Below are 90,769 nucleotides of genomic sequence, written 5' to 3'. Positions count from 1 at the left end.
ACCCGCCCGCACTTATGTTGCACGGAAGGAGCAAATGGCGCAGAAACAGGTGTTGAACTTTTCTGAGCATAAAACTATACTCCCTGCATAGAGCAACAGCTTCTATACAGTTTAGGTAAGCCCCGGTAATCTTCTTCGTCGCCAAACATTGAAAGATTATCGGGGTTTTGTCTTTTCTGGTCCCGGGTAGACACCTCATCAGAACCAGTTTCCTGCCACCTTACGGCGTGGCCAGCCATCAAAATTCTTTAAACGATCAGTAATCTAGCACTACGAGCCCACTCAAGCAAGAATGTCAGCCCATAACGCCAGTTTAACTGGCTTTGTCGATTAAACGGCTAAACAGTTCTGCCTGACTCAGACCGCTTTCTGCACACATTTCCTGAAATTTGCTCTTGAGTTCTTTAGGCACAAGGATCTTAATTTCTTTGTGCGTTTCACGTTTCCGCGCAACAAAACTTTGTTGTCGCTCAGAAGCACTCAGCGGATGGTCTTTGCGATACGCACGTTTTTCTTTCGATGAGGAAACTGCATTTCCAGGCTGCGACATCTCTGCCTCCTCAAGGATCAAATCTGGATCTTTGCAGAGGATACTACAGATTCCTGAAATCAGCGACTTACTTTATGAACGTAACCTGTGTTGGCGCACGGTTTACGTTTCAGGATCGTTTTTTGGGATGTCAGTACGTCTGTTTCCAGCCCGTTCCCTGCGCCCAGCGGGATGTCCAATGGTTCAGGTAGCTGCGGGCTAAGACTGGGTCATCCCAGACGACAAGCACGTTCTCCGAATTCGAACGGTCTGCAGCCCGGCTGAAGTTAAATGAGCCGACCTGGGTGTTGCGGCCATCAACGACGATCACTTTGTCATGGAGAGCTTTGTAGGCACTGACTGTACGAACCGGGATACCAGCACCAACCAGAAGGTTCATGGCTGCTTTACTGGCGTTGTTGTTCCTTCCGGTATTAGCTTTCCAGTCCAGAACTACGCCCACATCGATACCCCGACGTTTTGCCCTGACAAGTGCCCTGGCCACCTCCGGAGAGGTGAAGGAATAGCCCATCAGACGGATTTCCTGTTGCGCAGTCTCAATTGTCTTAAGAACCAGCTGGAGAGCTGTACCTTCTAGAGAAAATCCTGCCTCAACGGTGGCAGCGTAAGTATTCGGTACTGGCGCGCACAGAACCAGACCGAGCAGGCCGGGCAGAAGCCATCGGCACATATGTTTTTTAGGCATTGTTTGCATGGTATTTACTTCGCTGGATGTATTCAGAAACGCCGGAATCGGGGGAAACTCGTTTTTCCCCGATTGCCGGGGTTGGACAACGACGCCCTGCGGAGGTGTCAGGCCGTTTAGTTGAACAAACCAGGAGCAGACAGAAGTGTTTTCGCTCTCAAGCTTTGTCCCCCTCGATCCATTGCGGGTAATCCCTGGCAATATCACAACGCAGCGTTTTATTGCCAACGCTGATGATGTAGCCCGGAGAATAGTTCTTTTCACCATCGCTACAGCGTTTATCTTCCTTCTGGCTATTTGTCTTTATCACCTTCGCCAGAATCTGTCGCAGAAGCACGTTAGTCGTGACCTGCTCCGGCACCGCGGGAGGCTCAGCCAGAATCTGTTCAGGTAGTTCTGAATGGATAAGTACAGGCCCTTTTGACGAAGCAAACGTCGGCCCGCTTAATGACAGGCAACCGGAGATAACCGCATACAAAGCGATTTGCTTATTTTTCATGTGAATTCCTTATGTTTGATTGAAGCAACAGTAAAGACAGGTCAGAGAACACTGACCAGAAAACCAATACACAGCAGATGGAGGGCATACGCTGGTGCAAACCACCGTCCGGCCTGCAGGCGTCGTCCGAGAGCCGGTACCAGCCCGTGCACGCAAAACAGCACAGTCAACGTCAGCAGTACGCTGGAGAGCGTCATCACTTCACCATGCCGGGCATTAAGCAGGGCGACCAGCAACAGCCAGACAGCAAACAGGGCTGGCCGCAGTGAGTCCCGGACCTGCCAGATAAGGAGCGCGCCGGCGAGCATCAGCAGACCGGGTATACCGTAACTGGCAGAGCTAAGCGGCAGATACCCCACCAGGGCCGTGAAAGCCGCAACGCCATTAAGCACGGTCGCCGCCTGCAGGAAGCGGGCCACCTGCATCACAACAGCGAAAGCGAACAGGATATTCAGTTGCCACCACATGAGCCCGGCGTCCCTGAAGGACAGCCAGTAACCCGGCTGGGCCAGGAGAGCCATCAGCCACAGGCGGTTAAGGCTGTGCTGACGCAGGGTTTTGCCTGCCATGTTACAGCCGCTGACCAGCGCAAACAGGGGGAATGCACAACGCCCGGCCATGTTCAGTAAGGGCATATCCAGCTGGAAGGCAGTGGCGATGTGGTCTCCCACCATTGCCATAAACGCGATTATCCGGATGACATCGCGCTGTAGCGCGGAGAAATTCAGGACCAGCCTGAAAGGATGCAGGGCAACAGATTTACCCGGACTCATGCCGCAGTCTCCGGTCGTTGTGCGCAAAGGTGTACCCTGACGTGCTCAGCCAGTTGCTGCTCATCATCGCTACGCAGCAGCGGGATACCAGCCTGTTTCAGCACTTCTTCCAGCAGCAGGTCACGCCGCTGACGTTTCGGCGCCTGATGGGAACGATCGTCCAGTTCCACTGCCACAATGATTCGCCCGGTGCGGTCCGTGATAACCACATCGCAATGCCACTGCGATACCAGGCGGAACAGTTGCCACCATTCACGGCTCCCGGACTTACGATCGGGCGCCACTCTGACGATATCGGCCACACGAACCTGCGGGCACAACCGCCACTGGCGGGTATCGGTCACCCTGTCGAGCCGGCGCAGAAAACGCTGCTCCCGTTCCGTCATCAGCTGACCGGCACTGACGAATGACGGTCTGCGGCAAAGCAACTGTTCAGTTCTGCCCGGCCGAATCCCTTTTTCACGCAGTCTCTGCAAAAGTGGATGCCGGGCTGAACCGGCCTGCCTGAGCAATACCACAAATCCGGCGAGCAAAATGGCAATGATGATTATTCCAGCAACCATATACATATCCTCCCTGAATCAGTCCCCACCGAGCGCTTTTTCCAGCTCAATATCTTTTTCCGGTACATTCACCACCCACTCACGCTCCGTACGCAGCATCTGTTCGCGCACCTGCTGGCGGATGCCCCGACCGTCCGCCACCGTTTCCTGAATAGCCTCATCCAGCTCACGTTCTCCCCGTGCTGCACCGTCAGGCAGGCGTCGTTCTTCATCGGCAGACAACAGGGGTTCTGGTCTGGTCCTCTCCTCACCCGGCACTGCCGGCAGCAGTTCCTGCCGGGCCTGCTCCGCCAGCTCCCGGGCCGCTTTTTCCTGTGCCTCTGCCAGTTTCTGCTGCTCATCCGGAGGCAGCATAATGGGGTCTTCCGCTTTCGCCGCCGATTCAACCTCCGCCACACTGCGCACTGTCCGTGCCACCTTATCAGGCTCCGTGATTCGTCCTCCGGTCAGGCGGGCTGTATTGAGCAACCGTTCTTCACCGTGCAGGCGTATCACCACCCCGCTCTCCGGGTTCTCCTGTGCCATGCGCAGCGCCGTCTGTGCATCATCAGCAATGAGTGTCTGTCCGTTACGGCTGGCCTGCAGGCCGGCGAACTGTGCATCCTCCCCACCACGCAGCCGGGACTCATCACTGAGCATCACGCGCATCCCGTCATCCTCAATGCGGATTTCGGTCAGGAGTGCCCCGGCTTCTTTTCCGTGACGGGTCCACGCCGGCAGGGCTACATAAGGTGTCGGGTATTTCCTGCCGGCAGCAATGAAGCGGGCCATCGTTTCGCCCTCAAGGCCGTTTTCCGCCAGCACACGGCGGCCCAGTGCCGTTTTATCCAGCCGTGAGGCGATGGCCAGCAATCGGTTGCCGGTGTCGGATTCGTGGTCACTTTTCTGGTGCAGCAGGTCGTGGGCGGTCTGTCCGGCATTTGAGTGCCGGGCATCGGCACTCCAGCCAGCCAGATCGTCGGTATAAATCTGCACATGCTCCTTTACGCGTGACAGCGTCACATAAGTGGACTCCAGAGACGCCATTCTTTTCCTGCCACCTTCGGTACCGGTCAGGGCAATGGCAAAGCGCTCACTGGCCCCCTGTACGCCATACACCGTCAGGGCATAGGCGAGGTCAATATGACGGTCCTCCGTCATGGCCTGCGGGTCGACAATTTTCTCCTGATCTCCCTGGCGGAAGCGGATGGCCCCGTCGTCAGTGAACCCGGCCACCTCCCACAGGCTGTTGGCCACATAGCCGCGGTCGGTGTCCGAGCGGGTAAAGCGCACCCTGTCCCCCTGACTGATCGTCAGATCGCGGGGTGTGAAGAGGGAAATGTCCTGTGCAGTGTTCTGCTGAGGAGAGATCAGCACCGACTCCCCGTCAGCATTACGCAACGTGACCACGGCGTCCTGCGTATCTACCTCCGCTACAGTCCAGTAGCGCTCGTTCATCATGGCCACGGCGCCGGTATACTCCGCAAAGGTTTCAGCCGCACGCAGGGCATTGTCAGGCACCCGGATCGGCTCCATGACGGTGAACGTGCGTTCTTCAGCACCTGTATCGCCTTTCTCATGCCGGGCGGCATGAATGGCATCATTGATGGCATGACGATCGGCGTTGAGTTCCGCCACCACCAGTGTCTGCTGCTGCGCCTCCGGGGTGCGCCCCATCCAGTCATCCCGGATGGCTTCAATGGTGTCGGTCCGGACCAGTGACAATTGCTCTGGAGTCAGTGTCTGCTCGCCGACGGCGGGAGAGTCCTGCTCCTGGTCCTTTTTCGGCGCACGGATTTCCATGACGGAATTCCCAGGCACCCAAGCTCCTTCCTGACGGGGGACCTGTTGCGGGCTGACGTCATCCACCTGGCGCAGTGATGTATCAACCTGACCTGCGATGATGCTTTCAATCGCCGGGCGCAGCGCCGGGGTCTGGCGGACAATCTCCTGCATCACCACCGTATCGATGGCACTGCGCTGCTGCACCAGGCGGAACGGCAGACCGGTTGAGATGGCCTGCAGCTGCGCGGTATCCCCGCTGGAGACCATCCGTCCGCCGCCTGCGGCAACCAGCTGATAGAGCTCTGCCATATCACGGTTGCCCACCATCGAGCTCTCATCGGTCAGGAACAGGACATTGCGGAAGTCCGGTGTTTCCCCGGCCTGTATGGTCAGCCGGGTTTCACTCAGAAAACTGGCCAGTGTTCGTGCCTCCACCCCGGCCTCACGCATCTCATGCACGGCCCGGTGCGTGGGTCCCAGGCCCAATACCCGCGGCCGCACGGATTCAGACAGGGTCTTCAGGGCACCCATCACCGCCCGGAACTGGGTGGTTTTCCCCACCCCGGCATACCCCTGAATGGCCATAAAGCGGTCGGTGTTCTCCAGTACCGTCCGTGTGGCCTCCCGCTGGCCAGCCGTCAGACCGGCCAGCACTGAGGCAGGCGTCAGCGCCATCAGTGGCAGTACAGCATCCTTACCCTCAGCAATATGGCGGATGATGGTCTTTTCCATCTCATACGCCACACGCGGAACAAGCACCCTGTTTCCCGCCCCGGAAACCGAATCCAGCTGAATCAGCTCCCCGCTGTTCACCTGCCGGGCGATTTCAGTCCGGACATCAGCCAGCGGCTGGCCGGATTTTACCGCTTCTGACAGCAGGACAATTTCACTGAGGTGTACCTGTCCCTGCTGCGCGCGCGGGATGGCCAGACTGACGGCCTGCTCTGCATCCGACATCAGACGCTCACGGCTGGCCTGTATGGCGGTATCCAGATTTGCCTCGCCGGTCGACTGACGGACCTGGTCACTGGCCAGTCGCACGGCGGACACGCTTTCCACTTTGCGCGCAGCCTGCTCAGGCGCAAGCGGCGTATAAATCCGGATGTCGCTGCCACTCTGCGCCAGCGCATTCAGGGTCTGTTTATTCAGGCCTCGCGGACCGACTGCGGCCAGTACCGTGCGCGACGCGCTGGTACCCGCCCCGGTCCCTTCCACATAGTCATGAGCCAGCTTTACGGCCCGTTCAGTGGGCAGGCGCAGTTCCCGGTCGCCGCTTCGCAGCCGTACCACGCCATTTTCCAGCCCCGCCACTGTGAACTGCTCTTTCGCTTTGATGGCTCCCTTCAGCTCACGCCCCAGCGCCCTGACGCGGTCCCCTTCAGAAATTTCCAGTGTCCGGCTGCGGTACAGGCTCCAGCTGCCGTCAACCTGCGTGACCTTCAGGGTCAGGCGACTGCCGTCTTCTCCCTGCAGCACCAGGCTGTTAGTGGCCTCAGCCACCCGGTCAATGGTGTGCCGTGTCATCGTTTTCTTCTCAGCGTCCCAGTGCTCCATCACCATCCCGGGCCGGTAGTTATCGCGCTGATGACGGGTTTTGCTGTCCAGCCACACCGGCTCCAGTACCCTGAGTGTCACCTGCTCCCGGGCCAGCTCACCCGCATCACGCCGTATATCCCTGATAACCTCCGTCAGCTGCTGCTGTTCCCGGGCACCGGTCACCTGGGCCACGACATCCCGCCCTTCAGCAGACAGGCGCACGTACTCCTGCGCCAGCTGGCCATAACGGCTCCGTTTGTCCGCCTCGCTGACCAGCCGCACCTCCGGCAGCTGCGTGCTGTAAAACCGGTACTGCGGGATATCCGCCTCTTTCAGCACAGACAGGGCATTCCCCGTTCCCTGTCGGTTCTCCGTATCCATAAAAATCAGCTGCGCACCGGCGCTGAGCGCCTTTTCCTGCAGCAGCACGGTTTCTTTCAGCGACAGTCTCTCCGCCCGGTCAACGATAACTGTGCCCTGCACCGGCAATACGGTGTCTGCATTCATCTGCGAGCGCAGCATTACATTGCCTGCCAGATGCGGGCTTTCTGACAGAAACTGGCCACTACGACCGTCGGCTGCAATCACCATCACCTCACGGCCCTGTGAGCGGGCCATCATGGCCACGTCCTCCGTGCGCTCACGCAGGGTCTGCGCGCCTCCGCGACCACTGAGAATGGCCACAGGGCTTTTATCCTGCGTCAGCACAGAGACAGCATCACCTGCCGGCATCTCGCGCTCCTGTGCCCGTTCAGGAAAGATAAGTACGGTTTGCTCCTGAATGGCCGTGCGCGCCAGCTGATGGACGCTGAGTTCGTTCAGCAGGTGAATATCGGAAGTAAAAATGCCCTTTTCACGGTCAAGCGGGATAAGCCGCTGCTCTTCAATCGCGGCATCGATGCCGGCACGGGCCTGCTCAAAAAGACCAGTTGCAGAGGGCAGACGACTGACCGTGCCGGCCAGCATCTCCGACCAGGTGAACTGGACCTTCTTCTCCGACAACGCCGAAATCGTATCACTGACGGCTTTCTGCACGTCTGACTCAGAAATCTGAGCGGAAGACGCACCACCAGGCTGGCCTGTAGCCCGAATACCCTCTGTACCGCCGACAGCAGAGCCTGGTGGCTCCGCCCGCGTCTGCGCCTGGCCGATGTAGTTATCGATATCGAATTTTTCATCGGTCAGCCGCCGGCGCCACTCAGCTTTCAGCAGGTCCGGGTCGGCCCAGGCTTTAGCCTGGCGGGTATCAAGTGCGGCAACGTCGCGGGATTTTTTGGACGCATCCGGCCCTGCCGCTTCGCTGATAGCCTGACTTCGGGTCGAAAACGGCGCAACGGGAACATCTTTCAGCTCCCAGAGACCATTTTTACCGGCTGCAACCGTTTCATAACCGAGTTTTTCCGCCTCCTGTCTGAAGGGTTGCAGTACGAGGTTTCCGATCGCCACCTGCAGCGCATACAGATTTTCACCGAATCCGGTTTTCATACGTGTATCGCTGGCCAGCGCCCGCCATTTGTCTTCCGCAAACGTAGTATTGAACACTAACGCATGCGTATGGATCTGCGGATCTAAAGCACGGGAGGTATCATGGTTGTACAGTGCGGCCACCATGTTTCCCGTCAGAACAGTGTCGGTTTTTCCACCGTCCGTGATGCGCGCACTGATAAGCTTCTCAACCTCTTTCATGCCGTTTTCCACACTGCGGTTCCACGCATCAAGCAGGCGGGTATCACCACCAATGAGGATCATCATCGACACACTTTTGGGGGCTGAAAAGGTCAGGTCGTAGCCACTGCGGTGTTTATTCACGCCATTGACCATTCTGGAGAGATCGGTGCCGTCAGGAAGTTTGCCCTGACGTATCGCATCCATATCGGCGTTGGCGACTTCGCCCTTCAGGCCCAGTTTCTCCGCGCCATCTCCCAGCCAGCGAGACTCCAGCGAACCGCTGGCATAGTAGTTGTCTTCATGACTGTAATAGGCCGAATCACCCTTTATAGAAGAAATGGAAAGCATCAGAACACCTCCCTGTCGTCATCAAAGTCATGCGTTTTATCTGTCGCATGGTTGATGTTGACCTCTTCCCTGCGGGTCATATCGCGAGTCTGGTGTGAGGTCTGAGCCCATGCCTCATACGCTGCGAAATCCACAACCTCACCGTCGCTGTTCAGGCCCGGGGGAACATCCTGTGGTAAATCCTGTTCGATATCACGCTCAGTCCCTCCGGTCGAGGCTGAGCCACCTTCAGCGGCAACTGCAGTGGAAGCCGTGTTTTCGGTATCTGCATCGCCGGAAGTACCCTTTGTCTGCAATGGCCACGTCGCAGGAGGCGTGTTCGCTTCCGCAAGAACAGCAGCCACCAGGTCGGCAGAAGGGGGAGGGGTATTCGAAAGATTACCCTCCGGTATAAACGCACCGCCCGGAACAGCCTGAATTAACGATTCTCCCTCGAACAATCCGGCAAACTTGTGCCGTTCTTCTTCACCGCGGCGCCGAATTTCATCCTCAAGCGTCTGATCGAGACTCGTCTGTACGTCACGCAGCAACAGGGCATCTGCCACTTTAGGCATTGCCTCATAGCTCATGGAGAGTTTTACAACGGGATAGTCACCGGGCAGGGTGACATAACACTGCAGATCGTTAAGTTTCTGGATGTCTGAATAGGTCACCACCGTGACACGCTCTTCCTCCTTGCCGAAAGAAATCCCGTCACGGACCTGCTCATGGCCGAAGCTGGTCTGTTCACTGAATTTTTTACGACGGGTTTCACCCAGATCTTTTTCTACAAACTGCGCAATTTCCGCACTCGGGGAACGAAAAAAGAATTTGGTGTTCAGCAGGTCAAACAGTCCCGCTGCGGCTTTAGGACCATAGATTTCTTCCATCTGGGCGATGTTCTGAAAACCCAGCACAAAACAACCGCCAAATTTACGAGCTTCTGAAATAATCCGCGGTAATGAGGACAATTTATGCAGCGACGCCAGTTCGTCATAGAAGAACCAGACACGCCGCTGCCGGTTCGGCCCCATAGCGAGAAGACTGGTGGCGGCAATGCTGAGCCACAATGAAATAAGCGGCTTGAGGGACTCATGGTTTTGTTCATCGGAGGTAATGAAAAGCCAGCCATTCTTCGATTTATCGGTCTGGCCCTTCATCCATTCCCGGATGGTAAACTTCTCCCGCCCCGGACGGTCAATGCCCTGCAGGTAGCGCAGAGCTTTAACGTAGTTTGTCAGTACGCTCCGGATAGAGATGGCTGTTTTCTCAATCTTGCCGTCAACCAGTGTGGAGGCTGGCGTACCGGCCAGGAAAGCCCGCAGCTGGTCCAGCTTTATGGCCAGAAGTGTACGCAGGAATTTGTTGTAGCTGCGATCCTCGTCCTTACGCATGCGCTCAGCACCTTCCGCGAAGATGGTGCGCGCACTGCCCTGCCAGAAAGGATCTTCACCGCTACTGGCCGGGATCAGGGTCGTACTGGCATTCTCCAGTTCGGCGATAGAGCGGCATTCCTCCCACAAATCCCAATTTGGGCAACGGGAATCCAGCGCATTAAGTACTTTATCCCGGGACTCGTCGTAGAAGTCCTCAACGAACGTACAGCCTTTGTCATAGATAATGACCAGATCGCCCCTGTCACGCAGCTGTTTTAAAATCTTGCGCATTAGGGTGGATTTACCGGTTGATACCGTGCCATGCATAGCCATATTCTGAATTTCAGAATCCAGCTTCAGCGGCAAGTCATCAATACGAATATCAGATGCTTCCCCGCGTTTTTTCATCATCCGGGCAACTTCTTTTGGCGATTCGCAGAGTACCCGGCCCCCGATAATTTCATCCTCACTCTGTTTACGGCCAGCACGCCCGAGATACCAGTACACGGCCAGTGTGGCCAGAAAGGCGATCAGCAGCGCGGCACATCCTGCAATAACCAGTTCCTGTTTCAGCAGTTGGCCGCAGTACATGGTGTAACTGTCACTCAACACCTGCCTGGCGCTGTACTGCAGGTTATGTTCGTAATAACGGATGGTATAGACGGGCTGACTGACCATTTTTTCAGTAAAGGGCGACATTACTCGAACAAACCAGTAAATAATGCCGTTGGTCAGATTCTGAATACTCATTCGCATAAGCAGGACGGCGATGCCAAATAAAATCGCCCCCATAATAACGTAATAAGAAATCAGGTTATTTATTTGCAGGAACATTTTCAGGCGCATGAAAGCGACCTGACCGCCCTGCGTTAAGTCGCGAGGGTTCAGGCTCATTATATTTCCCATAGACAGACTGATCGTAAAAGCAAAATAAAATTCTTCAGACGATTAGTTTATGGAGCCAAAGAATATTGGAGTGTGTTATTTGCAACAGACAAGCCAGGAATAAGGGTGATTGAATAACCATCCTAGTATTTCAGAGAATATTAGCTACAGATTTTGCAAGCTGTTCCTCAAGCACCGGCTTCGCCTCTTCAAATTTCAGGTTTACTTTATTAGCAGAAGACACAACGCGGGTTTGGTATTTATGCTGATTACCAGTTTGTGTACTGGTCTGTACTTTATAACCAGAAGTGCCCTGTTTCAGAGCAGCGACATTATCGGTCTGCACGCTGGCGTTTGTTTTTTCAGAAATCTGAATATCCGTCACCATCGTATAGTTGATATCTTCCACCATCGCGTCAGCGGCCATTCCCACCAGACCAGCCGCCAGGCCAACACCTAATGTTGCGCCGGCAGAACTGGAGTTATAACCGGTAATCCCCGCACCTAATGCGGCACCCGCTATCGCCCCTTCATAGCCCTGGTTCAGGAACCCCTGGGCGGTACGCAGGTCCATTTTATCCGCTTTAAGGATATTCGCCTGAATCCAGTAATGTGCGTTTTCCGGTGATGAGGTGACGGTGTAGCCTTTCTCCTGAACAGCTTTAGCGACTTTGGCTTGCAGGCCAGACATGTCTTTATCAGAGGTATTCTTGATCTGCAGGAACACTGTTTTCTGTGAAGAAGGCTCAAGCCAGATTGTTTCACTCATCTGAGTCTTCACTTCGAGATTACGTTTCTTTATCGCTGTGCTCATCGCTCCACAACCAGACAAGATCAGGGTGGAGGATAATACGGCAGTCATTGCCATCAACTTAATGCTTTGTTTCATATTTTTCTCATTTCCATATAAGTTGCATGATATCTATCATGCCCAGAAGAACCACTATCATCACCACACTCTCAGAGTGTGGTATGAATGATGTACAGGCAGAAGCATAACCATATCAATCATAAGGTTATGCTGAAGTTTTGAACGCAGGGTCATTTACTCATTAGCAAAGCCCTGAAGATATGGCTTATTTGGGGGTTGCGGAGAGCAGTTCTTTCACTTTTGACAAACTACTCACCACCGCAGGTGTCATATATCGGGATAATGAACCCTGTAAAAATAGAGCACTTATAATAAATGTCACAAACCATGAAAACCCCAGACCTGAGACAAAACTCTCTCCAACCCACAGTAAAATCACTCCAACTATGGAATTTGTGAACAGGAGAAAAACACTATAGAAGTGGATCTTTTTCTCAATTAACCCAATTAAAACCGACCGATTTCTTATCTCGTAGCCTAATGCAATTCTCATGCAGACAAAATTATAGGATGACATTAAAAAAACAAGACTAAAAAAAACATTTGAACCAAGAGCTATCACCAATGTATCAAAATAATGATATTCCACTCGCCCAGCATTTATAAACACATCAGTAGCAATAAAAAATAGCTGGATAGCGTAAACAATAACTAACTTACTGAAAATAACTTTTAGAATCTGGCTATTAGATGGAATCTCATAGTCTCGATTCTTAAGCTCATCAAGAACATATGCAGCATCCTTTTCCAGTTCTGAGCGCTTCATCTTTCCCTCTCTTACTCTTTATTAAACTTATCCTGCAATTCATCCTTGATTCTGTTCAAATCATTCCTTCCAATGCTATTGTCTCCAATCTTATCACTTTGCCTTTTTTCTTCCGCGATCTTAGCTTCATTAAAGTTTTTATTACCCTGTTCATGTTCATTCTGCAAGCGATTGTAATCCGTCCTGGCAGAATTACCGGATGAGTTCACGGAATTTTTATCATTATCGATCTGAGATTCAGCACTATTGCGGCGATGTTGTACATCAGCACCAACCTCATTACCTTGTTTCACTCCATTCGCACTGGCCAGTGCATTCATGCTGCCCTGCTGCTGAGCGTATTCCGCCTGAAGGTCTACGTGACCTGATGATGCGCCGACACCGCCGATTCCGTCACCGGTTCGTCCTTTATTTTGTTCAAATTCCTGCAGCAATTGTGGTTTCATGCGATCTTCCACAAATTCCTGGACCATCCTGTCTCGTTCTGCACGCACCTCAGGGCTGGCTGCATCCGACAATAGTTTATCAGCTTCACCCGGGCGCTTACTGGTGACATAACCGACAAACTCCTGAGAGTAGTTCTGGTTAATATTGGCACTGTTATTTTCTGCATAGCTGGCCAGCTGAGAGTATTCATGACTACGGGTAATCGCATCGTTAAACTGCGATGCCTGGCTTTGCAAACTGGAGAATGTTGAAGACAGTTGGTTAGCAAGGGATGATGATGCATTGTCGGTATGGCTGCCGCTGTCCGTCACGCGGGTAGACGTCACAACGTCCATTGCGTCGCGGAAATCCTTCAGTTCCTGCGCACTGAAACCTTTGCTTGTTCCACCCTGATGGGTCAAATCGGAACTGGTACCATGCGAAGAACCACTCCTGCCGGTATACTCTGCCTTCAGATGCCCCTCTCCTGAGACTTTCATCCCGGTAGCCAGTCCAGCAACTTTACCCAGAACTTGTCGATCGGAATCGAAAGAAATCTGAGCACTTCCGCCTGCTCCGGCACTCATATCCTGACTTTTAGTTGCCGCTGCCCGAATACCTTCCGCCAGAGTGGTATTTTCATCGCGGGCATAGCGGGAACCAATAGACTGAATGGTGTTCAGTGCTTTGGTCAGATTGCTGTTAGTCGACGTGTCTGTACCCGAAACAGTGGTATCGCTGTTACCACGCTGCTGACTCCACTGGTTTAACTGCGATGTCGCCAGGCTTGAGGTCTGAGACAAGCTGTTGCTCAGGCTTTGAGCCTCGCTGATAGCATCGCGTTGCTGTTTCTGCCAACTGCTTGTCGCCGTTTTACCCAGCATGATATCCACCGGCAGTTTTGATATGGACTCAGCATTATTGAACACCTGCTGACCTGACGAAGTCAGGGTTTTCGTCGCCCCGCTCTCAAGCTGGTTCGTCATATGGCCTTCACGATGGCTGTAGTTGGTATCCCACTTATTACCCTGTACATTCCCCGTCGTCATATTGTTATAGGACCAGTTACCGTCAATCGCCTGCGAAGACGACTGTGTGGAGGCTGACTGCAGGGTCTGTCCCAGATAGTTCCCCGCCTGCGATACCACCTGCCCTAAACCTTTAACCATACCCCATGCGATAAACGGGATGGACAGCGCCAGCCAGCCGGCTGTGGTGCCAATATCGGAATAGGTATTCTGTACCTGGTCAAACGTGGCCAGCGTCACCGCCGTCCCGTTGAGTTTGCCCTGCAGGTAGAAATTCATCGCATGGTTCAGGATGGAGAACAGAATGGGCCACATCTGCAGATAAGCAATGGTGTAGATGTAGCCTTTGATAATGGTCCAGGACAGGGAACTCACCACGGCCAGAACAATCAGCACCGGGAACAGTGCCATTGTCATGCCCAGCAAAACGCTGTGCATCACAGGCAGCGTGTTGGCGGCAATGGACGCACTGGTCGCCTGCGACAGACGCATTTTTGCCATCGATGTCTGCGTGGCAGTGTTCACCAGTCCGGCCGTATCGCCATTCTGCGCTGAAAAACTCTCCAGACCACTGCGCAGGCCATTCATCACCACGTTCTTGCGGATGATTTCGGTGGAGGTCATGGAATTGCCGTGAAAATAGTTATAGCTGTCGCCCAGCATTTCGGTGAACAGTGCCGTACTGGCACCGTTTGTCGGACCAAAGACCTGGTTCGTGAAACCGTGCATCCGGTTAAGCACCTGCTGGAGAAACGGGAACATATTCCGTCCACTGATATCACTCGAATCAGTGTTTATTTTGGTTGTGGCCTGCTCGCAGGTCAGAAAATTGCGGTTTTTGTCATACAGGCCACGCAGCGGGCTGGGTTTACTGAATATCAGCGCATATGGGTCTGTAGAATTCATCAGGTCGCCAATGCTGTACTTGTTGTTCAGCATAATGTCACCCACCACGCAGTTGTGGACGTAATCAGAGAACATGCGCTGAATTTCCGGCTCAGAGAACCGGAAATCACTGCTCCCCGCCGCCAGCTGCGCGCCGAACAGCATCCCGGTTTTGCTGTAAGTCAGCGCGTCCGGCCGGGCAAACACAAAATCGTAAACCTGTGCCATTCCGGCACCAATACGAGTGATCAGGCTGGCCGGGGCTGCAAGGCCGGTCGGGACATTATCAACCTGATAGATGGCCGCAGGCTCAGACAGGTCAATAATCTGCACGTTCCGCTTGTCCCCGACCAGAACGGCAATCACCAGGACATAAAACCCGGCCCATTTGACCAGGTCCATAATATTGCGTGTCCGGATATAGGTTGCCGCCCCGACAATCACCGATACGGCAGTGGCCATAGCAATCAGTGAGTCTCCGGCCCTGCTGTTAAAAAATGCCGCCACGCCATTGAGCGTATCCTGAAACCACGCCCCGCCGGCAACGGTGTAAATCGTATCAACGGCCATATCAATTCACCCTGCTGAACTGGTAGTTACCCAGCACACGATCGCTCATCTTTGAGGAGACCTGCTGGCGGATAAAGCGGATTTGCTGCTGCGCGGAGATAAGGGCATCCTCCTTAATCTGTACCTCCATACGCAGCGAGTTAAGGGCCTGTCTGGCATCGGACAGGCCATTTTTCAGCTCCTTCATGTTGGCGCCCGGGTAATCTTTGGTGGCAAGCGATCCGTTAACCACCTTCATCACGGCTTCCAGATACTGCAGATAAATATCGACCGCGATGTAATCCGTCAGCTGAGCAAACAGGGACTGCGAGACGCTCAGTGACGACTGGTCCACAATCCAGGAGAGGATGGGGATGGAGGTACTGTTGATGAACTGCTTCTCTTTTTCCGTCAGCGGTGTGTCGGTGATGGCCTTGTTCTCGATGCTGGTCAGCATGTCCTGCACCATCTTAATAAGGGATTTGTCTGCGGAAATTGTCACGTTATTCAGGGTCGGGGACAGGCATTTATTCTGGTTATCGCAAACGTATACCTTTGCCGTCCCCCCGCTCATCATCGCTGTCAGCAGGCTGCGGTCCGATGCCATTGAAGACAGAACCCGCAATTCGCCGTTGCTGCCGAAAATCACCGAACCACTGATGCTCATGGCGAACTGACGCAGCTCTGCGTTGCTGCTGAGCGAGCTGTTGCCGAGCGCATCCCACATCAGGTTGATATCCTTCAGTACCTGGTCCTTTTCCGCGCCGGTGGCCTTGTCAGCGACGGAGCCGTATTTGCCGCCTGAAGTACACCCCTGGCGGGAGGCAACCCAGTCAGAGAAGACACTTTTCTGCCCGCCAACAGACTGGCAGACGTTCTGCTGACTCTCGCCCCACAGCGATGCCACGCTGTCGACCATCGCCTTTGCCGCCTGACAGCTGGACATATTGAACCGGTTAATATCAGCAGCCATCTTCTGCAGAAAGTCTTTAGCGGCCTTGAGTTCCGGTACGGTGGTTTCCAGCGCAAGGTCAAAGAAGTAGCCCGCAGCATTAGCCATCGTCTGTTTCACAAATGCCATAATCTGGTCGGAGTTTATGAAAGAGAACGCCCCCAGATACACGTCAATCCCGCCACACCCGGCGTTAATGGACGGCAGGCTAATAGAAACCAGCTGAATGTTCTTGTTGCCAGTGCGCGCATAAAACGAGCCTCCGGAGACATAACGTGCGGCCTGTCCCTGCCAGGCTTTTGCCGAAGTGGTATTGCTGGCATAACTCATGTCATTAAAGAAGGAATTCATGTCATCCTGCAGCGCAGCATGTGCCGTTCCTGCGCTGTACAGGCCCAGCGCAAAGGCCAGGCAGAGCGGTTTCAGTCGCATTATTGTTGCCCCTGAGCGTTGAGTGGAATGCTTTTCCCGGCCTGACGATCCAGCGCCATCCGGAGTACTTCATCGAGGCGGGCGCGGAATTCTCCAGTCCCTGCGGCACCCTGCAGCAGCGGCCAGGTTTCCATCGTATTGACATTGGTCAGAAAGGTGGTTGGCGTGGCCACCGGCAGGCCACTCTGGAAATATTCCATCATCACATCCGGCGTGGCGGGAAGCACATCCGGGAATTCGGCATCGCCCTTCCCGTCAAGGCTGATGGGGAATACGTCAAGACCGGTTTGCTGAGAAAAGGCTTTAAGAACAGGAGCAAACTGGCGGCAGTACTGGCAGGTCGACTGCATGAATAGCACCACCTTCCAGTCCTGCAGGTTAACTTTCCTGCTATCACTCAACGAATACCAGACGGGTGAGGTATTCTGAGCAGCACGGTCTGTGGTTGTTGCCGCCCCGTTTTCTGGCAGGCTGAGCGCATCCATCGCGGGTGCGCTCCGGCCTGTTTTTGCGGCTTCAAGAGCACGAATATCATCCAGCGTCCCAGCCTGCAGACAGCCGGACAGCATCGCCACCATCAGGATGGCGGTCCGCAATACAGTAATAAGCATGGGTTACCTCAAAACAGGTGTTATCAGTAGTCAGGTGCAAAGTGGGTAAGAACGCTGACCATCTGACGATCCAGGTCATCGTGGCTCATAAACCCCCATGCAAGGGGTTGCCACTGGTGAGTTTTCGGGTCGACCAGAAATGTGGCCGGGAAGTGGGTGACACGCATTTTTTCAGCCTGTCCGCTGTCAGGGCGACTTTGCGGCAGCTGGTCACTGAGTTTACCGTCCACACTGACGGCCATCAGGTTGATCCCCCGATCTTCACAGAAAGCCCGTATCACCCCGGCCATCAGGTTGTCGACGGCATTGTTGCCACGGTAGAAAAAGAACAGGCCATAGCGCTGCGCCACCTGGCTGATAACCGCACTCTGAACCTTCTTCTCTTCAGTCAGGCGGGCTTCCACCGTACCGTTGTAATGGCTGCGCTTCACGTTGTAATCCAGCTCCGGATATTTCAGCCTGGCCAGTTTCGCCGTCTGGGTGAAGTCCGTTGCCCGGTCAGTCCAGAAGTTTTGCAGTGTCATAAAACGGCGGAAGTTCTCCGCAGAGGGATACAGAATGGCGGTGTCCAGCGCTTCACGGGTAGCCTGCTGGAGCACCTTTTTCTGCTCTGATGGCGTCATGCCAGCCAGACGTTCCCGTAGTGTCGGCGGCGACGCCGGTTCGGGCTCGGCCTCTTCAGCATTGGGGTTGTACCACTGCCATCCCTCTTCCCGGGCATACTCAGGTGCCAGCACATCCTCGGGAGCAGCATGCAGCGCTGCTGCCATCATCAGAGCAAGCGCACCGGCAATACATCTCATGGGGCGTTCTCCTTCATTTTTTCGGCGATGATGTCCTGCGCTTTTTTCAGCAACGCCTGGTCTTCCGGAATTTCACTGCCAGCATCAAGATCACTGTAAAAATCACTGAAGTTCATCACCCCAAAATCGAGGCGTTGCAGTTCATCCACCGTTATGCCACGACAGTCCGGAGACTTTCCGCTGCCGAAGCCAACGCCCAGTTGGTCACGACGTCCCTGCTCCTGGACAATACGGGCCAGTTTTGAATCAAACTGGCAGTAGCCGCGCTTTTTCTCGAGGCAGACGCCGAGGACTTTTTTACTGCAGTATTCCCCGACATAGACCGTCATCTTTTTCTCTTTAGCCTTGCCCAGCGCTTTCTCATCGCTGCTGCAACTCGACAGCCCCACATCCTGGCCCCATCCGGAATCCTTGCAGCAGTTATTGAAGCCCGCAGCCATCTTTTTGCAGGATTTGGCCTCGCCAGTGAATGCTCTGACGTTCTCCCCGTTCAGTTCCGCCACGTCTTCGCCTGCAGCAGCGACCGCGGCCAGCGCGGAGACGGCCTGACCAAACATATTGCTGGTTCCGGTCTGGCCCTGCGCGCAGCTGCCGTCCGTACAGAAAAACTCACCACCGCAAATCTGCCCGTTACCCGTTTTCTTCCGTTCACAGGAGTACGTCACCTGCTGACTCACACAAAAACCATCCACGGTATCTGCACACTGGCTGCGCGTCACCGTACAGGCGGAGTCCTTCATATACTCCCCGCAGGTTCCTTCTGTCTCGGTCTGGGTCAGGTAGGTGTCTTGCCATTTCCAGCAGTCCTGATGAATGCTGTAGGTTTTTCCCTCAACAACGACGGACCGGGTGCCTCCCGGCTCCACGCACTGAGAACCAGTCATGGCGCCTTCAGACTTGCTGAACGGGCAGCTTTCTGACCACTCTACCCGCGGCACCCATTCCCTGCTTTTTACCTGCATCACCAGCGTCAGCGTGAAACGAGAGTTGCCCCCGACGAACTGGTTAAAGATGACGTTATCCAGCGTACCGGTACAGCTGCCGTTCCCGCTGCAGCTTGTCCCGCTGAGAGTCTGTCCTTTGGTCAGCACCATCCCTGTCGCGCCTCCCAGTGCAATGGTGTCATTCCAGGTCAGATTGAACGTGGTATTCATAAAGCTGGCCCGGGAATTCCAGAGATAATTTTGGGTGGTCACGTTCAGGCTTGCACTGTGGATGATGCCGGCTTCAGGGGCTGCCACGCTGAACACAATCTGCTTTCCGGAACGGCTGAAATTAAAGGCGGTAAGGGTATAGGTTTTAACCTCTGTGGTTTCCTTCCAGTCGCCGACAATAGTCGCGGTGCGGGTGCAGTACTGCTCAATTTTCGTGTCCCGCAGACACTGATGTGTGGTGATTTCGGTAAAACTCGCAGGCTGGTCCACACATCCGTCAAAACCGCCGCCTGTAATGGTTTCCGCTTTCGCCTGCATATCCAGTCCCTCGGAAATAAACGGTGCATCAAGCGATGGTTTGTTGTTTGCAGGAGTATTAAGAATGGATTCCGTAATAGTTTTCCCGGCCTCAGAACTGTTTAACGCTGCAGAACCTGGGGATGTCATATCCACACCCGACGAGGTCACCCCACCGTAGTATCCGCTTTCAGAGGGGGATGTCGTGTAGCCCGGGATGACTTCAGCGGGCTTAAATCCCTGAATGGCATCAGCACCCTGCCCTTTGTTCGCTTTCCCCTGCTGCATACCCTGATTAAACTGCTCGTTAGCGATGAGCGGTTGCACCATAAAGACCGATGCCGTAGCAACCAGTAAAGGGAGTATCCTTTTCATTCAGCCTCCTCGCCCAGCAGGCTTTTCGCGGTCTGCGCACAGTCCCCCTCTTCTGCCACGCGCTTCAGCGCCTGATGCAGCGTGAGATCACCCTGAAGGCGGTCAACGTTATCGCCCTGATTTCCGCAGGCGACGATCAGTACCGGTACGGCGGTAATGTTGTACTTACGAAAGGTGGTTGGGTCTATCTGCACGCCTCCGGTATTGCTCTCTTTTACCAGACCAGCGACAGCATTCGCTGTGGCCCGCATGTCGCCGTTAACCATCCCCCGGATAACCACCGGAATATTGAGTGCTGCCGCGTCCTGAACGCGCTGTTTCAGTTCATCAGGGGGCATTGAGAATGAAACAAAAACCAGAGCAGCATCAACGGGGCGCTCACCGGGCTGCATGGATTGCCGGAATTGCTGTGCCTGAGCGTCGAGAAATGACTGATCCTGCGGTGCTACCGGACGTGCCTGCTTCAGGAAATCAGGAGTTTGCAGAGACTGAAATCGCTGACGATCCAGTCTGAGCTGTTCCTTGATAAACTGACGGTTTTCCGTGTGTTCAGTTGCCTGAGCCAGCCCTGTGGTCAACAGAGCGAGCAGGAAAATCAATACCTTGTTCACAAACATACTGTGCTCCTTACAGGAAAACGCAGTTGCGTTTACGCCAGAAGAGATACCCGAAATTTCGACGGTCATTAGGCATGTTTTTGCCGGTTTCCCAGCGTGTCACGCTGCGGCCCAGCGGATGACATTGCCCTGCATCAGGATATTTATTGACCAAGTGATAACGCCAGCGGCTTTTCGGAATGATGGGAGATGGATATTCAAAGCAAACCGCCGTATCAGCCCCAACGGAGTTCATGATCATGCCCTGCCGGTGCAGCTTGAATGCCATACGTTCACTGAGAAGCAGCGAGGTCTGCATCGGGCTGAATTCATTCGATACCCAGCCATTAAAGGGGTACATACTTCCCTGGCTACCGGCACACCAGAACAGGGGGTCCAGCGGCATATGCACCAGACTTGCGGCGGCATCAGCCGCACAGGCCGCCTGCGCAATCACGTTACCGAACAGAATGGCTTCAGGCTGGATAATCATGCTGAGAGAGCTGCTGTCCCACATCGGATCAAGTTCAGACAGATATCCAATGTCCATGTCTCCTCCCTGAAGACAGCCCATTGACGTGATGATATTGAGCCAGTACGTCAGCGGATATTTGTACCAGTGAACATGGTAGAACGCGCCGGGGTTGGCCCTGTTCTCCTGCCCGCCAGTCCCGGTACCGACATTACCCACGTTGATATTGAACCCGCCCAGATTCACCATGCAGTAAGGGGAACGGGTAACATCAGTCAGCGCCATAGGCTCCCAGTAGCCTATGGCCAGCCCCACACGGTAAAAAATTCCCATAGGACAAAACTGGATGGGCATGCCAGGATTCGGCGTATCCGGCTGACGTCCCTTTGCGACGGGCACATTGCCAATGGTTACCGGGAAAATGCACTCCCAGCAGACATCGGTGATCGGGTTTACAAAACGCCCCTCGCACTCAACGGAAGCGCTGGTAGTGGCAGCCTTGCTCACTGACGACCAGCTGAAAGCAAAAGCCATGAGTAACAAAATAAGTGACCTATTCATGGGCTTCTCCTGGACCAGGGAGGGCAAAAGTATCTACCCGAAGACGGCGTCGGTCTTCTGAGAGCGTCACCCGGGCAGGGATAGCCTTCAGTTCAAACTTCCTGCTTAGCGTGCCGTCCTGGTCAAAATAAATCCGCGTGTCCAGGGCTTTGGTCGCCTCACGGATATCGCCGTTGACCAGAATGACGCGGTAAGTCAATGTTCCGGGTTTCTGCGCTTTCATCCAGGACAGTTGTTGCGGATTATCTGCATCAATAAAATAGAGCGTGTCGGTGAACGGGACGGTATCCAGCGGGTTAATCACCTGCCCTTTACGGGCGAACACCCGCCCCTGATGGTCTTTCAGATCTTCACTAACCGTCAGCGACGGATCGATATAGTGCATGGTGTTCTCCTGCGCCAGCGTCAGTCCTTCAACCGGTTTAGGGCGTAGAGTGTTTTCAATAACACGCTGTTTGAATACTTCCTGCTCCCGGGCCATTTCACCACTGGCCTCCATTGCCTTCAGGCGTGTCTGGATGGTAGTAAGCATGTCCTGCTCAGCAATGGGGTACATTTCCCCCCATGTCCCCAGATTTTTTGCCTGTGCTACGCCGGAAATCAGCAACAGCGCCAGCAGCCCTTTTTTCATCAGTTGCCGCCTCCCGCCGCCATTCGGTGTGCCACCCCTGTCTGAATCTCATCAGTGATATCGCCCGCCCCGCTGACCACTGCGGGCGTAACCAGGATCAGTGCATCATGACGGACCTGCCAGTCCTGCAGCTCCGCATTAAGGTTGGTCATAAATCGTTCGGTAAGTGCCTTAGTCTGAGGCTCATCCAGTGACTGAGCGCCAGCCTGTTCAGTGAACTGATCCAGCGTTTTTTTCATATCAAATGACACCACAGTTGGCGTACGCCAGCTAATCAGCAACGACGTGACGGCAGCGTTAATACACAGGATGGTGGCGGCAACCAGCAGCAGGCTATGCAGACAGCGGCGCCTCTGGCGTTCACGTTGAGTCAGTGCCTTTCTGGCAGTTGTGGGTTTTGATTGCGTGTCGTTAACCTGTTGTTCCGTTTTCATGCGGCCTCCGCAAGCGCTTCCAGTTCGCGCATCTCATCAGGGAAGTTACGTTGTGCCAGCTGGTATACGGCGTCATGGATATCCATGTTCTGTTCCCGGCACTGGCGGATAAATTCGAAGTCATCACCCTTTGAACTGAACATCGCGCGACTCAGCGGATCGACAAAGAGACGATGGAAACTGCAGGTATCATTGATGCGCAGCATAAAGGAAGAGAACCACTGGTCTTTGGCATCACCGAACTTGCTGATAACACTGCGCTCCAGCTCGCTGAACTGGTTGGGACGGTTCTGGTTGTACTGTTTAAACTCAGACGCATCCTGTTTGAGGACAACCTTGAAGGCAGAGTTACCCCAGGCCGCTTTGGCCGCGCCGGAGGCATCATCGGCGTCAAAGTCTTTGATGTTCTGACTGATGGTGATGAACGCGCCACGGTGGCGGCGAACCGTACGGTAGCCGGTTTCAATGAACTGACCGACCTTCTCATTTTTAAAGTTGAGCAGCTTCCAGCCTTCGTCAATGGTGCAACATTTCTTCAGGCTGCGCGGCGTGCGGTACATTTTGTCTTCGATGTAGATGATGAGGGAAAACATCACCGCAACCAGCAGGTCAGGCTTGTCCTGCAGGCCCCCCAGCTCCAAGACGATAAAGCGGGCGTCATCGGTCAGTGACGGCTCGTCACTGTTAAAGTATTCGCCGTAAATTCCCCAGGAGCAGTACTTACCGAGCAGTTCGATAATTTCATCCAGCCGGTTGGTAATACCCGGCGAGTTCTGGTATTTATCATCCTCACGGATGGCCGTCAGCTTCTGGACTACGTGGTCAATTCGGGCCTTTTCCCTGTGCGCTTCCCAGGCCTCCTGAACCCCACGCAGCAGCAGACTGTGGTGAACTTCATCCAGCGTGCCGTTCGGGCTTGCCAGCACCGCCAGCTGATCACGGATACGTTCCCCGGACTCATTGATATTGGAAATGTTGGCAAACGGATTGAATTTGAGCGACTTGCCGTCAAGGTATGTACCACCCACGTTCTCGCAGAACGATTTGTAGCCATCCCCCATATCAAACACCCAGGCGATACCGCCGGAGTCCAGCACGCTGCGCAGGATAGGCTGTACCAGACCGGTCTTACCTGCACCTGATGTGCCGGTGACCGCCATGTTGTAGTTGGTGTTGCCCATCCCGTCCCCGTAGATATCGAGGAACGCTAGCTGATTGCGGTAGGACGGCGTCAACAATCCCCCCTGACACAGCCGGTTGTCGGCCACCACCGGCAGCAGATTCACGGCCTGGATACTCTCCGCCCGGCAGGTGGCTCCGCCCATTTTGATGTCTTCCCAGAGTCCTTCCGCATGAATGAAGGGGATCATCGCTATCCAGTTACGGAACTGCATATAAGTCGGGGAAAACAGGTCTATGCCGTTCTTCTTGAAAGTATTAATGACCTGCTGTTCGCAGACCAGCGCATCCTCATCCGTATCCGGACAGAACGTGGTGACGTTATAGTAATAGCGGACTATACAGGTCTGGTTACTGTTGAGATGTTCGCGGATCTCCTTCCACTCTTTAGCCTGTTTGGCCACGCCAGGGAAAAGAGTGGCATAGGGAGAGTTCGCTTTTTTCTCCCGGTCGAGGTACTTGCGCGTGGCTTCCCCCTGCGTCGCCACCTGGTCTTCGGCCTCCATCACCATCGTGATGACGAACGGACTGGCGATTGTCAGGTCGGGGCTGAGCAGGTTGGACAGGTTATCGCCGCCCATCCATAGCATGAACATATCCGGGTTGTTCTCCAGCATGAAGTTCATGGCCCGCGTGGAGGTCACTCTGCCCTGACGGTCGGCAAGGCTGATAAGGACATCATCCGGACGCACATCGATACCGATACGCTGGTCAACACAGCGCTGATGCAGCTCATCAAATTTGCCGACACGAACCTCATCCGGGTACAGCTGATCATGACGGGCATTCAGCATCCCGTGAACCAGCGTGGCTAGCTCCTGGTCATCGGCCGCCTGCGTGTAAATTTTTGCCGCATCCAGAGAGGAACGCAGCACTTTCAGGGTATGAGCGACTTCCGTCCTCACGGCAGCCGTCCGCTTCTTCGCCTTCACGCAGTAGGAGATATACAGGCGGTAGTCACGCAGGGTCAGCGGCAGACCGGTCGGGCTGTTGAACTGCTGCTGCGCCGCGCGCTGATAATATGCCCTGGTTATACGGTTAAATTTGTCAGCATGCTTTCCCTGCCAGCGGAACTCAGACAGGCCCCGGTCAAGCTGATCACCGATCAGCTTGCTGGACACCAGGTGGAATGATATTGGCGTCTTACGCGGCAGCTTGCTTTTGATGAGATCTTCCAGCACATACACAATCTGTTCGTTAGCGCCGATAAGGGGCTCTGCACGTAGCAGAAAGCCCACCGTACTGCGGTTCACAAACAGCCCACTGTCACGGTCATAGTCACGGTACGGCAGGACGCTGGTCAGCTGCGGGAAGTCCAGGCTGGCCAGATTGCGCGTCATCTCCGACGCGCCATCCGGCATCCGGAAGGCGTTCTGCAGATTTTCCAGTACGTTCAGAAACTTTTTCACCCGAACTCCTTAATTTACCCGGGACGGAAGAACCCAGTCGGCAGGGCTGACCACAAAGGACACCCGACCGGGCTGATGAAAGGCGTTATCGCTGTCTACCCAAGGTGCAATCCAGACCGTGGCTATCTGATCCTGGCTGCGTTGTGGATGCACCGATCCAGGATGGTCACAGCGCACGCTCTGACATGACGGTGCCGGTGTAACCACGGAGCCGATCGGACGGTAAGCCACTGATGACGGAGTGGTTGTGACCGGCGTTCCGGCAACCGGACGTGGCGTCAGTGTTGACGCTGCGGCGTTCGTGCTTATACCTGTTGCGGTGCCAGCTGATACTGCGGGTCTGTTGCTGGTTACCCGCGCACCGGAAGGGACATTGACGACGGTACGGGATGCTGACGGAACCGCCGCCGCAGAGGCGGCAGGAAGATTAACCAGGGAAGGCAGTCCGCCCGCAGCCGGCTTTCCCGCCTGTTTTGCCGCCTTGTCCCGGGCCAGTTGATTAGCCTTCGTCATGGTCATACAGGTATCAGACGTTGTGGCATCGCAGTCGAAACTGCTTTTGACACCTGCACAACCGGATAACAGCAGGGCACTGCCTGCCAGCAAAAGTGTGATTTTTTTCATCGCTGTTTCCTGAAAAATTATGCGCTGAAGGGTCTGGCTGGCTGCGAAAGCGCTGAGTAAATAAGCTGGATTTCAGCAGCCAGACAATAAGAGGCGTAATGCCAGTCATAATGGGCATTGGCTTCATCTATCAGACGAAGCGGCGAACTTCGAAGACTCTCGATCCGGGAAATACCGTCTTTCAGTTGCGTGTGCCATGCCATGGGTAAACGGGAATAACGCAGTACCCCTATGAGAGTTATCAGGCTGGCTACGCCACTGAAAAGGATGGAATCCGTTAACACGTAGCTCATGAACAACATCAGGGTGGCCAGGGCAAAAGCCCTTAGCTGCCTGGGCGAAAAATTATCATGGGTATACGCCACCCGAGCCCGGAGGATATCCAGGTGTTTAGCCCGGGCAATTAACTCCGGCCTGGTCAGGTCGCTGAAATCTCCCAGAAGTAATAAAGAAGCATCCATCACTTTTATTGACCTTCATCCCCTGGTTTCAGTGGATACCAGATGTTGCAGTTCTTACGGATAGCCTCCGCTATCCTCTCTCCGTCATTACCGGAATATCTTTCTTTGAGCTGGCTTACGTCAGACTTCGCCAGGAAAAACTGAGTGACCTGACTGAGTGTCATGGTTTTACCGCTGCCAGTTTTCCCCACGCCCATCACATTGGCTTTTCTGCTTCCCATCGTTCACCTCTGATAATTTTTTCCCGAATTTCCAGTACCCGCTGACACTCAGTGCAGGTACGCACGCCGGGTATCGCTTTCTGACGCCGTTCCTGAATACGGTTTCCACAACATTCACACCGGGTAAGGCTTTCACCTTTAACGCTCAACTGTTGCCTGACCGCCTGAATGTGCAGCCTGTTAATCTGGTCTTCCTGCTCCTGTAACTGGTCCAGTACGTCTGCCATCGCTCTTTCCTGTGTATGCTGCCCGGACACGCTACCGCCCATCCCTTTCTCGTCTTCCAGGGCACTAACTATTCCGGATTGTGTTGTTGCGGCCGGTTTCCCGGCCCGTTTACTGTGTGACGACCTGTCCGGTCGTTGGATCGACGGTGTCCCCTACCCTGAAGTCCTGCAGCTGCTTCAGCATGTCCGGCGTATTACCCGGCATGGCAGCAGGCGTTGATGAGGCAGAAGGTTGATTTTGTTTCTTACGTGCAGCAGCTTTCGCGCGCGCTTCCTCCAGTGTTTCGAGCTGGAAGCCGTCCTGGAAAACAAGCGTGACTTCATTGCCCGCGCCGATTGGAATGACCGGGTGGTACTGTTCGGCGCGTTTGATGTAGTAATCGGAGAGTGTTTTGGCGGCAGAACTGACACCACCGCCGAGCCCTGCCTGGCCGATATCGCCGGCGCTCATGCTGGCAGTTGCGCCGACACCCACGGTAGTGGAGGAGGCTTTCTCAATGCCCTTCCCTATCCCGTCCAGGAAGCCCGCGCCCCCCGCATACAGCAGGATCTGGCCATTACGCATAACTACTTCGCCCTTGATACCGTTCTTGCCCATAAAGGACACATGACCGGCAATTTTCTGGTCGATGTTGTCATCACCCAGCTTGCAGCTGATTGAGCGGGTCCGAACGATGGCACGTTCACTGGAAACATCCCCCCATGCCTCCAGGGTCACAAAGCAACCAGTCAGATCGAACTCTTCATCGTTAGGCATCTGAACTTTGCCGGTGAGGCGCAGCTGCATCGGGGCGGTATTTTTATCGCCGGTAACGGACGCATTGGCATCTGCCCCTTCAACGACGATTGCTTCAGCAAAACTGCCGGAGGAAATCCACGGGAAACGGGGCTTTTGCGGCCCGGTATCCGGAGGACTGAATTTCTGACTATCCATCATTCCCGGACGCTGAACGGCGGCCATAACCGGTGCGGCCGGGGCCTGTCCGCCTCCTGCTGGCCAGAAACTTGTCGGAGGAGGAACATTACCAGCGGGTACAGGTTTCCCCTGAGAGGCCAGCGCTCCCGGCAGGGGTTCGGCACTGAGGGAGTCAAAATTCTTCCCGGCCTCAAGCTGCGTCTGCAGTAACTGGTTCTGGTCTTCCAGCTCACGAATGCGATCCTGACTGCCTTTAAGATCGCGACTGACAAGCCCCATTTCAGTACGCAGTTTTTTAATCTCTGTCTGCGTTTCCTTATTAAGCCGCTGGGCTTCCGCAATGGCAGAACGCTGAACTTTGTTATCAAAGGACTGATTGACCACCCCGGTCATATCCGGCGCGGGTTCTCCTTTTGGCGCTTTGGCGGGCGGCGCTTTCTTCAGATTCATCTCTGAGACCATCCATGTCCCGGCACCGCCAGCACCAATCCCCAGAACAAGGGCTATAAGCAGGGCAACCTGACGACGGCGGACGACTTTGTTAACGTTGGCCATCTTCACCCTCCCCGTTTTCACGGATAACGGTGACGGTCATTCTTCCTCCGCCCATCAGAGTCTGTGCGTTGTTATCAAACATTACGGCACGAACACCAGGTTTCCAGAAGTCCTGCTCCCACAGCGCCACACCCCAGGTATTGGCATTACGCAGTTCATAACGATCGGCACGCAGCTGGTCGCCCGCCCAGGCTTTCAGGGGGGTAACAGAAAAACCACCGGAGAGACGAATACCGTCAGAAAGAGGTTTCACTTCACCGTAGCCATCAGGTATGTCACCCGTCAGCACGGCACGGTTAAGGCTGATTAGCAGCTTTTCATAAGCCTGAGCGGTTTCCCATTTACGGGTTTCAGGCCGTGAGGGCGGTTCAGCGCTCATCAGTCGATAGACGCGACCTTCACTTTTTACGGGCGTGGCCACGACAGAGAAGGTCTGGCCCAGCGCTGTTTCTACAAAAATAGTGAAAGTACGGGTGGCCACCGAAGTGAACAGCACACCTCCGGCCGTTGTCAGCCGCTTGTCTGCCAGCATTCCACCAGGCGCTGTGATGGCGGTGACTTTGTCACCCGGGATAAAAATCATGTTGGGATCGGTATTGCTGATACTCAGCCGGAACTGCCCGCCCTGTGGGAGGCTGATCGTGGCAGGTGACTGTGCCTGGGCAGCCGGGGGCACAACGACCATCATGGCTGTACCAAACAATAACGCCGGAAGGTTATTTTTCATTGGTCACCTCATAGAACCGGCCGATACGGGTAAAGCCTCCGGTATACTTCAGACGAAGCCGGTAGGTTTTTATTTCCGTGGAAGGCTTAGAGTTACCAATCCACATTTTCAGCACGCCACGAACATCGATTCGGCCGTCAACGGGATAGACATTGATTTCTGTGGTGTAGAACGTGGAATTCACATCATTGGCTTTAATCTGTGCTGCCTCTTCCTGGAGTACTTTTTTAAATTCCTCCCGGGCCTCTGGTTCGACAAAAGACATCAGAAAAGCGTGGTTGGAATCGACCGTTTCAGGCGAGACATTGAGACGCAGGGCCAGAAAGGACAGCGTCATCATCCGGAAATACTCGGTATCAGCTTTAGTTTCGGATACCACAAAAGGCGCGTTGTAGGTCATCGGTGTGACGACTGTACGTTGCTCGTGGATGAGTGCTCTGTTGGTCACAGCCAGCCATGCCACGGCAAAGCCCAGAATAAAGACCAGTGTCGTGAGCGACAGAATAATAATGGCAATAATTTTGGTGGATGAATTACGAGCGCTAATTTCCATAATATGGCCCTGCGGTAATTTATTTTATCCATTTCCTGAAACTGGAATCGGGAATAACGCGGTAGACAACCCGGAATAATTCAGTGGGCAAATACCAGTAACACCAGTTGTATAACCAGCGGGAACTCTTTCCGCGTTTCGCCGCCCTGATCAGTTGCCAGATAACTGCCGCAATAATCAGACTGAATAAATATTTCTTGGTGAAAAATCCCCACAGCAAAACAACCGCTGCGGGGATAGCTTCATCAAGGGGCAGTCCAATAATACGGTTCTGCTCTGACAGGGTTTTCGGGAAACGGTATTTGTCTAAATCGTTTCCCTCCATATCAGTTGATGAAGGTAAGACCGACGGTAGTGAAGACGATAACCACAACCAGGCCCAGCAGGATCAACAGATTTTTGGTGCGGATATACATCGCCACACCGACAATCAGTTCGGCGATGATGATACACATCATGACGAATGAGTCGGCACCGAAGGTGGCTTTCACATCATCCTTGCCCCCGGCCAGCAGGTCGGTTGCATTGGCCATCTGTCCCACACCGAGTAACAGTAGCGGAGACAGCGCAGCCAGACGGGACAGCGCTTTTTTAGTGGTCACACCACGCCATGCCATCTGGCAGTACTGCCATGCACGGTTTTTTACAGACGCGGGGAGGCCGCCTTTTGATAAGGATAAATTCATAGAAACTCCATTTATATTATTTACAAAACAACCCAGAGCGGTATTGACGGGTTAAGTCAATCCGGCACAGGACCATTAACCACAAAAAAAATGATTCTGTAGCGGAGTCACTCTTTCAACCCTAATGCCTCCTCAATAATAAGAACTGCCGTCTTTTGTACTGGCCTGGCATTTTTTTTGGCTTTCTTTCTTAGCTCCTCATAAACAACACCATCCAGATAAAGTCGGATAAATTTCCCTGCTGGACGTGGTTTCAGGGGGGTGTCTTGAATCATTTCAAATGCTCCGCTAAATCATAAAAACTACGTATATGATGACGTGAAAAAACAGGGGCTGTCCAATTGGAAATAAAACTATTTTCGAGGCGCTCAACATCTTGATTTAAATATAGAAAGGACGAAAACACGAAAAGTCTTACAACCGCATTTTGATCTAAATCAACAGGAAAAACGTGATATAAATCACATCACGTTTTTCCCGAAAAGAGGCGAGTTACTCCTCTGGCTGAAGCTCTATTCTGAGTTCAAGAAAGGAGTGCAGAGCAAGTCGTGTGATGTACAAAGTCTTAAGGGCTTCATTGGAAGGTGCGCTATATTGTTCACACAATTCCTTAAGGGTCTTATAGACTGCCTGTGTGGTCGTATGTCTGTAATCAGAAATTTCTCTAATAGCCATTCCAAAAGCAAAAAGAGTAAATACTTCAATTTTGACATCATTAATTTCAGGAAAGATCTTGCGTAAAATTTCCATACGGATAGGATCGATGATAACCATCGTAACCTCCTGTTAAAAGTACTTGGGTTATTGGTGGCCAGCGGTGACAGGGGGGGGCCAACCCCTGCCATCGCGACAAAAGCAAATCAATTAAATAAACGCATTCTTCTCCCTGGGAATAATTGATTTACCTTAAATCGAATATACAACATCACAGATCGACGCTCAATAAATACCAAAGTTACGCATTAATTTATGATTAAGCTCACAAAAAACACTCTCAAATTAAAATGCAAAGCAAAAGCTTATAAAGAAATATCGCGAGTAGCTCGGGAAGGTATAGAAGATCAGATTGGATTGCTCCTGGCGATGTATGCGAATTTTCCTGCAAGAGAGCTATGAGAGAAAGTTGTGTTAGATAAAGGCTAATAGCCAGATAGCCCTTCATTCTGAAAATCAATTATGACCGACAGAAAGTGTTCATTACTTAAATGATACCTGGCTATCTAACCTATCAACAGAAGAATAGAAAATTTCAGAGGCACCGAACTTAGTTGTCCCAAACAGCTATCCATTCAGACTCAACCTCATGAATGATAATACTCAGATGGTTATTTCAGCGTGTAACATTACAACCCTACCAGCTAAGCAATACAGCATTCAGTAAATCCTCCTGTACAAGGATATGGGCAGGAGGCAACATAAATAAACTGTAGGCTTAGTCCGTTTCTTCCTCTTCAGGAAAGAAAATACTTACCTGGTCTTCTGCAAATTTTGCTATGGATCTTTTGATGACTTCATTATCAAAGTTACCATTGCTTATAACTTCATGACTTAGTGCGCCCATCTTCATTATCTCTGAACACATTGCCCGGACTCTGGCCATGTTATCCAACATGATCTTGTTATACTCCATCTGGTTAAAGCCACCTTCCTTTTTCTCTCTCTGAATCCGGTATACTCTGAGGCCGAGGTCAACGAGCATTGAAGTAACTGACGATACAGTGGCATCATGTTCCGTTGCGCCTTCCTGCCTCCTTTCTGTAACCAGAGATTCAATTTCTTCACGAACCTGATTGCTGACAAAAGTTTGTATACGTGGCATCGTTGATCCTTCTGAAACCAATAATCATGATTAATTTGAAATATTACCTGAATACTTTTATCCATAGTATAAGGCGAGTATACCATTAAAATAAACAGAGTATAGATGCGAGTATGTAAGGTTGTTAAACAAGAGTGTACTCGCGAGTACACTCTATCTAACAAGCTGAATTTATTGAAATACTCTAATAAGAGTATGCCCTGCACTCTAATTAGAGTGTCATTAGAGTATGATTATACTCTTAATTACGGGATTGATTCTAAAATGCTGCATAAAAATAACTGCAACCGCATGTTTTTAAAGACTTATCATGCAAGATGAAATCTTGCGAGGTGTGTAGGACTTTGATGTTAAGGAGCAGGCATATGAAAATTAGCGGGCCGGGCAGGATTCAGTATTAACGGGCATTGCCGTTTTTGTTAGAAAATGGCACTCTTGCATAGGGAAAGATAACAATGGAATTTTGCAGATGAAGAACGTTCTGCTTGTTGGATTACTCGCGCTTACCTCTCCGGTCATTGCTCAGGACTGTTTTGAAATGGCGGGAAGGGATTACCATATTGAACCTAATTTATTACGGGCAATCTCTTTCAGAGAGTCATCATGGCGGCCTGATGCAATGAATATTGTCAGTAATGAAAGTTACGCCGTCGGAATGATGCAAATTCACTCGCAGAATTTTTCACATCTGGCTCAGTATGGTATCACGCCTGGTAATCTTTACAGAGATCCCTGCATGAATATCTATACTGGAGCTTATTATCTCGCAATTGCTTTTAAGCGCTGGGGATACTCCTGGCGGGCAGTCGGTGCTTATAACTCAGGTTTTCGTGAAACCGAGGAACAGGAAAGGAAACGCCAGAAGTACGCACAGGAAATTCAGGCAATTTATGTGGACATCAAGAAAAATGCACCACCAGAGTGACGCATTTACTATCAATCAATAGCGTGAAATATTAATTCCCTTTCGGGATGTTGAATAAGGCTGATATAATCCTTCAGGGCATCCTGGCGAGCGACAAGATGTTTGCAGACTATGGCGTATTCAGGCCCCATATCAGCTACCTGCCACGACAACCAGTTCATTATCATTAATGTCGCAATAATTCCGGCAACATCGGCACTGATCTCTGATTCAAAATAATTTCCAGGAATGCACATGTCATAACGTTGTTCTCCAGCAGGTGCGATATACCCGGTTTGAGTTGTAGTGAAGATAATTCCGTTCGGAGCCACATTACCGCCGACATCCTGTGGAATAATCCAGTAATTCCAGAAACCGCCATCATAATTAGAATGCTGCCGTAACCAGCTGGCGATCATATTGTCAGCTGACGGTGTAAAAATAGTGCAGGGATAAAATCAAGTCGTTCATCACCATCTGTTACACAATAGCGCTGAAACTTATCTATTTTAAATTGTTCGGCTGATTCACGAGTGGCGGTTTTGACGTTAATGGTGTGCATTCAGGTTTCTCCTTTATGAATTATTAAATCGTTCGACTTCATCACTGAGCGGCGAAGGGCAATGCGCAGCTGGCAGGAAGGAAATAAAGGGGCGCGAAGCGTTTATATACCCCTTTATTTCCTTCCTGACTGATGCTAAAAGCAGCCCTCCGCGAATTGATGAAGTCGGGCGACATACACACCAGGAGAATACACACAATCCGTAACGGAAAATCGGCGCAAGACGAATTACCGTTACGGTCATTAAAGTGGCGGGAATTTATTACCGCCACGGTTAAAGCGGTGCATCCTTTAAGGATGCAGCAAGCATGAATTTGAATTTGCGTCAGGATGGAAGCCCGAAGGGCGGAGACGGTTTACCGGCTCCGTTCACGACAGCCGTGTCCCGCCAGGGACGACGCCCGGGCCGTTATATGTTTTATTGCTTACAAAAGATAAATACCGAAAGAGATAAACAGAGACAAATTAATAATACTGAAGAGATAAACCCGCGAAGGAATAATGCGGGCGGCGCGTAGCGCAGCCGGTATTATCTGGCACCGCAGGTGCGCGGCTTTTTCCCGCATTCGGGCAGGTGATCCCCTGCCCGTCCGGTGATTTACGCTGCCTCCTGTATTCCGCGCATAAAGTCCCGCATAGCCCTGAACCGGTGCAGGTCTGCCAGCCGTTTTTCAAAGTCATTGATGTAATACACGGGCGTATACCTCACCCGGTTAAACTGCATCTTGAGCGTATTACCCGTCACCACTTCCGCGGCAATCCCCAGCAGTGACAGCTGGATGAAGGCCATATCTGCCGCCACCGGATCGATATCGATGCAACTGCCGAACATGTGCATGGAAGGATTGATATCAGCCTCAAGCAGGCACTCCGCATACGCAATCAGCATCCCGGCGGCACCACAGGCCGGGTCGCTGACCGTGGCTATCCCTTCCCGGCGTATGGTGTCCCTGACGCCAGGCATCAGCATCCGGGCCATCAGGCACTGTACTGAATAAGGGGTGAAATACTGCCCGCGAAAGTTATCGCCGAGTTCAAGTTCCATAAAAATGGTGCCGAGAAAATCATGAAATTTCTCCTCCAGCGCATTTACCATCAGGCAGAACATCTCCTGCATGTTCACAATATCTGACGCCTCGTACCGCGCACAGATTTTCCGGCAGTGTTCCATTCTCTCCGGCGTTCTTATCCGGGCCATATCCAGTTCACTGGCGGCGAGTGACAGAAAATCACTGAACACTTCCCTGCGCCCCAGCTGGCGGCCTGTGGATCTAAACACGCTGATAAAGCGGCTGCGGCTGTACTGCGCACTCATCAGCCGCTGAACAGAGGGATATGATTCGCTACCCGGCTGCGTGTCCTGGGTACTAATTTTACTGCCTGCGCTCTCTCTGGCCATATTGAAGACATCGGCAAAGCTCAGTTGTGACATGAAAGTATCTCCGGTAATGCCGCCCCCACAGGGGGCGGCAGGTTTCACATCACGCGAGGCCGAGGCCAGCGTATACAACGGTCATAAACTGCTGCCAGTATTTCAGCTTTAAGGCTGGAACACGGGCGCGTTTACCACTGCGCAGGGCATTTACAAACACGTTCGCCTGTGCGACGATTTGCGGGTCAAATTGCATGGTTTAATCTCCATGTTGTTTTTGCGTATGCCGGATGCAAACTTTTGCGGGTGTGTCATCCGGCATGGAATAAGCAGGCTTATGCCTGCTTTTTTCATTTCTGGCTCTTGTCTGATACCTCCTTAACGCGGGCCAGAATTTCCGCGTGGTCAAGGTTGCTGTAGTCACGCATCCGGTAATAACGGATACCGATCCGTGCATATATTTCGGTCACGTTTCCACAGATCATTTCTGCCAGCATGAAGGTTTCACACTCACCGTTCTCACTGCTACGCCAGTTCATCGGGTACATCAGCCCCAGCGCATCATGGAATGCGTGTACGTCGATTTCAGTGGGGACTCTCACCGCTGCTTTCTCACGGCTCAGCCAGTACGCCCGCTCAGCCTCAGCGGTGGCCTGCATTCCAGGAAGAGCCGAGGATTCAGTCAGGTATAAAAGCATCGTGTTCTCCTTCTTTGGTTGATGGCGACATCCCCTGCCGCCGTGGGTGACGCTGATTAACAAACTTCAACTTCCCGCATTGCCTGAGCAAAATTAATGTTGTTGCGAAGGTCATTTCGGGCGATTTCCCACGCCTCACGCCCGATCACTCCGTATAAGCGGATGGTATGATTTTTAGCCTGTAATCACGGCTGCACGACATGAAACGAAACCAGTGGATATGAACGTTCCCAACACAGCACGCCTTCCTTGTGAACGTTGTCACTCATCAGGCTGAGAAGGCGCAGGACTTCCTCTGCCTCGTCCTTCTCGCTCAACTGGAGATTCCAGACCTGGCAAAGCTCAGCCAGGTACGAACGTTGTTCTGCGATAACACAGGCCAGACGCGCTTTTGGGTCTGAACCCCATCTTTCGGAAGATTCTTTGGTGGCGGTTTTGACGTTGACGTTTTGTGTGTTCATCCTGCTTTTCCTCTTGTCTGGTGGTTAATCCATCTCTCGGTGAGTTCCCTGGCGGCAAAGGGCAAAGGAGCAACGGCGGGGCGGCAGGAGAAGGGCGGAGACAAAAGTATTTGCGGTCCTTCGCAAAAAGTTTTGGCGGAATTCATTTCACCCTTCGGATGACGACACGACGGTGCTACGACAGGCCCCCCGCCCGGGGACTTAACGGGAGAGGGTTCACCAGAGGTATGAGGAGAGGATGAACACACCTGACACGGCGGAACGGCGTGGCGTCATCGGACTGTCGGCAGTTTTACCGCCGACAGGGTGAAGCGGCGCGTCCGTTTACGGATGCAGCAAGCGCAGGGGTTGACGTTGCGTCAGGATGGAAGCCCGAAGGGCGGAGACGGTTTACCGGCTCCGTTCACGACAGCCGTGTCCCGTCAGGGACGACGCCCGTGTATGGTCGAACCGGTGATGCCAGCCAGCTCATTAGCCAGACCTGCCAGCGTATACCGTTTTTATCCAGCACATCAGCCCGCTGCAGCAGGCTGTTAACCAGAAAGGTATCCAGTACCGGCATTCTGTGCAGACATTTAATTCGTTGTCCGCTGGCAGACTGGAGCAACAGCATCCAGTGGTCACAGACTTCGCCGGGGCTGGTCAGCATGAACCAGTGCCTGCCATGCGGTGGAATATACCGTAGGCAGACGGGCCATACGCCACCGTATTCAGTGTGATTCTCGGGTGAAACCACCCAGCCCTCCGGCAAAAGCAATTCCCTCGCCACCGCCTGCGTCAGTATCTGACGAGATGACCAGCCATTTGAGCGAAACTGCTCATAATCCTCCGGCGTCATGGCAACCAGCGCCGATAATGTCAGTCCTTTATTCAGAATCAGCCTCCTTTTATAGCTGCAGACTACGATTGCTCTCCGACCTCTGTAGCCCCGAAGATTTACATGGGATAATAACTAAACTCACCGATGAGACTTCCCTCGATAATAGTCCGGTCGCGCCGCCAGTTCCCGCCCGATGAGTTCATCAGCAAACAGCGGCGCAATTCTGTTAACGCGACGCGCCAGATTCCGTCGGCGGGTGGCCGCCTTACGCTCGTAGCTCCAGCGCCTGATGGGCCGTTCATACAGAAAATCAACGCAGACAGCATATCCGGCTCCGGCCACCCACAGTGACATCACGGACTCAGGGGCGGGCTTCCCTGCCTCCACCACTTCTGACGCCAGCTCATGTTCACCGGGACAGGGACCGGGACGCTTCCAGCGCAGTGAGTAACGCCACTTCATACCTGGCTCCGCGCTGTCAGCTTGTTGGGTACCATCCAGCGCTCCAGTTGCCGGACAGATTCCGGGCTTTCTTTTGCGAGGGCATCAGATTCGACCATCACACTCCAGAAAGGCTGGTTCGCCATCATCCAGCGCTCCATTGGCTCAAGTGACGGGAAACGCTCGCTCCAGCGCCAGAACATATCCTTCAGGTCGTACTGGCGCAGTTCAGTACCCGACCAGCGCGCGCTCCAGCTGCTGACCGTTTCCGATGTATGGAATGCCAGCTCTATTTCCGCCTGCCCCGCCAGCGCCTGGTACGCGGATTCGCGCTGGAACGCCTCTTTCCGGCGCTGGCGGGTGTATTTTTCGGCGCTCAGTTCACTTTTCCTGCGACGACGCTCTGACGTCTGAAACTTCGTTTCCGGGAACAGTCGCCAGCCGTCCGACACCGACAGGGGTAACCAGCAACATGCGCCACGGCTTTCAATCAGCCGATCAATCGCTGCCAGCCAGTCCTGCTTTTTCCCCCGCAGGTTCTGTGCCGTCATCCCCGGAGAAAACCAGCCGATATCTTTTACCGTGACACTTTTGCTGCCGTTCAGGATGCGGAAGAAGGCATGGGCGTAGGCAAACTCAGCAATATGAACGCCACGCTCATATTTCTTCTCCACCTCTGCGATGGCCTGCATTGCAGCACGACGCTCATGACTCAGGGGTACCAGTGACAAACTCGCCGGGATCATTGTGCGCCCTCCATCGCCAGAACACTGATAATGCTGGCCTGACTGTAGCCATCGGCATCGAGGCGCGCTGTCAGGCTGAGTGTGTGAGAAATAACCTCCGGCGACCAGGCAGGCAGGGTGCTGATAACAGAAAACGGGCGACCGCTGGCAGGAATGAACACCACCATCCATGACTGGGTGATGTCGCCGGGACTGCATACGGCGATATGGAAGTTGCCGTGCGACGGCGTGAAGCGAACCTGTACCGGAAAAAAGCCACCGAACTCACTCCGGTATTCACCATTCATGTCCCAGTCAGCCGGGCAGGTCAGATCGCGCATGACTGCATGGGTCAGTTCGCGGCGCAAATCTTCACCCGCTTCGCGCCAGTCTTCAAATTCCTGGGGGATCATGGTTTTCAGTACGTCGGGAGTAATAATGTTTCGCATAATGGTCTCCTTATCGCCGCCCCGGAGGGCGGCGTTTCCGTTATCAGGCTGCGTGTGCCGTATGGTCATCAGAGTCTGTCGCCTTACCCTCAGCGACATCAGGTTGCGCATCAGGTGACCGCATCCAGGCAGGAACCCAGCGCGTACCGGAGAGCCATTGTTCAGCATGGCTGGCGGCATCTCCCTTCTTCATGTTCCCGGCATCTGACGCAGCGCCTGACAGTCCGGCATCTTTCAGCGCCTCCACAATCTGGTTCTTACTGAGCAGACCGAGGAAGTTTTCTGCCGTTGGCTGCCACCAGTCGCGAAGGTGGAACCCGAGCGCCGTTTCCACGCCATCGAGGTCGCTCTGTGTGGTATGCCCCATTGTCCGGATCTGCACCCCGTCCACCGAACAGGCCGTGCAGAACACCATCAGACTCATCAAAGTCTGTCCGTCGAGCGTAAAGAAGATGGTGAAATCCTTCTTCCAGCCCTCCGGCAACAGCGCCTCCAGACGGGCTTTCTCCTGCATCAGACTCAGCCATGCCTGACCACTCTTTCCGGTCGGCGCTTCGCTGGTCAGCCCACTGTGATGCACCTCAAGACGCATCACGAACGGATGACGGGTAGTATTGCAGTAATCGAAAACACAACTGCACAGTCGCCATACCATCAGGGCCACCGCTTTTTCGGGCTGCTGTACCAGGGCGGCCTGTACTGCCAGCGTTCTTTCTGAAGACATCTTTTTGAGCAGCGGGGCGCTGATCCCCTCCGTCACATCCGACTTGCTGCTGACCACATGGAGGGAGCCGCTACTGCCATTCTCTCCCTGCCCTTCTTTCGTCTCGTTCTGAAGCTTCTTCTGCACCCCTCGCTGGACACAAAGCTCACCGTCGTACAGGCTGACCACCACGCCACAGGCTGATTTCTGCTCCGGTGTCCACGCCCGGATCGATGCCGCATTTTCAATTTCGTCAATCAGCACCTGAATCGCGGCTTCATCTTCAAACGTTTCCGTGGCCTCCTGAGTGGCGTACAGTTCATCAAGACGCTGCTGCTCGTCAGTGGTGTACTGTGCTTCCTGCTCTGGTAACAGCAGATAATGTTCGCGGTCGTCACCGTAGTTTCTGACCGCTCCCTCCCGGGCCAGTGACCATGACCATCCTTCCTGCTGTTCGATTGCCAGTGCGGTGGACTCCAGCTTCTCCTGCACCAGTCGCTCGACCAGCACACCGTCTGCCGTACCGTCACCCTCCTGGGCGCTGAACAAATCCTCACGTACCACGCCACCTGCAGACTCATACATCTCACGCCCGATAAACACGAAGCGGGAGTGGTTCACGCTGATTTCGGTATCAGTGACAGCGCGTTTAAGCATGTGCGCAGGGGCATAGCTGTGCTGCGCCTTCACGCACTGGTAAATATCTACCTGACGCACGGGATCGTTCTCCAGACTCAGCGCCTGACACTGCTCCACGTCGAGCTTGTTCTCTGCCAGCAGGGCGATAAGTTCCGGGGCAAGGTTCGCCAGTTTCAGCATCCGCTGGACGTGACGCGAGCTATACCCCAGCTGGTCACCAATCTGCGCCGGAGTCTTCCCCTGCTCAGACAACGTGCGGAACCCGCTGATCTGCTCTGCCGGATGCATTGCCACTCGCTGGTTGTTCTCCACCATCGAGGCCACCACCGCCAGTTCGTCGCTGACGCGCTTGACGATGACCATATACCCGACATCGATGCGCTTTTCACTCAGCAGCAGTTGCAGGGCTGCGAGACGACGACCACCTGCCGCCACGCCTGACAGGCCACCCGGCAACGAGTGGACCACAAGATTTTGGATCAGGCCGATAGCAAGAATGGTGTCAGCCAGGTCGCGTACGCTCTCCACCGGATACGGGATGGTACGGACGTTCAGCGGGGATTTGACGAGCGCCGACAACGGCACCATTTCAATCTGAGCGGCCTCAAGCGCCGCCTTAAGGGCTGCGGCTTCGGCAGGTTTGACTACTTTTTTGCTGGTTTTAGCGGGGGTTTTTGCTTTAGACTCGGTTACTGACATAGTTGATACCTCACTGGATATTGATGACTGTCCGGCCCTGCGGAGTTGCTGCTCCGGCAGGGCACCTTTTTACTGCTGTTTACGGATGCCGTAGTCGCGGATATAACGGTTCATCAGGTACTCACCACCCGGCTCAAAATTCCATACCCGCCACACCATTTCGCCGTTCTTCCGAACCACCAGGCGAAAGTGCGTTCCCTGATCGTCTTCAATCCTGACATTCTGATACTGCGCTGCGACCGCTTCAGCCTGTTCGCGGGTGAATGTGCCGTCAGGCAGTGACTGAAGGGGCGGTATAACGTTGCTGATCATGTGTTTCTCCTTTTCCTGCCCCGCAGGTTGCGGGGCGTTTTCATCATGCTGGTCAAAACGGGGCAACATCATCCATCGGCGGATAATCGTCCGGTAACGGCTGCGGCGCCTGCTGAGACGGCGCGGTACTCTGACGGGGTTTTCTGCCACCCTTCGCTTTCGGGGATTTTTCAGGGGAGCCAGCAGGTTGTGCCGGAGCGGCAGGACTCTGCGGTTGTGCGGGTTGCTGCGGAGCCGTGTTCTGTGGCTGACCGCCGTCACGACGACCGCCCAGCATCTGCATGGTGCCGTTCTGTCCGACGACGATTTCAGTGACATAGCGCGTTACGCCGCTGTCGTCCTGCCAGTTTCGGGTACGTAACTGGCCTTCGACGTACACCTGAGCGCCCTTGCGCAGATACTCACTGGCCACTTCCGCGAGCTTGCCAAACAGTACCACGCGATGCCATTCGGTGTTTTCGCGCATCTCTCCGGTCTGTTTATCGCGCCAGGACTCCGAAGTGGCGAGGCTGAGATTAGCGACCGCGCCGCCATTGGGCATATAACGGATTTCCGGGTCCTGGCCCAAATTACCCACGATGATGACTTTGTTGATGCCGCGTACTGTCATGATGAATCTCCTTCCGGTTGTTTTGCTTTTAAAAACCATCACCCGTTGAGTTGCCGGGGCCGCGGTTTTGACGTTTTGCGGGGACCTGCTGAACGCGCCCGCTGGTTGTTACCTTCACCCGTTTGAGAGCCGTTCGCCGCAAGGGCGTAAACCAGCGCGGGCGATGGCGGATGTCCAGGGCGCGGTTTACCGCGTGCCATTTACCCTGGACAGCTGACAGCGACTGTGCTTGTCTCAGCCCCGACGAAAGGACTCAAAAGGGTGAAAAAACCAAGCAAGGAATGAGCAGGAACCCGCCGCAACGACGGAAAGTGCGGGCGCGAAACGGCGTTGCGCCTTACAGCCCGGCGTCAGTTTGCCGGGGTGCAGAAAGCGCAGGATACGGCGCGTAAAAGGGGCGGCGCATCCGGAACGGATGCTGCAAGCCCTAGTGTTGCGTCATGGGATGGAAGCCCGAAGGGCGGAGACGGTTTACCGGCTCCGTTCACGACAGCCCGCCCGGACGCCCGCAGTGAAAACGGGAACAGGCAGAAAACAGAAAACGGGAGAATAAGAATGGATTACATGCGGCTTACGAGATGGCTGACGATTATCCGGCGTGATACCAGCCTGGAACATCAGGAGCGGAAATACTTTTCTTTTCTGTACTGCGCAACGCAGTACCAGGCCGAAGCCAGGAAAGCAAAAACGGTGATCAGCACTCTTAATTCGTCACCCGGCTCCTTTCCCTTCAGCATCAACGTTATGATGATGCCGGCAACGATAATCCATGCAACGCCACTCCAGAGGCGCAGTTTGTCCGCCAGGACATTCATCAGGATAAAAGCAACGGCCAGGATAGCTCCCCAAAGAGCCGGTACAGGCAGAAACGGAATAAACAACAGGTTAATACCGGTTTAAAGGGTAACGGCTGCAAACATCAGAGACATACGCATCAAATTTCCTCCCTAGACACACTGACTTTAAGAATCACTTCTGCTGCTCATCTTCGGGTTTATTATATTCGGGCGCATTTGCGCGCGGCAGCTGCTGACTGTTCTGCCGATGAACTTCAAGCCGTTCACGGAAATACTGGCGAAGATGTTCAGGCTGCTCCCGTTCAGCCAGTTCCGGCACCACGGGCTTGTTCATCCGTTCCTGCCAGGCAACAGCGGCGGTCGCTTTATCGACCGATACTTTGTCCTGCTCGTCTTTTGAGAAAGAGGCAATATTCAACTTCGACATATGCATCACCGGTCTGCTTTACAGGAAGATATCCCGGATAATACGCGCATTCCCGGGCAACAGCGACTGACAACGGAGAAGAGAGTGCGCGGCGCCGGAGGCGCGGCGAAGTTTCTCTCCGGCAGGCGCAGCCTGCCCGGGTTTTCGCGCGGGCTGACAGGCGCCCTCTGGCCCGGACTCCTGCCATCATGCTTACTGGCCGTATCCGTCCTGTCGTATAAACTGGCCGCAAAGGTAAACAGCGCTCTGACAGGTCATGTAGTAACATATTTCGTCGTTCACCTGTTCTGTCCGGAGCGCCGACTGTCCATTCTCACGGCGGCGGGCATTAATAAGCGCTTTGTACTGTCGCAGGATCTCGCGGGTTTCCGGTGCAAGTTTCATCTGTTTTCTCCCTGACCGGCGGGTTTCCCCGCCGGACATTAATCAGTTGCTGAAGACATAGCCGTCATGGAACACATAGCCGCTGCTGAACAGGTCACGCGCCCAGGCTTCAAAATCGAAATAGCTGCGCAGCGGCTCCGGCACTTCATTTAACAGGCCGTTGTCCTCAACCATCTCCCGCGCATAGTCCTCCTCGCTTTCCGCCTCGCCTCGGTACGCATCATCAAACGCGTCATAGTCACACTCGCCGGTATACTCCGCCCAGGCGATAAAAGCGGCTTCCCTGCCCTCTTCTTCGGCGCGTTTGTAAGCGGCGATAAAATCCCAGTCAATGGAGCATTCAGAGGCAAACTGTGACGGTATGCCTTCCCAGTCCTGGAACATAAACTCGGCATCCCATTCATCGGCATGCAGCGACTGACAGGCCTCGTAAAAATCCTCCCTGCCGTCAAACTCCGTCAGATCAAACCATTTGCCGAAAATGCTGCCGCAGTTGTATTTATGGTAGGTGCCCACGTAAACAGCCGGTGTGGTGGTCGTAGTGCTCATAAAAAATCCTCCATAGTCGATGTCGTCTGAGTTCCGGCTTACGCCGTGCCGACACGACAGCCGGGCGAAAAGCGGAGGATGCAAGGGCGTCACCGAAGCCGCAGCGCAGTAAAAAAGCAGGAGCAGGCTGGACGGTTTGACGGCGAAAAATGAGCCGGAAAACGACGGGAAGACGGCGGATAATGCCTTTGAAATAAACTGCGACCGGGTGAAGGTGACGGCTTTTACGCTTCCCTTGCATCAGCCGCGGCCCGGCTACAGTAGAGGCACGGCGTTTGCCGCAGGCCGCACGGGGCGTTACTCACCGCAAAGCCGGAACAATATGGAGGAGGAGCCATAAAAGCGGAGCCGGCGACATCCTTATCCTTCGATGTTGATTCAGGGGGCCGCCGCCCCCTGCTGTTCGCTACACTGGCCGGATTGCTGACAGGGCATTGCGGACAAGACTGATTTCTGCACGCGCTTCTGCCATGACCTCGTGTAACAGGGTTAAATCCATCCACCGGCGCGGAGGCTCGCCCGGAATACGCAGCACATCGCACATCTGGCCACATTCCAGGATTTGATCCACTTTGTCGCTGATAACAAAGAACTCAACGCTGCTGTAGCGTGCTCCTTTGTTCAGGATGGCATCAAGCACCACCGGCAAATTGTCATCATCGTCCAGCCAGCAGGGCATATCATTTTCCTTCACAACCAGACGGAAATTTCGGGTCTGGCGATAAAACAGCGTTTCTCCCCGCGTGGTCAGCGCCGCCTTTATTCGGCGCGCATCCTCCCATACCTGTCGGGAGACATCCCGCACGGCGCGGGACAGGCAATCCGTTACAGCCTGAATCTCCGGCTCCGTCAGCCATTCCCCGGCCCAGGGGAAAGCTATCTGTGTTCCGTCCTCCGGAAGCTGCGGCGCGTCGGCATAGCGGCTGCCGGCTAAAATAATCTGCGCTGGCGTCCCGGCTATTTTTGTCATGGCACTTTGCAACTCTGCGGGTACATCACCGGTACAAATTAAAGGAAGCAGATGAACAATATTTGCCGCATCCAGACGGACATAAATGCTTATCCATCCCGGTTTATTTACCGGATCACGCTGATCAACATCGGTATGGTCAGGCCATCCATAATCAGCAATCAAATCGCGCGCACGGCGCATCACAAGGGCGGTTAACGTGGTGATTTCCTGCATAATGGATTCCTCTGAACGGGGTCAGTACACGCCGCCCGGGCGGCGTGCAGATTTCAGTTTTTCAGTAAGGCGCGAACTTTCGCCGCATCAGCCAGGCGACAGGTAACGCTTTCCGGGACCGGATGGTTCTCATCCTGGGCGGACCATTCCCTGTGCCATAACGCCTGTTCAGCGGTTATCAGCAGGGTTTTAAGCAGTTCCACCGGCACCACCACTCCCGCCGCGGCCTCTTTCACCTGTTCAATCAGATCCATCACCGTACTGGCAGACACGCCCGACTCAAGCCGTTGTTCCTCCGGTATGGCGTCCATACGCGCCAGTACCGCCCTTGTTTCCTATTCCGAAACGGCATATTCCATTCCGTCGGCCAGCGCTTCGATATCCGCCGGGGACCAGACAATGAGGTTCAGCGGGATTTCTGCGGGGTACTGCTCACGCAACAACCGGCAGAGGTTTTCACAGGTTCCGTACATGTTTTTCTCCTTAGTCCTTAAAGCAGGCATCCAGCTCAAGAATTTCGTTGTACGCCGCTATAAACAGGGCATTGATGCGAAAAAGGGTCTGACGGGTCAGGCGTTCGGTCAGCACATCGGAGTCAAAGCGATAGCGGTGCTCCATCCCGTTCAGCGTCGCCCGCAAGTCACACATGCTGTTGGCGACTTCCGCCACTTCTGCGCGGAGTTTTTCGTGTCCTGCATAGTTCATTACGCGGCCTCCGGGAACTGCTGCTCAAATGATACGGGCAGAACTCACTCGCACTGGAGATCAGCATGTCTATCGCGCGAAGCCAGTTCTATTTATTCCCGCGAAAATCAGCGTCAGGAAGGCAGGGCTGGAAAAAACGGATCTCTTTGAGCGTGACCCGCTTACTGCCTTTTAACACCCGGAAAAATGCCCTGGCATAGGGATAATCTGCGCAGTACAGGTTACGGTCGCGCTTTTTCTCCACCTGTGCGATTGCCGCCAGCGCTTCGCGCCGGGCGGATGACAGCGGAACCAGCGATCTGTTCATCGGGATCATACGCTGACTTCCTCTGCAAGATATTCCGCCATGCCGCTGGCGCTGTAGTCCAGCTGGGATGCCTGTCCCGCTGCCGCAAACAGGGCGCTGATGCGCAACGGGTCGAACGGCACGAGCCGGAGCACCTTGCGCGCGCAACAGCCATCCGCCGACACGAAGACAATAAGCCACTCACCGGACACGTCACCCGGACTGCATACGCAGAGGCTGAACAGCGCACCGGGCGGTTGGAAACGTAACTGCACGGGGAAGAACCCGCCGTACTCAGCGCGGTATTCGCCGTCAACGCATCACCACACTTGAGAGCATGCGACAGGCGGTATGCACCCACGCACAGAGAGCAGCGGTAAAGCTGCGTCAGGAAGGACAATACTGCCGGCACGTCTCTGCATTCATCAAGACCTCCCCGTTTGCACAGGGCGAGCCTTACTACGGCAACGTGGCGGGTGAAAAACTGACGGTGGCCACACAGGATACCCGCGACATTATTGCCGTGGCCATGCGCTGCCTTGAGCACATCTGGCGCGACGGTCATCGCTATGCCAAGGCAGGGATTATGCTCGGGGATTTCAGTTCTGGTTCACTTGCTCAGCTGACGCTCTTCGATGATACGCCGCCTCGTCCTGCCAGCGCGCAGCTGATGACAGTGCTCGATAAGGTGAACAATTCAGGACTGGGTAAGTTGTGGTTTGCCGGTCAGGGAACGGCACCAGAGTGGCAGATGAAACGTGAGATGCTGTCTCCGGCGTGGACTACCCGGTGGAAGGATATTCCTTTAGCGAAACTGGAATAGAACCACTCTATCCACTTCCTGCCATGACACTCATTGGTCATATCCGTCAAGATACCCAGCTTGCGGCAGACGTCCGGAACGGACGTCCACAACTCGGCCTGCTTCAGGGCAAAGGCAATCTTCCCGTCGGTGAATCGTGACTTTTTCATCGGCACAACCTCCGTTCAGGGAGAGTGTGTTGATGCCGGAATTCTGTTTCTGAATGGAGCAGGATTTCGGGGTAGGGTCAAAACTCTTATCACTCCCCCAGATTTATAATAAATTCAGTACTGGCATCAGCAAAAATCACATGCAAAAAATCCTCAATCACTGCTGGATCTGTTAAGTGATTAAAAGTACTTTGTATTTTTTTAGTTCCTGACTTTTCTGCTGCATCATTATTTAATGTAATTATAAGTTCACTATTACTGAGTTCAATACTCTCTATAGCTGATGGGATTTCGAAAGTAGTGTTCTCATTCTGAAAACCAATACATTCATCAACTGATAGGCCCTCCTCATCGAACCTACTAATAATGAAGAAGTTTTTTGGACCTTGCTTATCATCACCTATTGCCAACATGAGTACATCGTCTTCATCAATGCAGTTGATGAAGACGGCATTAATTTTTTTGTAGAATTCATGAATTAATCCTTAACTATGAGTAAAGCCTTTAGCACTCAGGGCGTGATCCGCTTCTTAGCGGTTTTAAGGACACGAAAAGATTCTAAGATCACTACATTAATCTTTAGAAAAATTCACCCGTCGCTTTAGAAACCACCTGATTTATTTTTTATTTCTGCTCAGAATAGCTATTTCACGAAGGGTATTTTCATCAAACCAGTCATTGTTTGACTCGTTCAGAATGTTACTGCACGTTTTTTCCTCGAACGGAATCTCGTGAAGGAATGTCGCATCACGCGATGAATCTTGCTGTATTTCATTACCAGTACTGACCCAGTGTGCCTTGAGCTTAATGCCTTTCCATATATCACTGCATCCTCGCTTCTTTTTCAGGCTGTAGAAAAAGCTGGCACGGCCTGCACGAGTTGGGTGATTAGCCATAAGCATCAACAGAATTGTCGCCCCCCACAGACTGATGCCTTTATATCGCCAGATGTTGAAACTGTCTGCAACATTGACCAACTGAATAAAGTCAGCCTGGCTTAACATCCCCTTCCCGCCTCGTAATGCTCTACAGATAATGTAAGCTTCTCTCAGATGACTAAATTCATAGAAGGCAGATCGCAGCGCTTTTGCAGATTCATAATCATAGCCCGCGTTGCTAAGTGCATTAAACCGGCGTGAATTTTTTCCGAGAGGACAAGACTCGCCCTCTTCTTTTTTGTGACTGAATCGGGGAGTGTACTCAGGGTTTGGCGTGCGCAGGCCACTTGAGAAAACAGCACCACCGCAGGCAACACACACTATTTCCGGCCATGAATCTGTATCCCGCCTGAGGCCAGCAATCCGGCGTTCAAACGCAGTCAAACTGACCTCGGTCTGTATGCCATTTTCAATCAGATATGCTTTTTCCACGACCGCTCATCTCCATTTACCTCACGTTAACTCATTAAACCGCAACGAGATAAAGATGAAAAACCATTTTCACAAAAAGGCGGAACTTACTAAGTGCTTATAATAAAAGGTGACCCCTGCAGGGACCATGACTATCACGAACATTATGGAGAATGGTAACGCCAGCGCCAGGTCGTTCTACTTTCCAGCAGAAAAAGGGGACAACTGTGGGAGAGAAAGCCGCCATACGCGACTTTTCTAAGAAAGTACCCTTTGTTTAAGGCACTCAGTGCCGGGATATTGTCATTGCAGTCACACTGAAGCACGAGTTGATTTTCTTTCATTTCACAGATGAGTATCAGAGCGATATCTTTCTCTTTATCAATAAAGTCCCTGAGCCGACCAAATACGTTAAATACAGCGTCACACTCTTCGCGACTAAGTCGTCGTTCATACTGAACTTTTGATGACTTTTTTGTAATTAATTTCATTGAACGTTCTTCCGTTCACCACTAGGGAGATTTCAATGTGAAATTCTATAATAAAACTGTTTTAAAACATGAAGTTGACCATTAAATTCCCCTGGAGAAGAAAACCTTTCGCCATGCAAATGATCTTGGATTTTGGTCTAAATGAGATTCAAGCCGGAGATTTCACATTGAAATCTCCGTGGAAAAAATCAGTAAATCAGTGAGTTAGGAATGAAATTTAGCTGGAGAACTTTCATTTATTCAGGTGAGAAGCCAGTACCTTTCCAATAGCTTCATCCAGCGCACTCTGAACATCAGGCGCCAGACGGTTGAATTCATAACTGAACGTTCGCCCTTTTGTCTTCTTGCGTGCAAATCGGTTTTTATCGCCAAACGGCCATAATGTCGTGGTAACCGTCTTATCCCTGGGTGAAGGTGTGCCCATAACCAGTGCTTCTTTACGGATTTCCGCAATCAGTTTGTTTTTAACTTCATCATCAGCAAGTGACTCATCGGTACGGATCTCTTTCAGCACATCAGCGAGGTTTGAAAGAAGCTCTGCCTGACCGACTCCTTTACCCGCGAGGAGTTCTTCTGTAGTCAGTAGCGTTTTATAGTCAGAAAATGACAGAACCGCCTGTACCGGAAACACGGACAGGAGAACGGTTGAAACGCTCGCGGCCTGGAGCGCGCGGGTCACCGTAGCCTGGGAAAGGTTCTCAGATTCTGCAATTTCTTTCTGAGACAACCCGGAGGACTTCAGCGTTTGTAAACGAAGACCCACCTCACGAATATTATGTTCACGTGCAGTCTGAATGTCCTTCGCCAGTGCGCGAGCCTCTGCCGGAGTCAGGGTATCGTCAGTAACAAGGACATCCAGACCACACCTGATAAGCAATGCTGATGCACGGCGGCGTGAGCCATCCAGAATCTCAATTCCCTGTTCATTACGAGTGCCAATGGCCGGGAAAAATTGCTGTAGTCCAAGAGTTCGTGTGATGTCCTTGAGTGATTCCGGTGTCAGCGCAGACTGGTCACGTCCGTTGTTTTTCTGGACCACGTATGTTGTCGCTTCAACGTCGGATGCGGATACTGTTGTTCGGGTAAAGAGGACTTTTCTGCCAGAGGACAGGGTGAAAATCTGCTGAAACTCTTCGGCCGATGCTTCGCTTCTCAGGACTGGTGCACTGAACGTTCGTCCAATCGTGTGGCGTGGTTTGCTCATTTGAAACCTCAGTTAATCCGTAAAAATTCAAGTCGGTCAAACGCTGCTTTGGCAAAGTCTTCAGCTGCTGAACGGGCGTTTTTAAGCGCCTCACTACTGCCCACATAGGTGGAAGGGTTAGCTGAAATTACCGTATCAAAGGACTCTCCGCACCTTTCAAAACCATCAAGACGCGGAAGAGCTGCATCAAGCATGTCACCGCCAAATATCTCTTTAGCCAGGCTGTGGCACATTTTGTGATCCGCCTTATTGGACAGCTTTGACATAAAGCCAATGTTTGCCCGCAGGCGACATTCACACCCTGACGACTCGATAATGCTGACAAGCTCAGGCAACCTGGTCAGGTATTTAAGCGTGGAATGAAAGTCAACCTGGGCAGGGGGAACCGGCGTCATCAACACATCAGCTGCGGCAATCGCATTATTCAGGAACGCATCAAGATGAGGACCGCTGTCGATAAAGATCAGGTCATAGTCGGTCTTCAATTTATTAATGATGTTGTCGCGCAGAACGGCGTGCGGATTCTGGCCCGGGAGATATTCGCGGCACAGTGATTCCCATCCTGATGCGATAAATGCATCGTCGATTGATGCGGGGATAACATCAACACCGGGTACAACGGATTGCACTATAAACTCATTGAGAAGCTCTTCACGGGACACGTTCTGAAGCATTGCCTGTGCGGAGGTTGTCTCCACCATGCCCACGGCTCTAGTGTGATTAAGAAACATCGTTGCCGATGACTGTGGGTCAAGATCCACAACCAAGATGCGTAGATCCTCAAAAAGAAGATGTGGATGAGCACGCATACCATGAGCTAGGGAGACGGTTGAAACGGTTTTCGATACACCGCCTTTGAGATTCCCGACAAATACCGTTAACGCTTCAGAATGCCTGTCACGGTATTTTGGAACACCCCGGTGATGGTATATATCAATAATGTTCTGGATATTCATGGCATATTTTGTTGAAGAGCCAGCTGAACGTTTATCAAAGATATAGCCATTTTCCTCCATTTCACTGACCGCATAGTCGACGTTAGCACGTGTCAGCTTAGGAAGCTTTGACAGGGCTGCTTTTGCGTAAACCTGGAAGTAAACGTCTTCGTGCAGTTCCTGTTTCTGTGCCTGGATCTGCTCTGTCAGTGCGGTCAGCATTTTCCCTGCACGAACCGCTATCTTTTCAGACTGATGTGATGCAGCAATCATAAAATAAGCCTTTTATGTAGAATATCGACACTAGGGCAATAATCCTGCATGTGGGATTAAAAATCAACATAAATGCAGAAAATATGTTCACAGTGGCGTAGCGGATTGATCCGTCCGGATTATCCATTTCTGATGGTGAAGTGTTCTGAAGATTAACCTGAGAAAGGGCCATAAATTTTTTATGGCCCTTTCTCAGGTTGAACAAGCCGCAGGCGCGTTAGTTGCTGTGGAAACTGGGAAGTTATCCACATATACAGGCCTTATTTTTAAAGAGATCTTTTTTATATTGTTTTTAAAACCTTTTTAGCGGCTCCTGAGGCCAGGGCTGACGCGGCCTGACAGCGTGCCCGAGTGACAAAGTGCCCTGATACTGTGACACTCTGCCCTCAATACGAGGGTTTACTGTGACAGTTAGCCCTCAAACCTGTGACAAAGTGCCCTGAAAAATCTGTAAAAATACAGAGTTATTGACAGGAGTTTTTTACCGTGACAACCTGACTGCATGTCACAACTGCAGAGCATACAACACCCGATGACCTCAGAAATATTAGTCGCTGATAAACCCCGGAAAGTGGGACAGCGCATCGTACAGTCAAACGAATTGACTGAGGCTGCCTACAGCCTTTCGAGGGATCAGAAGCGTATGCTCTATCTGTTTGTCGATCAGATCCGCAGGACAGAAACACCTGACAGTGGGGATTTCCACGATGGCAAGTGCGAAATTGCCGTCTCGCATTATGCGAAAACCTTCGGACTGACCTCGGCTGAGTCGAGTAAGGATATCCGAAACGCCCTGAAAAACTTCGTCGGGAAAGAGGTTGTGTTCTATAAACCAGAGGAAGATCTGGATGATGAGAAGGGATACGAGTCTTTTCCCTGGTTCATCAAGCGCGCGCACAGCCCGGCAAGGGGTGTATACAGCGTCCACCTTAATCCTTACCTTATCCCTTACTTCGTCGGATTACAGAATCGGTTCACTCAGTTCCGCCTGGGAGAAACCCGCGAGATAACCAGCCCTTATGCCATGCGCCTGTATGAATCTCTGTGTCAGTACAGGGGGAATCTGACGTATGGAACCGTTATTCTCGGGATAGAGTGGATGATTGAACGCTACCAGCTGCCACAAAGCTACACACGTATGCCTGATTTTCGTCGTCGTTTTCTGGTACCGGTTGTGGACGAGATTAATCGCCGTACCCCGCTATCCGTCAGTTATGTTGAAAAAAAATCAGGACGACTGACAACGCACGTTGTTTTTTCATTCACTGAAGTGTGACATCCGGCCTTCTGGTTTATCAGCGCTGTCGCAAACCCCTGACAGTCCGTGTACTTGCCACGGTAATTGAGATCTTATTCCCCTGACTCTTCCTCTCCGGTGACTCCGTTCCCAGGGCAGATTGTCACATCTGATGGAACGACAATTGCCGTTACCGCTTTTGATCGCCTGAAACGTTTACCTGCGTTCTTAAAACCTTGTGCTCTGGCACTGAGGGCTGTTCGTCACATCCGCTGACAGAATTGCGCCAGTTTAAGGGCAGATTATCACGCTTGGCCATTGTTCACTGAGAAGAAGAGGGTAACTTGTCACATAAATCTTCGTTGAAGAACACTGAACCGTTTTGAGCATCCGGTTTCAGTTCGCTCAGTTAACCTCTACCCGATGTGAAGCTTAATTTGCCATCATCCCATTTTCTGTCCTCTGTCCTCGTGTCAACAATGGATAAAAAGTGATCCACTAACCGTCACCACTAACGATTTAATATTGATCCACCTTGTTTACTCAGGATTAGCTTCCGCTATAACCCCGGCCTTTCGTTTCTGCTTCAGTCGATAGCTCTCTCCTTTTATCTGGACTACGTGTGAGTGATGTAAGATCCGATCCAGCATCGCCGATGTCAGGGCCGCATCCCCTGCGAACGTCTGGTCCCACTGCCCGAACGGCAGGTTGGAGGTCAGGATCATCGCGCTCTTCTCGTAACGTTTGGCGATGACCTAGAAGAACAGCTTGGCTTCCTCCTGACTGAACGGCAGATAGCCTATTTCATCGATGATAAGCAGCTTCGGGGCCATGACATCGCGATTGAGAGTCGTTTTGTAACGCCCCTGACGCTGGGAAGTCGACAGCTGTAACAGCAGGTCCGCTGCTGTTGTGAAGCGAACCTTGATGCCCGCCCGTACTGCTTCATAACCCATGGCTATCGCCAGATGCGTTCTCCCCACACCCGAGGGCCCCAGCAACACAATGTTTTCGTTACGCTCGATGAAGCTCAGGGAGCGCAGCGACTGGATTTGCTTCTGAGTAGCGCCGGTGGCGAAGGTGAAGTCGTACTCCTCGAACGTCTTCACCGCCGGGAAGGCTGCCATCCGCGTGTACATCGCCTGTTTACGCTGATGCCGGGCCAATTTCTCCTCATGTAACAGGTGCTCCAGGAAGTCCATGTAGCTCCATTCCTGAGCCACCGCCTGCTGCGACAGCGCCGGCGCTGCACCGATAAGACTGTCCAACTGCAGCTGTTCGGCAAGCACCATCAGCCGCTGATGTTGCAGTTCAACCATCATGCGGCTCCTCTGCAGAACGTGTCATAGATGGACAGTGGATGATGCAACGGCTGCCTGTCGAAGGTCATCAGGCTTTCATCAACCTGCACGTCATACTGTTTTTTCTCCGGAGGCAGTGCCAGCATGGATTGCTGTTCCTCCACCCAGCGATCACAGGGGCGGGGCTGGATAGTCTCATGCTTCCGTTGGTTGGTAACATCGTACAGCCAGCGCAGGCCGTAGCGGTTTGCGGTTTCAACATCGACGGTGATCCCCATCGGACGCAGGCGCGTCATTAACGGGATGTAGAAGCTGTTTCGGGTGTACTGCACCATACGCTCCACCTTGCCTTTAGTCTGCGCCCTGAAGGGACGGCACAGCCGGGGAGAGAAGCCCATCTCTTTACCGAACTGCCACAGGGAAGGATGGAACCGGTGCTGCCCGGTCTGGTAAGCATCACGCTGCAGCACCACCGTTTTCATATTGTCGTACAGGACTTCCTGCGGTACGCCGTCGAAGAAGCTGAACGCATTGCGGTGACAGGCTTCCAGCGTGTCGTCGCGCATGTTGTCGGTGAACTCGATATACAGCATTCTGCTGTATCCCAGAACGGCAACGAACACATGCAGGAGTGACTTGCCGTTTCGCAGGGTCCCCCAGTCAATCTGCATCTGCCGTCCGGGCTCGGTTTCGAAGCGAACGACCGGTTCTGCCTGTGCTGGTAAAGTCTGTTTGCGGATGAACTCTCTCAGGATAGTCAGCCCTCCACGGTAGCCCAGCTCCATGATTTCCCTGGCAATAACGGTCGCCGGGATTTTGTAGGGATGCGCATCGCTGATCCGCCTGGAGATGTAATCACGGTATTCATCGAGCAGTGATGTTGATGCCGGGCGTGGTGAATACTGCGGCTTTTCAGATTTGGCTTTCAGGTGGCTGCGGACAGTATTGCGCGAAATACCCAGTTCCCTGGCAATGGCCCGGATACTCATTCCCCGCTTGTGCAGGACTTTAATTTCCATACGAATCTCAAAAGTGATCATAAGCTCCCCTGTATTCAAAGGAGCAGATTAACCCCTGGATCAATTTTCAACCGCTGGGGTGGATCGGTTTTGCACCGTTGGTAACACCTCGCGCTGAGTGCAGATCGTCACACCATGTACGGCGCCAGTATTCAGGGCAGGTTGTCACACCAGTGATTCAGTAAGTCCGGAGAGAATTTGTCACGCAGGCTCTGCGCTTTGAGGGTGATTTGTCACCCTTTAAAGGCACAATAAAGAGTGACAGTGTCACTCAATACTGAGGGTGATTTGTCACGTTTACATTATCTGCACTGGGATTGATACCTCTATATAGATAATGAGGGCAGATTGTCACAGTCCTTAACTCGCCGATACCTGTGGTTGAGCATCGTTGAAGGCAGTCTGTCACACATCAATCAAACCGGTTGTTGTCAGGACAGTCCCCGGATGAAAGAGAAGAGAAACGACACCGGTCATCACATCAACAGGAAACACGGGCAATGGAACCGACGATCATCATAACGCCTCTGGTTACGCTCGCAGGCGTATGGCTGGGTGCACGCTACACGCTGCGCAATGAAGTTATAAAGAAATCCATTGAACTACGGGCAGGCCGTATTGAGCAGCTGGCGGCAGAGTGCGAAGAATGCCTGACGGGGCTTATTAATCATGCAGGTATGCTCGCCAGTATGCTGGATTCAGAGTTCACCATAGTCCGCACGCTGAACAGTTCCAGAAAAGGCGTTGTCCCTGTCGGTGAGCTAAATGAACTGGCTGTGAGGCTTGAAGGAAGCTCGTGGAAGCTGGACGCTGACAGGTTGAGTCAGTGCCGACAGAAACTGGCCTTTCACCGCTCAGACGACCTTCATCTCTGGACGGGAACGGTGGGTAAGGCGCTGAAAGATATCAATCAGTTTTTTATGGTTACCATGCCGGGAGAGCCGGTCAGAGATATGCGGAGCGTGGACAGATCGGAAGAGGAGGCCCTGGCGTTCGCACTGCAGCTTCGTCTGTCCCTGCGTGAAATCGATTCGTTAAGAAATACACTGTCCGACAGCCTGGCACAGGAATGCCATCAGCTGACGCGGCCCGCTGAACCCGCCACGTTGCGCCGGTGCTACCGTTCAGTTGTAAACCGCCTGCGGCATTTCTTCTCGTGAGCCGGAGATCTACGGTGCGGGGGGCAGGGAGCGCAGCACCGCCGCCGCATCAGGCCCATCCCCGGTGAACGTTACCGCCAGCGATCCGGCGAGCTCAAGTGCAAACACCCGGGTATAGACCTCAATCGAGCGCGCATCCTTGTGGCCAACGAGTGACTGGATCACCTTCAGCGGCTGCCGGTGGTAAAGCATGTGCATGATGTACGAATGGCGGAACGTGTGCGGCGTCACCGGGACGGAGAAGTGTACGCCATCGGCGGCTGCCCGGCTGACCGCCGCTCTGAGCCAGTTACGCATGGTTTCATCGGTCGCCGACCACAGCGGCTCGCGGCGCTTCGGACGTTCGGTGGCCATCCAGCTCAGAACCTGGTGCACATAGCTCCGGTCGGTGAGCGGGACCAGGCGCACGGCATCCTTTGGCGGCCGGCCGCGCCGGCTGCGGACCTTCTCCGACAGGATACGCACAAACGGTCGCGGGCCATCCAGCACGAACGACTCCGGCTGAAGGCTGCAGGCTTCCCCGATGCGTGCACCGGTGTTCCACAGGGTGCTGAACAGAAAGTGGTGTTTCCGGTCGGGCATGTAGTGGAGCAGCGCGCTAACCTCCGGCGCCAGCAGGTAGAAGGGGGTCACGTCGTTTGACGTCGCCATTCGTCTGAGGGCAATGGCCGTCGCAAAATCGACGCCCGGCGCAATGCTTAGCGTACTGGTGCGTTCTGGTGAATTCTGCAGGGGTATGGGACTCATTATCATAAAGTTTTCACGTAGCGCGATCTGTGAGTTTATGCGGTCATTTTCCCGCAGCCGGACGTCTGGTGCCAGCGCAATAAATCGCGCCGGAAGGATCCGAAATTTGGTTTTACCCGCAGTATGGCGGGTAATCCAAAGGCGGTAAAGGATCCTTTTTCATCCCCAAATGCCATGAACCCTTGCGCGGCGCGGCCTGAGGGGGCGATCGTCGTATTTGGTATAAAAGGGGTAAAGCCAGGCGTACTCCGGAGATGTCTGGTCACGGTGGGAAAACGGCGAAAACAGTAAAGAAAAGGCAGAAAAGTACGGGCGGCCGGAAGGTGTGCGAAAAAAGCCCTGCTGCTCCGGAGAGCGCTGGCTTTGCGGCGCGATCCTGCAGTTCAACTATTTACACTTATTTTACATGTCGTAATGACGTAACCAGTTGTTTTGTATTAGGCTGTTAAGGGTATTGAAATTTTTATGACTCAGCAGGGATTCAAGGGTAAGCCCTGAAGCCCTGTTGAGTCTATTCGGTGAGCAATATAAAAAGCGCAGGTGACGTTTTTTAATTAAGGTGAATTATGCGTTACGTGCTGGGAAATGCGCTTATTTTTGATGACATAGCGGGAACGCTGACAGGTATAGCCAGTGAGAAAAATGCCAGGCTTCCTTATGCTGCAGTTCTGCTCTTAAAAGTGTTTTGTGAAAATCCTCATGCCTTACTGGGCCGAGGTGACCTGATGGATCGCGCGTGGACGGAAAATGGCCTGCGGGCGTCGGGCAGTAATTTATATAACTCGCTCAGCTTAATCAGAAAAACAGTTGAAATGCTGGATGTCGATTTGCACATCATCCGGACTCAGCCAAAAGTCGGGCTTGTTCTGGAAGTGGATGTCATCATACTTGATGACCCGGATAGCGGGCCCGTTTCTTCACCGGATGGGGAGGCCGTGCCTGAGCCTGAATTATTTACCACTCATCAGGGAACTGCTCAGCCGGCGGAATCGACGCGGCGCAATTTTCGCAATATCCCCCTGCTGTATAAAAATTTTTATCTTTTCTGGACGCTGCTCATCGCGGCCTTGCTCATTGCCGTTCATTTTACCAAACTTCAGCATGCTGCCGAAGATAAAAGTGGCCGCCAGTATTATTATAAGCTGGGTGCGTTACAGCAGTGCAGTTTATTTCGCTTTAATGAACCGGATGAGCATTACTCTGACAGCTCGATGGAAAAAACAATCAGCCTGCTGGCTGAGAAATACAACATTGACTGCAGGAACAGAAAGGCTGATTTCTTCGTGTACTCAACAGAGAATACCCACAACTCCTACAGCAGCACTGCGCAGCTGAATATCATCTGTTTAATCAATAAAAAAAATAACATGGCCATTGACTGCTCTAACTATTTCCTTCAAAAACGGAAGTTCTGATATGGTGAAGATATATAAGACAGGATATGCGCTGATTACCCTGGCGATGGCTGGTGTATATGCTTTCTATCAGTGGGATAATCCCACGCCCATACCTTCTGAAGAGCTCATCTGCTCAGGAACGCTAAACAAGAATGCTTTTTTACCGGATAACTCGGAAGCGGTAATTGATGCGAGCATCTACTTTCTGCTGCGAAAAGGAAATGAGGGCGCCGTGGATTATGATGGTACTGTCACCCATAACGGCGCGCAGTACAGGGTCAGAAGAATGAGCAACTTTAATTACTCTCATGACAAAGGCTCCTCTGTTTATGCCCTGTACTGGCATGAAATGAGCATTGGCGACGATGATACCCTGCCTCCCGAACTGAAATTTATGGTCCAGCCTGACGAAAAAAAGACCTTCCTGCGTTTCAGAAAGCTCGAAAGAAACATTATGACGATCAATCGTGACGGCATTCCGGTGATCGCCTGCGCCATTAAATAGCCCTGTTAACCCGCCCGCAACACCATTCCTCATACCTGTTCACTCCCTGCGAACCTGCCCGGTTCTCAGGGAAAGACTATCTGTTTAACTATCCTTCCCTCACAAGATCGCATAAACATTAAAATCCATAAAAACTTCACTTATCAAAACAAAAATTCATATAAATTCATTTAAACCAGTCGATATTTCTGTTTTCCGTTGCTTATGTAGAATATGTAGCTGTTGAACGGTACAGCAATGCAGCCAGCCCGGCACCAGGGATTTCACGGCTAACGCTTTACACAGTTCAACACTCCGTCTTTAAGACTGACACTGGAGAAGAGGACTACCATGACTCATACCGATCTCATTCTTATTTCAAAAGATAAATATCTGCACCTAGGCCTGGACCAGCCTAAAAACCAAAACCACTTAGCCAGTGTACTTATGAATGAACTGGTGTCTGTAGATGAGGCATATCTTGGCAGTAAGCAAAGCTCAATGGTTTATACTGAAGAACGTATCGCCCGTCAGGATACGGTGAAATTTTCAGATAATATCGAAAATGAACAGCAGCGCCAGTTAAATAAAGAAACCCAACTTCAAGAAGACATTAATAAATACATGGGGCTCAGTGCGAAATATGATGTTAAGTTAACCCGCACCGAGAATGAGATTATGCTATTTATTTTGAACGGGGATAGCATCCCGAAGATAGCCAGCGCATTAGGCTGCAGTAAGAAAGTCATTTATACGCATAAATATAATATTATAAAAAAATACGGCTTCCGTAATTTTAATGAGCTTCATGATAATATTTTAAGGTACGAGCAGGAATGAATGTGTCAGCATTGATACTCCTTCATCCACGCCACTGGCTGTCCAAAATAATATTCCTGCAGCAGGAACCGTCAGAAACACTGGCATATAATAAAAGCATTCATATTATTTCTTCATCCCCATCCGGATATGATTCAGGAATGTTAAATTCAGCATAAGGATATACCCGAAAAGTCATAAATACATTTTTGAGGAGAGTTCTTGCATGAATAAAAACATTATAGCGCAAAAATAAAAGAGCCAGTAGTATTAGCTCAGTTGAAAGTAATCAGCTTATTATGTAAAGGACTTCACTAGTGAGAAAATCTCTGGCCCCAATGGTTTTAAGCGTACTGAGATCGATCCCCAGGCGATCCAGTTTGGCTATCGTGGCGGCATTCTGGATATTAATGGCCATGATATAAGCTTCAGTGAGATCAAACACAACGATAATGGAGCAAAAATTGTTAACCGCAGTACGCAGGCGGCAACAATCTCTCTGACCAGCGAGAAATAGATCTTTCTCGGGACTCAGGGAGAGGAAAATCACAAAAGCTCTCTCGCTATACAGTACGCCCCTTTAACAACCACGGGCGAAGGCTGGACGTTGCGGGGGGAGTCTGGACTGACAGGCTGGACTTCACTCAGGGAACACTTGCGCTGGCGGGCGAACAGGTCAGACACGCGGGTGACGTTTATTTCAGTGACGACTGGCTGGAAAAGAATTACCGCATTTCATCGGTGAATGTCGCCGATAATGCAGCACTGACGGTGAAGGAACACGCCACCCTGACGGGCGATATCCTGATGGGTAAAAATGCCGTTCTGAACTTATGGGATCGCGCGACCCTCGCCGGAAAGCTGGTATTAAAAGAAGCCGACAGTTTTCTGAGGGCTGATATTACCGATCGCACCAGTATCATGGGTGCGACGGCTTCGCTGCTATCGGCTGACGTCAGCGGTGCGGGAAAGGTCGTCAAAACCGGCGATGGCATGCTGACCGTCAGTGGAAACGTATCAAACGAACAGGGAATTGAGGTTAGCGAGGGGCAACTGCAGGTCACGGGCAACATCACCGCCCCCGTGAACATGGGCAAAAGCACCCTGCTGTCTGGCGACGGTTATATCAGCAACCTGAACCTGAACGATACCGCCGCAATAGCGCCGGGTGCGGTCAGCGTTGAGTCCGGTCTCTGGTCTGCGCTGCGCGTTGGAACGCTGAACGCTTCAGAGCCGGTCAGCCTGCGGATAAACTCGGGCTTTGCGAAAAATGCGACCGATCGCCTGCTTATTGATGGCGACCTGAATACGCCGGAGGGTAAACCGCTGGAACTCTCGGTCAATGCCGTTCAAATCTGGCAGGACAGCGATACCAATAAGAACGGCGCGGCGGATAATCGGGAAGGTGTGTCACTGGTGCAGGTCGGCGGCAAGTCCCGCGCGGACAGCGTGCGCCTGGCCGGCCGCTACGTTGCCCGTGGAGCATGGGCCTACGGGCTTTACGCGTTTGCACCGGGCCATGCCTCTACGGATGAACGCCTGGTGAAAGGTGAGGGCGATCGGTACTGGGATTACCGCCTGCAGAACATCATGCTGGACGCTGATGGTATCAGCACGCCGGTTGACCTGACTCCGGCTCCGGAACCTGCTCCCTCACCGGAGCCCACGCCTCAGCCGGAACCTACTCCCTCACCGGAGCCCGCGCCGAAACCCATCCATAAGGCCGTTATTCCTCAGGTGCCGGCCTATATCTCCCTGCCGGCGATGGCACTGAACTTTGACCGGAACATGGCGACGCTTCTGACAGATACCGCGCAGGAAAGCCGCTCGTACTTCTTTATCAATGGTTACAGCGGCCGGGATGATTACCACTCTTCCGGTGAGTTTTCTAATTACGGCTATGATTTTAAAAGTCAATATCAGGGCTGGTTTATGGGAGCCCGCTGGCAGTCTGACAGTGAAAAATCCAGCCGCTTTGCCCTGAGCACCGGCATTCACAAAGGAAATCTTTCTTTGTCACCGCGCTCCGTAGAGGGTGAAAGCCATGCCGGGTTTAAGACCCGCGGTATCGTCAGCCAGCTAAGCTGGCAGCATGACAACGGTATGGTGCTGGACATCACAACAGGATATACCCGCTTCAACGGCAACGTGGTCACGGATCTGCGGGGCAAAACGGCCGATCCGCAGGCGGCCATCTGGCATGTGGGGATGGAAGGGGGAAAAGCCTGGGATTTTGGAACGCACCGGATAACGCCTCTGGCTGGCATTGATTATCAGCATCTGCGCATCAACAGCTTTACCGATGTGGATAACGCCCGCGTCCGCTACCGGATGCATAACGCGCCGGCCTACAGTGCTGCGCTTCAGCATAACTGGCAGGCCCTGCCGGGACTGACACTTAACCATGAAGCGCGCATCAGGCTTGCCCCTGGCAAAGCAGCGGTGACGCAGATCAGCGGTGGCGGTGACGAGGCGCTCTTCCGCTCCGGAAAGGGAGGCGACAGCCTGCAGCTGAAAAGCGGCGTCAGCCTGCGCGTATCGGATAACGTCTCACTTCATACTCAGGCCCGGTATCAGCAGCGCCTGCAGCGTGAAGGCGTGAGCGACTGGAACATTGCAGGAGGTGTTAAGGTCGACTTTTAAACCTGGATAAACCGTAGATCCAGAAAGGAGGGATGCTGTCAGCATCCCTCCTTTCTGATAGAGAACCACAGGTAATATAACTAATTCACTGCCCGGGTATTTGGCGAGGGTCAACACTTGAAAAGTAACGGATGCGTTTAAAATTCCCCCATTGATAAAAATCCCCTATTACTATTCTTCAGCATCACCTTGACCAGACGCACCGACTCCGGCCGACTCTTCAGCAAACCGGCTAACGTCTTACAGAGAGAGACCTATGCTTGATCACGTCAGCGCGTAAGGAAAATGCTCCAGCAGGACGGGTAAGCAACGTGTTATAGAGATAAATTGCCCGTAAGGTACAAATGGATCAATTTGATTAAAGCGGAGTAACCATGAACAGTTTCACGGCCAGCGAAGCAAAGGTGCAGTTTGGCGAACGACTCAGCCAAGCAATGCGCGATCACGTCAGTATTACCAAAAACTGCTGCCCGAAAGCAGTCATGATGTCTTGGGAAAAGAATAGAGATCGCCCAATAACATCCAGCGGGAGTGCTGCATAACATTTATGCAGATCACTTTTGACTCAAATTGTTATTCGGTGGGTTCCATCAGTGTTAATGGAGCTTCACCGATGTGTTGACCTGTATCTTTTGGTGCGCTGTATGCTATCGAATCAGAGATCCGCGGCAGCCCGGCAGATGAACGACTGGTGGGCAGGAAAGCCAGAAGTGTGATGCTTACGTACACTGTTCAAGTAGTGTGAAAGGGGGGGTATCCCCCTCCCAGGGACCATCCGACCACAGCCGGGATGCATCGATTTGGCCCGGAGTTAGGATGGTCGACGGCTTTACTGCGGTGAGACGACAAGAATGGCGGATGCCTGGTGTTCACCCGGAGTCGCGTTCACGGCACGTACCATTGAGTTGAGAGTAAACCCGGTGGCCGTAACATCGCTTACCGACAGAGTTGATGTCACTCCACCTGCCATGTCCATTACGGCGTTACCCAAAATAGTTACGGAGGGAGCATCCCCACAATTAAGGGTACCCGGAACGGTTCGGGATGACAGCGCATTCGTTGATATGATCCCATGGTCGATTATGCCGCCCCCCGGTATGACAACGTCACACACTACGTTGATGGGCAAAGCTTTGACGCAGTATGTATTCCCTGATTGGGCTACCTGAAGCGCGGTTAAATCGCCCCAAGGCGTGCCAATGCTGCCCTGCCACGAATTGCCACTAACGGGCGCCTTGCCAAACACAGTGCATTCAGCGCCAGGCCCCGCACCAACGTGGACATAATATCCAGCGCTAGTGGTGTTTGCCACTGTGCAAGTGGAGTCAGAAGTCAGGACCCAACTCGTCGGGCTGATGGTCTGGCATTTGCCCAGTAGCGTCGGCGAGTGCCCATATCCTGGATATGACCACGAGCAGCCCGAAAAGGTCGCGGCCGTATCGCCGGAAGAGCAATGCACCCCCCAGGGAATGACATTAATGGTATGTGCAGTGGACGGCCCCGGCTCAGGTCGGTCTGGAGCGCTTGTCATCACGCTCCCAGAGGTCCCGTATTTGACTCCCTCGTGTGGATTGTCCCAAGAGGTGATATAAAAGTCCTGAAGCATAGGCCATTCCAATGCGTAGGCGACACCGGTATTCATCAGTTGCAGGCTCAGGACAGCGGATAGTGCCAATGCGTATGGTTTTGATTTTCTAATAATGTCTAAATTCATAAAGTGCACTCCATATTCGATACTTGTATTCACACAGGATTGTCAGGCGTCCCCCTTTGCCAGCCACATCCATGCAGCCCTTAATCACCTTACTCATACTCCAGGCTGAACGTCGCCACCGCGCTGAACGCGCCAAGGCCAATCGTCTGGTTCGCTATCGCTGCGGGTTCGCCCTGTACAAAGGCTTTCAGCCCGATCAGGTTATCGCCCGACCGCAGGGGATAGGTACCGCTCGCCTTATTCAGCGGCAGCGGCACGGCCTGCTGCGTTTCCAGCCCGATGGCGATCCCGCTGGCGCCGCCGCTGCCGTCAATTGCCAGCAGCCCCGGCAGTGCCGTACTCTCCGTGCCTGAAAAACTCACCTTCACCGTCTGGCCCAGGCTCTGGTCACAGTCGGTCAGATGGAGGGTGAACGGCTGCCCGATGGTCCGCGTGTTCAGATACAGGTACTTATCAATGATAGTGCCAAAATCCAGCGCTATCTCTTCCTCGCCCGGCGGGATAACGCAGGGCTCCGCCACCAGAGCGCCGTGAAAACGCACGTTATCGCCCGCCGCCGCCGTGGCCGGCAGGGTGAAAAACGCCTGCGCCAGCAGCAGAGCAGAGACCTGTGCGAACAACTTAACCGGTTTGTATGGCATATCTGCTTCCTTACTGATAATCGGCGCGCAGCGTGGCCCAGGCTTCAAAAGCGCCCTCGGTCAGCGTACTTCCCGCGTTTTTAACCGGCACCGCCTCCAGCCTCGGCGGGCTGGACAGGTCAATGGCCAGCGAACTGCCCGGCGTGAACGGCTGGTCGTTCTGGTACACCCGGATCCCCAGGTTCTCTTTGCTGCTCAGCAGGGCCTCGTTATCGAACCCGGTCTGCGCCCCGCTCAGGCTTAAGGTGAGCGCCAGGGAACTGGCAGCGCTTTTTTCACAGACAATCTGGTAGTTCAGCGGCTGACGGTAGTTCACCCCGTTCACCTTATTAATCCCTACCCGTTCACCAAAATCCACGTCGACCTGATTGCCGTCGTTGATGGTGCACGGCGGCGGCTCAATCAGCGTGCCGCGAAAGGTCATATCGGCCTCGCCGTCCTTCGCCTGCGCCATGGCGGCAAACCCCATCAGGGTGCACAGCAGCAGGACGTTCTTCGTTATCATCATATTCCGCTCCTGTTACTGATAGGCCACTTTCATTGTGGCGCCCGCCGTGAACTCGCCCCCGGTCAGGGTGGCCCCGGCCTGCTTAACCGGGATGGCCCACAGTTCCGGTTTGTCCGGATAGCTGAAGTTCAGCCAGCTGTTGACCGGCAGCTTGCTGCTGCCCTGCTGCAGCTCAATGCCTAACCCTTCTTTATTTGTCAGCAGCACCGTCCCGTCAAAAGTGGCACTATTGCCCTGCACCTGAAGCTTCATCGCATTGGCGGTATCTCCGGTGCAGGACAGGGTATAATTTACCGGCATCCGGTAGTGAGCGCCGTCCACCCGGGTGGTGATCACGTCACCAAAATCCACTTCTATCGCCCGGTCGTCATTAATGATGCACGGCGGCGGCGCCACAACCGTCACCTTCACGGTAACGGAGGCGCTGTGACCGGCACCCGTCGCTATCTGCGGCAGGGCTCCCAGCATCCCGCACAGCAAAAAGGCGGCCCTGCGATAACGCATGATTCCCTTCATGGCCGTCACCCGTTCCTGGGATTTGTTTGTATTCCCTGTCATTTATTTCCACCACGCTATTGCATAAGAGTAAACGGGCTGCCCGCCAGTGCCGCTGTATTCATCTGAAAACAGCGGCACGCGGCTGTTTACTGTGCTTTCTTTTCCGGCACCACGGTGCAGGTCGATCCTGAACAGCTGAAGCTCAGCTGAGGCCGGCCGCCGTAGTCGTTAACATAGGTCAGCACCGGGCTTCCGCCTACGCTGGCTGCACTTGCCGTCAGCGGCATTGTCCCCTTCGGCGGTATCATCATCGGTTTAAACTCTTTCGCCCCGTCGTGACCCTTTTTGCTGCCGGCATTGACAATGGTGACGTAATACGGCGTCGGGTTCTTCACCAGATACCCGTTATCCTGCTTGCTCAGCGTCAGCTGTTCCTGCGGCGGCGTAGCGTTCTTTTCAATTGCGATTGCCGGCGGACGATAGAACAGCTTAATGCGCGTCTGCAGCGCAATCTGCAGCGTGTTAGGTTTCGTGCTCTTCGGCGGAATTTCACGCAAATTAAAGTAGTAAATCGACTCACGATCCTGTGGCAACAACTTCGCCGCGGGCAGAGCCTGGATCTTCACCTGACTTGGCTTGCCCGGCTCAATACGCTGTACCGGCGGTAACACGGTGAGCGGGCTCTGGATTTTTTTGCCCTGCTCATCCTCAATCCAGCCCTGCGCCAGATACGGCAGCTGTTTATTCTGATTGCTGACGTTCAGGCTGATTGATTTTTCGCTGCCGTCAAAGATGACCCGGGTACGGTCCAGCGCAATCGCTGCGTGTGCCTGTTGCGCAACCAGCGCGCCCAGAAGGGTCATGCTTATCGCCGCCATCTTCAGAGAAGATGCCCGTAATGCACCCATGCTGCTCATCTGTTGTTTCATGGTTACGTCTCTCTTTTCCATATTCTAAAATGTTCAGGCTCGTTTGCAGCCCGGATGACAACTCAATGGTTCACTGTAGACAGTTTCACTGTTCGGTGGCATCGTTGCAGGAGCTAGTTCCTTCATCTGCCCCGACTTATCGGGCGCAAAGGGGAAAACAGCTGACGAACGCCCGTTTTTATTTCCTGCCTCGCTATCCCAGTCATGTGCCAGATACGGCTGCGGATTACTGACGCTCAGGCTCACCAGCGTCACGCCGTTGTCGGCCAGGGGCACGGAGGCCTGAGCTTGCGACACCATCAGCGCAGCCGCCAGAACAATGCCTGTCGCTGCCAGCGCCAGTGAACAGGTCCGGACAGCATCCGAAAATCGCATTGGTTGTTTCATGAAGTCTCTCGTCTTATTGGTTCTGTGCGCTCAACGGATGACAGGGCAGCAGCAGAGTATTCATCAGCATGTCTGCAGGCAGCGGAGCCGGCAGTGTCAGCTCACACTGGGCGCTGCCGTTCCATTTCACCACCATACTCTCACCCGCTTTAATGCCGCTCAGGTACACGCTGCCGCCGTCGTTAACAATACCGGTCTCCTGCTTACGGGCATTCAGCACCGTGGCACCGAACGGCGGTTCGCTGCCGTCTGCCAGCTTGATAATCGCCATCGCCTTCTGTCCGGCAATCACATCAAACTTCCGGTAACCAATTGCCCCTTCGGTCAGCGTTGCCTGCACCACCGATTTGGTGGCTTCCGCGTTATCACCGAGTTTATTCAGGTCGATGCTGGCCTTATTGCGGTAATAGCTGTTCACGTCCCCGATCACCGCTTTTCCCCAGGCATTGGTATTGCTGGTGCTGCCGTAACCCCGTACCGGTACGCCGGCCACGCCACTGGTGTCAATCAGCATACGCGTACCTCCCATCGTTCCCGCACGATGCATTGCGCCGCCGTTTGCGGTTAGGGTCATTCCGCCCTGAGCGGTCATACCAATGGCGCTGTAAGTGCCTTCCTGATAGCTGGCATTGGCGCTGGTACGCGTAACATCACCTTCATGATTATAATAGGCACTCGCGTTTACGCCGCTCCGTGCCGCACCCGCACTGAGCTGATAATTGTTATGCTCATCAATGCGGTTGCTGTAGCCTACACGGTGGCTGACATCTTTGCGGCTGGCCGTCATGTTGTAGCTGACGGTCGAACGGTCTCCCCACGGCATGGACAGCGACAGGTAAGCGCCGTCATCGTTCGTACCGTTATACTGGTTGCGGTAAGCCGACAGCGAGAGACTCACGTTACGGAACTTGCCGATGTCAAAATAGCGCGACATCGTCAGGCTATAACGGTCGCTGGGCGCACGATCCCAGTACGTTTCATGACTGTAATTAAGGTAAGTACTCAGACCTGAATCACGGAAGCTTTTGTTAAAGGTGATGGTGTACATCTCCTTACCATTCCCGTTGCGGATACCGGTCTCACGGGCGTCGAGGTACTCGCTCATGCTCATGAAGTCCTGCTCAGAGAAACGGTAACCTGCAAACGTGACCTGGCTGTCCAGCTCGTCAAAGCTTTTCGAGTAGCTGAGGCGATACGACCCGCCACTGAGCGTTTTTGACTCATCCGGCAGCCGTGCACGCGACTGAGTGGCGTCAAATGACAACGCTCCCAAAGCCATCAGGTCACGACCAATGCCCAGTGACAGGGCGTTATAATCGCCGCCCGCCAAGGCTCCGCCGTAAAGTGACCAGCCGTTGCTGACGCCCCAAGAAGCTTCCCCGGTGCCGAACAGCGGTCCGCGTGTGCTGTGTTTCAGGTCAGACGGCTTACCGGCTGCAAACTTGAAACGGACCGAACCAGGACGCGTAAGATAAGGAATGCTGGCGGTGTTGACGGTGAATTCCTGCAGGCTACCGTCCTGCTCTTCCACCCGCACGTTCAGCTCACCGCTGACCGCATCGTTAATGTCCTGAATGCGGAAAGGCCCTGCGGCAACGGTGGTCTCGTACAGCACCCGTCCCTGCTGGCTGATCACTACCTTGGCATTCGTTTTGGCTACGCCCACCACTTCCGGCGCATAGCCGCGCAGGTTGGGTGGCAGCATGTTGTCATCTGACACCAGGCTTGCCCCGGCAAAGCGAAAACTGTCAAACATACCGGAATCCAGGTAGTTTTCGCCCAGCGTCATTTTTGAGCGCAGGGCTGGTATCGCGCGATATGCGTAGTAGCGGCTCCAGTCCAGCTGTTGTTTTGTCGGCTGTCCTGATCCAGTCTGGTGTTCGAGACTGGCCTGCCAGTCTGCACGCAGTCGCCACGCACCAAAATTCGCACCTGTAGTACCGTTACCTCCGACGGCGTACCCGCGCGTACCCTGCTTCAGCTGCTGCTGACTTCGGGCGTTAACGTTATAGTCCAATAACAGTCCCGGAATACCGTTATCCCAGCGCGAAGGGGGATCCCAGTTCTCTGCGGTGTACTCCAGAAAAGCCTGCGGAATAGTCAGGTACAGGCCGTCAGTGGCAAGATCTCCACGAACCTCCATTCCCTGTACGCTCTTTTCATTCAGACACTCGCCCTGATGCCACCAGGTCAGGTTTTTGAGTACAGCATCCCTGAAGCCCAACTGCCCGACCAGCGCTTTACTAATACAGGCCTGGCTGCCGTCAGGATCATCCTCTGGCGGATAGAAAGGAACCTGCTGGTCCGGCAGATCGTTTTTATTGATATGCACCGTCATGCCATAGGTGCCAGGCATAATGTAGCCACCACGGGAAAACTGACTCAGGTCGATGTTTTGTCTGTCATTGACATCCAGCACATCCGTATTAAATTGAATCTCGTCTGTCGCATAAACCTGCTTCGCTGAAATACCCAGCGCAACAGATATACACAGGCCTAACACCCGAAGACGCATCCGTTTTTCTTTAGACGAAATTCTCATATAAACACCTGGTTTTTTAAGTTTCAGTTCAGTCGCGGATAATTTTCAAAAATAAGTCAGCATGAATCGAATTAATGAAAAGCAATCACCCGCGTAGAGCTCATTATTAGTTTTCACCAGTTTCATGGTGTAATTAAGATGCATGTTGCCTGACGTGATATCGGCGAAGGTTAATGCCTTTCCCGGCAGCACAATATTTTCCTGACGATCAATTATCTGCAAAGCAATACCAGAAGCCTTACCGTGAACGCTGAACAATTTTCCTTGCATGCCACCCAAAAGTCACCTGAAACTGTTCCGGCTAATTTTGTTCGACCCTGAGGACCAAATAGTTAACCAGCTGAATAAAAAGGATTTATTGTCCGCGCAGCCTTCACGATCGATATCAATCAGCGGCACAACACCCATTTCGACAGTCTTCTTACGACTTTCTACAGCGATGGCGCAGGAAGCGTCGATAATGGCTCCTTGCATATTTACCTGACCCATTCCTTAGTGAAACTGGCAGCCCGTGGGAAAAATATGCAAGGAATCACTATAAAAACTTATTTCTCACACTCACTTATATTTATCTTTTTATCGTCATTTGTTGAAAAGCATGCGGGCATTCCCGCATGCATATATCAACAGAAAATAAAACTAGAAGATTAGTTATAAGCCAGGGTAAAGTCAGCAACTGCCTGGAAATCACCTTCAGTAATAGCAGCAGACGCTCCGTCACCCTGCATATATGCAGCAAAGCTCAGGGTATTTTTTCCATCCTGAAGGGTTTGCGGGTTGGTCGCTTTACCCAATGAAATAACCTGGCCAGAACCGTCAGTAATAGCAACGCTGGCGCCTGTTGCAGTACCGGTAATACCCAGCAGGCCGTTTTTAGCTTTTGACTCCATACCCGTGAAGGTAAGAGCAACTTTGTTTTTTGTTGCAGGAGAACCGAACGAGCAGTTTTCCAAGTCAACAGTGAAGTTACGCGGCGTAGATTTACCGCCGTTTGCTAACGTTGAGTTAGCGACCTGACCGAGGTTTACGGTCTGATCGATAGAATCAGGATGGATAGAGCACGGTGCATCAATGATGGAGCCGGTGAAGGTGACTTTACCGTGGCCCTGATCGGCTGCATTAGCCATAGAAGCCATACCCAGAGCAACAACAGCAACCAAAACGCTTTTATTCAGTTTCATGTAAAAAAATCCTTAAAGGTGTATTGTAAATAAAATTTTAAAAAGCCCTGTCTACATCACTAACTAATGAAGGGCTAATGCAATATCCGTTGTGCATATCGAGATATGTTTCGAATAATCTAACCAAAATAAAACCATGTAGCCATTTCGAATAATCTTAAGTCTACAGAAAATTTCATGTGCCTTACCGCTAGAACATCCAGATTTTTCCATTAAGAAAAACACTCTAGGATTATTCTTTGTAAGTCACCTTTTCCTCACAACATCTTTCAGTTGATGAAAGTCTCACACCTCTCGAAGCAACGCTATTCTTACAAAAAAAATCGCATCGAAAAACCATATTCAAATAAAACGAAAAAATAAAAAACAATAGACTAAAACATCAGCTTGGCTAATTGAGAATGTATCGTTAAATCTCTCCCGAAAATCAATAAACAGCATAAAACATCGCAAAATTCAGGGGGTGATAATTCACGACGATAAAAAAGATGGATGATACAAATGTGGGAAAATCAGAATAAAACACTGGTTTACGCCCATCAAGCAGGCAAAATCGAGAATAAAGCACCAAATGGACGCGGTCAAATAAAAAAAAATGGATCACATAAAGGCGTAACATATAATAATTATTGAGACGTAATTCAGAGCGTTATCCTGAAATAGGAATTAATAGCGATATTTTACAAAAATGCAACAAACAGGCTCGATGGAAAAGATGATGAGCGAACGATGTTGTATGAGTGGCAGACACCACAGGATTGCACGGTCCAATGGTCAGTAACATAAAGACACCTGCCCATCTTTTAATTATCAAAAAAACACCGGGAGTCACTGACTTATGAATATTTTCCCCTCAAGTAAATATGAACCACAAAACCCTTTACATAAAAAGATAATACAGTCACTGTACAGGATGGCTCCACCTTCTGACGATGGCAATTTCCCGCCACAGTCTGAATGGCCTTCAACGCGACAAATAGCGGACACGAATGACCTCAGTATTTATAAGTCGCGTCTGTTACTACTGGAATTGGTGAAAAAAAGACAGGTAATGGTCAGCGATCATTCAATAAAACACACTCTGCGCTGGTATCCACGTAGCGATATCTAACCTGTTCATAAACAGAGGAATATATTTTTTCCGCTAGCATTAACTGGGCAATATTTATAACAATCCCTTTTTTTGGCTTAAAACAGCAGCTGAAAAGAAAGGGGTGACGGTAACCACAGCCTTCTTCATCGCTAAAAGTAAGCTAAAAAACCAGTCTGGCAGAAAGGGGAGCGAAGTCCGTTTGGGGGTATTCGTTGACACCAGGAGCAAGGATTTCTATCATTGTGTTGATAGTTAACACAGGGGGCATTATGGCCAGAACAACGAGCGTTACGATTGGCGAACAACTCGATTCGTTTATTAGTCGATTAATAGATAGTGGCCGTTACAGCTCTGCGAGTGAAGTTATGCGCTCTGCGCTGCGATTGCTGGAGCAGCAGGAAACAAACGATGAAGTTATTCGCCAGGCTGTTATTGCTGGGCTGGAAAGCGGTGAAAGCTCGCTATCACTGCGGGATATTGCAGCACAAAGAAAACTGAGACATCGTGTATAAACTCACCGAACGGGCGGCAAAAGACTTCGCCGGGATTTATGATTATACGCTCTTAAAATTTGGTGAAGCTCAGGCAGACCATTATACAGACGCACTTGAGGCATTTTTCGAGACACTAGCCGGAATGCCAAATTTAGGACGTGACTACCATGCCGTTCCTGGTGTGATGCGCATTGAATTTCAGCGACATGCCATTTTTTATACGGTTCGTAATACGGATATTCTGATTGCGCGTATCTTGCACCAACAGATGAACCATAAACGCCATTTACTATAAATCTAAACACGCTGCTGCGCTTTGCTTGGCCAACACCGATCTGGCACATAAAAATTCATGCACCCGATCAGTGTTCTCGGTATGGATATGTGTGTTTTTGAGTTAATGTGTTTTTACTCATTTGAGTTTTTAGCTGTCATTTTCTTTCAGCCAATTATCGACCAAGTCCTTTATCACATCCGTAATAGATGTGCCTTGTTTTGCACACACAACTTGAAGTGGATATGTTTTTTTTCATCAAAGTTAACGTTGACTCTCTTTTGTTTTTGCAGGGTTACCCTATGGGGCTGATCGCTCAGTGATGCCTGACTGCGAGTGAGTGTCGGAAGTTTCGGCGTAGAACCTCTTTATCATTCGCTGACTCTCAGGCTGGCCAGCAGGGCACTATACATAACTCATCGTGTTGTTTTTTCCCAGTCTTCCAGCACCAGGCCGGGCACCCGCTCAAATTCCCGCGTATTATTGGTCACCAGTACGGCGCCGGCGGCGATGGCGTGCCCGGCAATCGCCGTGTCGTTCGGGTCAATTGGCGTTCCGGCCAGCCACAGCGCGGCCCTGATATCCATGGTGGCCTCCACCGCGGCGCGGTCCCACGGCAGGATGGCATTGAGGCGTGCGCAGAATGCGTCAACCAGTTCAATATGGCGCGGCGAGGCCTTCGAGTCGGTGGCGTCGAAGCGCATTTCAGAGTAGGTAATAGCCGAGACCACTATGCGATGGCCGCGCAGTACCGTCTGCTCCAGGCACTTCAGTACCGCTTCCGGCTGCTCGCGCATGATGAACGAGCAGATACAGGTGTCGAGCATATTGATCTTGTTCACAGGTTAAATCGTCCTTCGCCGCTGACAACGTCCTCCCGCTCCGCCATAAAGTCCGGATCGGTCTTCTCCATCTGTGCGAACGAGCCCCAGGACGGCCGGAAGGGCTGCAGGATGATGCTGTCTCCTTCCCGGACGATCTCCAGCTCGCTCATCCCTTCAAAATCCAGATCGCGAGGCAGACGGATGGCACGGTTGTTGCCGTTTTTAAAAATAGATACGGTTCTCATCACTTCCTCCTGGCCTCATGGCCTTTTCGCATATCCTCAGTATATGCAGACGCGCGAGGGATGGATTCCTGTACACGTTTCGTCCCAGCCTACACCAAGTTCGGCCACAGAGCTGCCGGTCGCGATTGACTATCCGGCAGCGCTGGCGTTGCGGCAGATGGCCGCCCGGCATGACGACTACCCGCAGTATCTGCTGGCCCCGGAGGTCAGTGCCCTGCTTCACTACGTACCGGACCTGCACCGCAAGATGCTGTTTACGACACTATGGAATACCGGCGCTCGCATTAATGAGGCGCTCGCGCTGACGAGATCTGATTTTAGCCTGACACTGCCTTATCCTTACGTGCAGCTGGCCACGCTCAAGCAGCGCGGTGAAAAGGCCGCGCGCGGATCTGGACGGACGCCGTCAGCCGTCGTGCCGCACCGCCTGGTGCCGCTTTCGGCTCCGCAGTACGTGACTCAGCTGGAGATGATGACGGCCACGCTCAAGATCCCAATTGAGCGACGGAATTCGGAGACAGGAAGAGCTGAAAAAGTCAGGCTGTGGACAGTCGCCGATCGGACAGTGCGTACCTGGTTGAATGAGGTTGTTGAGGCAGCCGCGGCCGACGGCGTGATGTTCTCCGTACCGGTGACGTCTCACACCTTCCGGCACAGTTACGCCATGCACATGCTGTACGCGGGAATTCCGCTCAAGGCGCTGCAAAGTCTGATGGGACACAAGAATCTGAAGTCGACGGAGGTGTACACAAAGGTATCCGCGCTCGACGTCGCCGCGCGGCACCGGGTGCAGTTTCACATGATCGGCACTGATGCCGTGGCTATGCTAAAAAAATCATGACAGGTGGGCACATCTTAAATTCCTGACACTATGAAAGGGCTTAATTTTATAAAGATCAGTGTTAATAAATCGGCTGGCGTCAGTTTTGATGCGGTTTAATCCTTTCGTAACGGAACTCTGCCGAGCAGCCGGAACGGCGCCGGATACAGAATTTATCCACCGGGAGGGTTAGGCCTACTCCGTCCGGCACTACATACAGTATCGGACGCCGCTGACAGTCACAAAAAAGAGTATTATCCACAGAAACTGTGGATAAGTCGGCGGATTGGACAGAATGGTGCTTTCAGGATGCCTGTCGGTTTTTGGGCAGGTCAGTGTGGAATTGCCTCGGGCAGATATCGCTCTGTGTTAGGGGGAGCGGCATCAGTAGGAGCAGTAGGCTATTCTGAAGTCGCTTCAGACCACTTTTACAGCGGGAGTTCTTGCACGTCAGGACTGTTTTTTAATCAGAACCCACACCATTATAAAGGGCCAAGCCCCGATCCAACACATCTGCAAAGCACTAAAGCCCGTCGAATCATCGAGTGAAACTGACATGCTCCGCTGAGGCATGGGAAGATTGTCTTTATTGGCAGGAAATGGATAAAAGAAAGATAAGATAAATGAGCTCAGTAAGAATACCAGCAGAACCCTTCTTGAAGGAAAGGAAAATCTGAACTCCTGAAGCATAATATTGATGGTTTCTGTTTCCGCAGGGGCATCTCTGAGCATCGTCTTATCTGCGCCGTCGACGATAGCTCTTTACTGATAGCATCTGCTGTTATCATTACTGAGCATGTTAGAAAACCGCCTATGCGCAACATTTCGTGTCAAACTTAGCCATCTTCCTTTCTTCCGGTTGGGGCACGGCTTTATTTTTTGTAATTTTTATCACGTTCCGTAGTTGGCTAGTGCGTTTCAACCCTGAGTATGACTAACCGTGCGAGAAATTTTATTGCTTCGGGATCCGTGCTGAGTGAACAAACCATGGTTTTCCGGGAGCGTGCCTGATGAACCGAGCCCGTTCATAAGCTGCGGATAATTGACTTCAAAAAAGACAGATTATAAGCATAAAATCAGATAGTTACAGGAGGAGCCTAATTCGGGAGGCTTACTTGCTATTTGTTATCTCTTCGATAGAGGGTCCACTCTTCAATGCGTTCACCGCTGGGCAGTGTGCAGTAACCAACTTCACCGGGAGATTCCTTAACAATACTCAGCGCTCCCCCCATTTTACCGCAAAAAACTGAGGCTGGATTCGCCATATCTGGTAATGGCTGCTTCTTTTCCTCTTTAGCGGCGCATGCTGATAATGACGCCACAGCTAAAATAACTATTACGCTTTTCAATTAAATTCCCCTACTCATTAATTAACGCTTCCTCCAGCCCTAAAACGAATGCACTGTTTCATCACGATGATGAACACGCGCAGCCTCGCGGCTGGAAGACAACAATCGTCCAGGTCTTCCAGATCCGTCAGTATCGCTTCCCGGACATAGAAGGCCTTGTTCTGCCGGTTGGTTTGCTTCGCCAGCGAGTCCAGACAGGACTCAATCTCATCAGATAATCGAATAGTCAGCATAGAGACTTCTGAATCATAATTGCTGTGCATGTATAGCGTACCATACGCCAGCCCGCCTGAAAGTGTCTTCAACGGTGCCAAAAATGATGTTCCCGATCCTATTGATAACACTGACTATCCAGAGACACATGGCTGAGTGTATCGGCTACCTGACCACTGATGGAACGTCCATCCCATCAGGTTTGATGATATCTTCCTGCTCTGTAAACAATGCCATCAGGTCATGTGTTGAGACATGAATCCGCCGAAGCGATTCAGGCCGGAGCCTGAACGCACGAGGGATCTCTGCTTCGTAGGAATAAGCAGAGGATACCAGATATGATCCTGACAGGACGATTGCCGACAAATGCATTCTCTTATTAAGCGTATGCCCGCCATGTGGCTTTACTTATTCAACATGCCTTTTGCTTCTGTAAGTTCCTCCTCTGCTTCTGACAACTTCTGTTGCTTTTTACTTATCTTTTCCGGGCGTCCATCAGCCTGCGCTTTTGTCAGTTCCAGGCGGCGCCTCTCAACTTTCTGTTCTTTTTCCCGCACTTTCTCCTGACGCTCGGCACGTAACCCTTCATCAGTGCAGTGAGCATCAAGTTCGGACAGCGCTTTCTCAAGGCCGCTGGCCCGCTGAGTATTCCCGTGATTGCGTGCATAATTCAGCCGCTGTTCAATGTCGCGATGCTCGGCTTCACAACCTTTTGCCGCTTGCGGTGTAGCCAGCACTGTGGAGACTGGTGTCAGTATCAATAAAAATGCAAATAACGCGCTGTTTTTAAACATGAAAATATCCATAATATTTGTCAATTGAGAGCAGAATGAATTCTACAGAAGAGCCAACAGTTATTCCTTAAAATTTGTGTGGTTTACGTATTTTAGGAATAACCTCGCCGCCGAAATTTTCTTTCTGCTGTCGACCGGCAGGCTGTGATGACATGTTTCCATCCGTGGGCATCAGAAAATATCACTAAGTTATTTGTGCATTATGATGGTCGCCTGAGTCTATTTTTAGTCATTATAGTTTCCTGAAATATTCAAATAATTCACATAAATTAATTTCATTCATAATCAGATCAGTTGAGTTCATCAAAATTAGGAAGAGTGTAAAAATCGAAAAAATATCACGAACGAGAAGTTTCTGAGTGAGGTTTCTCGGCAGGACATACATCCTGATTTTTTGAGAAATGTAACCTTGCAAAATGATCACGATGCAGAAACCCTGACAGTAATCTTATTCACACTCGCCTAATAACAATTCATTTTGATTGATTTGATGTAAATCAAAATTGTGTATATAAATACATTTAATCAGATAAATATCCTTGATTTTAGTTGGCTATCTAACGTGTTCATGATAAAAACAGTAAGGGATGATGATAAGTGACTATGATAAAAGGAGTGTAAAATGAGACATAAAGTATTTGCGATTATTCTCTCCGATAACGATGTTTCCTTGGGTGCTGAAACTAATGAGATTATTCTGACTATACTTGCTTTGAAAAAAAACAGAATAGAGTATCAGTGCTTTTCTTCACGTTATCGTCAGCATCATCGTTACAACAAAAAGACTGGTAAAAAGCGAAAGACATCGGATGAATCAGCAGTAACTTTGCTTGAGAATGTTGAATCGTTAAGTAAGTGCATCCCGGATCATTTTGATGCACTTATCATTCCTGCTGGCTTGTGTGTTGAAGAGCATTCTCCAACTTTTTCTTTCAATGATAAGGCCTCAGAGGATAATCTGATCATCCTGGAAAAAATACATGAATTTAAGGTGCAAAAAAAACCTGTCGGATACATAAACATGGCTCCTTTCTTACTTCCGGTAGTTTATCGGACTGGCATAATACTTGCTATCGGTGATGATGTTCAGACAATAGCTGACTTTAAAGAAACGGGTCGCGTTCACAAAATATCGAGGGTTAAGAAGGTTGAGGTAAATGATCTGAATAAGGTTCTGATGACGCCCGCCTATATGCTTGAGAGTAATATTCTTGAAGCTAAAAATGGAATTGATAAGCTTGTCACTAAACTCAATGACATATGCTAGACTCTTTTCATTTCTAATGAAAGGGGACTCATAATTAGCATTAATGTTAGTAATGGTGGATTACTGAAGTGTACGCCTATTCAGACTGGAGGTTACCTGTTCTCTTTGCTGGCCAGGCCTCTGCCCTCATATCCGAATTTTTGTTGTGAGGGATAATATTTCCTTAGTAATAAAAACGCTTGGAATGTCACGTAAAAAAATGACTAATAAGAACTATCACAAGTACCGACAGTGATCAGATGCTGCTGCTGCTGCTGCTGACCACTGCCGATGCTGGTGATGATTTAAATGAAAATATCGAGGCTCAAATTTTTTTTTGCGGCATTTTATCAGGGCAATCATAAATCAGAGGTAGCCTTTTTCAGATGCTACAATTGTAAGTTTTCACCAGTCTTAAGTGAAGCGTTCTGATATAAAAAACTCCCTGTTGCCAAAAGCCAGTATATAAAATCATGTTTTTTCTTTAATCCGAGCTTCTTCATCACTGAATTTTTATAAGTATGAACTGTTTTGACATTGACCTTCATCATTTCGGCTGCTTCTGACTGGCTTGCGCCGGCCCTCATATAAAGAACAAGTTCATACTCCCGTTTGGTCAGTTTTTTTTCACGTGTAAAACCACACGCATTCTGATACAGAAAGGAGTACTCTTTTTTTGTTATTTTCTTCAAAAGCAGATAGGCATCGTCTATACTCGAATTTCTATATAAAGCCAGTTCAGGCTTACATTGTTGAATTCTGCTCCTGATATCATTCCTGATAGGAATAAATATTGTTCCGGAATATGCTTTCGGTTCTATAATTGAACGGCAATTATTACATGAGTTGGCAGGAACAGAAAAAAACACCAGATCGACCGGCATGCTTGGCGAAAAGCAATCGCGAAATATAACGTCCGTTGCATTATCATAAAAGTAACTCAATATGATATTTTTAAATCCTTCGATAAAAAAAATATCTGAGTCACGTATAGATATCGTGATCCTTTTTTTTATTTTATTTTCTATTAAAGATGTAGGATAAAAATTATATTCACGTTTATTTTCTGTGATCATTTTACTTTCCTCTTAAATGTCTATAAGTCGCAGTGGACTTGTGCTAATTGATTTTTATGTGAATTTAATAAAAATAAAGCGTTAATAATATTAAAAGAAACAGACATTATCTGTTTTGTCAGAATGATTTATTTTTCTGGATATGATTTTTTATTATCACTTTCGCTGATATTATCAATCCTTAATTCATAAATCATTGTGGCATCAGGTGGAATTTTCGGTGGATAGCCATCTTTTCCATATGCCAGTTCAGGAGGGACCAACATCGTCAGTGAACCATGATTTTGTAAATGGCTTATTGCTTCACGGAAAATAGGAGGGAATAGTTTAAGGGGCTGAGACAGAACCTTATCATTCATAGCCATATCATGCACCACGGTACCATCAGCCAGCGATTCTTTTACGACTAAATCGATAATCGCATTTTCAGCAATACGATCGTCGCCAGCATAATCGATCAGATACCAGAAACCGGTCGTTGAGTACTTAACTCCTTTTTTTTTCTTAAAATTGGCAACAAACGCTGCTGAATTTTTTTTCTGTACCATGCTGGCCTTCTCTCGCGCCTCGGCGACGATGACTTGTGAATCAGACAAGGCTTTAGTCAATTCGTCATTCGATAGTCGGTGATGCCCCGAAAAAGCGTCGATAATTCCTGCCAGCACGATCTGGCTGTCTGTTTTGATTCCCCAGCTTTTTCGTTCTTCCAGCATATTAATAATGTCGTGTCCGATAACATCGCCTGCAGCATAGGCCCGACGCTCTTCTGCCTTCTTAAGACTTCCCGGTTTAATCTGGATCTGGGCACGATCTTGCAAGCCTTTTACTTCATCACGAAGGCGCGTTACTTCCTGATCCTGCCTAAGCATGCGTGAATCAACTTCTTCAGTGTGCTTCTGCAGTACGTCAAGTGCGCTACTTTTCTGTATGATGCTTTCCTTTAATATTCCGTTTTCCTGTCTGAGCACGCCAAGCTGGGCATTCAGATCGACAACGATAGCCTCTTGGGAGGCTTGGTCTTTAAGCCGTTCCTTCAGCTCCAGTTTACTGAGGCCGGCCTGCTCCGTGAGCACGCTGAGGCTGGCCTCGGCAGCCTGCTTCTCCTGACGCAATGTGTTCAGCGCATCGTCCTTTTGCACGATGCTGTCTGCCAGATCTCCGCTCTCTCTGTTAAGCATCTCAAGCTGTGATTTCAGATCGGCGACGATAGCTTCATGAAGCGACAGCTCTTTAAGCCACTCCTCCTGCTCTCGTTTACACAGGGCGGCCTGTCCCGTGAACGCGCTGAGACCAGCCTCGGCAACCTGCTTCTCCTGACGCAGTGTGTTCAGCGCATCGTCCTTTTGCGCGATGCTGTCTGTCAGCACCCCTCTCTCTCTATTAAGCGTCTCAAGCTGTGATCTCAGGTCGGCGACGATTGCCTCATGGGACGACCGCTTTTTAAGCCACTCATCCTGCTCTCCGGGTGCGCTGAGGCTGGCTTCGGCAGCCTGTTTTTCCTGACGCAGTGTGTTCAGGGCATCGTTCTTCTGTACGACGCTGTCTGTCAGCGTCCTGTTCTCCTGTCTGAGCTCCTCAAGCAGCAAACTCGCATCAGAATAACTACATTCTGGTAACTGCAGCGTTTCAAAAAGAGAGGCATTTCTTGAATCTGAAGATAATGACCCAGGCAGCAGGTTTCGAAATCTGCTCAACATTTGCCAGACAGTAGTAAAGTCAGCGTTCATCACCCGTTTGGTATAGTCGGTGGTCAGCTTATTTTCACGCGCCCCGGCCGTATTCATAGCCCGATTTAGCTCGGTCAGTCGCGTTTCCAGCTCATGAAGAGTGAGTCGTTGTTCATTAAGTTGCGTATCTCTTTGTTTAAGCTTTGCTACAAGATCGTCATGCTCACTGCTGCATGCCTGAGACGTTGATGCTCCCATTATTTTCTGCTGCTTGTTCTTTAAAGCAGGCAGTACGGTATTAGCTGATTTCTCTTTCTCATGGAGGTACTGCACCGCAAACTTGAGTAGCTCAGAAGTTTCCTCATTCGCGCGGACCGTTTGTGTCATCAATATCAGTGGCAACAGGATGATCAGCTGGCGAAGATGGCTGATCCTGCAGCCCTCACTGGCAAGCATCATTTTTGCCGCTCTCCACGTTCAGCTAACCCGTTTAAAGTCGTCTGGGCAATGTTGGCGCACAAACGCTTTGCCTTATAGTGATACAGAGCGTCCATCGTTTCCTGTGTTTCAGTGTTTACCTGTGATCGCAGGCTGGCATATTGAGCCGCGCCTTTCATCAGTTGCTCAAAGGACTGCTGTAAAAGTTTGTGCTGTCCTGGATTGATATCCTTCAGAGCATCCAGCTCCTTCTGACACTGGGCCAACCGGGTGAGCTCTTCCTTCTCCCCGGATGAAGCTGTTTGAGCGACTGTCTTTTGTTGTGCTGTGGCGACAGCCTCTTGCTCTGCTGCGGGAACTGAAAATTTACTCCCCTCGCAGCCGCATAAAAATGCAATACTAAAGGTGAGGGGAACCCAGAGTGAATAAGTTTTTAATGCTCTGTTATTCATAACAATAATGCTCTCATCACAAAGTACTGGTTTCTTTATATGCAGCCAGTAACTTAATTTTGTTGCGGCGAAAGTCCATTTCGTACATTGCGTGTGCGATTGATGGACACTGGTTAGTTTGAATATCAAACCGATTTATTAACGCCAGAAGTGGCTTCTATTCTGTTTTTATTTTCCTCTGTCAACGCTGAAAAACGAAAATCGCCCGGGAATAACAGAACCGCATCCCTACGATACAGTTCAGCCATCTCAAATCGATGCTGGTGCTGCAATATCATGATAAGGCTTGCATAAACGTTCTTATCGATCCGATGCTGCAAATAACCCTGTGCCCACTGGCTATATTGCTCCAGTAATCTTTCATCCCGGGAGTGGTTATAGGTCAGCAGAGCATTGACCTGTTCATCAAAGATCACTCGTTCATGATTCAAAAAACGGGATATGGCCGGCAACGCCTTTAACGGTGTGACGTCCTCCATACCGAATTTTTCGGTTTCTGCCAGTGCAAGACTGCCATTCAGCGAAAAGCTTCCCGCTAAAATCAAAACTAACGTGAGGGTTAACATTGCCGTCTTTATCATTACGTCATTGACAACTGGCAGCATATGCTGCTGATTGCCTTCTTCACTGCTTATACGATCCGCCATGGCAAGCAAAAGCAGAAAAACAGCAAAATGTAGCATTGAGATATAGAACGGAAACTCCAGCTGTGTGTGAATGGCTATCGGAAGTAGTGCAATACACAGAGCCGTTGGTACGCCAGCCATATTGTGGCCGACGGCAAAGGCGATCCGATCATGATGAAGGGCCTGACGAATTATGAAGCAAATGCCTACCAGAATAACGATGACGCCCAGCAGACCCACGATCCCGCCCTCAACAACCCACAGTAATATTTCATTATGGGGATGGCGGGCGATTTCGGTAACGGCGATAGGTGGGAGCCGACTGATGCGAAAATGCTGAAAGCTGTATTCAAAGCTGCCGTATCCCCAACCGAGAAAAGGCCTTTCAACAATCATCGCCAGGGTGTCACGTAACATCGTCCAGCGTGCGTGATTGCTGGCCTCATGAGTAATCTGAATCACGTGAGAAGAGCTATCCCACAACAAGTAATATATCCCTAAAAGCACACCAACAGTTAAAGCGATCATTGCCACGATGCTCAGCTTTGAGTTGAGTCTGCCAAAACGGAAAAGTAGCAACAGTGTGGTGGTAATCGCACCTATCCAACCAGCACGGGACTGTATCAATACTAGGATTGCCGAAAATGCCATCAACAGTATCATCAGTACGCACTGGCGGCAGCGCTCAGGAATGTTGGCTTTAAGAGTCATTCTAGGTAGTAAAAGCAGAGTTAAAACCAGTGCCAGGCCGGTGGCAACAAAGCTGCCCAGTAAATTGGGTTGAAAGAATGTGCCGTATATGCGTTGCCCGTACAAGGGAATCCAGCCACTATAAGGTGCAAAAACCTGTTGATAACTTACGATCACCTGCAGGATGACGATAAAAAGCAGCCCGCATACCAGCCATAAAAAAGTCTGCTGGCAATAGCGCCTCTGAAGGCAGGAAAAGAGAAAAAAGATGCCGATGATCATCCCCGTGATACGGCAGGCAGCATGAAAAAGATGGTTGCCTGACGTATAGGCCAGAGGAATGATGAGAATACATACTCCCAAGAGGAGTACACAGAATGCAGAGGTTACTGTGACAGCCTTCTTTTCAGGCGATTTTTTAAGCCAAAAAAAAGGTATTGTCATAAAAATGATGCATGTCATGAACAAGTTGATACTGGCTGGCAAAGTCAGTTCCTCTGCATTAAAGAGCGGGCTAACTCTCGCTACGCGGATACCAGCGAAGCGAATGTTTTATTGAATGATCACTGACCATCACCTGATTACTGGTTAACAGCTCCAGGAGTAAAAGGCGCGCTTTATAGATACTGATATCGTTATTGTCAGCTATCTGTCGTGTCGAAGGCCATTCAGATTGTGGTGGAAAATTATCCCCGTCAGCGGGCGGAGCGATTCTTTTAAGAGACTGTATTATCTTATGATGCAAAGCTTTCCGAGGTGCGTATTTACTGGAGGGAAAAAGGTTCATTAGTTGGCAATCCCCAATAATTTTAAGAATAAATGAAGGCGTGATTGGATATTATTTTTCACTGCCTGTACTCTCATAAGAAGTTTTGAGATCAACTATGTTGATTACATGTATTTTCTTCCGATTAAGATGGTTTGTTACGATTTTGTTATGTGTCGCCTTTGATTGGTTTGCCAGGATAACATCCTGAATCACGCCACCTCAATAATTATATATTACGTTTCTTTACTATCCATTGTTTTTTATTTGAGCAGTTGTTTTTAGTGTTTTGCTTCATTTATTGATTGAAAGTTGAACAAATTCCAGTGTTTTACACTATATATGTAGAATTTATCGATACTATCTTATTTGTGGGTATAAATTATAGGTTTTCATTGATTGCGATATTTTATGCTACTTTAAGGTTTTTTGTTGTAATCTCACGATATAAATTGACTAACTGGTCTGACGTTTCGGTTTATTGTTTTTATTTTATTTGTCTCGCTTGAAATATGTTTTTTGGAACATTCTTTTTTGCAAGAATAGCGTTGCTTCGAAAGGTTTGATATTAGCTATCAATCAAAAGAATCGTGAAAAAATCGTATTTACACGGAAAAGTCCTAAGGATCTTTTCCTAAGGGTAATTCCTATGATTATTTAAAGTAAATAGCTAAGTTAATTTATGATTCCGTAACAGGTTACGTGGCATTACTATTGGTTACATTATTCAAAATTCTCTCGTCAGACACAATGGATGTTGCGTTAGCCCTGATCAACTTGTGATGTAAGCAGGGCTTATTAAATTGTAATTTAAATACCCCTTTAAGGGGTCAGTTTGGATATCGAAAATTATTGTACGTCAAGGTTGTTTTTTGACCTTTCTACTTTAGCGGGCCTTAGCCGACGAAACTTACCGGAAGCCGGTATCCAATCGCCTGTCAGATTGATGTGCTCCCAGCCTAACGGCGACAAATGCGACAGCAGTTGTTCGTTGATCTTTAGTCCTTACGCTTCAGGGCATCGATCGCCCCTTCCATATACACAGTATTCCATAGCAAGATCGCAGCCGTCAGAAGCGTTAGTCCACTGCCGCGATAGCTCTGATTTTCCGGCTTCCTGTCCCTGATTTCTCTCAGCCGGTGCATAAATACCGCCCGCGCCAGTGCGCTATGTGCCTCACCTTTATTCAGCCCCGCCTGTACTCGCCGACGCAGTGCAGGATCGCGGAACCAGTCGAGCATAAACAGCGTTCGCTCAATGCGGCCAATTTCTCTCAGTGCTTTGGCAAGTCCGTTTTGCCTAGGGTTTTTTCAGCATCAGGGATGCCGTCACGGTTCCCTGCTTTATCGAGGTCGCCAGGCGCAGCACTTCGCGCCAGTGAATTTCTATCTCTTTCAGATTCAGGCTGGTCGTTGATATCAGTGACTGAAGCGCCGGGTATTGGTCCGCTTTCTCTTTGATAAACAGCTTTTTGTCGTGGAGACACCTGATTCGCGGACAAAACGCAAATCCCAGCAGATGCAACAGGGCAAAGACATGATCGGTGAAACCCGCGGTATCGGTGTAATGCTCCCTGATTTCCAGGTCGCTTTCGTGGTACAGCAAGCCATCGAGCACATGGGTTGAATCCCTGACCCGACTGATTATGCAGGTATAAAACGGGCTGTATTGATCCGAAATATGGGTATAAAACTGACGTCCGGGCTCCTGCCCTTATTTCGGGTTAACCTGTCCTGCGTAGCGGCCTGAGCTGCCTGTTCTGAAATTCTTCCCGTCTGATGATGACGTTGTCCCGTCTCCCCAGAATGCCGCAAGTGGTCTTTTCCCTGCGCGTTTACCAGCTCTGCGAGGGCGGCTGAATAGGTTTCTTCGCGGATGTACCATGCCTGGATATCTTCCTGTGATGATTTGGTGCTTCCGGGGCAGGCTTCCGCCATTTTGGTCAGACCAAGATTGATGCCATCCGCAAGGATGGTGGTGAGGAGCAGGCGGGTATCGGGACGGGTAATGTCATTTTTTATATGCGAAAAATGCCGGGTAAACGTCGTCCAGCTGTTTACCTCATCGAGAATTTCCGTGATTTTAGGGCGCGGTAGCATGCTGTAAATCAGCTCTGCCAGCGGTGAAACCTGCACCGGGACGCAGTTATCCAGCGGAGAGACTTTTACTCCCCTGTCAGATATTTCCACATCGGGCAGTTCACCACGCGCGGCCATGGCATTGACCTCTTCAAGTCTGGACTGAAGCAGGGTCATACGGCTGGTAATGTACTCATGATAATCAGCTGATACGGGCAGTGGCAGCGCCGGTGTGAGTTTGTCAAAGTCCTTTTCGGGTATGAGGTAATCATCAAAGTTTTTGTAGCGCCGTGAGCCTCTGACCCAGATGTCCCCGGAACGCAACGCCCCCTTAAGCTCGCTGAGCGCACAAAATTCATAGTACTGCCGGTCAATATCCGCCGGAGTCATCACTACCTTGCGCCAGCTTTCAGGGACAAACTCAAGCGGTGCCGTCGCCGGTACTTTGCGGGATTGCTTCCGGTACATGTCTTTGATCACAACCAGCGCATCGGCCAGAGGTTGCGCTGCCGGGATGGCGACTAACTGCAAAGCGGACAACATGCGCGGGGCATATTTCCGTAATGTGCTGTATTTCTCGGTAATAATATGCAGCGGGTCAAAGTTATTCTTTCGGGCGAGATGGCGTGTTTCCTCCAGACTGGCGACAAATTCAGGCCATGGCATTATGTTTTCTATTGCGAGCCATGGATCGCCACCGCAATCACGGGCTTCAGACAGCGCCTGACCGACATCGATGTATTGCCTCAGTTTTGACTGGATCAGCTTTCCGGTCTGCTGAAGGCGCTCAGCCTGTGTTCTTTTGGCTTTACTGAACAGGCTTTTCAGCATTCGCTCATGCAGCTCAATCACTTCGTCTGTCAGTGTGGCTCTGGCTTCTTCCAGCACGCATACCAGGATCGCATGACGCCGGGCTGCTGAAAATCGGGTCAAATCCCGGCTGCTCATCTTTCGGCCTTCCCGCGCCAGTTTCAGCAACCGGTTCTGGTGAATGTTACGCTCTATACCTTAAGGTAATGCCAGCGATTCAATGCTGCTGAGCTGATCAAGGTGTTGCAGCACGTTCTTACCATTGATTTTACCCGGCGGTTGCAGAAGCCATGTCAGCCTGGAAGGCTGATTATCTGAGGACTCAAGCAAACGATCCAGGGCATCCCTGTGAGCCGAAGTTAACGAGGCATTCAGGGTCTGAAATACGATTTTATCGCCGCCAGCCATGGCCTCCGCACAGGTACGTTCCACGACATCAATCGCGGGGATTATCACGTTGTTCTGCCGGAGCCAGACCAGCAGTTCTTCGGCCAGGAGAATACCTTTATCGGTGCGCGTCGCCATCGGCTGCAGATGTGTAATGCAGTCCTGCTGTATTTTGCCGGTGAATGCTTTTACGTAAAGATAGCGGTACAGTTCGGCTAAATGTTCGCGTCGCGTGGTTTCCCTGCCGGAAAGGTAAGCAGGCCAGAGATCCCCGGTAAGTTTTAACCTGCTGGCGATATGCTTCAGCAGCGCATCAGAGAGTGGGATTTTTTTATCCGGTGCAAAGCCGACATTTTTCAGATAGCAAAGAAGGACGGCAAAACCAAAACGGCTGGCGGGTTTACGGTGAGCACTGATAAGCGCCAGATCATGCTCACTAAAATACGCCATTCGTGTCAGCGTTAACTCATCGTCCGGTAATGCCAGTAAAGATTCTCTTTCCGAAAGAGAAAGAATCTGCCTCCTTGCCATATAGTTTCCCTCATAAATTATTCGGTGCGGTATTTTTAACAAAAATGCTTCTCGCATAAGGGTACACCCTGACGCCATAATCAAAACGTGACGGCACACAATGAATGACATAACCTATATGCGATATATTAAATGCAATAACCTAAATGCGATAATGCGGTGGAAAAATGTTCATCAGAGCTTATTTGAGGGCATCGACGGAAGACCAGTTCGCCGATCGGGTAAAAGAGATGCTGGAGCGGTTCGTCCAGGAACGGGGACATAAAATCGCCAGCTACTACCGGGAAAATATCAGCGGGACAAAGCTTGACCGTCCGGAACTGGGGCGCTTACTGATGGACAGTCACCACAATGATATCCTGCTGGTAGAACAGATAGATCGTCTGACCCGTTTGAGTAACAGCGACTGGATGACGCTGAAAAAGCAGATAGAACAACATGAGCTGCGGATTGTCAGCCTAGATGTACCCACCTCATGGCAGGCGCTGTCAGATAAAGACGCTTCGCACGCAGACCCAGTCACCCGTGCCGTGATAACCGCCATCAACAATATGCTTATCGATCTGATGGCCGCAATGTCGCATAAGGACTGGCTGAGTCGTCGCCAGCGGCAAAGACAGGGAATTGAACGGGCGCATACGCTGGGTAAATACCGGGGCAAGCAGGCCGATCAGGAGCGGCATCAGAAAGTCCTTTATTACCGGCAGGTTAAGAACCTGAGTATACGTGAAACAGCAGATGCTACAGGGTACAGCCCCTCTCAGATTTGTCGCATCCAGGCGCTGTACCGACATAAGCAGAACATGCGGTAAGCTTTTGTACCGCTGTGCTGCAACACAAATGAGCTAATGAGCTGACGCTGCATAGTGAAGGTAAGCGCTATATCGGTAACCATGTTTCCGTTTACAGTACGCCCGACTTGGTTTTCATCGCCCCTAACAAGCCCCATTCATGGGAAAGTGCTTCAGATACGCCACCAAGTGAAGTTTTTGTGATTTTAATCCCTGAAACATGGTTTAAACGGCTGTTGCTCAATGGAATGGAAGAGTATCGCACCATTAGCCAACTTTTATCGCTGGCAGCTCCCGCTATTCACTTTTCGACTAAATGCGCGAAATCGTGTGAGCCGTTATTCAGAAAGATAACCGATCACCAATCGCCGCTAACGCGTCTTAGCCTATTGATTGCGCTATTTGAGCTGTTGCTTGAAGATAAGGACATTCAACATATATCTGAAAGGCCTCCGTCTCTGCCTTACCGCAATCAGCGCGTCGAAATGATTCTTGATTTTATAGATAAAAATTTCACAACGCCGCTAACGTTACAACAGGTGGCTGAACAGTCCTACTGTAGTATCAGTGCTGTAAAGCGTGATATGAACGACTTCATTGGCCTCTCATTTAGCGAATATCTGCTACAAATGAGAATAAAAAAAGCCTGCTTTTTACTGCGAACAACTCCCCTTCCTCTGAGTGTCGTGGCCATGCAATGTGGCTTTCAGGGCATTAGCTACTTCCATCGTCAGTTCAGTAAGCTGATAAACGAAACTCCGGCCAGATACAGAAAGAAATACACAATTTGAGTTTAGAAATCTCTCATCAAACAAAGAATCTCAAAATCTGCGTTAATTCGTATCTCATAAAATAGACACGACGGCTACTGCGCTACACAGGCATACGATACCCAAGGCGCTTTGTGAAAGTGTGGCTTGTGTTTAAAATTTAGCCTTAACGTACAATAATTTTCGATATCCAAACTGACCCCAGGTATCCCGCCATTCAGTATTTGCATCCGATTGTCTTTGCTCTCCGAACCAGTAGTCATCTGCCGCAAGCCCCGTAATTTGAATGGTATAGACTTTTCCTTTGGCCATAGTTTCCCCCTTTGATTACCTCTGCAGCATCTACAGATATCCTCTTTCTATTTAAGTTGGCTGACCCCATTCACTACACCATGATATACAAAATTTTGGCGGTTCCGGCGTATAACCCCTATAAACATAACCGTTTATATCACATGCATACTGGACTGGTGAGCAGTGCGCAGCCGGTCCACTGAATGGCGCGAAGCGACATAGAGGCGCCAGTTGATGGTGAATATGGCTCAGTGAGAGATCGGCGCCGTAGCCCGGCGCAGCCGGTTACGTTGTTGATAGATTCCACCAATCCATCCCTTCGCCCTGCCAGACCAAAACCCGCTAAACGCGATACAGAAGCTTTTGTGCGCCGTCGGAGTGGTCACGACAAGGTGCAGCCGCAGTCGGGGCGTATCTCCGCGTTAGCGGGCCGTAAGGGCCGCTTACGGGCGTGTTACTCATTATCTTCAGCGAAACGACTCACAGCGACTCAGAACTCTAGTTACAACATCCATCATTAAAAACGAGGCCGTTCCGGGCCTTTGATCCGGAGCGGCCTCGTTTTTCAGTGGTGGGGAGGGGCTGTGATGGTTCAGGTGTGCACGGTTCAGTTCTTTACGTGAATATTTTGGATGTTGTAACTATCTAACTCTGTTTGATGCCCGCTGCGTAGTGGCGGGAGGTACATTTGTTGTTCCCGAACCGGCGCGGACGTAGTCCGCTGCAAGCGGCGGACATTATCCCCGTTTTCCACAGGAAAGCGGGACTGAATAAGATCCTTTTTTAATTGAATGTTTAAAGAGGGCAAAGGCGCGTAAGCGTTCAATGGTAAGAAAGAGCCCAGGGCTTCCAGAAGATTAAGAAAAACTTGCGGGTAATACTTCCAGTCATTGCGGGTAAAAAGTCTTCTATGTTTGCGGATATTTGTGCATAACTACTGGGACATGACCAGTTTGCTTCATCAGGGGGTTTTCGTCGGTAATGCGTGTCGTAACGGCAGGTTTTATTGATGGTTTTTCAGCCAGTTTTTAAACGCGGGGAAGCACAAAAACCGCCAGCGGCGGTAGAGGAAAAATGTGGAGTGAAAGTTAAGTTAGCCTGGTGGCTCAGCGTCAAAATTGAGTTTGATCTGACGCAGGTAATGATAGACCAGCAACTCGAAATCATCCGGAGTCATGCCTGAGACTTCCGGCCGCGTGTTGATCAGCCAAGCGGCAATCTGGAACTGCCGGTCATCGAGCTGGGTAGAACGCGCAATTCTGGAAAGGCGCTTTTGTTCTATCGCTCGCTCGCGGCGAACCTTCAGGGCCTGCGCCACTTTCTCGTCAAAGAAGCGCTGTCGGGCCGCTTTTACGGACATCACTTCGCCAGGGGCAAGAATCCCCTCAGCCAGCGCGCGCAGACGTTCTTCACGCTCTTTGTACAGCAGATCGAGATTGACCTGGAGGAGCCTGAAGAACTGCTCTGTTAAAGTGACATGACGCGGGAGGTATGTTTTTGTGTACGGGTCCAGACGACGCATGTACGGCTCGATAAGACCGTAATTTTCTAACAGATCGAGTGCGCGGCAAATGCGGGAAGGCGTGACCTCTTCACCAGGTATTACATCCCCCCAGGAATCTTTTGGACTTAACGCCTTGCATATCTGTGAACTGTTGAGGGCGACGTTAAACGTGGCAATGTCGCAACCGCTGACCAGCAGAACGGCCAGTGCATCGAGGAGATGCTGGCGTTCCTGTCGGAAATCTCGCTCACGGCCAGCATTTATGCGCATATGCACGAAATACGGATGCCGCGAGAAACGGCGTTTCTGGGCACGATGATACCCGTCCCGAAGTACTTTCGGGAGCTCGCTAAAGTTCGCAGATCGAAGATATTTAGGATCAGCACACTTACACGCCGTCGAGTGTGTTCCGCGACGACGCCGAGTACGCTTCGGAGAAACAACAGCAGAATCGCGTGCTTCACGCAGATTCGCTAAGTCGTATTCCGACCAGTCGAAATAGGTAGAATCGGAAAATGTTCCGCTATTCAA

Annotated in this window: 91 protein-coding genes and 8 pseudogenes; 17 read left to right on the top strand and 82 right to left on the bottom strand. The window is 51.5% G+C overall.

The genetic code is table 11. The annotated features are described in order from the left end of the window. A partial coding sequence (gene tap, locus RIN69_RS22875; protein WP_196551582.1) for a RepA leader peptide Tap occupies nt 1-70 on the bottom strand: 70 nt, incomplete at its 3' end. 85 nt (nt 71-155) lie between these two features. Here tap and RIN69_RS22870 point away from each other — a divergent pair. Next, a pseudogene (locus RIN69_RS22870) lies at nt 156-263 on the top strand (replication protein RepA). A 50-nt stretch (nt 264-313) separates the two neighbouring features. Here RIN69_RS22870 and repA (RIN69_RS22865) read toward each other — a convergent pair. The 31 genes from repA (RIN69_RS22865) to traM form a co-directional block, all read right to left on the bottom strand. After that, on the bottom strand, nt 314-550 hold the full coding sequence (gene repA / locus RIN69_RS22865; RefSeq protein ID WP_313858006.1) for a replication regulatory protein RepA: 237 nt from the start codon (nt 548-550) through the stop codon (nt 314-316). 130 nt (nt 551-680) lie between these two features. Next, nucleotides 681-1,244 (bottom strand): phospholipase D family nuclease, encoded by a 564-nt coding sequence (locus tag RIN69_RS22860; RefSeq protein WP_313858005.1) that lies wholly within the window; start codon nt 1,242-1,244, stop codon nt 681-683. Nucleotides 1,245-1,392: 148 nt separating this feature from the next. After that, nucleotides 1,393-1,734 (bottom strand): hypothetical protein, encoded by a 342-nt coding sequence (locus RIN69_RS22855; protein ID WP_313858004.1) that lies wholly within the window; start codon nt 1,732-1,734, stop codon nt 1,393-1,395. A gap of 41 nt (nt 1,735-1,775) precedes the next feature. Next, entirely contained in the window at nt 1,776-2,507 is a 732-nt protein-coding gene (gene traX / locus RIN69_RS22850; RefSeq protein ID WP_313858003.1) for a type-F conjugative transfer system pilin acetylase TraX, read from the bottom strand. Further along, complete coding sequence (locus tag RIN69_RS22845) at nt 2,504-3,070, bottom strand: DUF2726 domain-containing protein (protein ID WP_079896911.1); 567 nt, start codon at nt 3,068-3,070, stop codon at nt 2,504-2,506. Before RIN69_RS22845 ends, traX begins: the two co-directional genes overlap by 4 nt. Before the next feature lie 18 nt (nt 3,071-3,088). Next, nucleotides 3,089-8,386, bottom strand: coding sequence for a conjugative transfer relaxase/helicase TraI (gene traI, locus RIN69_RS22840; RefSeq protein WP_313858001.1), 5,298 nt, complete (start codon nt 8,384-8,386; stop codon nt 3,089-3,091). Next, nucleotides 8,386-10,635 (bottom strand): type IV conjugative transfer system coupling protein TraD, encoded by a 2,250-nt coding sequence (traD, locus tag RIN69_RS22835; protein WP_313858000.1) that lies wholly within the window; start codon nt 10,633-10,635, stop codon nt 8,386-8,388. Before traD ends, traI begins: the two co-directional genes overlap by 1 nt. Nucleotides 10,636-10,777: 142 nt before the next feature. Then, on the bottom strand, nt 10,778-11,515 hold the full coding sequence (traT, locus tag RIN69_RS22830; RefSeq protein ID WP_313857999.1) for a conjugal transfer complement resistance protein TraT: 738 nt from the start codon (nt 11,513-11,515) through the stop codon (nt 10,778-10,780). 187 nt (nt 11,516-11,702) lie between these two features. After that, the gene (locus tag RIN69_RS22825) at nt 11,703-12,263 is read right to left on the bottom strand and encodes a protein traS (RefSeq protein WP_313857997.1); all 561 of its coding nucleotides are present in this window, start codon (nt 12,261-12,263) and stop codon (nt 11,703-11,705) included. Nucleotides 12,264-12,274: 11 nt separating this feature from the next. After that, nucleotides 12,275-15,172, bottom strand: a complete 2,898-nt coding sequence (gene traG, locus RIN69_RS22820; RefSeq protein WP_313857996.1) for a conjugal transfer mating-pair stabilization protein TraG — start codon at nt 15,170-15,172, stop codon at nt 12,275-12,277. A gap of 1 nt (nt 15,173) precedes the next feature. After that, on the bottom strand, nt 15,174-16,535 hold the full coding sequence (gene traH, locus RIN69_RS22815) for a conjugal transfer pilus assembly protein TraH (protein WP_079896870.1): 1,362 nt from the start codon (nt 16,533-16,535) through the stop codon (nt 15,174-15,176). After that, nucleotides 16,535-17,146 carry a type-F conjugative transfer system pilin assembly thiol-disulfide isomerase TrbB gene (trbB, locus tag RIN69_RS22810; RefSeq protein ID WP_313857994.1) on the bottom strand — a complete coding sequence of 204 codons (612 nt, stop codon included), beginning with the start codon at nt 17,144-17,146 and terminating at the stop codon, nt 16,535-16,537. Before trbB ends, traH begins: the two co-directional genes overlap by 1 nt. 23 nt (nt 17,147-17,169) lie before the next feature. Then, nucleotides 17,170-17,949, bottom strand: a complete 780-nt coding sequence (gene traF, locus RIN69_RS22805) for a type-F conjugative transfer system pilin assembly protein TraF (RefSeq protein WP_313857992.1) — start codon at nt 17,947-17,949, stop codon at nt 17,170-17,172. Then, nucleotides 17,946-19,775 (bottom strand): type-F conjugative transfer system mating-pair stabilization protein TraN, encoded by a 1,830-nt coding sequence (gene traN / locus RIN69_RS22800; RefSeq protein ID WP_313857991.1) that lies wholly within the window; start codon nt 19,773-19,775, stop codon nt 17,946-17,948. Before traN ends, traF begins: the two co-directional genes overlap by 4 nt. Then, nucleotides 19,772-20,392 carry a type-F conjugative transfer system pilin assembly protein TrbC gene (trbC, locus tag RIN69_RS22795; RefSeq protein WP_390902562.1) on the bottom strand — a complete coding sequence of 207 codons (621 nt, stop codon included), beginning with the start codon at nt 20,390-20,392 and terminating at the stop codon, nt 19,772-19,774. The genes traN and trbC overlap by 4 nt, the downstream gene beginning before the upstream one ends. Nucleotides 20,393-20,402: 10 nt before the next feature. Further along, a complete protein-coding gene (gene traU, locus RIN69_RS22790) occupies nt 20,403-21,404 on the bottom strand; it encodes a conjugal transfer pilus assembly protein TraU (RefSeq protein WP_088545127.1) in 1,002 nt (333 codons plus the stop codon). Next, nucleotides 21,397-22,035 carry a type-F conjugative transfer system protein TraW gene (traW, locus tag RIN69_RS22785; protein WP_313857990.1) on the bottom strand — a complete coding sequence of 213 codons (639 nt, stop codon included), beginning with the start codon at nt 22,033-22,035 and terminating at the stop codon, nt 21,397-21,399. Before traW ends, traU begins: the two co-directional genes overlap by 8 nt. Continuing rightward, nucleotides 22,035-22,469, bottom strand: coding sequence for a type-F conjugative transfer system protein TrbI (trbI, locus tag RIN69_RS22780; protein WP_313857989.1), 435 nt, complete (start codon nt 22,467-22,469; stop codon nt 22,035-22,037). The genes traW and trbI overlap by 1 nt, the downstream gene beginning before the upstream one ends. Continuing rightward, on the bottom strand, nt 22,466-25,057 hold the full coding sequence (gene traC / locus RIN69_RS22775; protein WP_313857988.1) for a type IV secretion system protein TraC: 2,592 nt from the start codon (nt 25,055-25,057) through the stop codon (nt 22,466-22,468). The genes trbI and traC overlap by 4 nt, the downstream gene beginning before the upstream one ends. A 9-nt stretch (nt 25,058-25,066) precedes the next feature. Continuing rightward, a complete protein-coding gene (traV, locus tag RIN69_RS22770; RefSeq protein ID WP_313857986.1) occupies nt 25,067-25,681 on the bottom strand; it encodes a type IV conjugative transfer system lipoprotein TraV in 615 nt (204 codons plus the stop codon). A 17-nt stretch (nt 25,682-25,698) separates the two neighbouring features. After that, nucleotides 25,699-26,142: a hypothetical protein gene (locus RIN69_RS22765; protein ID WP_313858015.1), complete on the bottom strand. Its 444-nt coding sequence runs from the start codon at nt 26,140-26,142 to the stop codon at nt 25,699-25,701. Between the two features lie 5 nt (nt 26,143-26,147). Further along, nucleotides 26,148-26,363, bottom strand: coding sequence for a Clp protease (locus tag RIN69_RS22760; protein ID WP_313857985.1), 216 nt, complete (start codon nt 26,361-26,363; stop codon nt 26,148-26,150). After that, nucleotides 26,339-26,590 carry a TraR/DksA C4-type zinc finger protein gene (locus tag RIN69_RS22755; protein ID WP_313857984.1) on the bottom strand — a complete coding sequence of 84 codons (252 nt, stop codon included), beginning with the start codon at nt 26,588-26,590 and terminating at the stop codon, nt 26,339-26,341. Before RIN69_RS22755 ends, RIN69_RS22760 begins: the two co-directional genes overlap by 25 nt. 109 nt (nt 26,591-26,699) lie before the next feature. Further along, a complete protein-coding gene (gene traB / locus RIN69_RS22750) occupies nt 26,700-28,061 on the bottom strand; it encodes an F-type conjugal transfer pilus assembly protein TraB (RefSeq protein WP_313857983.1) in 1,362 nt (453 codons plus the stop codon). After that, nucleotides 28,048-28,788 carry a type-F conjugative transfer system secretin TraK gene (gene traK, locus RIN69_RS22745; protein ID WP_313857981.1) on the bottom strand — a complete coding sequence of 247 codons (741 nt, stop codon included), beginning with the start codon at nt 28,786-28,788 and terminating at the stop codon, nt 28,048-28,050. Before traK ends, traB begins: the two co-directional genes overlap by 14 nt. Further along, nucleotides 28,778-29,341, bottom strand: coding sequence for a type IV conjugative transfer system protein TraE (gene traE / locus RIN69_RS22740; RefSeq protein ID WP_042005176.1), 564 nt, complete (start codon nt 29,339-29,341; stop codon nt 28,778-28,780). The genes traK and traE overlap by 11 nt, the downstream gene beginning before the upstream one ends. Before the next feature lie 19 nt (nt 29,342-29,360). Continuing rightward, complete coding sequence (gene traL / locus RIN69_RS22735; protein WP_000398849.1) at nt 29,361-29,666, bottom strand: type IV conjugative transfer system protein TraL; 306 nt, start codon at nt 29,664-29,666, stop codon at nt 29,361-29,363. A gap of 1 nt (nt 29,667) precedes the next feature. After that, the gene (traA, locus tag RIN69_RS22730) at nt 29,668-30,027 is read right to left on the bottom strand and encodes a type IV conjugative transfer system pilin TraA (RefSeq protein ID WP_045912004.1); all 360 of its coding nucleotides are present in this window, start codon (nt 30,025-30,027) and stop codon (nt 29,668-29,670) included. A 107-nt stretch (nt 30,028-30,134) separates the two neighbouring features. Continuing rightward, on the bottom strand, nt 30,135-30,302 hold the full coding sequence (locus RIN69_RS22725; RefSeq protein ID WP_001525695.1) for a hypothetical protein: 168 nt from the start codon (nt 30,300-30,302) through the stop codon (nt 30,135-30,137). Between the two features lie 217 nt (nt 30,303-30,519). Next, nucleotides 30,520-30,801 carry a hypothetical protein gene (locus tag RIN69_RS22720; protein ID WP_042005174.1) on the bottom strand — a complete coding sequence of 94 codons (282 nt, stop codon included), beginning with the start codon at nt 30,799-30,801 and terminating at the stop codon, nt 30,520-30,522. Between the two features lie 658 nt (nt 30,802-31,459). Further along, nucleotides 31,460-31,846, bottom strand: a complete 387-nt coding sequence (traM, locus tag RIN69_RS22715; RefSeq protein ID WP_313857980.1) for a conjugal transfer relaxosome DNA-binding protein TraM — start codon at nt 31,844-31,846, stop codon at nt 31,460-31,462. Between the two features lie 469 nt (nt 31,847-32,315). Here traM and RIN69_RS22710 point away from each other — a divergent pair, with 469 nt between their 5' ends. Further along, nucleotides 32,316-32,771 carry a transglycosylase SLT domain-containing protein gene (locus tag RIN69_RS22710; RefSeq protein WP_313857979.1) on the top strand — a complete coding sequence of 152 codons (456 nt, stop codon included), beginning with the start codon at nt 32,316-32,318 and terminating at the stop codon, nt 32,769-32,771. A gap of 11 nt (nt 32,772-32,782) precedes the next feature. Here the strand turns inward: RIN69_RS22710 and RIN69_RS22705 are convergent. The 12 genes and pseudogenes from RIN69_RS22705 to ssb form a co-directional block, all read right to left on the bottom strand. Next, nucleotides 32,783-33,312 (bottom strand): annotated as a pseudogene (locus RIN69_RS22705) (antirestriction protein). 598 nt (nt 33,313-33,910) lie between these two features. Beyond that, nucleotides 33,911-34,744 (bottom strand): N-6 DNA methylase, encoded by an 834-nt coding sequence (locus tag RIN69_RS22700; RefSeq protein WP_313858014.1) that lies wholly within the window; start codon nt 34,742-34,744, stop codon nt 33,911-33,913. A 49-nt stretch (nt 34,745-34,793) separates the two neighbouring features. Continuing rightward, a complete protein-coding gene (locus RIN69_RS22695; protein ID WP_313857978.1) occupies nt 34,794-34,940 on the bottom strand; it encodes a succinate dehydrogenase flavoprotein subunit in 147 nt (48 codons plus the stop codon). Nucleotides 34,941-35,034: 94 nt separating this feature from the next. After that, nucleotides 35,035-35,382 carry a hypothetical protein gene (locus tag RIN69_RS22690; protein WP_313857977.1) on the bottom strand — a complete coding sequence of 116 codons (348 nt, stop codon included), beginning with the start codon at nt 35,380-35,382 and terminating at the stop codon, nt 35,035-35,037. Nucleotides 35,383-35,567: 185 nt separating this feature from the next. Further along, nucleotides 35,568-35,843 (bottom strand): hypothetical protein, encoded by a 276-nt coding sequence (locus RIN69_RS22685; protein ID WP_313857976.1) that lies wholly within the window; start codon nt 35,841-35,843, stop codon nt 35,568-35,570. 403 nt (nt 35,844-36,246) lie between these two features. After that, entirely contained in the window at nt 36,247-36,681 is a 435-nt protein-coding gene (locus tag RIN69_RS22680) for a conjugation system SOS inhibitor PsiB family protein (RefSeq protein WP_313857975.1), read from the bottom strand. Nucleotides 36,682-36,801: 120 nt separating this feature from the next. Then, nucleotides 36,802-37,125 carry a theronine dehydrogenase gene (locus tag RIN69_RS22675; RefSeq protein ID WP_313857974.1) on the bottom strand — a complete coding sequence of 108 codons (324 nt, stop codon included), beginning with the start codon at nt 37,123-37,125 and terminating at the stop codon, nt 36,802-36,804. Then, complete coding sequence (locus tag RIN69_RS22670; RefSeq protein WP_313857973.1) at nt 37,122-37,850, bottom strand: plasmid SOS inhibition protein A; 729 nt, start codon at nt 37,848-37,850, stop codon at nt 37,122-37,124. Before RIN69_RS22670 ends, RIN69_RS22675 begins: the two co-directional genes overlap by 4 nt. After that, on the bottom strand, nt 37,847-38,281 hold the full coding sequence (gene psiB / locus RIN69_RS22665) for a conjugation system SOS inhibitor PsiB (RefSeq protein ID WP_313858013.1): 435 nt from the start codon (nt 38,279-38,281) through the stop codon (nt 37,847-37,849). Before psiB ends, RIN69_RS22670 begins: the two co-directional genes overlap by 4 nt. 40 nt (nt 38,282-38,321) lie before the next feature. Next, a complete protein-coding gene (locus RIN69_RS22660) occupies nt 38,322-40,319 on the bottom strand; it encodes a ParB/RepB/Spo0J family partition protein (RefSeq protein WP_313857972.1) in 1,998 nt (665 codons plus the stop codon). A gap of 69 nt (nt 40,320-40,388) precedes the next feature. Then, nucleotides 40,389-40,631: a DUF905 domain-containing protein gene (locus tag RIN69_RS22655; protein WP_253076416.1), complete on the bottom strand. Its 243-nt coding sequence runs from the start codon at nt 40,629-40,631 to the stop codon at nt 40,389-40,391. A gap of 52 nt (nt 40,632-40,683) precedes the next feature. Beyond that, nucleotides 40,684-41,241 (bottom strand): single-stranded DNA-binding protein, encoded by a 558-nt coding sequence (gene ssb / locus RIN69_RS22650; protein ID WP_313857971.1) that lies wholly within the window; start codon nt 41,239-41,241, stop codon nt 40,684-40,686. Nucleotides 41,242-41,522: 281 nt separating this feature from the next. Between ssb and RIN69_RS22640 the strand changes: the two are divergent. Further along, nucleotides 41,523-41,741, top strand: a pseudogene (locus tag RIN69_RS22640) (hypothetical protein); the annotation flags it as partial. 117 nt (nt 41,742-41,858) lie between these two features. Here the strand turns inward: RIN69_RS22640 and RIN69_RS22635 are convergent. From RIN69_RS22635 to RIN69_RS22595, 9 genes and pseudogenes are all read right to left on the bottom strand, one after another. Beyond that, the gene (locus RIN69_RS22635) at nt 41,859-42,131 is read right to left on the bottom strand and encodes a hypothetical protein (RefSeq protein WP_313858011.1); all 273 of its coding nucleotides are present in this window, start codon (nt 42,129-42,131) and stop codon (nt 41,859-41,861) included. Nucleotides 42,132-42,210: 79 nt separating this feature from the next. Beyond that, nucleotides 42,211-42,465, bottom strand: coding sequence for a DNA polymerase III subunit theta (locus tag RIN69_RS22630; RefSeq protein WP_313857970.1), 255 nt, complete (start codon nt 42,463-42,465; stop codon nt 42,211-42,213). 192 nt (nt 42,466-42,657) lie between these two features. After that, nucleotides 42,658-42,849, bottom strand: a complete 192-nt coding sequence (locus tag RIN69_RS22625; protein WP_313857969.1) for a hypothetical protein — start codon at nt 42,847-42,849, stop codon at nt 42,658-42,660. Between the two features lie 42 nt (nt 42,850-42,891). Then, on the bottom strand, nt 42,892-43,398 hold the full coding sequence (locus RIN69_RS22620; protein ID WP_313857968.1) for an antirestriction protein ArdA: 507 nt from the start codon (nt 43,396-43,398) through the stop codon (nt 42,892-42,894). Between the two features lie 406 nt (nt 43,399-43,804). Further along, nucleotides 43,805-44,584, bottom strand: a complete 780-nt coding sequence (locus RIN69_RS22615) for a hypothetical protein (protein WP_313857967.1) — start codon at nt 44,582-44,584, stop codon at nt 43,805-43,807. A 53-nt stretch (nt 44,585-44,637) separates the two neighbouring features. Then, a pseudogene (locus RIN69_RS22610) lies at nt 44,638-45,057 on the bottom strand (DUF1380 family protein). Nucleotides 45,058-45,067: 10 nt separating this feature from the next. Continuing rightward, complete coding sequence (locus tag RIN69_RS22605) at nt 45,068-45,289, bottom strand: hypothetical protein (RefSeq protein ID WP_313857965.1); 222 nt, start codon at nt 45,287-45,289, stop codon at nt 45,068-45,070. A gap of 88 nt (nt 45,290-45,377) precedes the next feature. Further along, on the bottom strand, nt 45,378-45,605 hold the full coding sequence (locus tag RIN69_RS22600; protein WP_313857964.1) for a plasmid SOS inhibition protein A: 228 nt from the start codon (nt 45,603-45,605) through the stop codon (nt 45,378-45,380). Further along, nucleotides 45,602-45,850, bottom strand: a complete 249-nt coding sequence (locus RIN69_RS22595) for a conjugation system SOS inhibitor PsiB family protein (protein WP_313857963.1) — start codon at nt 45,848-45,850, stop codon at nt 45,602-45,604. Before RIN69_RS22595 ends, RIN69_RS22600 begins: the two co-directional genes overlap by 4 nt. 41 nt (nt 45,851-45,891) lie before the next feature. Between RIN69_RS22595 and RIN69_RS22590 the strand changes: the two are divergent. Continuing rightward, nucleotides 45,892-46,398 (top strand): annotated as a pseudogene (locus RIN69_RS22590) (DUF4113 domain-containing protein); the annotation flags it as partial. A gap of 238 nt (nt 46,399-46,636) precedes the next feature. Here RIN69_RS22590 and RIN69_RS22585 read toward each other — a convergent pair. From RIN69_RS22585 to RIN69_RS22565, 5 genes are all read right to left on the bottom strand, one after another. Next, nucleotides 46,637-46,960: a hypothetical protein gene (locus RIN69_RS22585; protein WP_313857962.1), complete on the bottom strand. Its 324-nt coding sequence runs from the start codon at nt 46,958-46,960 to the stop codon at nt 46,637-46,639. A gap of 204 nt (nt 46,961-47,164) precedes the next feature. Continuing rightward, a complete protein-coding gene (locus RIN69_RS22580; RefSeq protein WP_313857961.1) occupies nt 47,165-47,917 on the bottom strand; it encodes a hypothetical protein in 753 nt (250 codons plus the stop codon). A 143-nt stretch (nt 47,918-48,060) separates the two neighbouring features. Next, nucleotides 48,061-48,387: a hypothetical protein gene (locus RIN69_RS22575; RefSeq protein WP_313857960.1), complete on the bottom strand. Its 327-nt coding sequence runs from the start codon at nt 48,385-48,387 to the stop codon at nt 48,061-48,063. Between the two features lie 232 nt (nt 48,388-48,619). Next, on the bottom strand, nt 48,620-49,591 hold the full coding sequence (locus RIN69_RS22570) for a ParB family protein (RefSeq protein WP_313857959.1): 972 nt from the start codon (nt 49,589-49,591) through the stop codon (nt 48,620-48,622). An 8-nt stretch (nt 49,592-49,599) separates the two neighbouring features. Beyond that, nucleotides 49,600-50,799, bottom strand: a complete 1,200-nt coding sequence (locus tag RIN69_RS22565) for an AAA family ATPase (protein ID WP_313857958.1) — start codon at nt 50,797-50,799, stop codon at nt 49,600-49,602. A gap of 532 nt (nt 50,800-51,331) precedes the next feature. On the opposite strand from RIN69_RS22565, the gene repE reads away from it, so the two are divergent. Continuing rightward, nucleotides 51,332-52,075, top strand: coding sequence for a replication initiation protein RepE (gene repE / locus RIN69_RS22560; RefSeq protein ID WP_313858010.1), 744 nt, complete (start codon nt 51,332-51,334; stop codon nt 52,073-52,075). A gap of 500 nt (nt 52,076-52,575) precedes the next feature. On the opposite strand, the pseudogene istB reads toward repE, so the two are convergent. Together istB and istA are read right to left on the bottom strand one after the other, a co-directional pair. Next, a pseudogene (istB, locus tag RIN69_RS22555) lies at nt 52,576-53,358 on the bottom strand (IS21-like element ISSen3 family helper ATPase IstB). Further along, a complete protein-coding gene (istA, locus tag RIN69_RS22550) occupies nt 53,355-54,377 on the bottom strand; it encodes an IS21 family transposase (protein ID WP_313857957.1) in 1,023 nt (340 codons plus the stop codon). The pseudogene istB and the gene istA overlap by 4 nt, the downstream one beginning before the upstream one ends. A 479-nt stretch (nt 54,378-54,856) precedes the next feature. Here istA and RIN69_RS22545 point away from each other — a divergent pair, with 479 nt between their 5' ends. Further along, nucleotides 54,857-55,516: a hypothetical protein gene (locus RIN69_RS22545; RefSeq protein ID WP_313857956.1), complete on the top strand. Its 660-nt coding sequence runs from the start codon at nt 54,857-54,859 to the stop codon at nt 55,514-55,516. Between the two features lie 9 nt (nt 55,517-55,525). On the opposite strand, the gene RIN69_RS22540 is transcribed toward RIN69_RS22545, so the two are convergent. Further along, nucleotides 55,526-56,263, bottom strand: coding sequence for a tyrosine-type recombinase/integrase (locus RIN69_RS22540; protein WP_390902561.1), 738 nt, complete (start codon nt 56,261-56,263; stop codon nt 55,526-55,528). A gap of 566 nt (nt 56,264-56,829) precedes the next feature. Here RIN69_RS22540 and RIN69_RS22535 point away from each other — a divergent pair. The 5 genes from RIN69_RS22535 (at nt 56,830) to RIN69_RS22515 (ending at nt 62,148) form a co-directional block, all read left to right on the top strand. After that, a complete protein-coding gene (locus RIN69_RS22535) occupies nt 56,830-57,678 on the top strand; it encodes a winged helix-turn-helix domain-containing protein (protein WP_313857955.1) in 849 nt (282 codons plus the stop codon). A gap of 1 nt (nt 57,679) precedes the next feature. Then, entirely contained in the window at nt 57,680-58,165 is a 486-nt protein-coding gene (locus RIN69_RS22530; RefSeq protein ID WP_313857954.1) for a hypothetical protein, read from the top strand. Between the two features lie 330 nt (nt 58,166-58,495). Then, a complete protein-coding gene (locus RIN69_RS22525) occupies nt 58,496-58,984 on the top strand; it encodes a helix-turn-helix transcriptional regulator (RefSeq protein ID WP_313857952.1) in 489 nt (162 codons plus the stop codon). A gap of 492 nt (nt 58,985-59,476) precedes the next feature. Beyond that, nucleotides 59,477-61,606, top strand: a complete 2,130-nt coding sequence (locus RIN69_RS22520) for an autotransporter domain-containing protein (RefSeq protein WP_449361567.1) — start codon at nt 59,477-59,479, stop codon at nt 61,604-61,606. A 374-nt stretch (nt 61,607-61,980) separates the two neighbouring features. Then, complete coding sequence (locus tag RIN69_RS22515) at nt 61,981-62,148, top strand: type II toxin-antitoxin system prevent-host-death family antitoxin (RefSeq protein ID WP_313857950.1); 168 nt, start codon at nt 61,981-61,983, stop codon at nt 62,146-62,148. 1,261 nt (nt 62,149-63,409) lie between these two features. Here RIN69_RS22515 and RIN69_RS22510 read toward each other — a convergent pair. The 8 genes from RIN69_RS22510 to RIN69_RS22475 all read right to left on the bottom strand — a co-directional run bounded on the left by RIN69_RS22510 (nt 63,410) and on the right by RIN69_RS22475 (nt 70,006). After that, nucleotides 63,410-63,961, bottom strand: a complete 552-nt coding sequence (locus RIN69_RS22510; RefSeq protein WP_313857949.1) for a fimbrial protein — start codon at nt 63,959-63,961, stop codon at nt 63,410-63,412. Nucleotides 63,962-63,971: 10 nt separating this feature from the next. After that, nucleotides 63,972-64,469 (bottom strand): fimbrial protein, encoded by a 498-nt coding sequence (locus RIN69_RS22505; RefSeq protein WP_313857948.1) that lies wholly within the window; start codon nt 64,467-64,469, stop codon nt 63,972-63,974. A 12-nt stretch (nt 64,470-64,481) separates the two neighbouring features. Continuing rightward, nucleotides 64,482-64,985 (bottom strand): fimbrial protein, encoded by a 504-nt coding sequence (locus RIN69_RS22500; protein WP_313857947.1) that lies wholly within the window; start codon nt 64,983-64,985, stop codon nt 64,482-64,484. A gap of 128 nt (nt 64,986-65,113) precedes the next feature. Further along, entirely contained in the window at nt 65,114-65,845 is a 732-nt protein-coding gene (locus RIN69_RS22495; RefSeq protein ID WP_313858007.1) for a fimbria/pilus periplasmic chaperone, read from the bottom strand. Between the two features lie 84 nt (nt 65,846-65,929). Then, on the bottom strand, nt 65,930-66,283 hold the full coding sequence (locus tag RIN69_RS22490; protein WP_313857946.1) for a hypothetical protein: 354 nt from the start codon (nt 66,281-66,283) through the stop codon (nt 65,930-65,932). A gap of 13 nt (nt 66,284-66,296) precedes the next feature. After that, nucleotides 66,297-68,825 (bottom strand): outer membrane usher protein, encoded by a 2,529-nt coding sequence (locus tag RIN69_RS22485; RefSeq protein WP_313857945.1) that lies wholly within the window; start codon nt 68,823-68,825, stop codon nt 66,297-66,299. 45 nt (nt 68,826-68,870) lie between these two features. Then, complete coding sequence (locus RIN69_RS22480) at nt 68,871-69,104, bottom strand: fimbrial protein (RefSeq protein WP_313857944.1); 234 nt, start codon at nt 69,102-69,104, stop codon at nt 68,871-68,873. 368 nt (nt 69,105-69,472) lie between these two features. Next, entirely contained in the window at nt 69,473-70,006 is a 534-nt protein-coding gene (locus tag RIN69_RS22475) for a fimbrial protein (RefSeq protein WP_313857943.1), read from the bottom strand. Nucleotides 70,007-71,368: 1,362 nt separating this feature from the next. Between RIN69_RS22475 and RIN69_RS22470 the strand changes: the two genes are divergently transcribed. Beyond that, nucleotides 71,369-71,611 carry a type II toxin-antitoxin system ParD family antitoxin gene (locus tag RIN69_RS22470; RefSeq protein ID WP_313857942.1) on the top strand — a complete coding sequence of 81 codons (243 nt, stop codon included), beginning with the start codon at nt 71,369-71,371 and terminating at the stop codon, nt 71,609-71,611. After that, nucleotides 71,604-71,888 (top strand): type II toxin-antitoxin system RelE/ParE family toxin, encoded by a 285-nt coding sequence (locus RIN69_RS22465; RefSeq protein ID WP_313857941.1) that lies wholly within the window; start codon nt 71,604-71,606, stop codon nt 71,886-71,888. Before RIN69_RS22470 ends, RIN69_RS22465 begins: the two co-directional genes overlap by 8 nt. 129 nt (nt 71,889-72,017) lie before the next feature. Here RIN69_RS22465 and RIN69_RS22460 read toward each other — a convergent pair. The 3 genes and pseudogenes from RIN69_RS22460 to vapB form a co-directional block, all read right to left on the bottom strand. Continuing rightward, nucleotides 72,018-72,154, bottom strand: a pseudogene (locus RIN69_RS22460) (plasmid partition protein ParG); the annotation flags it as partial. A gap of 129 nt (nt 72,155-72,283) precedes the next feature. Next, nucleotides 72,284-72,709, bottom strand: coding sequence for a type II toxin-antitoxin system VapC family toxin (locus tag RIN69_RS22455; RefSeq protein WP_313857940.1), 426 nt, complete (start codon nt 72,707-72,709; stop codon nt 72,284-72,286). Further along, on the bottom strand, nt 72,706-72,936 hold the full coding sequence (gene vapB / locus RIN69_RS22450; protein ID WP_313857939.1) for a type II toxin-antitoxin system VapB family antitoxin: 231 nt from the start codon (nt 72,934-72,936) through the stop codon (nt 72,706-72,708). Before vapB ends, RIN69_RS22455 begins: the two co-directional genes overlap by 4 nt. A gap of 43 nt (nt 72,937-72,979) precedes the next feature. On the opposite strand from vapB, the gene RIN69_RS22445 reads away from it, so the two are divergent. Continuing rightward, complete coding sequence (locus tag RIN69_RS22445; RefSeq protein ID WP_313857938.1) at nt 72,980-73,777, top strand: site-specific integrase; 798 nt, start codon at nt 72,980-72,982, stop codon at nt 73,775-73,777. Between the two features lie 1,097 nt (nt 73,778-74,874). Here the strand turns inward: RIN69_RS22445 and RIN69_RS22435 are convergent. The 3 genes from RIN69_RS22435 to RIN69_RS22425 all read right to left on the bottom strand — a co-directional run bounded on the left by RIN69_RS22435 (nt 74,875) and on the right by RIN69_RS22425 (nt 76,112). Next, complete coding sequence (locus RIN69_RS22435; protein WP_313857937.1) at nt 74,875-75,105, bottom strand: putative hemolysin; 231 nt, start codon at nt 75,103-75,105, stop codon at nt 74,875-74,877. Between the two features lie 17 nt (nt 75,106-75,122). Beyond that, nucleotides 75,123-75,338, bottom strand: a complete 216-nt coding sequence (locus RIN69_RS22430) for a hypothetical protein (RefSeq protein WP_313857936.1) — start codon at nt 75,336-75,338, stop codon at nt 75,123-75,125. A 384-nt stretch (nt 75,339-75,722) separates the two neighbouring features. Then, nucleotides 75,723-76,112: a DUF1090 domain-containing protein gene (locus RIN69_RS22425; RefSeq protein WP_313857935.1), complete on the bottom strand. Its 390-nt coding sequence runs from the start codon at nt 76,110-76,112 to the stop codon at nt 75,723-75,725. A gap of 622 nt (nt 76,113-76,734) precedes the next feature. Here RIN69_RS22425 and RIN69_RS22420 point away from each other — a divergent pair. Next, entirely contained in the window at nt 76,735-77,379 is a 645-nt protein-coding gene (locus RIN69_RS22420; protein WP_313857934.1) for a type 1 glutamine amidotransferase family protein, read from the top strand. Between the two features lie 368 nt (nt 77,380-77,747). Here RIN69_RS22420 and RIN69_RS22415 read toward each other — a convergent pair whose 3' ends face one another. The 5 genes and pseudogenes from RIN69_RS22415 to RIN69_RS22395 all read right to left on the bottom strand — a co-directional run bounded on the left by RIN69_RS22415 (nt 77,748) and on the right by RIN69_RS22395 (nt 86,879). Continuing rightward, on the bottom strand, nt 77,748-78,434 hold the full coding sequence (locus RIN69_RS22415) for a helix-turn-helix transcriptional regulator (RefSeq protein WP_313857932.1): 687 nt from the start codon (nt 78,432-78,434) through the stop codon (nt 77,748-77,750). Between the two features lie 128 nt (nt 78,435-78,562). Further along, nucleotides 78,563-80,560: an FKBP-type peptidyl-prolyl cis-trans isomerase N-terminal domain-containing protein gene (locus RIN69_RS22410; RefSeq protein WP_313857931.1), complete on the bottom strand. Its 1,998-nt coding sequence runs from the start codon at nt 80,558-80,560 to the stop codon at nt 78,563-78,565. After that, nucleotides 80,557-80,991, bottom strand: coding sequence for a hypothetical protein (locus RIN69_RS22405; RefSeq protein WP_313857930.1), 435 nt, complete (start codon nt 80,989-80,991; stop codon nt 80,557-80,559). Before RIN69_RS22405 ends, RIN69_RS22410 begins: the two co-directional genes overlap by 4 nt. Before the next feature lie 125 nt (nt 80,992-81,116). After that, entirely contained in the window at nt 81,117-82,793 is a 1,677-nt protein-coding gene (locus tag RIN69_RS22400; RefSeq protein WP_313857929.1) for a PglL family O-oligosaccharyltransferase, read from the bottom strand. Nucleotides 82,794-83,922: 1,129 nt separating this feature from the next. Then, nucleotides 83,923-86,879 (bottom strand): annotated as a pseudogene (locus RIN69_RS22395) (Tn3 family transposase). A gap of 167 nt (nt 86,880-87,046) precedes the next feature. Here RIN69_RS22395 and RIN69_RS22390 point away from each other — a divergent pair. Together RIN69_RS22390 and RIN69_RS22385 are read left to right on the top strand one after the other, a co-directional pair. Next, nucleotides 87,047-87,691: a recombinase family protein gene (locus tag RIN69_RS22390; protein ID WP_313857928.1), complete on the top strand. Its 645-nt coding sequence runs from the start codon at nt 87,047-87,049 to the stop codon at nt 87,689-87,691. A gap of 107 nt (nt 87,692-87,798) precedes the next feature. Further along, nucleotides 87,799-88,461: an AraC family transcriptional regulator gene (locus RIN69_RS22385; RefSeq protein ID WP_313857927.1), complete on the top strand. Its 663-nt coding sequence runs from the start codon at nt 87,799-87,801 to the stop codon at nt 88,459-88,461. Between the two features lie 132 nt (nt 88,462-88,593). On the opposite strand, the gene RIN69_RS22380 is transcribed toward RIN69_RS22385, so the two are convergent. After that, complete coding sequence (locus RIN69_RS22380; protein ID WP_313857926.1) at nt 88,594-88,752, bottom strand: hypothetical protein; 159 nt, start codon at nt 88,750-88,752, stop codon at nt 88,594-88,596. Between the two features lie 1,075 nt (nt 88,753-89,827). After that, nucleotides 89,828-90,769 (bottom strand): plasmid replication initiator RepA (repA, locus tag RIN69_RS22375; RefSeq protein ID WP_313857924.1); only part of this gene is annotated, 942 nt, incomplete at its 5' end.

The sequence above is a fragment of the Winslowiella toletana genome, assembly GCF_032164335.1.
Classification (GTDB): domain Bacteria; phylum Pseudomonadota; class Gammaproteobacteria; order Enterobacterales; family Enterobacteriaceae; genus Erwinia; species Erwinia toletana_A.
This window is presented reverse-complemented; position numbering and strand designations above follow the sequence as displayed.

Coding starts and splice junctions, on each gene's coding strand:
- RIN69_RS22420 (WP_313857934.1), top strand. CDS start 76,735: ATGAGACATAAAGTATTTGCGATTATTCTCTCCGATAACGATGTTTCC.
- RIN69_RS22570 (WP_313857959.1), bottom strand. CDS start 49,591: ATGAGCAAACCACGCCACACGATTGGACGAACGTTCAGTGCACCAGTC.
- RIN69_RS22695 (WP_313857978.1), bottom strand. CDS start 34,940: ATGCAATTTGACCCGCAAATCGTCGCACAGGCGAACGTGTTTGTAAAT.
- traU (WP_088545127.1), bottom strand. CDS start 21,404: ATGAATAGGTCACTTATTTTGTTACTCATGGCTTTTGCTTTCAGCTGG.
- repA (WP_313858006.1), bottom strand. CDS start 550: ATGTCGCAGCCTGGAAATGCAGTTTCCTCATCGAAAGAAAAACGTGCG.
- RIN69_RS22630 (WP_313857970.1), bottom strand. CDS start 42,465: ATGTCGAAGTTGAATATTGCCTCTTTCTCAAAAGACGAGCAGGACAAA.
- RIN69_RS22845 (WP_079896911.1), bottom strand. CDS start 3,070: ATGGTTGCTGGAATAATCATCATTGCCATTTTGCTCGCCGGATTTGTG.
- traM (WP_313857980.1), bottom strand. CDS start 31,846: ATGCCACGTATACAAACTTTTGTCAGCAATCAGGTTCGTGAAGAAATT.
- RIN69_RS22680 (WP_313857975.1), bottom strand. CDS start 36,681: ATGACGCCGGAGGATTATGAGCAGTTTCGCTCAAATGGCTGGTCATCT.
- RIN69_RS22485 (WP_313857945.1), bottom strand. CDS start 68,825: ATGAGAATTTCGTCTAAAGAAAAACGGATGCGTCTTCGGGTGTTAGGC.
- RIN69_RS22755 (WP_313857984.1), bottom strand. CDS start 26,590: ATGGCAGACGTACTGGACCAGTTACAGGAGCAGGAAGACCAGATTAAC.
- RIN69_RS22655 (WP_253076416.1), bottom strand. CDS start 40,631: ATGATCAGCAACGTTATACCGCCCCTTCAGTCACTGCCTGACGGCACA.
- RIN69_RS22615 (WP_313857967.1), bottom strand. CDS start 44,584: ATGCAGGAAATCACCACGTTAACCGCCCTTGTGATGCGCCGTGCGCGC.
- RIN69_RS22620 (WP_313857968.1), bottom strand. CDS start 43,398: ATGAGCACTACGACCACCACACCGGCTGTTTACGTGGGCACCTACCAT.
- RIN69_RS22600 (WP_313857964.1), bottom strand. CDS start 45,605: ATGATCCCGATGAACAGATCGCTGGTTCCGCTGTCATCCGCCCGGCGC.
- RIN69_RS22530 (WP_313857954.1), top strand. CDS start 57,680: ATGGTGAAGATATATAAGACAGGATATGCGCTGATTACCCTGGCGATG.
- RIN69_RS22710 (WP_313857979.1), top strand. CDS start 32,316: ATGAAGAACGTTCTGCTTGTTGGATTACTCGCGCTTACCTCTCCGGTC.
- traG (WP_313857996.1), bottom strand. CDS start 15,172: ATGGCCGTTGATACGATTTACACCGTTGCCGGCGGGGCGTGGTTTCAG.
- traH (WP_079896870.1), bottom strand. CDS start 16,535: ATGCGACTGAAACCGCTCTGCCTGGCCTTTGCGCTGGGCCTGTACAGC.
- RIN69_RS22490 (WP_313857946.1), bottom strand. CDS start 66,283: ATGAAACAACCAATGCGATTTTCGGATGCTGTCCGGACCTGTTCACTG.
- ssb (WP_313857971.1), bottom strand. CDS start 41,241: ATGACAGTACGCGGCATCAACAAAGTCATCATCGTGGGTAATTTGGGC.
- RIN69_RS22425 (WP_313857935.1), bottom strand. CDS start 76,112: ATGTTTAAAAACAGCGCGTTATTTGCATTTTTATTGATACTGACACCA.
- RIN69_RS22445 (WP_313857938.1), top strand. CDS start 72,980: ATGCAGACGCGCGAGGGATGGATTCCTGTACACGTTTCGTCCCAGCCT.
- RIN69_RS22760 (WP_313857985.1), bottom strand. CDS start 26,363: ATGGGAAGCAGAAAAGCCAATGTGATGGGCGTGGGGAAAACTGGCAGC.
- traV (WP_313857986.1), bottom strand. CDS start 25,681: ATGAAAAAAATCACACTTTTGCTGGCAGGCAGTGCCCTGCTGTTATCC.
- traB (WP_313857983.1), bottom strand. CDS start 28,061: ATGGCCAACGTTAACAAAGTCGTCCGCCGTCGTCAGGTTGCCCTGCTT.
- RIN69_RS22690 (WP_313857977.1), bottom strand. CDS start 35,382: ATGCTTTTATACCTGACTGAATCCTCGGCTCTTCCTGGAATGCAGGCC.
- RIN69_RS22500 (WP_313857947.1), bottom strand. CDS start 64,985: ATGAAGGGAATCATGCGTTATCGCAGGGCCGCCTTTTTGCTGTGCGGG.
- RIN69_RS22475 (WP_313857943.1), bottom strand. CDS start 70,006: ATGAAACTGAATAAAAGCGTTTTGGTTGCTGTTGTTGCTCTGGGTATG.
- traL (WP_000398849.1), bottom strand. CDS start 29,666: ATGGAGGGAAACGATTTAGACAAATACCGTTTCCCGAAAACCCTGTCA.
- RIN69_RS22605 (WP_313857965.1), bottom strand. CDS start 45,289: ATGAACTATGCAGGACACGAAAAACTCCGCGCAGAAGTGGCGGAAGTC.
- RIN69_RS22670 (WP_313857973.1), bottom strand. CDS start 37,850: ATGATCCCGGCGAGTTTGTCACTGGTACCCCTGAGTCATGAGCGTCGT.
- RIN69_RS22565 (WP_313857958.1), bottom strand. CDS start 50,799: ATGATTGCTGCATCACATCAGTCTGAAAAGATAGCGGTTCGTGCAGGG.
- repE (WP_313858010.1), top strand. CDS start 51,332: ATGACCTCAGAAATATTAGTCGCTGATAAACCCCGGAAAGTGGGACAG.
- RIN69_RS22575 (WP_313857960.1), bottom strand. CDS start 48,387: ATGAAATTAATTACAAAAAAGTCATCAAAAGTTCAGTATGAACGACGA.
- RIN69_RS22415 (WP_313857932.1), bottom strand. CDS start 78,434: ATGATCACAGAAAATAAACGTGAATATAATTTTTATCCTACATCTTTA.
- traX (WP_313858003.1), bottom strand. CDS start 2,507: ATGAGTCCGGGTAAATCTGTTGCCCTGCATCCTTTCAGGCTGGTCCTG.
- traD (WP_313858000.1), bottom strand. CDS start 10,635: ATGAGCCTGAACCCTCGCGACTTAACGCAGGGCGGTCAGGTCGCTTTC.
- vapB (WP_313857939.1), bottom strand. CDS start 72,936: ATGAGAACCGTATCTATTTTTAAAAACGGCAACAACCGTGCCATCCGT.
- traN (WP_313857991.1), bottom strand. CDS start 19,775: ATGAAAAGGATACTCCCTTTACTGGTTGCTACGGCATCGGTCTTTATG.
- trbB (WP_313857994.1), bottom strand. CDS start 17,146: ATGCTTATTACTGTATTGCGGACCGCCATCCTGATGGTGGCGATGCTG.
- RIN69_RS22685 (WP_313857976.1), bottom strand. CDS start 35,843: ATGAACACACAAAACGTCAACGTCAAAACCGCCACCAAAGAATCTTCC.
- RIN69_RS22510 (WP_313857949.1), bottom strand. CDS start 63,961: ATGCCATACAAACCGGTTAAGTTGTTCGCACAGGTCTCTGCTCTGCTG.
- RIN69_RS22860 (WP_313858005.1), bottom strand. CDS start 1,244: ATGCAAACAATGCCTAAAAAACATATGTGCCGATGGCTTCTGCCCGGC.
- RIN69_RS22495 (WP_313858007.1), bottom strand. CDS start 65,845: ATGGCGGCGATAAGCATGACCCTTCTGGGCGCGCTGGTTGCGCAACAG.
- RIN69_RS22675 (WP_313857974.1), bottom strand. CDS start 37,125: ATGAAGTGGCGTTACTCACTGCGCTGGAAGCGTCCCGGTCCCTGTCCC.
- RIN69_RS22430 (WP_313857936.1), bottom strand. CDS start 75,338: ATGCTGACTATTCGATTATCTGATGAGATTGAGTCCTGTCTGGACTCG.
- RIN69_RS22855 (WP_313858004.1), bottom strand. CDS start 1,734: ATGAAAAATAAGCAAATCGCTTTGTATGCGGTTATCTCCGGTTGCCTG.
- RIN69_RS22505 (WP_313857948.1), bottom strand. CDS start 64,469: ATGATGATAACGAAGAACGTCCTGCTGCTGTGCACCCTGATGGGGTTT.
- RIN69_RS22515 (WP_313857950.1), top strand. CDS start 61,981: ATGAACAGTTTCACGGCCAGCGAAGCAAAGGTGCAGTTTGGCGAACGA.
- RIN69_RS22585 (WP_313857962.1), bottom strand. CDS start 46,960: ATGTTGGCAATAGGTGATGATAAGCAAGGTCCAAAAAACTTCTTCATT.
- RIN69_RS22825 (WP_313857997.1), bottom strand. CDS start 12,263: ATGAAGCGCTCAGAACTGGAAAAGGATGCTGCATATGTTCTTGATGAG.
- traW (WP_313857990.1), bottom strand. CDS start 22,035: ATGAAAAAAGGGCTGCTGGCGCTGTTGCTGATTTCCGGCGTAGCACAG.
- RIN69_RS22545 (WP_313857956.1), top strand. CDS start 54,857: ATGGAACCGACGATCATCATAACGCCTCTGGTTACGCTCGCAGGCGTA.
- RIN69_RS22405 (WP_313857930.1), bottom strand. CDS start 80,991: ATGAATAACAGAGCATTAAAAACTTATTCACTCTGGGTTCCCCTCACC.
- RIN69_RS22720 (WP_042005174.1), bottom strand. CDS start 30,801: ATGGTTATCATCGATCCTATCCGTATGGAAATTTTACGCAAGATCTTT.
- traF (WP_313857992.1), bottom strand. CDS start 17,949: ATGAGATGTATTGCCGGTGCGCTTGCTCTGATGATGGCAGCAGCGCTG.
- RIN69_RS22525 (WP_313857952.1), top strand. CDS start 58,496: ATGACTCATACCGATCTCATTCTTATTTCAAAAGATAAATATCTGCAC.
- RIN69_RS22540 (WP_390902561.1), bottom strand. CDS start 56,263: ATGAGTCCCATACCCCTGCAGAATTCACCAGAACGCACCAGTACGCTA.
- RIN69_RS22660 (WP_313857972.1), bottom strand. CDS start 40,319: ATGTCAGTAACCGAGTCTAAAGCAAAAACCCCCGCTAAAACCAGCAAA.
- RIN69_RS22390 (WP_313857928.1), top strand. CDS start 87,047: ATGTTCATCAGAGCTTATTTGAGGGCATCGACGGAAGACCAGTTCGCC.
- traT (WP_313857999.1), bottom strand. CDS start 11,515: ATGAAACAAAGCATTAAGTTGATGGCAATGACTGCCGTATTATCCTCC.
- RIN69_RS22725 (WP_001525695.1), bottom strand. CDS start 30,302: ATGATTCAAGACACCCCCCTGAAACCACGTCCAGCAGGGAAATTTATC.
- traK (WP_313857981.1), bottom strand. CDS start 28,788: ATGAAAAATAACCTTCCGGCGTTATTGTTTGGTACAGCCATGATGGTC.
- RIN69_RS22410 (WP_313857931.1), bottom strand. CDS start 80,560: ATGATGCTTGCCAGTGAGGGCTGCAGGATCAGCCATCTTCGCCAGCTG.
- istA (WP_313857957.1), bottom strand. CDS start 54,377: ATGATCACTTTTGAGATTCGTATGGAAATTAAAGTCCTGCACAAGCGG.
- trbI (WP_313857989.1), bottom strand. CDS start 22,469: ATGAAAACGGAACAACAGGTTAACGACACGCAATCAAAACCCACAACT.
- traE (WP_042005176.1), bottom strand. CDS start 29,341: ATGGAAATTAGCGCTCGTAATTCATCCACCAAAATTATTGCCATTATT.
- trbC (WP_390902562.1), bottom strand. CDS start 20,392: ATGTTTGTGAACAAGGTATTGATTTTCCTGCTCGCTCTGTTGACCACA.
- RIN69_RS22625 (WP_313857969.1), bottom strand. CDS start 42,849: ATGAAACTTGCACCGGAAACCCGCGAGATCCTGCGACAGTACAAAGCG.
- RIN69_RS22380 (WP_313857926.1), bottom strand. CDS start 88,752: ATGGCCAAAGGAAAAGTCTATACCATTCAAATTACGGGGCTTGCGGCA.
- RIN69_RS22700 (WP_313858014.1), bottom strand. CDS start 34,744: ATGTCACAACTGAGCTTTGCCGATGTCTTCAATATGGCCAGAGAGAGC.
- RIN69_RS22470 (WP_313857942.1), top strand. CDS start 71,369: ATGGCCAGAACAACGAGCGTTACGATTGGCGAACAACTCGATTCGTTT.
- RIN69_RS22535 (WP_313857955.1), top strand. CDS start 56,830: ATGCGTTACGTGCTGGGAAATGCGCTTATTTTTGATGACATAGCGGGA.
- traA (WP_045912004.1), bottom strand. CDS start 30,027: ATGAATTTATCCTTATCAAAAGGCGGCCTCCCCGCGTCTGTAAAAAAC.
- RIN69_RS22765 (WP_313858015.1), bottom strand. CDS start 26,142: ATGGATGCTTCTTTATTACTTCTGGGAGATTTCAGCGACCTGACCAGG.
- traI (WP_313858001.1), bottom strand. CDS start 8,386: ATGCTTTCCATTTCTTCTATAAAGGGTGATTCGGCCTATTACAGTCAT.